Here is a 115,343-nt window from a genome sequence, read left to right as displayed (position 1 = left end):
CATCCATTACCCCAGCCTATCTTGTAGCTGACACCAGTACCAAAAACTATTTTATCACTGAATTTATAGCCAAGCGTTAATGCAATATCGCTTGTAGCGGGAAGCCAGTTAGTACTGCGCTGACTTTGTATATTAAACCCATATTCAAGTCTTTGCAGAAAACTTTTTGTATGCTGTTGATCGGGTTTGAAATCAGGCATGGTCATATCGCTGCTGCCTCCGCTGTTTCCCAGTTGATTGAGCTTTTCTTTTAATTCATTCATTTTTGCCTGGCCCTGCTGCATTTGTTGCGACATGTATTGCTGGGGATTCATACCACCGGCTCCGCCTGAACCCAAACCTTGACTTATCATACCCTGCACGCTGGTTCTTGTTTGCAATCCGGCAAGCGCAGCGGGTGTGCCATAATTTTCGGGTTGTGGAAATAGCAGTGCTAGATAGCTGTATTTCTGCATGAATCTTTGAAAAACAGGTAACTCCCTGACAGTGGCTAGTAATTGAGCTTCCAGTTTCTTCTTATCGTTCAATAATTCTTTGTATTCCCTTAACCTCTCCTCATAGTAATAGACTTCTTTATTGATTGATAAGAGTTTCTTGCCCAAACCAGTATTCTCAAGAGCAGTTTTAAGAAGCGCTTCTCTTTCCCTGATAAATGACTGTATTTCATTGGCCTGTTGTAACCTGCCCTGCAACTCCTGCACCGAGCCTGTGAGGGAGGCAAGCTGATTTAGTTTATCTGTTGTTAATCCTGCAACGGCATCGGGTTGCGATAAAAACTTTAGCGCCATATTGGTGCTGTCAAGACCGGGAATATATTCTTTGAGTTTTGAAGTTGTATTGTCTGTTGAACCTTGCACTTTACCCAGCAGTTGCCGGTATTTCGCTTCGCTGTTGGCGAATAATTCTTTTGCTTTTGCGCTGTCAATGCTTTGTAATTTGTGTTGCAGTTTGGCTTCTTTATCCTGCATCCGTTTTAATAACTGCTCACTTTGCTTTTGTACATCACTACTCAGCCTGGAATATTTTTTATCGACGTAGCTCAGCGATTTCGATGAAACGTATTGGATGCTGGTTACTGTGTTGACTACGGTTGTGTCAACAGAAGACTGTGCTGCTGTTTGTTGGTGGAAACAGCCCAGGGTTATAACAAAACATAGTATAGCGATCTGACACCGCATGGGGTTTAGTTCGTTTTTTTTTACAGTAAATGATGGGTGGTGTAAGACGGTTAGTCCGTTGGAAGAGTTATATGTTTTGACGCAATGAAATAATAAAAATAATTTCAGATGCCAAAATAATTTTTGATAACACAAAAAAAACTGGCATTAGTTTTATTTGACTCTTTGCCATTTCAATTTCTCCGGAATGCTTGCTGCCATTGCGTTATATCAACAAATGCGGGCGGTGTTGATTTAACTGGTCAAAAAATACACTTATTCCTTTATTCGCTACACTTATACCATATTTCCCGTCACTTGTTAAGTTGGTTAGCTTGTAAGTCTGTTTTTTTTGAGATTATTACTCATTTAAATATTCTATCCGGCCTTATACGGCGGTGTTGTTAAGGTTAATTCACCAGGTATGAAGATCTTTTTGTATTATAAAACTCCGAATACCGGGGTGAAATCAATTGGCAGATTATTCCACATTCGAGGTTATATGAACAATTTTTAGCGGGATTTTTTCGGGAGAAGAGAAGACCTGATAGTTTGTATCAAAAGGAAGGTCTTTGATTCCCGCTTTCAAAGTATAGAAACAAGGCATTACATTTCATGCAGCATTAATAACATTCAATACCCCTGCCGTTTCCGGTCATTTTTTGGGCAGGCTATTTTCGTGAACAATAAAAAAATGAAAAGGGTCTTTTATAATCCCAAAGTGAAAGATAAAGTTACGGTGCTGCAGACAGCAGATGAAACAAATGGAGACCAAATATAAGTAGAAGTTGAACTGGCGGTAAAAGGAGGTACACCCAAGCATTATCATACCAGTTTCAGCGAAACATTTATTCCGGTGGAAGGAACGTTGGGTGTAGATGTGGGGAAGGAGCAATTGAGGCTGATACCCGGTGAGATAGCTGTCGCCCCAAAAAACGTCGTGCATCGTTTTTATAATCCAGGTACAACACCTATCCGTTTTCAGGTCAAGATTGCACCCGCTGAAAGCCGCTTTCTGGAAAGCTTGTGCATTGGGTATGGGTTAGCAGATGATGGACTTACTAATAACAAGGGCATTCCGGCTAAACTGGATCATCTTGCCGTACTGATGGAGCATGCCGATTCGAGGTTTACCGGTTTTCTGGCACTCATCGAACCGATCCTGTTGCGCAGGGCAGTGCGGGCAAGAAAGAAGGGGGTGATGAACGCATTACGGGAAAAATATTGCCGGTAGGGCACTTATCTATATTCAAGGCACCTGACTTTGCCATTGCTGATCATTTCTTGCGAAATCGCAATTCGGGTAAGCATACTTGTACCCTAAATTTGATGTACCGTTAACCTCAAAGGAATGGATGTGGTTATGTTGATGACCGCGAAACTATTCCACCCTACCGTACACCATTAACCATTAAAATTGCAGGGTATGGAAAGTGAAAAGATGCCGATGCTCCCTTTTTTGACACAGTGCACCATCAGCTGACGGAATCGCTCGCATCGGTTGAGCGCGACGGTGGTAATATCATAGAAACATCCAGGAAGGCTAATGAACTTACTGCGCAGGCACTGGCGCAACTGCGTTCACATGAGGTAGCGCATGTCTTCGCGTCAACAGCGGAGGAGATCACCTTTTTTAAGGAATGGAAACCGGCCATTGAACATTGGCAGCTGTATTACCAGGAACTCCTGGAGATGGCACTGGACTGCGTTATGCCCGGGATCTGGGAAGCAACCGTTTTGCAGGAAAAGCTGGTACAAGTCAGGAATTATTTTACCGCGAACACTTTCCTTGTAAAGTATTACAGAAGCGGCGATACCTATCTCGACGACAAACTCTTTGTCCGGTCAACGGACCAATCGTTTCCGCCGCAAGGCGACACGCTATTACATGCAGTATGCGACCGGTTTGTTGCGCTACTGCTGGCCTATGAAAAACTGCATGGCTTTATTCATCATGCGCTACAGCGTTTATCAACAGGCCCGGCACCGGTAGACAAGTTCGAGAAGAAATTTAAATGGACGGATTCAAAAGCTGCGCTTATTGAGCTTCTGTATGCATTGCAACGCAAAGGAAGTATCAACAACGGGCAGGCAGAACTGTGAAGGACATCGCGCAACTTTTAGAGGCGGTGTTCGGGATAGACCTCGGTAACTATTACCGGACCTTCCAGGAGATTCGCATCCGCAAGAGCGGGCGGACCAATTACCTGGACCAACTAAAAGCAACGCTGATAAGATACATGGACGAAACCGACCTGGAGTACGGAAAGTGACCCAGCCAAACAGCGTTTTTTATAGGACCAACGCAGAAGTTAAAACCGGGAATGCAACATAAGGACAAGGTTTGAATGATGGCCCCGGCAGTCTTGCCGGGGCTTTGTTGTTTTTCAGTTATAATTTACAGACCACACAAAAAGGCATGCTGAAGCGCTATTAATAATTTTTTTAAAAAATATACCATTCGGTATATTTTTTTTATTATGTTTGTAACTGCTATGGATAAGTCAATGTCAAAATCAGAACGGACCAAACAATTTATCATTGAAAAAACAGCGCCTGTTTTCAATGCAAAAGGTTTTGCCGGGACATCATTGAACGATCTCACCAACGCAACAGGATTGACGAAAGGAAGCATTTACGGAAATTTTGAGAACAAAGATGAAGTAGCGCTGGCGGTATTTGATTACAATTATCAAACAGTCACCGCATTTATAAAAGCAAGGATACTGGCTAAGGACAATGCAGTGGACCGTCTCCTGGTTTATCCGGATGTATACAGGAACTATCTGAAGTATCCGTTTCTGCAAACAGGGTGCCCGATATTAAATACGGCGACGGAAGCTGATGACACCCACCCCGGTTTAAGGGAACGGGCTGCTGCCGCACTTGCCTTCTGGAAACGTGCAGTCGAAAATCAAATCAAAAGGGGGATTGCCAGGCAGGAAATAAAAGCTGATACCAATCCAGCTGAAGTGGCGGTCATCCTGATATCACTGATAGAAGGCGCATTTATGCAGGCCAAGGTTACCGGCAAAACAACAGAGTTGAAAATCGCCATGAATTACCTGGAAAAAATGATACTGAGTCTGAAACAATAATTTTTTTGCAACAAAATATACCGAATGGTATATTTTATAAACCATAATTATGACCGCATTCAAAAAAGTGCTGGAAAGCAACATGAAAATCCGTTTTCATGACTGCGATCCATTCAATCACCTGAACAATTCAAGATATATTGATTACCTGATTACTGCAAGGGAAGACCAGTTACTGGAACAGTACGATTTTGATGTGTACCAATTAGCAAGCGAAAAAGGGATCGGCTGGGTATCTGCCCAAACCCAGATCTCCTACATTGCTCCTGCACAACTGATGGAGGAGGTATCCATACAAACGCAACTGATTTCCTTTTCCGAAAAAAGTTTGCTTTTTGAGGCTGTGATGTGGAACAGGGATAAGGATATTTTAAAAGCGGTTATGTGGACGAAGCTGGTTCACTTTCATTTACAGACACAAAAAAGCTTTGCGCATTCCGAAGCACTCATGCAGTTTTTTGGAGCGGTCGTCAACCCGCTCTCTGATGCTGCTGATTTTGAAACCAGGGTAAAGCAATTAAAACAAGCAATATGAAAAAGGCAATGGTAATCGTGGCGCTGCTTGCCTGCATGGCAGGTAAAGCGCAGACATTCACACTACAATCAAAAGACCTGGGAGGCCAGGCAATGATGAAGCAGGTCCTGAATGGTTTCGGGTGCAGCGGCGGCAATGTATCACCGGAGTTATTTTGGGAAAACGCCCCTGCCGGCACAAAAAGTTTTGCCGTTACCATGTATGACCAGGATGCGCCAACGGGCAGCGGCTGGTGGCACTGGTTGATTTTTGACCTGGAAAAAACCTGCTCGGAGCTGCCCGCTGACGCCGGTAACGTACAAAAAAATATAGCACCTGAAAATGCCATCCAGAGCAGAACCGATTTCGGAGTACCGGGTTATGGCGGACCTTGTCCCCCACCGGGAAGCAAGCCACATGCCTATGTCATTACCTTGTATGCCCTGGATACAGAAAAACTCGGATTGGGTGCAAACGCCAGTCCCGCGCTTGTTGGATTTTACTTAGGCCAGCACACGATTCAGAAAGCTTCCCTGGTTTTTTATTACCAGCAATGACGATTGTACGCACCCGGTTTAAGAAAATTTAAGAATGAGATATGATGAACATTGAAACGGCTTCCGCATTTGTGGGTCAACGGATCGATGCATTCAATGCACATAACCTTGAACAGATCCTTGATCATTACGCTGATGATATTGAATTCTATTCCCCCTTTATTCCGTTATTAAAATTCAATGAGGAAGGGGTCATCAGAGGCAAACCCGGTTTACGCGCTTATTTTGAAGCAGGCCTTGCTGCTTATCCTGAGCTGCGCTTTACACTGCAGCAATATTATACCGGAATTAATACGGTCGTTATCAGTTACACTTCGGTCAATGGCAGGTCTGCTGCAGAGACGTTCCAGTTAAACGGTCAGGGAAAAGCTGTAAGAGTGTACTGCAATTATTTCCCGGCGATACCGGTCACTTAGTGCTCCTGTTTTTTCATCTTACCAATACATACAATATGAAATTTGACTTAGATAAAACACTTGAGATCATTGAACGGACACCCTCTGTTTTGAATGCGTTGTTGCAGGGTGTTTCCGATGACTGGGTGCATCACAATGAAGGAGAAAACACCTGGAGTGTTTTTGATGTGGTTGGGCACCTGATTGTTTGCGAGCAAACTGATTTTATTACCAGGACGAAAATTATCCTGTCAAGTTCGGGTGATAAAATCCTGGTACCGATCGATAGGCAGGCACAATTTGCATGGAGCAAAGGCAAAACCCTTGCTGACCTGTTGAAGGCGTTTGAAGTGCACAGAAAGGAAAACATTCAGAAGCTCCTTGCATTTCAACTGGGTGACAGCGATTTCGAAAAAGCAGCTGTACATCCAAAACTCGGTAACCTGACACTACGTGATCTGCTAGCCACCTGGGCTGTACACGACCTGAATCATCTTTCGCAGATCACAAGGGTAATGGCAAAGCAATACAAAGAAGCAGTAGGGCCATTTACCGTATTTCTTGGTATACTCAACTTAAAACATACAGCATGAAAAAAATCGGGCTTGTCGGTGGCATCAGCTGGACCTCCACTATTGACTATTACCGTTTCATCAATGAAGCAACCAATAAAAGACTTGGGGGCTGAACTTTGCCGAGTGTATCATTTATTCTGTCAATTTCGAGCATTTCAGGCGTTGTAATGCCGCCTATGATTGGGACGGAACGTTTGCACTGCTCCTGAACGCGGTGCAACAGCTGGCTAAAGCAGGTGCCGAAGTCCTGCTGCTTGGTGCAAATACGGCCCATATCGTTGCAGACAGGATCGCGGAACAAACAGACCTTCCGCTTATCGACATTCGGATCGCTACGGCAAATGCCATTCATCAAAAGAACATCAAAAAAGTTGGTTTACTCGGAACTGTCTATACAATGGAACTGGATTTCTACAGGCAAAAACTTGCGGCGCAGGATATTGAAGTCATTACCCCGGCAAATAAAACCGACCGGGAATTTATAGAGAAAACACTGCTGCATGAGCTGGGCAAAGGCATATGCTCCGACCATACGCGGGAGGCATATATCCGCATTGCCAATGGCCTGATGGAAAGGGGCGCGGAAGGAATCGTGTTAGGCTGTACGGAGATTCCCTTATTGATCGGGCAGGAATATTTCACCGTTCCCGTTTTTAATACAACGCAGCTTCATGCAGAGGCTGCCGTTGACTTTGCACTATCCTTTTAACCAATCCCTGGTCATGCATATCAGCAAACTATTCAGAAAAAAGCCGTTGGAGGCTTATCGCGAGGACATCAAAACAAGCCAGTTAAACAGAACGCTGGGCAAATGGGAACTCACCGCAATTAGCGTTGGGGCCGTTATAGGCGGCGGTATTTTTGTGTTGACGGGTGTAGCGGCCAACCAGTATGCCGGACCCGCCCTGGCACTTTCCTTTGTACTGGCAGGAACCGGTTGTTTATTTGCGGCTTTCTGCTATGCGGAGTTTGCCTCCATTTTACCAGTTTCCGGCTCTGCCTATGCTTATTCCTATGGTACCATCGGCGAGTTCTTTGCGTGGTTTATTGGCTGGAACCTGATCCTTGAATACATGATGGGTGCCACCACTGTTGCGGTCAGCTGGTCAACGTATTTTAGTAAACTACTGAAGCTTGCGGGTATTCCCAACCTGCCTGCCTGGTTGCTGAATGACCCCTTTACCGCCCGCGAAGCAGCCCTGAAAGCCGGCACCGTCCCCCCGCTCTTTTCCCTGAATCTTCCCGCCGCGCTCATCGTCTGGGTTGTTACCTATATCCTTGTCCGTGGCATAAAAGAGTCCGCACGGACCAATAATCTTATTGTTTCCCTGAAGGTAGCGGCGGTTTTATTTGTCGTGATAGCAGGGGTCGCTTATATCAATACTGACAACTGGCAACCTTTTATCCCGGCCAAAGTAGTTGACAGTTCCGGTGCCAGTCATTATGGCCTGTCAGGGGTACTGACTGCTGCCGGTATTGTTTTCTTTGCCTTCATCGGATTTGATGCCGTTTCCACCCAGTCACAGGAAGCGGTCAATCCGACAAAAGATATTCCGTTCGCCATTATCTTTTCGCTGATCGTTTGCACGACGCTGTATATTCTTGTCTCGCTGGTATTGACCGGGATGACAAAATATACCGACCTCGACCTGGGTGCGCCGGTTGCTTCGGCGTTCAGTTCGGTTGGCCTTGCCTGGGCATCCCTGCTGATCACCATTGCCGCGGTGATAGGCCTGGTCTCTGTGATGCTGGTGATGTTGCTCTCGCAAACCCGGATATTCCTGAATATGGCCAGGGACGGACTGCTGCCACCCAAACTATTTGCGGCTATCCATCCCAACTTTAAGACGCCCTGGAAAAGCACTGTACTCGTTGGTGCCATCGCATCACTTGTGGCTGCCGTCACGCCAATCGAGAAAGCGACCAAAATGACCAGTATCGGTACGTTGCTCGCCTTTGCCATGATTTGTGCGGCGGTGCTGGTCCTGCGGAAAAAGCAGCCTGACCTCCACCGGCCTTATAAAGTAAAGTACCTGCCCCTGGTTGCTGGTCTTGGGCTGGGTTTTAATATCCTGCTGATGTTCAGCCTCGATGCATCCACCTGGGTGCGCTTGCTTGTCTGGAGTGTGGCAGGGATCATTATCTATTTTGTCTACAGCGTAAAGCACAGCAACCTGAATAATAAATGACAACAAATAAACCTGCTATGCAATATTTTATCACGCCTGCAACGCCGGATGACCTGGAGGACGTTTGCCAGCTTTTTGAAGCAGCCATTGCTTTTCAAAAAAAGAATCATTATACCGGCTGGAACAGTTACGATAAAGCCTTTATAAAAAGTGATATTGAGCAAGAGCTTTTATACAAAATAACCAGCTCAGGGGTCATCGTCTGCATATTCAGCATTTGCTATACCGACGCACTGATCTGGAGAGCAATGGAAAAATCCGATGCCATTTATTTGCACCGCATCGTATTGAACCGGCAATTCAGCGGGCAACAGGTATTTCAAAAAGTCCTGGACTGGGCAGTACAATTTGCCCGGGAAAAGAAAAGAAAATATATCCGTATGGATACCTGGGCGGACAATGCCAAGATTATCTCCTACTATAAAAGCTATGGTTTCCGGTTCATTGAAAACTATACTACGCCCGATTCCCCGGAGTTGCCGCTGCAGCACCGGAACCTCTCTATCGCTTTGCTAGAGCTTATCCTTCCAGACGATTCACCTATTAAACATGATACCATGCACAACAATGTAACAACAGCACGCACTCCATCCGGAAAAGTAAATATCCCGGAAGAATTATCAACCATCAGTAAATACTGGAGCCAGAAGATCATTGGTGAAGCCAACGGGCAACTGATCAAGCTGGCTAAAGGTACCGGCGAAATAAACTGGCATCATCATGATGACCAGGATGAACTCTTTATTGTTTATAAGGGACACCTTACGATACAGCTGCGGGATCGCAATGTTGAACTCTATCCCCATGAAATGTTTATTGTTCCAAAGGGCGTAGAACATTGTCCCAACGCACACGGAGACGTGGAATTTCTCATTATGGGCCTGAATATAACATCCAATGCTGCGGGAGGCCGGCCTGAAAAATGGAATGAGGAAATTTGATTAGCCTGGCAGCATACTTTAATAAGCAAAAAATTTTCTTTTTGTGGAGATACAAAATCAACTGCTGGTACATGCTGTCAAAGCGATCGCGTACCGCTTTAGCAAAGCTACCATGGGTTCAAAAGCGGATTTTGGCAACTTTGCCATCAGCACTCCTGCAAGGACCCCGAATGAGATCATCCGTCACATGTTCGATCTCGCAGTCAAATCGCGGTCGCTGCTTACCGAAGGACATTTCAATGTAGCTTACCCCAACGCATTGGATTTTGAAGGAGAACGGGAACGATTGCTGCGTGGCCTGGAGGACTTAGCAACTGTTTTGCAACTGAGAGCAATTGACGTAGATACCAGTAAAAAGCTGCTTCAGGGACCTATCCTGGACATGACAACCCATGTCGGCCAGATCGCTATGCTGAACGGTTTGCATGGCAATAAAATACCCGGGGAAAGTTATTATGATTCGGTCGTAGAGTGACCCGGGTAACTGTCAAACTGCCCTTCCGATGCTTCGGGAGCCCTTCAAAAAAGTATTACCGTATACGGTTCGTGTTGTGTATTTATTTTAATAATGCCACACCTGTATGGCGATTCCAGCCATTTGCCCTTCATTTCGTTAGCATACCGCAAGCATACAGCCCAAAAACACCTTCAAAAAAAATATTTCCGAATACGGTTCGCGGTGTGAAAACGCCCTTTCGCAGCATGGCATCTTTGTGTAAGAAAATCAAACGCCATGTTACAACAAATCTCCTGGAGTGAATACTGGAAAATCATCGTCATCCTTACCGTATTGTATGAGTGCTCCATCTTACTATTATTCTACCGCAAAGAGATAGTGTTGCTGGCCAAAAGAAAAAGATGGGTGTTGCCGGTTGTACGTAATGCGGCATCACACCATACGGATTTATCAACATCGACAGAACAGGAAGATAACAGTGAGGATGAAGATGAGAACCTCATTCCTTTTGCTCATGACCTGGCTGAAGCTGTGAAAGCGTTTATTATGCAGGCAGCCGACAAAGGCTATGTAAAAGAAGAGCTGTGCTTTGGGTTACAGCAACGCATAAAGGATTACCCGCAATTGAATAACACACGTTATCAGCGTGAGATTAATACAGTGATCATGGTGGAATGTAAGAACAAGTGCGCCATTCACCTGCGTGCCGGTGAGCTAGACAAGTTGTGGTTGAGTTAAGGGTGGTGGCGCAGCTTCCGCACCTCCCCTCACGGGGAGGTTGCCGGAAGCACTACACGAGGGCGATAGAAAGAGCTTAATCAAATAAAGCATAGTGAAGTATGAAAAAGTGGAGAGCGAACTGCTTTATAAGCAGAAAGGGCATCGTGTGTGCCTGCGTGATGATCGCGACGGTTTTAGCAACGACAAAAGTACTGGCGCAGGACGGCAACCAGGGTATACAGGACGCCAATGACATGGTGCGTGGATATTTCGACGATGGAACCAACCTTATGTATGCGATCGGGGCCGTGGTCGGGTTGATCGGCGCTGTGAAAGTGTATAACAAGTGGAATGCGGGTGAGCCCGATACGGGACGCGTGGCGGCGGCGTGGTTTGGGAGTTGTATTTTCCTCGTGATCGTGGCCACAGTGCTCCGCAGCTTCTTTGGATTATAAAACCGGGTGTTTATGGCAAGTGTATACCAGGTCAACAAAGGGATCAACAAACCCATTGAGTTTCGCGGGCTGAAGGCACAATACATCTGGTACCTCGCCGGTGGGCTGCTGTTGTTACTGATACTGTTTGCGGCGCTATATATTATCGGTATCAATCCATTTATCTGTATCGCAGTCGTTGGCTTACTCACCGGGCTGCTTTTTTTCAAAGTGTACCGCACCAGCCGTACGTATGGTGAGCATGGGATCATGAAGAAAATAGCGCGCCGGTCCGTTCCAACAGTCATCAAGTCCTATTCGAGACAAACATTTATTCAGTTAGTGAAGAAAGCATAAGTGATGGAAAGAACACTGGAAGACATACTGCCCATTATGGGCGTGGAACACGATTGCATTTTATCAAAGCAGGGAGATATCACCGTCGCGTTTGAGGTGACGCTGCCGGAGATCTTCACACTTTCTGAGGAAGACTATGAAGCGGTCCACCAGGCATTAATCAAGGCGATCCGGGTGTTGCCCAAGCAATGCATCTTTCATAAGCAGGATTGGTATACGCAAGACAGGTATAAGAGCCAGGCAAACGGTGGCGGTTTCCTCGCGGACAGCAGCCAACGATACTTCAACGGCAGGTCTTACCTGCATCATTCCTGCTTTATTTACCTGACAAAGAAGCCGGCGAACCGCAGAGCGGTTACATCCATGTATTCCGGGTTGCTGAAGAAAACCATCGTGCCGGTGGAAACGGTCCAGCCGCAGTTGCTGCATGATTTCCTCGAAACGGTCGGGCAATTTGAAAGGATCTTAAAAGACAGTGGGTTTATGCAGTTGCGGCGGCTAAAAGATAATGAACTCGCAGGTACGAAAAAGCAAGCAGGCATTATCGAAAAGTATTGCAACCTGAATACACCCGGCGAAGTACAGGTGTTAAGAGAGCTGAGTTTCGCGGAAGAGATCAGGGTGGGCGACCTGTCCTGCCAGATCTATTCGCTGGCCGATGTACAGGATTTACCGGCGCATTGCGGTGCACGCATGACCTATGACAAATACTCTACAGACCGGACAAGGTTCCCGCTGGGGTTTGCCGCACCGATGGGGCTGCTGCTGTTTTGCAATCATATCTACAACCAGTTCATATTTATCGAGGATGCGCAGGTGACCTTAAAGAAACTGGAAAGTAAAAGGCTGCGGTTGCAATCGCTATCCGCATACTCGCGGGAAAATGCGATTTCACGTGATGCCACCAATGATTTCCTGAACGAAGCCATTGGTGCGCAGCGGATGCCGGTCAGGGCGCATTTCAACATCATCGCCTGGAGCAATGATCCCGTGGAGTTGAAAGACCTGAAGAACAAAGTGTCTTCTGCCATGGCGCAGATCGATGCGGTAGCCAAACAGGAGGTCAGCGGTGCACCGCAGCAGTTCTGGGCCTGTATGCCGGGTAACGCCGGTGATTTTCCATCGAATGATTGCTTTGACACCTTCGCGGAACAGGCCTGTTGCTTCCTCGCCCTGGAAACCAATTACCGCAGTGATCCGCCAAAGGATGGGATTCGTTTTTGTGACCGGCTCAACGGGCGACCCGTTTTCCTTGATATGTTTGATGCGCCGCGCAAAGCGGGCATCACTTCCAACATGGGAATGCTCGTTTGCGGGACGTCTGGTGGGGGCAAAAGCATGACGGTAAATCATATCCTGCATTCGCTGTATGAGCAGGGCGCGCATTGCGTGACGGTGGATATCGGTGGCAGTTACAAAGGGCTGTGTGAACTGGTGGGTGGTTATTATTTCACCTACGAAGAAAAAGACCCGATCAAGTTCAATCCCTTTTACCTGCCGCCGGGGGACTTTATGGACAGCGAGAAAAAGGAAAGTCTCAAAGCATTGCTGGTTACGCTCTGGAAGCAGGAAAATGAAAGCTTTAACCGTAGCGAATACGTCGCACTCTCCAACGCGTTGAGCGGGTATTACGATTACCTGCAGTCAGCAACAAATGTATTTCCATGCTTCAATACTTTCTATGAATACCTGCAGACCAACTACCTGGAAGTGCTGAAAGGCCACAATGTAAAAGACCGGGATTTTGATGTCAATAATTTCCTGTATGTGCTGCGTCCCTATTACAAAAACGGTGAATTTGATTTCCTGCTCAACGCCACCGAGAAACTGGACATTTTAAACCAGCCCTTTTGCGTCTTTGAACTGGACAACTGTAAAGACCACCCGATCATTTTCCCGGTGGTGACCCTGGCGATAACAGAAATGTTCATTTCCAAAATGCGCAAGCTGGCGGGCAAGAGAAAGGTGCTGATGATCGATGAGGCGTGGAAAGCCATCGCCAAAAGCGGTATGGCGGAGTTCTTACGATATGCCTTCAAAACGATCCGCAAATTCAATGGCATTCCCGGTGTCATTACACAGGAACTCGATGACCTCATCAGCTCACCCATCATCAAGGACGCCATCATCAACAACGCCGATATCAAGATACTGATGGACATGCGCAAGTTCATGAACAAGTTTGACAAGCTGCAGGATGTACTGGGGTTGTCCGAAAAAGCAAAGACCATTTTGTTATCGGTGAATAAGGATAACCGGGAAATCTTTATCGACCTCGGCGGGCAGGTCACCAAAGTGTATAAGAACGAGCTCTGTCCCGAAGAATATTATGCGTTCACTACCGACGGAAAGGAAAGAGTAAAAGTAATGGAGTATGCGCAGCAACAGGGCAGTGTGGAAAACGGTATCAGGGCATTGATCAGGGATATTAACAATAAATGACACAATTATCAACCATAAAATAGAAATCATGAAATGGGATGTTTTTACAAAGCTAAAATGCATGTGGCTGCTGGGTTGCAACAGGACATTGCGCGAGGTCAGCAGGGTACTGTATATGGAAGGTGTTTACCAGCGGGAACGGCAATTTGAATTCAGTAAGGAGACGGACATCATCCGCATCGAACAGGTCGATTTGCTAACGGAACTGTACCAGGTAAAAAGAACGGTGGTTAAAGAATACCTTTTTAACCCGGCACCCGCCACGCAGACGCATGAAAACGAAGAATGGTACGCGGTGTACAATGCCGCCACCCGTCAACTGGTGGAACTGAATCACGGGCGCGAATGTTCATTCCACCCGGTCAAACAAATGATGCTGCTGGGCAATAATGCCTATCAGAAAATAGCAAAAGCATGAGGTTATGAAAAAGAAGTTGTTGTTGCTGTGTTTGGTGTTAATGCTTGCGGCCATGCCGGTGGCAAAAACACAGGCCGCCGCTATTCCCATCATACAGATCATCAGGGAGGCAGTGATCAAGGTCATCAAAGCGGTGGACCTGATGATCCAGCGTTTGCAGACAAAGACGATCTGGTTGCAGAATGCGCAGAAGACGATCGAGAATGAAATGTCGAAGCTGAAGCTGGATGAGATCACGGATTGGGTAGACAAGCAAAAGGATTTGTATGCGGATTACTTTGACGAGTTGCGAAAAGTAAAAGCTGTTATCAGCTATTACTACAAGGTAAAGGAGATCATTGACAAACAAAAGCTCATCGTATCAGAATATGAGAAAGCATTTGCACTGTTCAAACAGGATAAAAATTTTACAGCGGACGAGATCGCATACATGGAAAAAGTGTACAGTGGCATACTCGATCAAAGCATCAAAAACCTAGACGCGATCTTTATCGTTATCAATTCTTTTGAAACGCAAATGAGCGACGCGGCGCGGCTCGCCATCATCAGCAATGTCGCTGCAGATATTGATACCAACTTCGACGACCTGCGACAGTTCAACCAGCAAAATATCATCATGAGTTTGCAAAGGGCGAAACAGCAAAGCGATGTGGATGTCGTGAAGAAATTATACGGTCTGGAATAAATGTATAAGTGCTTATATAATATTTTATGAAGCGGATAATGATATTGTTGTTCTTGTGTTTCGCGGTACAGGTCTTACATGCGCAAACAATTGCGGAATGGTTCCAGCAGAAAAAGACCCAGATCAAATACCTCGTGGAACAGATCGGTGCGTTAAAGGTCTATGCCGGTTACCTCGAAAAGGGATACAGTATCGCGAAGGAAGGGATCAATACGATCAATGACATTAAACACGGCGATTTCTTTTTGCATGAAGGTCATTTTGATTCGCTGAAGATTGTAAACCCTGTTATTGCAGCTTCTTTTTATGTGGCAGATGCCGTCGTGCTGGCCACCAAAATTGAGGCGGCTGCAAAAGCAGGTACGACACAGGTTTTAGCGAATGATTTTTTTATGGATGCGGAAAAGGAATACCTGCAACGTGTTTACAACAATATCATCAACGGCGCTGCGGCTGATCTCGATCAACTCACCACATTTATAATGGATGGTGAACTGCAAATGACCGATGATGAGCGTCTGCAAAACATCAAAGTGATGTATGCTTCGCTGCAGGACAAATATGCGTTTGTACAATCGTTCAGCAAACAGGCGCAAATGTTATCTGTCCAGCGTATCAAACAGCAGAGTGAAACGGACAGGGTGAAAAAGTTATACAATATCAAATAGTGAGTGATGAAAAAGTGGACCGTGATGATAATTGCGCTTTGTTTCTTCGCCGGCTCATTCAAAGCGAGGGCGCAGGAATACGAGATACAGCAATTGCTGCTGGATATTGAGAAGCTGGCGCAATTGAAAGGCATCCTGAGTGACATGTATAAAGGCTATGAGATCCTGTCCAATGGCTATGGCGCCATCAAAGACATATCGGAAGGGAATTTCAACCTGCACAATGATTTCCTCAACAGCCTGCTCGAAGTAAATCCCGTGGTGAAAAATTATAAACGCGTTGCGGATATTTTTTACTACGAATCGCTGATCGTAAAAACGGCAGGCAATGCTGTTAAGAACTTCCAGGCATCAGACATGTTTTCGCCGGAAGAACTGGATTATATGAGCACGGTATATAACAACCTGCTCGATGCGAGTGCAAAAAATGTAGAAGACCTGTTGACAATCATTACCGCGCAACAGCTACGGATGAGTGACGAAGAAAGACTGGAAGGTATTGACCGCATCTACAATGAAGTGCAGGATAAACTGCTGTTCCTGCAACATTTTAATGGCGGTACCTCCGTGCTGGCAGCGCAACGGAAAAATGAATGGTGGAATATAGAGAAGAATAAAATATTGTTCGGGCTTCCAAAATAAGTGATGTATGAAAATGTGTGTAAAGGCTATCAGTACGATAGCAGTGATTTGTATGCCGGTATTGTTGTTTGCGCAGGATGACGGCGCTGTTGCGGATGGTATCCACAGCATGCAATCGGTACTGGATAATATCTATGATGAAATGATCCCGCTCTGTGAGAATCTCATTGATGTGGGTCGTGGTATCGCCGGCTTTGCGGCCTTGTGGTATATCGCTTCCAGGGTCTGGCGTTCGCTCGCCAATGCCGAGCCGATTGATTTTTATCCGTTGCTGCGGCCCTTTGCGATCTGCATCGCAATTGGTTTTTTCAGCGGTGTGATCGGGTTGATCCGCGGTGTGATGGAACCTACGGTATCCGGTACCAATGCGATGCTGGAGGACTCTCAGAAAGCCGTTGCCACACTCCTGCAGCAAAAAGAAGAAGCGGTGAAACAGACCGAGTACTGGCAGATGTATGTTGGTGAAACGGGTTCGGGTGACTATGACAAATGGTACAAATACACGTACCCCGGGGAAACCGTCGATGATGAGAGCTGGACCGATGTGATCGGCAATGATATCAAGTTTGCGCTGGCAAAGGCGTCGTATAATTTCCGCAACGCGATTAAACAATGGATGGCGGACGTGCTTGACATCCTCTACGAGGCGGCGGCGCTCTGCGTCAACACGATCCGCACCTTTATCCTCGTAATCCTTTCGATCCTCGGGCCGCTGGTTTTCGGATTGTCGGTTTTTGACGGTTTCCAGCACACCTTGACGAGCTGGCTGGCGCGCTATATCAATATCTTTTTATGGTTGCCCGTGGCGAACATCCTGGGTACGGTACTCAGTAAGATACAGGAGAACATGCTGCAGATCGATATTGACCAGGTGCAGGCTACCGGTGATACCTTCTTTAGTTCCACCGATGCAGGCTACCTGATCTTTATGGTCATCGGCATCGTGAGTTATTTCACCGTGCCAACGGTAGCGAACTGGATCGTGCAGGCAGGCGGGCACAATGCATTGCTGGTGAAGACTACGAACATGAGTTCCTCTGCTGCAGGTGATGCCGTTTCGATGACGGGTGCGGCAGGAACACAGTTCTTGCGGGACCTGGGCAATGATATGGGTAAGGTGGGTGGTAAATAGGATTGTGAAAATGAAAATGTGTGAAGGATGTTCAGACAAATGAAAAATATAGACACGGCGTTCAGGCATATTAAAACCTTCTCGCTGTTCCTGATCGTTGCGTGTCTCACGATCACGGTGTACGCGTTGTATGCATCGCAGCAAACAGTGCGGATGATGCAACAGAAGATCTACATACTTGCGAACGGCAAAATACTCGAAGCCTTTGCGTCCGAAAGAAAAGAAAATGTGCCGGTAGAGGCAAGGGACCATGTCCGGATGTTTCACTACTATTTCTTCACCCTTGATCCGGATGAAAAAGTGGTGCAGGCAAATATCACGAAGGCCCTTTATCTCGCGGATAACTCCGCCAAGCAGCAATACGATGCACTAAAAGAGAATGCCTATTACGTCAATTTGATCTCGGGCAATATCAGCCAGGAGATCAGTTTTGACAGTGTACAGGTGGACATCAATAATTACCCGTTTTATTTCAAATGTTTTGCAAAGGAAAAGATCATCCGCCCGACGACGATCATTACCCGTAACCTCGTCAGCGAGGGATATCTGCGGAATGTGGAACGGAGTGACAACAATCCGCATGGCTTTTTGGTGGAGAAATGGAAGATACTCGATAACCATGATTTGAAAACAGAAAACCGTGACCGATGAAAAAGTCGAAAGCCTACAACCGGGCGGTACAGGCAAGGCAAAAGCTGGCGGGTAAATGGCTGTTGGTCATCAACAAGATAAAAAAGCGTTGCGCGCAATGGCTGGACAGGAAGATCAACCCGTTACCGGTTGCGAAGAAGCGCCGGTTGCTGTACGTCTTTTGTGCCGTATGCGTGCTGTATAGCACCTGGTTGTTGTTGTCACCTTTCCGCGCATCCCAGGATGTAGCTATCAAAATTGAACCGGTGCATTTGCCGGTTCAGAAAACCGATGAGAAACACCCGCAGGCAAATGCGTTGATCCCGGTTGAACTCTATAGCCGTATTCACAGGTTCAAGCTCTATCTCGACAGTCTTGCAAAAGACAGCACCGGTCAAAAGCAATACGACAGCATTGTCAAAACCCATCCCGGTATAAAAGACAGCCTGCAAAAAGTCGAAGACTATTACCAATTACAAAAATAAAAGTGATGAAGGAGGTGTGTGATGAAAGAACAATCCCAACAAGTTTTACGCAAAAGAAAGTTCCTGCTCGTGATGCCCGTTTTGATCGTGCCGTTTTTGACGATGGCGTTCTGGGCACTCGGTGGCGGTAAAGGAAAACCGTCAGCAACGCTTGCCGCCAAAGCGGGGCTCAACACAAAGTTACCCGACGCCAAACTCAAAGCCGATAAGGGTTTGAATAAAATGAGTTTCTATGACATGGCGCAAAAGGATTCGCAAAAATTAAAAGAAGCCTATGAAAAGGATATGCGGGATTTAAAATTTCCGGGAGATACCGGTAGATACAGTTTGCGCCAGATCAAAACACTGACGGATCGATATGCCGGTCAGTATCACCAGGAAGGTTTGACAGGCGACGATGCATTACAAGGCAGTAATGGCAGTGATTCCCGTTCAAAAGCAGCGGAGCAAAACTTATTGAAAAAGCTGGCGCAACTGGAAGCGACGATGAATAAGTCTTCTACTGCTGATCGCAGTTACGCGGGTAACGAACGACGGTTCAAGAGCTACCCACAGCGCCCGGAATCAAACCCTGATATGGACCGCCTCGAAAACATGCTGCATGTCATGAAGAGTGGCGAAGGGGATAACGCGGATATCAGGCAGCTGGACACGGTCCTGGAGAAAATACTCGATCTCCAATACCCGGAACGCGTAAAGGAAAAGCAACAGGCAAAAAGCAAAGAACAGAAAACTTCAAACGCTGTGGTGCAAAAGCAGGGCAAGGGCAATGATATTGCCGTGTTGGGCGAAGCGCAAACCGCCACCGGCAGCGGCTTTTATGGCATTGCTGACAATACTGTTTCCGTTCCATCACAACATGCCATCGAAGCTGTTGTCGCGGAGACACAAACCATCGTCGCCGGCGCGGTTGTCAAACTGCGTTTGCTGAATGATATCGCTGTCAATGGCAACCTCATACCCAAAAACAGTCTCGTGTATGGCATCGGCAAACTGAACGGTGAGAGATTGGAGGTGGACATTACCTCAATCACTTACAACAGTGTGCTCTATGCCGTTGGCATGGACGTGTATGACCTGGATGGCTTACCGGGTGTCTATATCCCAGGTGCCATTGGCCGCACGGTGGCGAAACAATCAGCCAACAGTTCCGTGCAATCCATGAGCCTGTCAACCCTCGATCCTTCTATCGAGGCACAGGCTGCCACCGCCGGCATCAACGCGGCCAAAGAACTCTTTAGTAAAAAAGTAAAACTCGTGCGCGTGACCCTCAAAGCGGGGTACAAAGTGCTTTTAAAAATCAAACAGTAAATCAACAATTATGAAACGATATATAGGCATGCTTTGCCTGTGCGGATTGGTGATGGTGGGCAGGGCGCAAACAGTGACCTATGCGACACTGCAATTAACGACCAACAAAACGACGACGCTGGTATTCCCGGCGGCAGTAAAACCCGCAGACCTCGGCAGCAAAGACATCCTTGCGCAAAAGGCACCTGACAATGAAAATATTTTATTCTTAAAGGCTGCAACCGCTGGTTTCCGGGAAACCAATCTTACGGTCATCACGGCGGATGGCAAGCTGTACACCTTTACGGTATTGTATGATAGCATGCCTGCAAAGACGGTGTATAATATTGCGGAACCACAGGCCGTGAACCGCAATGAAGTCTCGTTTGGTTCCGGACGGATGAACCCTGCCTCTGCAGAGCGGATCAGCAAAAGGTTATTGCAAGCCAGGCGGCTGGTGCATGGTATCGCCCATGACAAGGGCGATATACGTGCCGTTGTAAGCGGGATCTATATCAAAGAAAACCTGTTGTTCTTGCAGCTTAGTTTGGAGAATGTGTCTTCCATCAATTATGATATTGATTTTATCCGCTTTAGCATACAGGACAAAAAGATCGCTAAACGCACTGCTGCGCAGCAGGTGGAAATGAAACCCGTGTGTACTGCAGGGAACAATAAGCGTGTTAGAGCAAATTCCAGCGCGGTTGCTGTGTTTGCCTTTGAAAAATTTACCATACCGGACGCCAAGTCTTTTATCATACAGATCGGTGAAGCGGGCGGCGGCCGGCATTTGCAACTGCGGGTGAAGAACAGGAATATCATCCACGCGGTACCGGTGGATGAATTAAGGATAAGAAATTAATACGCGTATTGGTTTTATAAACACAAATAATCTCTTATGAATATCGTGGCAGAAGATATAAAGGCTATTCATGAAAAATTGAAGCTGCAACTGGAACAAGGTTTTGAACTGGTTGCGTATAACGTTCAGCCTGGCGCTGCCAACAAAAATGACCTTCACTTTTTCCGGGATCAGCAAAGCTTTGAAGAGTTCTCCAAAGTAAATAATAGTGATCATGCCCTGTATTTCGAGTACAGCACCAGGCATGTGCTCAATTGTGTGGATGCCATCCTTAACAATAAAATTAATTTCTCCGAAAGCACCCGGTTCGCTTATGCAGACGGCGTGTATTCCATGTATGATCCTGCGCAACGTGAAAGTCTTGAAGCTTTGCAATTGCAGTTAAAACAACTGGGATTTGATGAAAGACTTTTTCCGGCACTCGATTACTATGTTGACTACCCACAGGAGCGTTTTGATCTGATCCAAAAGGAACGAAACGACAACGAAAAAACAACATGTGTGCTACACTTTGAGCGACATCCCGCAGACCTTGGATATGAACTGAAGAGTTATGATTACAGCTTGCGCATCGCGCCTGAAGTACCCGATATCACCATCAATGGCATCAGCGCCAAAGAACTCGACCACGCGATGAACAGTATCGACTGGTCAATCGATCACCACCGGGACAGCCTTGTGGAAGCACACATCAAAACAGCCGATGGAAATGATTTTCTGGACCGGCTGGATATGATCACCAGGGATGTGAACAGACTCTATAAATATAATGAGGAAGGCAGGGATGCCGCCGAACGCCTGATGTACAAACACTGGCACGGTGAACCGTGGGAGCCGACGGAAATATCACTGGAACATGTATGCAGGATATTTGAATGGAAGAAAGAAGTCGATCTTATTGCAACGCCAGAAACGACTGTAGTGGAAACTTACCAGTATTTAAAACAAAATGCATTGTTATGTGCCGATGCATTGCCGGTAACAAAGGAAGCATTGGAGGCTTGTCTTGGAGACGATCTGAGTGGGATAAAGCCGGGCGAGGAACTGATGATGCTTGCCAGACATTTTTATAAAGTGAACATGCATTGTTTGGAAATAGAGCTATACAAGAATGGTTGGGATGAACCGTTCGGCTACGAGCTGCAATGGCAGTTCAATAACAAAAGCGCATGTTTTGATATCACAGTAAATAAAGAAGTGCAACAGGAAAAGATGCAATGCCGGCTTCAGTTTGAAGACGCGGGCAATGGCTGGTATCTATTCAAACAGTTTGATGCCACGCTTTATCACCAGGTTGTTATTGCCCACGCACATATCAACGGCGTCAACACCAATTACCTCGAAGCCGCTATGAAGAAAGCTGATTGGTATTATGAGTATAGCGAGAGTAACGGCGCATGGGATAAAGGATTTGCAGAAGTGCGTAAAATCAATGATGCACTAAACACGCTTTGCCAGGATAATACGGGGCGCATCATCGCAACACAACTGTGGAACAACCATGTACCGCTGTTCACAATCGATAAACCGGTGATCATCCGGAAATGCGAGGAAGAACAGCATCTATATCAACGTATGCAGTTTTCAGCTGAAACCCCGGTTGGCGATGCGCATAGGGAATTGAAAAATGTGGTGCTGAAAAATGAAATGCATCACCACGTACAGCTTAGTCCCGTGAAAGAGCAGACCCCGGTTTCGCAAAAGGAAAATGAAAAACCCCGCCACAGCCACCGTCCTAAAATAAATTGAGAAGACTTTGAAAATATAACCAGGTTATGAAAAATGTTGATGACGATGCAGATGCGTTGAAGAGGGACTGGAATTATGAAGTAAGGAGTATGATGTTATTCAGTGAAAATGCGCCACAGGAACTGAAGTCGTATTTAACAGAACAGCGTACGGCAGGGTTTGAATATGTTGCTTATTGTAGCAATACAGCTGTGTTGGGTAAGGATGATCTTGCATTTTTTAAAACCGGTTTTGATGTAGCGGAGTATTGCCATGAGAACACGACAGATCGCGATTTTTATGCTTCCATGTCCGTTGATTCCTTTGAATTGGAATTGAACAGGTGGCTACAAATAAAAGATGATGCAGGTTCATTGGTACTCCTGACCGAAGCGAAAATGGCACAGGCGGACTGGTTTTATCAAAAGGCTACGGACTACGAAAGATTCGACGCCGGCGATAAGGAAGTTGCTGAGATAAAATATCTCCTGGGTATTGTTAAAGACACTGCAGGAATTATCGAGGCAAAGCGCTTATGGAACGAACATGTTCCTACGAATACTGTCCGGATGCCTGAATTTTTAAACATAAAAAATGTTGTTATGACAGAGAAAGAATTGAGTTTGTTTGAAAAACAACTGATGAAGATCGGTTTGAAAGAAGCTTTCACACCGGAATTGATTGGCAAATTGAAAAGCGGTGCACCCTCCATCGAGCATCCTTTCAAAAAATCGTATGATGGTGATGAAGCAAGCGCAACACTGCACATCAAAAAGTCGGAGACCTCCGATCAATACTTTTTTAACAAGTATGACCTGAGTGTGCGCAAGGACGGGCAGGCGGCAGAGATGAAGCAGACCTTCCACCTGAATAATTTCAAACGCAAACCCGACGACGAGCATGCTGCCAAGTTCTACACCACTTTCACTTTTAAGGAGGCATTCAATTATTTATCCGGCAGACCGGTCTGGAAAACCTTCAATAATGCGAACGACCAGCATTACACGGCATGGACGGTCGCCAATCTCAAGAACATCCAGCAGAACGGCAGCCCCGAACAGAAACAGTACAACCAGAATTACCCGTTTGACCTGGAAAAGGTGCTGGGCGGCTATAGTATCCGGGAGCTTGCCCATGATGGATATAAAAGTCGCTTGATGGAATCCCTGCAGCGCGGCAACCTGCAACTGGCGACATTCATCGGTGATAATGGTAAAGAGCAAAAGCTGTTCATTTCACCGAATATACCGCTCAATGCTTTGCGGGTATATGATGCCAACAAGCAGCCGGTACCGACGGAAACGCTGGTCGAAAAGGGTTACATCGGTAAGGAATTTGCCGAAAAGCTAAAAGAGAATGTGGAACAGATCAGGCAACGCAATGGAAGCGAAACGCGGCAACAGCAGGGACCCGCGCAGGAAAACAGGCGCGAGGAAAAGAGCGTGGCCAAAGAAGAAAAGGAGGGCGAGACGGCGGGCAAAGCGCATAAACAAAGACAGACCAACAAGCAGGTGCAAAAGCAGGAGGGAGACACCAAAAAGCCCCGGCAAAAGCACAAAATTCAATAGATTCAGGACGCTTGAAGTAAAGCAGGATGGTTGCAGCAGACAACATAGTAGTGGATTTCAAAGAGGCTTTCTATGGCTTTATGCATGCCGCCGTGGACGATGCAAGGCTTGGACCCCTGCACATCAGTTTGTATGCAGCCATCCTTCATTTTTATAGTGCGCAGGAAGAACAAGGGCCGTTATCTGTGTTTGGTAAACATTTAATGCAGTACGCGAAGATCTCTTCCAACAACACATATCACCGGGTGATCCAGGAGTTGCACCGGTATGGTTATATCCATTACCTACCTTCTTATAACCCGGTGCTGGGCAGCCTGGTTTATTTGCTGAAGATTCAACATACCTAACAATGTTTGTGCATGGCGGGCAAGTCAGATACACCGATTTTAGTGCCGATGGAAATGGAGGTTTTCTGGCAGGAGATGCGGCAACTGATCAGGGCGGAGCTGGAGCAGATCATTGCTGCAGGTAAGTCTGCGGAGCTGTCGCGACGTGCGTCAAAAGAGACAACGGCATTTCAACAGAAGCCGTTGTACGATATGCAGGAGACGCGGCAGCTTTTTGGTAACATAAGCCGCACCACGATCTATGATTGGGTAAAATGTGGGAAGCTGAAGCCGAAGAAGCTAAAGGGGAAGATATTTTTTTTGTGGTGTGATATTGAGAAATTAATTAATGGGCTTTGAGCTGATTGCTAGCTAAGTAAATCAATGTAAAACTTATTAGATTAAGTTTGGATCAATGAGATTATTGCGAAGCAAAAAAGCTGCAAGTTGCTTTCTGCTTTTGAGGTTACAAATCTCTAGAATGTTAGAAACCCTGTCTTTCACCGTTTCAGGGGAGACATGAAATTTTTCCGCGATTTCCCTGTTGCTTGCTCCCTTGTAAAGATCGGGTATTATTTGCCGTTCATATTTACTAAAAGGAAATTTTGCTTGCTTACCATTGATTTTCAAAAAATACTCCTGAATAGATTCTGAATTAAATTCACCATTTCTGCAAACTGTTCGACAGGCGTCCTCCAACGTCTCTTTAGACATATCAGCTTTGTGGATCAAACCATTCCAGCCAATTGCTTCCCCATCCGAAAGAAGCGAAAAGTACGGCTCATGGGTAATTGCTATGATCTTTAGTTCGGGAATTTTCGATTTTGCAGCAGTCATAAACTTGTAGCCATCCTCTTTTGAAGGAACCCTTATATCAGAGATCAAAATATCCGGGGCGGCATAACTTAATTCCAATAAAGCTGCAGTCGTGTCCCAGGCATTCCCTACGACATCGATGAAATCTACTGATTTAAGAAGTTCGCAAAGGCTTTCAACATAAAAAACTTCGTTATCTACTATATATACTTTCATAGCTGTTTTCATATGACGGTATATTATTTTGCAAGTGCGACACCGGTAATGTTATTTTGAAAAAATTACCTTTTTTACCGACCTCGCTCGCAACAATTATTTCGCCTTTGTAACTTTCCTGGATTGTGGAAAGAACAAATCCCCAGCCAATAGTCTTAGAGGATATGAGCTTTTCACTGTTAAAACCAAAACCGTCATCTTCCAAAATAATGATCAGGCAATTCTCTTCCACTTTGACCATCAATGCTATCTCTTCCAGCCCCATACCATGTTTCAAAGAGTTTGTAATGAGTTCTTTTATGATATTGAAAATATCTCTTTCCGCTCTCTGGTCAAATGAGATGTCCCCGCAATACCATCTAAAGAGCGCTTTGATTTTTATGAGTGTGTTAAGTTGGTTGAAGTATTCGGACAATCCCGAGCTTAGTCCTTTTGTCCAAAAGGAAGCCGGCATAATATTGTAGGCAATTGCTCTTGTTTTTTTTCTTATTGATTCAATCTGATCCACGACAGCATCCAAAATATTTTTTCGATTTACTTCATTTGTCGTTTGCAAGGCAATAACCACCTGCTCCCTTGCTGTAAATAAAGTGTTGCTTACTTCGTTGTGTATTTCATTGGAAATTTTTTCCTGTTCACTGATCTTAGTTTGAAGAATCAACTCTCGTTCTCGGTTAAGTTCATTTATTTTTCGGTTCTTCTCTTTGTTAAGCTCACTTATTTTCCGGTTCTTTTCTCTTTTATAGAAAATGAAGATTGCAATCAAACAGAGTAAAATGAAAAAAATTGCGATTGCAAATATTTGCGTTTGTTGTTGGAAAATTTGTGCATCCTTTAGTTCATTTTCATTTTCTGCTTTATCCTTCTCGTTTTTTATTTTCTCTGTCTCAAATTTTGTCAGATATTCTTTTTCGACTTTTGAGTTATACTCGTTTGTCAAAAAGGAATCGCGAAGCATCGTGTATTTCAAGAGATAGTTATGAGCCTCATGGAACATATTTTTTTTTGAATATAATTCCTGAAGCGTAAAATATGCCTGTGACAACTGCTCCATATCATTTTGTCGTGATAAAATGTCAATGGAAGTTATCAGGTAGCGCTGAGCACTATCGGACGTCGATTTGTTTTTTGAAGATTCAAACAGTCGCATGTATGAAACGCCAAGGTTTATATATCCAGCAGCAAGTTGAATGGAATCCTGGAACTCACTGCATAGCGCGAGACTTTTTCGTATGTACCGGATAGCGTCATAATATCTCCCCAGATCGTTATAGGTCATTCCTATATTGCCGTAAGTGTACATCAGCCCATATTGGTTATCGATTTTTTCTTTAAAACCCGCTGCTTCGAGGTAATAGTCTGAAGCAGCCTTGTAATCATGATTTCTCCATGCTATGGTCGCGAGATTATCCAGACCAATTGCATAGTGAGCTGTGTCTTTTATTGTTTCCGCAATGGCCATTTGTCTGCGGCTATATTTTTCGCCATCAATATTGTCATTTGTTCTGATAAGTAATTCAGCAATACTGCTGTAGGATGCAAGAATGCCACCGGTGTCTTTGATTGATTCAAACACATTCAGGCATTGATCAAAATAATTTAATGCACTGTCAACTCGATTTTCTTTTGAAAAGATGATTCCAAGATTGCCAAGGTTTTCGGCAGCACGTTTTTTATTTCCAATCTTAACGTTGACTTGGTAAGCCATTTTAAAATATTTTCTTGCTGAATCCAAGTCATTATGTGCACGGCTTATTGAGCCTAATGTATTAAGCGAACGCGCTATTCCAACTTGGTAATTTGCTTTGGTGCAAAGGTTATAAGCTAGTCGGGCAAGACTGTCAGCATTTTGAATATTTGTCGATTGTCTTACCCATGAAATATTCAGCAGGGTATTCAAATAATTCGTGTCATATACCGAGTGATAGCGTTTTAGTGTCAGCTCAAGGGAATCTGCATAAGATGATGTTTGAGCAGTAGCAACTACTAGTTGCAATGTAAGTAAAAGGACAATTGCAATTCGGCGGATGAGCATAGGGAATTTATTTATGTTAATTGTTGATCATCGATAATGCTAGAATGGCGTCTTTTACTGATACAGGATCAGTTTACCTAAATATGAATGTTGTTCACAGACTATTATCGTTTGAGGCGAGTATGCGTGACGGAAATTGATGCAGGTGTAAATTATAAAATATTACAACATAAAAATAATTATTCTTCTAAAATCCCCCCATTCGGGGGGGCGAGGAAAGTGGCATATCAAATACTTTTACCTGTGAGATAGAATAAAACTTTTTCATTGTTCAACTCGTATTGAAGATTGTTTATAAAAATGTAAAACCTCGGAACAAACAATTCTGGATGGGTCGGAGATGCAGAGCTGAATGAATTCAATAACACCAAAATGAACCTCATGAAAACGAATGTACTCCTCTACCAAATTAAAAACGTGCTGATTTCAGCTGTTTTAAGCGCTATTTTTTTTCTGAGTTGTCAAAAGGAAAACAGTGATGCCTCAACAACTGAACATGGCGTAGATACCGTCGGATTTGGACTTATACCAACGGCATCTTCCGTCTACAGTGCTATACCGGTTGCTGAAATACCACCTGGTGGGGCAGGTGAATTGCCTGGTTCTTTCTTTTTAGAAATCCCTTCTGTCCCTTTTAGCCAGGGTATACAAGGATCTTGCGCAAGTTGCGCTTCGGCTATGGCAAAAAGTATCGTTGACCATACAAAGTCGAATGCATCTTATATTGACAACGGTATCATCTATTCTCCCTCTTACCTGTACACCCAGGCTATCCAATTTCCGGGATCATGTTCTCTCGGATCAGAGATTTACAAAAACCTCGATATCTTGAAGGACAAAGGAATATGCAAGCTTTCAGAAATGGCTTACTCCGATGCTGATTGTTCAACCCTTCCGGATTCAAAGCAGGATAGCCTCGCAGCTGGCCATAAAATCGATCACTATTTCCGTGTAGATCCCCTTGACAGAAGCACTATAAAGAAATTTATTTATGCTGGTTTACCAGTGATTGTTGCCATTCGTGTAGACGACCATTTTGCGAACGATTACTGGAATCAAGATAATAAGAATTTGGTGTGGAGCAAGTTTGGTGCGTATCAAAATACCAACCATGCGGTGCTTTTATACGGATGGGATGATGAAAAAAATTCGTTTAAAATCCTGAACCAATGGGGTAACCGATGGGGTGATAATGGCTCCATCTGGGTTGACTATGATCTGGTAGAAGAAACAAGTGTTTTTTTTCAGGCTTATATCATCCAAAACCCGACAAACACGAATTCGCTAAAAATTACCGGTGACTTGAATTTCGGCGACGTCCAGGTAAATACAAAAGTTACCAAATATCTGACACTTCAAAATACAGGTTCATCCAAAATTGACATATCCGAGGTGTCTGTGAGTGCGCCTTATTCCGTGGAGTGGCAAACCGCTTCGGTTGATGCTGGTAAAAGTAAAACACTCGGCGTTATTTTTGAACCTGTTAACGCCAGCCAGTCTGATCAAATATTGACCATAGTATCCAATGCGGTAAACAAAAACGAAGAAATTAACGTCACAGGAAATGGAATTGTAGAAACCAGCCAAACAAAAATCATTTCCATATCAGGAGACATGGATTTTGGCAGCATTGATGTGGGCACTACGGCTTCACAAACACTGAAGATTAATAATAACGGGAATAGTGACCTGACAGTAACTTCTATTAGTTATTCTGCAGCTGGCTATGCTGGTAACTGGAGCGGTGTAATTAGTGCCGGTGATGTCCAGGAGGTGACGGTCAGCTTCTCTCCGTCATCTGCACAAAGTTATCCCTGCACATTGACTGTGAATTGTGATCTGACCGGTGGAAATAACACGGCCTTATTGAGTGGCGCAGGTAAGCAGGTACAACAAAAAACGAGAATTATTTCTCTCTCTGGCGATCTTTCATTCGGTGACGTTGCCATTGGAGACACCCATCATAGTACTCTAACTATATATAATACAGGAAATTCTGATCTGACGATAAATGGTTTTGATATTCCCGGCAGCTTCAAAAAAGGCAGCTACACATCTCTTATAACGCCAGGTGCGTCAGAAGATGTTGATGTGTCGTTTTCGCCTCTTTCACAACAGAACTATACCGGTGTTATCAAAGTCTATTCGGATGCAACCTCCGGCTCAAACGAAATCAGTGTTAGCGGGCGTGGCGTTGCCGGAAGCGGGGGCACCGTTATTGTTTCCCCTCCAATTGGCAGCTACGGAAATTGCCAAGATTTTGGTAATTACAGTTGTGACGCAAGCGTCTCTTATGGAACCGGAATCATTAATGCAAAAATCGTAAGCGTCAATACTTCAACTCACACAATAGTTGTTGAAATAAAAAAATGTGATGGATCTGCATTTAACTATGGGGGGCACCTAAACGTAGTTTCAGATTTGTGTTCCGGTGTCAGTTTTGTCTTTGGCGCCTTTTCGGCAGGATCAAAGTCTTTTCAAATGACGTTCTCAGACACTTACATGTCCGGAACAAAAACTTATTACCCCTTTATCGTTCAAGAGGTTAATTCCTTTACTTATCAGTATGCCGCACCTAAAATATCAATAACTTATTAGGCAATGATATTGGTGAGTGGTGCCCAAATCTCTTTAAAGAGAAATGCTTGTTGTAATTGCAGATATGATATACGGCTACTGGATTGTTAGGGCCAGCACTAATCTTCTATTACAAAATACTACCGCAATTACATTCGGAATGCACAAGTGAGTGACAGCAGGCGATACTATGAAACACAAAAGCTCATGCCATAAAACCGAAAAGTAAAATGACCCTTCTGCCAATTATATATAAGTGCCTATGTATAACCTATAAGGTGCTTATATATAGTTTGGGTAATAATCTCAGTTATGCGAGCTTCACTAATAGTAATATGCCCTTTTAGGCTAAGCGGTGCAATCGGATAGATTTGATTTATTTTCAGCTATCTCAAGTGAAATTTTGATATCAAAGTTGATTCGATAATAGGATGCTGAATTCAATTATGCGATAGGAAAGAGTTATCTTTGTTCAGATATGTACGATACCGTTCTAAATAGTAACGAAAAGGGTTTTCTCGGGTCGAGCGCGACCAAAAACGCGACTAAAATTATAAAAGATTGAATTTTAAATAATTGTGAGCTTTTGAACCGGCCGTCCGGTCCGCGAAAAAAATAGCTGAAACCCGCCCCAGAGCGGGTTTCAGCGTTCTTGGTCTATTTTTTGGTCTATCAGATCACGTGTCTGCCTCAACTTTTCTAAACTTATTACTTTAATTACCACCATTTTGCAAGGTCTATTTTTGGTCTATCTTTCATTTTAAGGCGCTTCATCACATCACAATTTTGGAAACGATTTCACGCAATCTTTAATGTCAGGTCTATTTACTGGTCTATTAAGTTAAACTCTAAATGAAGTAATAAATCTTTTGTTGAATGTCATTCATAATGCTGGTTGGCTATCCCATATTTCTTTGATCATACAGGCCTTTTTCATTCTATCAGCTTTAATATATCGCCGAAATGTTTTTTCGGTTTTATGACCGCTTATCGTCATTATTAAATCGATGGGAGTCCCGGCAAGATATTCATTAGTGCAAAACGAACGGCGTGCAGTATGGGATGATACCCAGGCATATTTCGGCCTGACCTCTTCAATGATCTTGTTGCCTTTTTTGTGCGTTATTTTTACCGGTTCTGTTATTCCCGTCAATCGTACCACCTCCTTAATATAGTAATTGAACTTTACATTGCTGACTTGTGGAATCTGTATCTGATATTTATCAATTAATATTCTCCTTGCATCTTCTCTTAGCGGAACAATTACAGAAGATAAAGTTTTCTTTTGGGTTACGTGAAGCATGCCATCTCTTAATTCATTAAATTTTATATTTGAATAATCACTAAACCTAAAGCCGGTAAGACATCCCAATACAAACATGTCTCTGTATTTTTCAAGAAAGGGTGTGCCTGAAAGATCAAGATGATAAACTCTTGAAAGCTCACTCCAACTCAGATAAACACCATCCACTTCCTCCTCCATCAATTTATATCCATTTAAATCGATATATGGAATTATCTTCTTGCTGATGCGATCTTTTAAAAAGCCTTTTAATTGTTTAATTGTCTTGCCGATAGTATTTACTCTAAGTCCTTTTGCAGGATTCTTTCTTCGCAGATGGGGTATTTCATAGGTGAGGTACTTAACGAAGTCTTCATAAAATTTTAGATCAAAAGATTCAAAGGTGATTGCTAGTTTTCTATATTCCTGGAAGGAGTACAAATGCTTCTTCATGTTTCTTATTACATCCACTGTGTCCTCCTGAACAAAATCCCTTTTATCTTTTATATACTTTTCTATCTGATAAAAGACATCCATTTTTTGCTTGTCATAATCCACGGACTCTAAATAAAAATTATCATTACCAAGAAAATTTGTTTTCAAAAATGTTGCAGGGCAGATTTTACTTCTTTTTATCGCATAATCCACTAACTTTTCGGCTCTTCTAACTTTCTCTCGTAAAGAAGTTTCCAGAGATAAAACACCTCCATATTCTGCTGGCAAATTCTCAGAGATTCTATCTGCTTTTTTGTTCCAATAAAATGGTGGAATTGCTACTTGTGTGCTAATTAATACTCTTTTAGAACTGGAGTAACAATACTGGAGAAAAATCAAAGAGGTGCCATCTTTACGCACCTTTCCCTTTTTAATAATTAATTTAATTGGTTGATGCATGGTTGATCAATTTTTGGTTTATTAAGAGAGAATAATTCAATTGCATCGAACGATTCGAGAAGTTCATTGACTTTTGCTTATTTAAGCATTTGCTTAAATGATTATTTCCGTTATCTTCGCCTCATGAATGATAATACTTGTATCCGTCTATTTGCGGACCATGAGCAGATAAAGAATTGCAAAGACAAATTAAAGACAGCACAGAAGTCTTTTGTAAGCTTGTCAAATATCTTGGCTTTGGCTGGAAATGAAGTAAGGCTGAAGATTGTTTATTTACTTGAAGAAGAAAAAGAGTTATGCCCCTGCGACCTTGCCGACATTCTGGGAATGTCCATTCCCGCAATATCTCAACATCTAAGGAAAATGAAAGATGGTAATATTGTAGAAACACGAAAAGAGGGGCAAACCATTTACTACTCCCTTACACAGGAAAATCTAAAGATTTTAAAACCATTTTTTAAACACATCAACGTACAAACTCAAAAACTGGAAACAGTATGATAAGTTTAAAATCACTAGGCACCTTCAGCAGCGCAGGTTTGTTGTCGGCTATTGCAGCTTCACTTTGTTGCATTACACCTGTCATTGCATTGCTTGCCGGTAGCAGCAGCATAGCGGCCAACTTTTCATGGATAGAACCTGCAAGACCATATTTGATAGGTTTATCAATTGCTGTACTTGCCTTTGCATGGTATATGATATTAAAACCAACTAAAACTAATGATATGGATTGCAATTGTGAAACAACAAAGAAGCCTTCATTCCGTCAATCAAAAAAATTTCTTAGCATAATAACTGTATTTGCTATTCTAATGATGGCATTTCCTTTGTATGCAAAAGTATTTTTTCCAAAGCCTAAAACACAGGCAACAATGCTTGCAGTAGTTGATAATAAGCAACAGGTAAAATTTACGATACAGGGTATGAGTTGTGCAGGTTGTGAGTTAGAAGTAAACAATGAACTGTCAAAAGTAAATGGAGTAATTGCTTATAAAACTTCTTATGCAGGTAAAAGTAGTTTGGTCACTTTTGATAAATCAAAAGTTGATGTAAAAACAATTGAAGCAGCGATCAACAAAACAGGTTATACAGTAAAAAGTTATGTTTTTATGAATGCATCCAGTGCCGAAGTTTCATTTTACGAAGCTCCATTAGTTTGTCATGCAGCGCCATCTATTGGCTGTGGCAGCAAAGCAAAATTTATGTTAGTTGATTTGGAAAAGTACAATGATGCGGTAGAAGGAGCATGGTTAAATAAAACGGGAACGGTAGTTGCTGTAAAGTGGAATGCCAGTACAAATGAAAGCAAGCAAACTGAAATCATAAATGTAGTTAGCACCAGCCACAATATTGCACTAAATCCAGTTCCTCCATCAGAAGCAAGCAACTATGCTAAATCATTTCCCAATAGTAGCCAATGGTTCAAAGGCAAAGCAGTAGATCAACTAAGTAAAGAAGAAGCACAGATCATTGCAAAAAACACCATTGCAGGTTATAAGAAGGATGGTCTTGTAAAGCCTTCTTTTGAAAAACAGTTTCAAGCAGACATTGCAAAGATTTACGAAAACCTGTTTCTTTCTATTTCGTCTTATAAAGAGTTAACCACAGAAGCCTACAACAAAGTAGAAGAAGATATTCAACAAGCCGGAGAGAAATATGTTGGCAAAGGAAAGATGCCACGGGTAGAGCTTTGTGAAGCTTCTGAAGAAAAATGCGAAAAAGACAAATCATGTTCACAAGGCAGTGGTAAATCATGCTGCGATAAAGAACAATAAACTATGGCAAAAACAATAATGCTTCAATCAACAATAGCTTGTCCTAAATGCGGTTTTCAGAAAGAAGAAACAATGCCCACAGATGCTTGCACTTACTTTTATAAATGTACAAATTGCGAAACATTACTAAAGCCAAAGCAAGGCGATTGTTGCGTATTTTGTTCTTATGGTACTGTTAAGTGCCCGCCAATTCAGGCAGGGGTTTCATGCTGTTCCTAACAATAAATAATGTTGATAGACAAATATCTCCCTGCTTACCATTTTAACGAGTTTCACTCTATCGAATTAAATGGTTTTATTGATGGTATTTACCATAAGATGTTGCAATGTGATTTTAGCAACAGTTCTTTGATTAAGTTTCTTTTTAGGTTAAAAAGAATGTCCAAGAATGTTTATACAATAGAACATCTTACTAAAATAGGCTTCGTCAAACTGGAAGAAGAACCAGGCAAGGAAATACTTTTTGGAATGGTTACCGATAATCCCATGTTCAATACTTGCCAATCAAATGTTTCTTCAAAAGAGTTTATACAAAATTCAGACGATAAGATAATCAAAGCAGTTATCAATTTTAAGCTACAGGATAAGAGCAATTCACAGCATATCATTTCTACAGAAACAAGAGTTTGGTGTGGTAGTAAGGCAATGAAGTCGAAGTTTAAATACTATTGGTTTTTTGTAAAACCTTTCAGCCAGCTTATACGCAGATCCATGCTCAAACAAATGAGGAAACAAATACAACAAGCAGCAAAACTAAACTGATAGTAACATGAAGATGCAAAAGACAATACCGGCTTTACCTGTTCAGAGTATTAAACAATCATGTGAATATTATACAAACAAACTTGGTTTTAGAATAAGGCATCAAGAAGAAACATTTGCTATTGCAGTTCGTGATGATATTGAAATACATCTTTGGCAGGCATGTGATAAGTCTTGGAAATGGAGAAGCATCTTTTTAGCCCTAAGACCAATTTGGACAGGAGCAGAAAGTTTTATCGCAGGTACAGCAAGTTGCAGAATACAAGTTCATGGTATCAATGAATTATACGAAGAATACAAAAGGCAAGGTGTACTACACAGCCCGGACACAGTAGTTCAAGATCAATATTGGGGACATAGAGAATTTCCTGCCGTTGATAATCATAGAAACCTGCTTACTTTTTACGAGGAAATCGCATAGCTCCAGGCATTCAAAGGAAAATATTTTGCTGTTTTAAAAATCTATCGTAATATTACGATAAGAAATAATTATGGGAGCAACAAAATCATACGAGTTTAGTGTAAAAGAAAACAAGCTGGCAAAATATGCAAAAGCACTTGCCCACCCTGCAAGAGTTGCCATACTTCAATTTTTAGCAACCCAATCATCTTGCATGTGTGGAGATATAGTTGAAGAATTACCACTTTCTCAAAGTACCGTTTCGCAGCATTTAAAAGAATTGAAAGAAGCAGGCTTGATAAAAGGATCTATTGATGGTGCAAAAGTTTGTTATTGCATAGATGTGAAAGAATGGAAAGCTGCACAGGTTTGGTTAAACAAATTATTTGATAGCTATAAAGGTTGCGGTGAATGCTGCTAACTTTTTTTTGCTTATAATCATCGGTATATTACGATAAAACAAAAACACATATACAATGGAAACACAAGAACAATTAAAAGAACTGGTAAGGCAGAAATACAGTGAAATTGCTTTGCAGGAAAAAGAACCAAATCAAAGTTCATGCTGCGGTTCAGGCTGTTGCGGTACAGATGTATATAACATCATGACAGATGACTATGCGCAGGTAGAAGGTTATAATGCTGATGCAGACCTTGGTTTAGGTTGCGGCTTGCCAACACAATTTGCCCAAATAAAAAAAGGCGATACAGTAATTGACCTCGGCAGCGGCGCAGGAAACGATGCATTTATAGCAAGACATGAAACAGGCGAAACAGGAAGAGTAATTGGAATAGATTTTACACCTGCAATGATAGAAAGAGCAAGAAAGAATAATGAAGTAAGAGGCTTTAATAATGTAGAGTTCAGGCAGGGAGATATTGAGCACATGCCTGTAACAGCAAACGCTGCAGATGTAATAGTAAGTAATTGCGTGCTGAATCTTGTTCCCAACAAAGATGCTGTTATAAAAGAAATATACAGGGTTTTAAAACCAGGTGGGCACTTTTCTATTTCTGATATTGTATTGGAAGGTGATCTTCCGAAAGAAATAAGAGAAGCAGCAGAAATGTATGCAGGTTGTGTTTCAGGTGCAATTCAGAAACGTGTTTACATGGAATTGATTGAAGCAAATGGTTTTAAAATGATAACCATTCAAAAAGATAAACCCATCATAATTCCAGATGATATACTCAGTCAATATTTATCAGCAGAACAAATTGGCGAGTTTAAAAACTCGGGTGTAGGAATAAGAAGTGTTACGGTGTATGCAGAAAAACCACTAACAGAAAATAAATCCTGTTGCGGTCCTGACTGCTGCAACTAATAAGTAAAAGGATTACTTAATCATTAAAATAAAAAAAATGAACGCTCAAAGCACACAACACGAACAAACAGAAACAAAAAATTTCTGCAGCACAACTCACTATGCAACCGACCAAGTAATAGTTAATTCTTATAAATGTGATCAAACGAGTTTGTCTGCTTTAGACATGTGGAAAATTCAAAAGCAAAGGAAACAAGTTACAATTGGTTCAACTATCAGTGTTAATTAAACCAAAACTGCTATATCAAAAACAATGAACAAATACATAGCAGAGCTACTGGGAACTTTTGCACTTGTGTTTTGCGGCACAGGTGCAATCGTCATTGACCAGCAATCAGCCGGCGCAGTTACACACGTGGGCGTTGCAATCACATTCGGTCTTATTGTAATGGCAATGATCTATGCTTTGGGTGATATATCAGGAGCACACATGAACCCTGCAGTTACAATTGCTTTTGCCATTGCAAAAAGATTTCAGCTAAAACAAGTTTTGCCATATATCATTAGCCAGTTAGCAGGAGCATTCTTAGCAAGTGCAACACTTCATTATTTGTTTCCCACAAATGCAACATTAGGATCAACATTACCTGCAGGAACAGAAATGCAGTCTTTTATTTTAGAGTTCATTCTAACCTTCTTTTTAATGCTTGTTATTATTAATGTAGCAACAGGCAGTAAAGAACAGGGAATGGTTGCAGGGCTTGCAATTGGTTCAACTGTTTTATTAGAAGCCATGTTTGCCGGTCCGATATGTGGAGCGAGTATGAACCCTGCAAGATCCATTACGCCGGCTATTGTTTCAGGACATACAGAACATCTTTGGATTTATATAGCTGCCCCAATACTTGGTGCAGCTTTAGCAATAGCAATATTTAAAATACTTCATTACAAAAACAATAAAAATGCGGATAGCACTCTTTAGCGACATTCACGCAAACCTTCCGGCATTGGAAGCATGCTTAAAGAACATTGACGAACAAAAACCCGACGCTATTTATTGCCTGGGTGATTTAGTTGGTTACAACATCTGGGCAAATGAAGTCATTAATGAAATAAGACGAAGAGGCATTCCAACCATTTCAGGCAACTACGACCAGGGCATTGGTTTAATGAGTGATGAATGTGGTTGTGCTTATAAAACAGATGGCGAAAAAGATATGGGTAAAATTTCCATCAGCTTCACTAATTCAATTGTAAAGCCGGAAGAAAGAAAATATTTAAGAACATTACCGGCACATATCAAAGTAGAGTTTCAATTGAATAATGATAAACTTAATTTGTTGTTAGTACATGGCAGCCCAAGAAAGATCAATGAATACTTATTTGAAGACAGGGATGAAAAAAGCATGATAAGAATAATGGAGCAGGCAGATGCAGATATATTGTGCTTCGGCCATACGCACAAACCTTACCATAGAATACTTCCGACGGAAGCAGGTGAAAATCCTCATTATCGCCATGCGATCAATATTGGTTCAGTAGGCAAGCCAAAAGACCATAACCCTAAAGGTTGTTATGCAATGCTTACCATAAATGCAGACAGCAGTATCACAAATAAAGATGCTGTCCAGATTGAGTTCATAAGATTTGATTATGATGTAGAGAAAGCCGCTAAGGCAGTTGAGGACAGTCCTTTACCAAACGAATATGCAGACATGCTGAGAAAAGGTTATTAAGAATATGAATTCATGCACAACTTCGATAAAAATTTGGGAAGACCATAGCGATAAGCTTAAGGCATTTATTTGCAGTAAAGTAAATGGTGATGACAATTGCCATGATATTTTGCATGATTTATTTTTAAAAATCAGAGAGAACGAAGAACGGATTAAATGGATTGAGCAGCCAGCTTCTTATGTAATAAAAATGGCTCAGAATGCCATTATAGATTATTATAGATCTCAAAAGAAAACGCTCCAGCCATTACAAAGCGACTATATCAGTGATGAAGAACAATTATCGGAGATACAATTAGCCGACTGTTGTCTCTTATCATTCATAAAAGCACTGCCACCCCTCTACAGCGAGGCACTAATACTTACAGAACTGGAAGGATTTTCGCAAAAGCATTTAGCAGAAAAATTAAACATTTCCTACACCGGCGTAAAGTCAAGAGTGCAAAGAGCACGGAAGATGCTCAAACAAGCAATCCTTGACTGTTGCCCTTACCAGTTTGATAAATATGGAAATATTATAGGCTGCTGCAAATAATTTCTTGCGTCTATTTTTACTTCTTCCCGTTGTTGATGTGATAAAACATTACATCATTTAATTTATAAGACAGTGAGAAGTACAAACATCATCCGAACAATTTTATTAAACCTGTTATTTGCAGGCATTGTTTCTTGCAGCTTTAGCCAAAACATTCACCCACTCGAACCTGTTAACAGTTATTATAAAACCTATGGCTCTTTAAGTGCCTTGCAAAATTCTTCAAGAGTATGGATGGATACTATTAAATTTCCCTGGTCAGAGTATAGTCAAGGTGCCATTACCAATTCTTTGGTCCGTACAGTTTATTTAAGCAATGAAAATGAAGCAAAATTGCCAGGCTTAATCCATCCCCCTGCTAATAGCTCCGATCAGACAAGAGCAGAATTAGATTACCTGCTATCCCTTCAAAATAGTAGAACAAAGGAACAAATAGACAGGGCTCAATACATTGCAAACATTGGTTCATGGTTCAATATTTTAAATCCAGCAGACCCTGATTATAATGAAAACAAAAAGCAGCTTTTTTACATTGCTGATACTATTGGGAGTTGGTATAACTACCAAAACTTTCCCGCGACCACACAATTACTGCTAAATTGTATCCAGGATATTAGGGTTACTGAATTTCGGCTGAAATGGAATTTCAAACGGCCACGACCTTACCAATTGGAACCGAAGCTTCAACCATTAACACAAATTAAGTCGCCGTCATTCGTTAGTGGTCATACGCTTTGGGCATATACAGAAGCCTACATTTTTAGTGAAATTATTCCCGAAAAAAGAGAATCATTTATTCAACGTGCGGATGAAGTTCGTTGGTCAAGAGAATTGCTTGGCATCCACTATCCAAGCGATAATGAAGCATCAAGAATAGTAGGTTGGTATTTATTAAAATACTGGTACAATAATCCACTGTTTGTAAAAGATTTGAATAAAGCAAAACAAGAATGGGCAGAAAAGAAATCTTTATACCAAAAATAAGGTGAGCTGATTTTTGTAAAGCAGGGTAGTTTTTATTGAGCCAGCTTTAGGAATCCTTCCCCGCTTTGCTTTACAGCCTTTATAGGCTTTGTTTTTTTACCTTACCTTTGTTAATAATGTTGCAATTTTAACGCAGCAATATTTAGTCATTTATCTGACAATTATATAAATGTTTACAATAATTGTGTAACTGGTAAATTGCAAATACCTGTACATTTGTTGTATCTACAATGAAAAAACTTGCGCTCATACTATTAACTGCCGTTTATATGCTGTCCACAGTTGGGATAGCAGTAAACCAGTTTTATTGCTGCAGCAAGTTAAAATCTGTAAGTTTTTCATTAAATAGTAAAGAGCAAAATATTTGCAAAAACGAAACAAATAGTGATGGCTGTTGCAAAACAACGCATCAGTATCTGAAAGTAAAAGATTCCCATTTTGCTTCCGATGATGTGTCTTTAGGCGAAAAATACTTCTCTATTCTTCATACCGATTTTCCGGTATTTGAATTAACTGTTCCGCGAATACAACAGGCTGTTGCATCCAACAATATCAATGCCCCGCCACTGTTGTCAAAGAACCCTATTTATATATTCAACTGCACTTACAGGATTTAATACTCACCCGCTTCTCTTTTTCATTCATAAACACAGTTCGTGTTTATAGCCTCTCATTTACTTAATCACTTTTTCTTTAACAATTATCAGGCATAAGCGCTCGGCTAATAGCTTATGTATTTATTTACTTAAAAACAAATTACAATGAAAACGATAAAATTATTGTTTGCAATGCTGTTTGCATTTGCAACATTCCAAATTGCCAACGCACAAAGCGACAAAACACAAAGAACGATTGGCGTTAAAACTCAAACTGTCAAAGTATCCGGCACATGTGATATGGATAAACGCCGAATTGAAAACACAGCCTTAACTGTGGAAGGGATAAAATATGCTGTGTGGAGCTTAGATGCCCAAACACTTACTGTTAAGTACAGCGTGTTTAAAAAAGAGGCTGCAGATATTGCTGAAAAGAAAATAGCTGCTGCAGGTAATGATACAGAACATTATAAAGCAGATGATACAGCGTATAAAAATCTACCGGAGTGCTGCCATTATCAAAGAAAACAATCATAAGAATTCCAAATAGCAAAACGAATGAAAAAACTAATCATCCTGTTATTTGCAGTAACAGCCTCCCTGGCAACATTTGCACAAAAAGCAAAGGCGCCTACGCCGGAAATCATAAGCAGTACGGTCACTGTTATTGAAACTTATTCCTGTCCCATGCACCCGGATGTGACCAGTGATAAGACTGGTAAATGCACAAAATGCGGATCGGATTTACTGCTTTCAAAAAAGGAATTATTAAAAAGAGAAGTAGTAAAGATTTATAGCTGTTCTATGCATCCTGAAGTGGTTAGCTATACAGCAGGCAAATGTTCCAGGTGTGGCATGGACCTGTTGGTCTCTAAGAAAGAACAGTTAAAAAGGGAAGTGGTAAGACTATACACTTGCGGTATGCACCCTGAAGTAGTGAGCGACACAATGGGCAGATGTCCTGTATGCGGGATGGGTCTCGTAGAAAAAAAATCAACAGCAGATAACAAAACCCCGATGTAACCAATATTTCATTCATCAAAAAATCAAATCACATGAAACAAACAATCATTGCATCTATGCTTTTTGCAGCATCCGTTTTTGCAGCCTGTAACAGCAGCAGTTCTTCAGACAGCAAGAAGGACACTATGGCAACAACACCAGCTTCTGACACCTCAAAAATGATAAGCGCAGTAAAATATACCTGCACCATGCATCCTGAAGTGATCAGCGACACAGCAGGCAAATGTCCTAAGTGCGGTATGGAAATGGTTCCGATAAAAGATTCATCTATGCAGAAAATGGATATGGATACAATGAAACATTAATCAACTATGGTTAACAAATTAATTGAACTCTCCCTTCGCAACAGGCTTATCGTAGTAATTCTTGCGATAGGCTTGTTGGTGTGGGGCATCTTCAACATTCAGCGAAACCCTGTTGATGCGATTCCTGACTTAAGCGAGAACCAGGTAATTGTTTTTACAGAATGGATGGGGCAAAGCCCTCAGATCATCGAAGACCAGGTAACATATCCCTTAGTGAGTAATCTGCAGGGTGTACCTAAAGTGAAAAATATTCGCGGTACATCTATGTTCGGGATGAGTTTCGTGTATGTTGTTTTTGACGATGACGTGGACGTGTACTGGGCACGCACAAGAGTGCTGGAAAGATTGAGCTATGCGCAACGTTTGTTGCCACAGGGTGTGACCCCAACACTTGGGCCAGATGGAACCGGTGTCGGGCATATTTTCTGGTATCATCTCGATGCCCCAAAAATGGATCTTGGAGAGCAACGGGCACTACAGGACTGGTATGTAAAATTTGCCTTGCAGACAGTACCAGGTGTTGCAGAAGTTGCTTCATTTGGCGGGTTTGAAAAACAATATCAATTGGTGATTGATCCTGTGAAGCTGCAGTTTTACAATCTTTCCATGATGGATGTAATGAACAAGGTAAAAGCGAATAACAATGATGTGGGTGGAAGAAAATTTGAAATGAGCAACATGGCTTATATCATCCGCGGGTTGGGTTACATCAAAAACAAAGAGGACATTGAAAGTATAGCACTTGGAAACAATAATGGCATTCCGGTTCGTGTAAAAGATATCGGAACGGTACAAATGGGCCCTGATCTGCGTTTGGGCATTTTTGATGCAAATGGTGAGGGTGAAGTCGTAGGCGGAATAGTGGTAATGCGTTACGGAGAGAATGCAGATAAAGTAATTAATGATGTTAAGAAAAAAATGGGCGATGTACAGAAAGGATTGCCCGAAGGCGTTGGATTTAAAATAGATTATGACCGGAGTGAACTGATCGAAGCAGCCATTGCCAATATTAAAGGCAAACTCATTGAAGAAATAAGTATCGTGTGCATTATCGTAATTGTTTTTCTGCTGCACTGGCGAAGTGCTTTAAGCATCATCATTCAAATACCTATTACCATTGCGATCAGTTTTATTCTGCTCAATGCATTTGGTTTATCATCCAACATCATGTCGTTGACAGGTATTGCGCTTGCCATCGGTGTTATCGTTGACAATGGCATTATCATGAGCGAGAATGCATACCGCAATTTATCAGAATGGCAAAATAGTCAACCACCTAATCAACCGTCATGAGCAAAGAAAAAAATATAAAGAGAAAGTGGTGGAAGCGTAATTATAATAAAATCCCTGAGTTGGAGCGCATGCGCATTATTGAGCGCTCGTGCAAACAGGTTTCACGCGGTGTTTTCTTTTCAACCATAATCATCATCACATCTTTTTTACCCGTGTTTTTGTTAACAGGTCAGGAAGGAAAATTATTCGGGCCCCTTGCATATACCAAAACATTCATCATGATAGTAGATGCAATATTGGTTGTAACGCTTGCCCCCGTTTTAATTTCATTTTTTATGCGGGGAAGATTTCGTCCAGAAGGAGCTAACCCTGTTAACCGGTTTTTAGAAAGAATGTATGAGCCTGTAATAAAAACCTGCATTGAATGGCGTAAAACAACAATCGGGATCATGATAATTGCGCTGGCTGTAAGCGTTCCAATGGTAATGAGTCTAGGGACTGAATTTATGCCGCCACTTGACGAAGGAACTATTCTTTTTATGCCTGTTACATTGCCCGATGTTTCCAACAGCGAAGTCAAACGCATATTGCAGGTGCAGGATAAAATTCTTACGTCCGTACCTGAAATAAAATCGGTTTTGGGCAAAGCGGGAAGAGTAAATTCTGCAACGGATAATTCTCCCATAAGCATGATTGAAACAATCCTGATGCTAAAACCAAAAGATGAATGGAGAAAGGGCATTACAAAAGACAGTATCATCAGTGAGTTGAACAGTAAACTGCAAATACCTGGTGTAACCAATGGATGGACACAACCGATCATCAACCGCATCAACATGCTTTCAACGGGCATAAGAACGGATGTTGGTGTAAAAGTATATGGGCAAAATCTTGACAGTATTTATGCATTTTCTCAACTGATAAAAAGAGAATTGAGTGATATTAACGGAGTGAAAGATCTGTATGTTGAGCCCATTACAGGAGGTAAGTATATCGACATAAATATAAAGCGCGAAGAAATTGCACGTTACAATTTAAGTGTAGATGATGTGAATGCTGTCATTGAAACTGCGCTTGGTGGTGCAAAAATTACAACTACCGTTGAAGGCAGGCAAAGGTTCTCTGTGAATGCAAGATTTGGACAGGATTATCGAAACAACATCGAAGCGTTAAAACGTTTGCAGGTACAAACGATGGGTTTTGGTCCTATCCCTTTGGAAGCTGTTGCCGATATAAAAATTACAGAAGGTCCGCCAATGATAAATTCCGAAAATGCATTGTTGCGGGGCGCCGTTTTATTCAATGTGCGTGAAAGGGATTTGGGAAGTACAGTAGAAGATGCGCAGAAGAAATTGAATGACGCCATTGGCAAAATGCCCAAAGGTTATTTTATTGAATGGAGTGGTCAATATGAAAATCTTATTCGCAGTGAACAAACTTTGAAGTTAATAATGCCTGTTGTGCTGGTGGTTATTTTTATCAGTATGTATTTCGCGTTTCACTCTGCACGTGAAGCGTTGCTAAGTTTGATCTCACTTCCTTTTGCGCTCATCGGTGGTGCTTTTATGATATACTTCTGGGGTGTGAATCTCTCTGTTGCCGTCGCAGTTGGTTTTATTGCATTGTTTGGCCTTGCAGTGGAAACAAATATTGTCATGGTCATTTATCTCAATGATGCCATGCTGCAACTCATTACAAGAAAAGGGAATTCAAGAGAAACAATAAACAAAGAAGACCTGCGGGAATCTACCATCCAGGGTGCAGCCAAAAGATTGCGCCCAAAGATCATGACGGTAAGTGTGTCGCTGTTTGCACTCATCCCTATCTTATGGAGCAGTGGTGTGGGCAGCGATGTAATGAAACCTATTGTACTACCAATGGTTGGCGGTGTTATTACTTCGGCAATTTATATTCTGCTTGTAACACCGCTCATTTTTTTAATGAGCAAAGAATACGAACTAAAGAAATATGGAAAAATATCAGTGGCGGAAGTAAAACATTAAAATAGAAACCAATGAAAATATTTTTTGCTGCTATTACATCAATGAGCCTGTTGTGCCAGGCAGCAGCTGCACAAACATTAAAGCTGAATGATATTTTAGATAGTATCCAGCAATCTTATCCTTCTTTGAAAATGTACGATGCACAAATTCAATCTTTAGATGCAGCTGCAAAAGGTGCAAAGAGCTGGATGGCGCCGCAGGTTTCAACCGGTTTATGGATGACACCTTACAACACAAACCTCTGGAAGGCAGATGGAGCAGGCAATACAGGTATGGGGCAGTACATGATCTCTGCTGAACAAATGTTTCCTAATAAAAAATACAATGATGCCAACGAAGCATATATGAAGGCAATGTCATCCGTTGAAAAAGAAAATAAACAAGCCACCTTAAATGAATTATTGGCTACTGCCAAAAAGAACTATTACGGATGGCTCATCATTGAGAAGAAATTATCGGTGCTTGCACAAAGCGAAAAGTTATTAGAATTCATGATCACAAATGCTGAAACAAGATATAAGAATGGTTTGGGAAAAATAAGTGCTTACTATAAAGCAAAAGCATCACTGGGTACTATTGAGAATATGCGGGTTGAATTAGAAAATGAAATTGCACAAAAACGCATTGCGATAAACACACTAATGAATCGTGCTAAACAAACAGATTTTTCTATTGATACAAATTATGCAGTGAAAGATTATTCAAGTAGTTTATTTGACAGCACTTTATTTTATTCAAACCGCAGCGATATAAAAGCAATTGATAAAAATATTCAACTTACCTATCTGCAGCAAAATGTCGAGAAAGCAAGCTTAAAACCGCAATTCGGCGTAAGGTATGACCACATGTTCGGCTTTGGCGGGTTTCCGATGCAATATACTTTAATGGGTATGATGAAAATCCCAATGAACTGGTCAACAAAAATGAATAAAGCAAACATTGAAAGTTTGAAATGGAAAGCTTTGTCATTTGAGGATCAGAAAGTGTCTATGGCAAATGAGTATTCAGGAATGGCTTATCAAATGCAGCAGAATATTGTCGCAAAGAAAAAGCAGATTGAGCTTTTCGATAAAAACATCATTCCTGCTTTAAAGAAAAATTATGAAAGCACTTTGCTGGCTTATGAACAAAATACGGAAGAACTTTTTGAATTGTATGATGGCTGGGAAACGCTGAACAATACACAGCTTGAATTTCTTGATCAATTGGATCAGTTATTATCCATGCAGGTCGATCTTGAAAAAGTACTTGAAATAAAATAGAGATGAAGAAAACATTTTGGTTATATCTAGTGAGCATGATTGCCGCTTTCACACTTATCCAGGCATGTGGTAGTAAGCAGTTGAAAGAAGCAAACGCAGACACTTCATCGGGAGACCTCTATACCTGTTCGATGCATCCCCAGGTGCTGGAACATCATCCGGGTGACTGCCCTATCTGTGGAATGAGGTTGATAAAGAAGAATGCGGAGGCTGCATCAATAAATAATATTGAGCTTGAAAGTTTGCTTAAGCCCGCAAATGAATTTGTTGTTACATCATTGCCTGTTACAACAGCCCAGGAAAAAAATATAACAGTCCCTGTTAAAGTCTATGGGACTGTAGAATACGATACGCGGGCGGCAGGTTCAATCTCTGCGCGTGTTTCAGGACGCATTGAAAAATTGTATCTGCGATACCGTTACCAGGAAGTTACAGATGGGCAAAAGATAATGGATATATACAGTCCTGAATTAGTGACTGCGCAACAGAATCTATTATTTCTTTTAAAGAGTGACGCTGACAATATTTCTTTCATCAACGCAGCCAAACAAAGGTTGTTGTTGCTTGGCATGAGCGAGAATGAATTGAACAAGGTTATGCAAACAGGCAAGCCATTATATAGCGTAAGTGTCTACAGTAACTATAGCGGACATGTGCATGACGCGGGGATGAGCAATGGAGACGCTTCAAATGATATGAATAGTTCTTCAGCCGTTACGCAAGCACTGTCACTAAAGGAAGGTATGTATATACAAAAGGGACAAACATTATTTATGATCATGAACCATCACCAGGCATGGGCTGCGCTGCAAATTTTTACAAGCGATCAGTCACTTGTAAAAAAAGGCGATGCTGTTCATATTATTCCAGAAACAGATACTGCTGCTGCTATAGATGGAAGGATTGATTTCATTGAACCTTTCTTTCGGGGTAATAGCAAAACACTTACTGCAAGAGTTTATTTTCATAATATGGCTATGTTGCCAATCGGCAGTCATGTAACGGCGAACATTTATGCCGGCAATACGCAAGGCTTATGGCTACCTGCGTCGGCAGTTCTATCTCTTGGCTCAAATGAAGTTGCATTCTTAAAGAAAGATGGAGGATTCGTTGCACATAAAATAACAACCGGCATCCGCTCAAATGACAATGTGCAGATAGTTTCAGGTCTTAATGCAACAGATACCGTTGCAGTGAATGCACAGTATTTAATAGACAGTGAAAGTTTTATCAAAACTGCTTCAAAATAAATTATTATGAGCATGAATTATTTGGATAAACATTTTGAATCAGGCAAAAGTGTTGCAGGGTATCGCCTGTTGTGTCACTCCCTTCAGCGTTTGTTATTTTATTCATTATTTATTATTGTTGTTCCAATTATTGCAACTTCATGTAAAGAGAAAAAGCAAACAGACGCAACAGTTAATAAAGATGTCTACTATACCTGCAGTATGCATCCGCAGATACATGAAGAACATCCAGGAAGTTGTCCCATCTGCGGCATGAAATTAATTGCAGTGCCTAAGAGCAGCATGAATGCAACAGCACAGGTTCATTTAAGTTCAGTGCAGATTAAGTTGGGCAATATACAGGCTGATACAATCAGGAATGGAAGCATTGGTGATAAAATGATCCTGACAGGCACCTTGAATTTTAACCAGGATAATCTTTCTTCAGTTAGTGCAAGAGTGGAAGGAAGAATTGAAAGACTATATTTTAAGAATATCGGTGACTATGTTCGTAAAGGAGATAGGCTTTATGATCTATACAGCGAACAACTCAATAACGCCAAGCAGGAATATGTAACAGCTTTGCAACAGGAAAGTGCAATTGGTAATTCACTTATAAATTATCATGCACTCGTAGAAAGCGCCAAAAATAAATTATTGTTATGGGGAATGACGAATGGACAAATCAATCAGCTTGCTGATGGCCAACAAGCATCAACACTTACTTCATTTTACAGCACAGAAGACGGTTACATTACAACTTTGAATGTAAAAGAAGGAGATTATGTAATGGATGGCGGCACTGTGGTCGATCTCGCAAATTTATCAACGCTTTGGGCAGAGGCACAGGTATATACTACGCAAATGTTATCATTCAAAAAAAGTGAAAATGTTACTGTACAAATTCCAGACTTAAATAATCAAACGATTGACGGAAAAATTGATTTTGTGAACCCTGAGATTAATCCTGATACGCGTATCAGTTTGGTACGTGTTAGCATTCCCAATCCCAATAATCAATTGCATCCTGGGATGCCGGTTTATATTATTGCAAACAGCAGTGCGCATAATTCGATTGCGTTGCCTGTTGATGCAGTATTAACAGATAGTAAAGGCTCAATTGTTTGGGTGGAAACGCAACCGGATGTTTACGAAGCAAGAATGGTGAAAACAGGGATCAATGATGGCAATGCAGTTGAAATCATTTCAGGGTTACATACAGGTGATGTTGTAGTTACAAGTGGCGCTTATTTAATAAACAGTGAATATATTTTTCAGCATGGTGCCAATCCAATGGAAGGAATGGATATGACCGGCATGAAGATGTAATCAAAGCAATAATTATATAAAACCTATCCATAATCATGTAACAATATAATTTTTCCAGCTAACTAATTTGCATTTTAAAACCTAACTCATGGAACATCCTCCTCAACAAAAATATACCTGCCCGATGCATCCGGAAGTGGTTTCAGATAAGCCTGGTAATTGCCCAAAATGTGGAATGGCGCTCGTGCCTGTTAAAGAGAAACGGGAGCATGAAAAAATGGGCCACTCTAAAATTGATCATAGTAAAATGAAAATTGATGATCAGGGAATGGATCATAGCAAAATGGGTCACAGCAAAATGTCCGGTGCTCATGCAGGTCACGATCATCATGCCATGATGATTGATGATTTCAAAAAACGGTTCTATGTTGTATTGATATTAACTGTGCCCATTTTGCTGTTATCTGAAATGATACAACATTGGCTGAATATTCATTTCAGCTTCACAGGATCACAATATGTTTTATTAGCCTTATCGTCAGTTGTTTTCTTTTATGGTGGTTTTCCCTTTTTAAAGGGTTTGATTGACGAAATAAAAGGAAAGAATTTAGGAATGATGACGCTTATCGGGTTTGCGATCACCGTAGCTTACGTGTATAGTGTAGCCACAGTATTTGGATTAAAAGGAATGGACTTCTTTTGGGAACTGGCAACGCTTATTCTTATTATGTTGTTAGGACACTGGATTGAAATGAAATCTATTGCAGGGGCATCAAGAGAGTTGGAACTATTGGTGCAGCTTATGCCCTCCGATGCGCACCTTGTGCATGACGATCAAATTACGGATATAAGGACAGAAACACTTAAAGAAAATGATATTGTTCTTGTAAAACCTGGAGAGAAAGTACCAGCAGACGGAATTGTAACCGATGGTGAAAGTTATCTCAATGAAAGCATGCTTACCGGTGAATCAAAACCTGTGGAGAAAAAGAAAGGCGATAAAGTAATTGCTGGTGGTATCAATGGCAATGGCGCTATTAAAGTATCCGTTTTGCATGCTATCAAAGACTCCTATTTGTCACAAGTGATAAAACTGGTGCAAGATGCACAAAACTCAAAATCAAAAACACAATTGATTGCGGATAAAGCCGCACGTTGGCTTACCGTTATCGCAATTATATTTGGTGTAGCAACATTTTTAGTATGGTATATTTCGGGCAGCAATCTTGCTTTTGCCATTGAACGTATGGTAACTGTCGTTGTAATCTGTTGCCCGCATGCATTAGGTCTCGCAGTTCCTTTGGTGGTTGCAAAATCTACAGCGTTATCCGCAAAGAATGGTCTATTGATCAAGAAAAGAACCGACTTCGAAAATGCAAGAAAAATTACCACACTTGTATTTGATAAAACAGGTACACTTACTGTCGGAAAATTTGAAGTCTCCAAAATAGTAGTGCTGCAAAAGAATATAGAAGAAAAAGAATTGCTTCGTTTGGCTGCCGCCTTAGAGGAAAATTCAGAACATCCTATAGCTACCGGCATTCTGCAAAAAGCTAAAGATTTGTCTGTTATAATTCCTGCAGCTCAAAACTTTAATGCGATTACCGGCAAGGGTGTGGAAGCAAATGTGGAAGGCAATGATATTAAAGTGGTAAGCCCGGGTTATTTAAAAGAAAATAAAATGCCCTTTCCTGATAATTACAATAGTGATGCTGCGGAAACAGTAGTATTTGTTATCATAAAAAATAACCTTGCCGGTTATATTACTTTGGCGGATACTATACGACCCGAATCTGCAGAAGCAATAAAAACCCTTCATGATAACAAAATAAAAGCAGTGTTACTTACCGGAGATAACAAACAGGTTGCAGAAAGTGTAAGCAAGAAATTGGGTATAGATGAATATTATGCAGAGGTGTTGCCACACCAAAAACTGGAAAAGATTAAAGAGTTACAAAATAAAGGTGAATATGTTGCAATGACGGGTGATGGTGTAAATGATGCTCCTGCCCTGGCACAGGCAAATGTTGGTATAGCAGTAGGTTCGGGAAGTGATATAGCTGCAGAAACGGCAGGTATTGTGCTCGTAAACAGTAACCCGAAAGATATAGTTAACCTTATCTTGTTTGGTAAAGCGACTTATAAAAAGATGATACAAAATCTTGTTTGGGCAACAGGATATAACATCGTGGCACTTCCGCTTGCTGCGGGCATTTTGTACAAATCCGGTATTTTATTAAGTCCCGCAGCGGGCGCTGTTCTTATGAGCGTAAGCACAATTATAGTTGCTATTAATGCAAGCCTGTTAAAAGTAAAAAAGTAAAGAAGAAGATGTCAAACTGTTGACGAGGTGTAATTCAACCAGACATGGGATGTGCTCTATTTGTTATGCAGTTGCCTTAATCGTACGCTACTAAACGAAGTCTGCAGCCTGCTCTTTTAAAAATATCTTGCAACACAACCATTTTAGGTATTGCATCAATTGGTCCCGCCGTTATTGCGCATGAAGGTTCTACGTTGGTGGTTGTGTTTAATGCATTAAGATTGTTGGCTTACAAAAATGAATAGCGTTGCAGGAAATAGAATTCATTAAAACTATAAAAGAAATGGAGCTAATAGTAACCAGTATTCTTGCTTTTGGCGGCACTAATATCGACGATATATTCCTCCTGGTAATATTCTTTGCCAACAAAGACTATAAAACCAAACATATTGTCATTGGACAATACATAGGCATTATTGCCTTAATTGGAATTAGCATTATCGGGTCTTTTATTGGCCTGTTGTTCGATCATATCTATATTGGTTTGCTGGGATTATTACCCGTTTATTTTGGAATACGTGATTTATTTGGGCTTAATAAGGGCAGGAAGGGAGAGCGGGAAGGAAAATTATTATCACATCGAAAGAGAGCTAATAAGACATTTTCAGTAGCTGCTGTTACATTTTCAAACGGTGGTGATAATCTCGGAGTGTACATTCCTCTTTTCGTGACGTTAGGGATGCCTCAAAAGATTGTAATGGTTATTATCTTCTTAATCATGGTAGCAATTTGGTGCATCGCGGCAAAGTACTTAAGCAAGCATTCTGCTATCGCAAACGTCATTGATAGATTTGGCCATATTATTACCCCAATCGTGCTCATTTTATTAGGAATTTATATTCTTTACAGTAATGGCGTTTTCAGAGCATTAGGGATTTCAATGCCTCGTTAGCAAAATGTTACCCTGGCTATAATGTTGCTGCGATCAGCAATCATAGTGATAAGATTAAGATGTTTCAAGCATATTGCCTGGCCAAGACACAAAGCAAATCTGATTATTAGTTCAGTTTAGGGATGGTAACAATACTAATTCCCTTAACTATTTTAGAAATTGCTTCTATTAGTCCGGCAGTTGTTGTGCATGAGGTTTCTACGCTGATTATTGTATTTAATGCATTGCGATTGTTAGCTTGCAATGGATAATCCTGTATTTATCGACTCCTTTTAAAGATGTTTGGGAATTTAATTTTATTGCATCAAACTAGTCTTTGAAAAAATCATTATTTTTTCACCGCAATCAATGAAACACTTTTCACCCCATAATCTTTGGATGCACCTTTTGCAGATTTTGATATGAAAGAGTAAGCATCGTTATTTCTTATCAAAAGAATTTCCATTCCTGCTTTTTCAATGGCACTTCTGTAATCATCCTGCTGGCTGGCGCCGCCGATACATGCCGCCCACAACGTAGAATTGCAAACCACATTCTCCGGCAATTGCTTTTCAGTAACAATATCTGCAATAACCATTCTTCCGCTTGCCTTTAGTACCCGGGAAACCTCTGCAAATACTTTTTCTTTATCGGAGCAAAGATTGATAACGCCGTTACTGATAATCACATCAAAACTTTCATTATCAAACGGAAGTTGTTCAATGTACGATTTATAAAAAGTGATATTTTCAAATTTGTGTTGCTTAGCAAGTCTGGTTGCTTTTTCTAATTGTTCGTCGGTCATATCAACGCCACAAACACTTCCTTTCTTTCCTACTTTCAACGCCCCTATACAACTATCCATTCCTGAACCGCTTCCAAGGTCAAGTACCTTGTCCCCTTCTTTCAAATCAGCCATGTCAAAATAATATCCTACACCTGCAAAGGATTCCATCGCTTCAGCAGGAATATGGTCGAGGTCATCTTTTTCGTAACCCAATTTTTCAGCAAGACCGCGGCCCATTTCAAAATGATATTCGCCTTTTGGATTTATTGCTACATCCCGGTACATTTTTTTTACTTTCTGTTCGAGATCAGCTGTATCAAGCTTATTGGTTGCAATCGTTTCCATAAAAATGATTTTTGAGTTTATAATGTATGTAAAAGTTCCGGAAATAAATACGCATAAGAGTCGTTATTGAATTTTTTATCTATTCTACTATTCAATAAAGTTATTGAATAGTTTGATAAAACCCTTATTTTTGTTTTTGATTTAATGAACGAACTATGGAAAAAAGAATTTTTAAGGATAAGGTATATTCAATACTGGCAAAAATGATCAGGGCAATGGCTAATCCACGCCGGCTGGAAATCATTGACCTGCTGGGGCAGGGCGAAAAATCGGTGGAGGAGATTGCTTCTGAGACGAATATGACGGTCGCCAATGCCTCACAGCATTTGCAGGTATTAAAAGCGGAGAATCTTGTTGAGATCAGGCGGGAAAAGAACTTTATTCATTACAGGCTTGCCCATGAAGAGATCTACAAGTCATGGCAAAACTTAAGAGCACTTGGTTTTGAAAGGGTGGCGGAGATTCAAAAACTTGTAGATGATTTCAGGGAGAAGAAAAACGGTCTTGAGGCGATTAACCTGGATGAATTATTAAAGCGGCTGAAATCAAAAAATATCATGTTGCTCGATGTACGCCCCGAGCAAGAATATAATAACGGGCATATCCCCAAAGCAATTAATATCCCACCAGATGAACTTTTATCCAGACTCAAAAAACTTCCAAAAAACAAAGAGTACATAGCTTATTGCAGAGGTCCATTTTGTGTTTTTGCAGATGAAGCGGTAAGTGCGCTTTCAAAAAGAGGCTTTAAAGCAAGAAGGCTTGTTGAAGGATTTCCTGATTGGAAATCGAGGGGATTAAATGTTGAAGTTGTTCATGACTAAATATAAATTATGGAAAAAGAAATGAGTGTGAATGCAGAAACGCTAAGAGCATGGATTGAAGAAGATAAGCCGATTTTTATTTTGGATGTAAGACCAAAAGAACAAAGAGACGAATGGCAGATACCGGGAAGTATTTATTTGGACGCATACAAAAGACTCAATGAGGGTGACACTTCTGTATTAGACGAAATATCCATTCCTGAAAATACTGAAGTTGTTACAGTATGTGCTGCCGGCAGAACCAGTCAGATAGCTGCAACTGAATTGAGGAAAAGAGGAATTAAAGCATCTTCTTTAGAAGGGGGTATGAAAGGCTGGAGCCTGGCATGGAACACCGCAAAACTCTCCTTTGACAATTTTGAGATTATTCAATTACGAAGAACGGGTAAGGGGTGTCTTTCTTATATTATTGCATCACATGGTGAGGCTGCAATTGTTGATGCTTCTCTTTCGCCCGAAGTATATGAGCAAATTTTAGGGGAGAATAATCTTACTTTAAAATATGTGATCGAAACGCATATTCATGCAGATCATCTTTCACGCTCTAAGCAAATAGCAGAAAGAAATAATGTACCACTCTATTTGCCGACACCTAATAAAGCAACTTTTACATTTCAGTCTGTTAAAGATGAAACTGTTTTTAAAGTTGGCGACATTACTGTAAAAGCAATCCACACGCCAGGGCATACTTTGGAAAGCACAAGCTATTTAGTTGATGAGAAAGCTTTGCTCACTGGTGACACCTTGTTTATTGACGGTGTGGGAAGACCCGATCTAAAAGCAGACACAGATGAAACAACAGCAAAGGCAAAATTGTTATATCAGTCTTTGCAAGCGCTATTGTCTTTGCCAGATGATACTATTGTTCTGCCTGCGCATACCGGTAAACCTGTAGATTTTGATCACAAGCCTTTGCAGGCAACATTGGCAACTATTCAAAAAAATGTCGCCATGTTACAAATGAGTGAGGAAGAATTTGTCAGTACACTCTTGCAGCGCATACCGGCAACTCCTGCTAATTATTTATCAATTGTTGAAAAGAATATCAAAGGAGACTTTAGCGATATAAACCCTGTTGACCTGGAAGCAGGTGCCAATCGTTGTGCTATTTCATAAATTTTAATGCAACAAATCATGGATACTAAAACTGGTTCATTTGATGCGCTTACTTTTTCCGGTTCAATTCCCGGTCATTATGAACAATACCTCGGACCTATGTTCTTCGAGACTTATGCCATTGAGATCGCTAAAAGAATTGATCCATCTTCTGTAAAAGCAGCGTTAGAGCTTGCATGTGGAACAGGTCGTGTAACCCGCCATTTATGTAAGGTTATCCCCGAAACATCAAGGCTGATAGCTTCAGATATAAGTGAAGATATGTTGGCTATTGCAAGAGAAAAAACGAAAGCATCCAATATAGAATGGCGCATTATTGATGCACAGGATTTACCTTTTGATGACAACAGTATTGATCTTGTAGTTTGTTGCTTTGGCTACATGCTTGTTCCAGATAAACAAAAAGCTTTTGCAGAAGCATACAGGGTTTTAAAACCTGGTGGCAGTTTGTTGATGAGTACATGGGACAGGCTTGAACTCAATGCCGCTTCTTATGTTTACAGGAAAACTGTAAAAAAATACTTGCAGGAACCAGTGTCTGAAATATACAAACTTCCTTTTTCAATGCATGATGATAATGAGATAAGACACAATTTACAAGAGGCTGGGTTTTCAAAAATCATCATTGAAAAAGTGAATAAAGTATCTGAAAGTTCAACCGCAAAGGAAGCTGCTTATGGACTTACACAGGGTGGATCTATCTACAATGAAATAATGAAACGTAATCCTGCATGGATAGAAGAAATAAAAGAAACAGTAGAGAAAGAGCTTACTGAAAAATTTGGCGCAGCACCAATGATTGCGCCAATGAGAGCATTAATTACGACTGCCTGGAAATAATGCATGTTGCACACTTCACTAACTCTATGGCGTAAACAGGAGGCGACTTTGAAATGGGGGAAGACTTTAGAATTGTTGCTACTCTAATCTCATTTCGCATACACCTAAACCACTTTAGTAGAAAAATAGAAATTGGTATGAAAGAAGTAAAATTAGGCTTAAGAGAAAACTGGCAGCAATTCACGCTGCTTGTTATCATCAATGCTTTTGTCGGTGGAATGGTGGGGCTTGAAAGAAGTATTCTGCCGCGAATTGCAGAAGCTGAATTTCATATTGCTGCTAAAACAGCAATACTTTCTTTCATTATAGTTTTTGGAATTGTAAAAGCCTCAACAAATTATTTCACTGGTGCTTTGGCAAATAAAATTGGAAGAAAAAATTTACTTACCATCGGATGGCTTATTGGTATTCCTGTTCCTTTTGTTTTGATGTATGCTGATAGTTGGAACTGGATAGTTGCAGCAAATGTTTTGTTGGGCATCAACCAGGGCTTAACATGGAGTAGTACAGTCGTAATGAAAATAGATTTAGTGGGGGAAAAGCAAAGAGGTTTTGCAATGGGTTTAAATGAGTTTGCAGGTTATGCAGCTTTAGCCCTTGTTGCTTTTCTTACCGGATGGATTGCATCGAACTATGGTTTGCGACCGTACCCTTTTTATGTTGGAGTTGTCTTATCAATATTAGGTCTTTTAGGAAGCTGGTTATTGGTGAAAGACACAAAGCATCATGTCTCTGTTGAAACAACAACGAGCAAAGTACCAAAGCTGAAAAATATCTTTTGGGAAACAACTTTGCGAAACAAAACTTTGAGTGCTGTTACGCAAGCTGGTTTAATAAACAATTTGAATGATGCGATGGCTTGGGGAATTTTTCCTATTCTACTTGCATCGAAGGGTTTTAGTATAGCAGAAATCGGAATTGTAACCGCTGTGTATCCTGCTGTATGGAGTATAGGTATGCTTTTTACGGGAAAAATGGCAGACCATTTCTGCAAAAAAGATTTACTTTTTCTTGGAATGCTTTTGCAGGGTATTCCCTTAATTATTTTGCCCTTTGCTCAAACCATGACTCATTTCATTATTCTGTCTTCGTTTCTTGGGATCGGAACTGCATTGGTATATCCTACATTTCTTGCAACCATTGCTGAAAATACGCATCCCACTGATCGGGCAAATAGCCTTGGTGTTTTTCGTTTATGGAGAGATTTGGGTTATGCGATAGGAGCCATTCTTACAGGCATTATAGCAGATACTTTGGGAATAAATGCGTCTATGCTGATCATTGGATTACTCACCATTTTTTCAGCAGGAATTATTTTTTACCGCATGAGGTGCGACGGTAATGATTCAATAAAAATCTTTGATCGGGTAACCAATAAAAGAAAGGAATATGGAACCGCAGGTATTGGAAAACTGCATTGAACTGTCTCGTGGACGAAAAGAAGGTTAAGCAAAATTGTATTGGAGGTGGCTTGTACAACTTTTATCTTATTTCTATTAAAATAAAAAATCAAATGAATCCTAACAAAGCATTATGGGAAAAAGGTGATTTTACCCGCATCGCACAAACCATGCGTAAAAGTGGTGCAGCACTGGTTGCAAAACTGGGGATCACCGAAGGTCTTAACGTTCTTGACCTTGGTTGTGGCGATGGCACGACTGCTATACCTGCCGCAAAACTGACAGCGAATGTTTTGGGAATTGATATTGCAGGTAACCTTGTTGAAGCGGGCAACATTCGTGCAAAAGAGGAAGGGCTTACCAACTGCAGTTTCCGCGAAGGTGATGCAAGCGATTTGCATGAACTGAAAGATGAGACATTCGACCTTGTCATCAGCATCTTTGGTGCTATGTTTGCGCCAAAGCCCTTTGAGGTAGCCAAAGAAATGGTACGTGTTACCCGACGCGGCGGACGAATAGGGATGGGTAACTGGATACCCGGCGACCCGACCCTGGTAGCACAGATATTAAAAATAAGTTCTGCCTATACGCCACCACCTCCCGAAGGCTTCATAAGCCCAATGACCTGGGGTGTGGAAAGCAACGTAATTGAACGTTTTGGTAACGCCGGTATTCCAAAAGAAGATATATCGTTTGCCCGGGAGATTTACACATTTAATGCTGACTGCTCACCTTCAGATTTTGTGGCTTTATTTAAAAATTATTATGGACCAACAATGAATGCTTTTGAAGCAGCAGAAAAGAACGGGAAAGCTGCGGATCTGCAGGAGGAATTAGAAGTATTGTTTAACAGTCAAAACAAAAGTTCAGCAGAGAACACCGCGTCCATTGATGCTGTGTTTTTGTGGGTTACAGTTAATAAATTACCAGGTAGATAAATAGTTGCTTATTTAATAACTTTAAAGCTGCAATATTGCAGTTTTTTTTATTCTTGATGTTATGGAATATACCGAGCTTGACCATTTAAAGGATAAAGAACCAATAGTAGCAGGCATTTATGAGGAACTGATTAAAGAACTTCAGAAGTTTGGACAATTAAAAATTGAGCCAAAGAAAACAAGTATTCATTTAGGAAATCGTTTTGGATTTGCAGGCATTTATACGAGACGGGATTATATTAACTTAGAAGTTCATCTTAATCACAAATTAGTCAGCAAACGTGTAAGTAAAGTCGAGCATGCATCTGCAAATCGTTACCATCACACAATTAAACTTACTTCGCTAAAGGACATTGATAAACAATTATTAGAGTGGCTTAAAGAGGCGTATGAACTAAAAAAATAATTTTCTATTTGTCCCACTCATATGTAGTTACCTTATTTTCAATTGGACTTTTCAGCTAAGCGATCTTACCATAATATGAATTCTCCAATTTATATACCTGAATTTTAGCAGGCTCTTTTCCAGCAGTTAGCTACACAACAATAACGTCGCCTGCTTTCATTTGAGCCGGGACACAATAATTTGTAAGCTGTGTGGAAACAAAAAACATAAAGATTTTATGCTTCATCAGCGGGTGATTTAGATTCAGTAATTTTTTTTCTTGATTTTACTTCCTTAAATTCTTTCTCATAATTTTTATTTAATGTGCCCATTATTCTATCCCACATAGTAAAGTATAAACCATAGTTGCCTTTAAAATACTGATGATGCATATTGTGAGAAACAGAAGTATTGATCCACTTTCCAAACCAGTGTTCAGTAAAACCTTTTGGATAAAGTTCATATCCCAAATGCCCATACACATTATATAAAAGACTGACCACAAAAAATAAAGTGAGATGAATACTATGCATTGGAATGGTAAATAAAAAAATCACAAAAATCAACGATTCGGCAATAGCTTCCAATGGGTGAAAAGCATAAGCTGCCCAGGGTGATGGGTTATTTGATTTATGATGTACCAGGTGAAAGAGTTTAAATAGCTGTGGTTGATGCATTATACGATGCAGCCAATAGAAATAAGTATCATGCATCAGCAGCATCAGCGGAAAAGCAAGTACTGCATACAGCCAACCATGTTCAGCAATGTCTTCATAAAAAGTTGTGTAAGGTCGGATACTATTACTGTAAAGCATAAATAACGGAGGAAAGGAAAAAATAATGATGGACAAAACCGAGAAAAAAATTTCTCTCCAGTAATCTCTGGTTTTTGGAAAGCGCTGTTGAATTTTTTTATACTTTATCCTTTTCTTTAGCAGGATATAAAAAATAAAAAACACCGGACCTGCAATCAAAAAATATTTATCAGCATTGTCCAACAATAGCCAGGCGAATTCTCCCCAATTCATAATGAATAAATTTTGCAGCCAAACTACGGTTGTAAAAAATGGGAAAAATTAACCGATGTTAATTTTATTATTTTCCTGCAAGTTTTTTTCGCAGACGGCTCAGACTGGGAGGTTCGATGCCAAGATAACCGGCAATATATTTTAAGGGAATACGGTTAAAAGCTTCAGGAAATGTATTAATAAATTGCAGGTATTTGTTTTCTGCTGATTGTGTACGATTATACTGTTCCGACAATAAAACGTTTCTTAGTTCTTCGGCGAGGATTTTTGTAAATAAGGTTTCAAACTTGGAATTAATAGAAAAAATCATTGGCAGCTTTTCCTTTTCTAATATTAGCATTTCACAATCTTCCAGCGCAATCGAATTTTTATGCGACGGTGTATTATTGTTGAGACCTTCCGTATACGTGAAAAAACAGTTTTCAAAAATAAAGTTGCAGGCAATTTCTTTACCATCATCCGTAATCATGGTGTTGACAATAAGACCTGAATTCACAAATCCAATAAACCTGCAATAGTCTCCTATGCAAAGTATATACTCTCCTTTTTTATAGCATCTTACATTACTGTATTGAAATGACTTTTCAAGGTCCTCATCAGGTATCATAATCCTGGAATGAATATACTCTCTGACCTTCGAATACATATTTTACAGATTAAGCGAAAGCTGATGAACCTTATGTTGCAATTTAGCATTTAAAGATTGCTTACATGGAATTAGAATATGCAGGATGTAATTACCATTGCATCATTTGATTACATTGGGATGCTGGATTAATGTAAGTCACACTATGCTATAATTTTCGTTGGAGAACTGTTTTTGTATAAACCTCAAATTGTCCGTTTGGGGGAGCTAATTCAAAAGTTTCAACAAATTCGTTTTCATTTTTCAATTCGTACGTTTCTTTTGCTCTCCAACCCTCATTGATATTTTCAATGGCCTCAGAAATGAAAATAATTGTTTTGCCATCCGCCGAAATACTACCCAATCTATATTGGTTAACGAAACCCTCTGCATGAAACTGGCGGAGGATAAACAGCTTTCTTAATTGATCATAACTAATGTAACCGATATCCTGATGGACTTCGCCTTTTGGATTTTTATCAGTTGGAGGATAACTGGATTTATTTCTTACCTCGATGAAATTATTATTTAAAATAAACATATAACTTCTTTCATAATTGCCTTTGCCAGGTTCTCCTTCACCAGTTCCTTTCCATTGCCCTATGAAAGTATTTAATGGTTTCCAGATACTGTCCTGTTTCGCAGTTTGAGAAAATGATATAAAAGGAACGGAAAATAAAATAAACAAAAAACTTCTCATAGATATTCTTTTTAAAATTAGTAAGTACAGCATTATTGTGTACATTCAAAAGTATATGCTCAATATACATCAAAACTATCGATCATAAATCAGAAGGTGATTGCGCCTTTTATTGCTTGTCCTGCTTGTCAAGGCTTTGGCAAATGATAAATATTATTTGCCATTTCAGCGATAATTTATTTCTGTTAAAAAAGAAAAGGATATATGACGGTTTATTTTTTAGCCTGCATTTTTATTATAGCTTTTTTGTTTTCAGCCTGTGGACAGGGGGGTGCAAGTGGTTTTATTGCAGTCATGGGCTTATTTAGTGTAGATCCCATATGGGCGAAGTCATCCGCTTTAATTCTAAATGTGTTTGTAACACTAATTTCATTTTATAATTTCTACAAAAGCGGACATTTTATATGGAGATTATTTATTCCGCTTATTATCTTATCTATACCAATGGCTTTTTTAGGCGCTTCAATTACCGTTAAAGCAGAAATATACCGAAAAGTTTTAGGTTGTTGTTTACTCATTACAGCAGTAAGTTTTTTTGTTGCCTTTAATAAAACAGAAGATCAGAATGTAAAATTGTTGCCTTGGTGGGCTGGTATGCTCACCGGTGCTATAATAGGCTTTATCTCGGGGTTTGTTGGCATTGGCGGAGGCATTTTACTAAGCCCTGTTATGCTTTTCTTTAAGTGGGGCACATTTAAACAAATATCTTCAATTACTTCATTATTTATTCTCGTGAACTCGGTTTCAGGTATAGGTGGAATTTTGTATTCAGGCACACAACTACCTACTGCTATATTTATTTGGATATTGATTGCCATGTGTGCTGCATTAATTGGTTCATATTGGGGAAGCCATAAAGCACCTGTTACAGTGCTCAAAAAAATACTTGGAATGGTTTTATTAATCGCTTCTATCAAATTATTATTCATTTAAATAAGGCAATCATATATACATTGGAAGTAAAGATAATTTGATTAATTTCACAATAGCTTTTTCATGAAATTAACAGCTCTCATATTACTTATTACTTTTTGTTCATTTATTGCTGAAACAATAGGGGCATCCCGGAATTGCCTTAATGCTGTCAAGAAAGAGAATTGTTCTCAATGTCCTATGAAAGCAATGATGAATAAAATGTGTAAGAACAAATCGAATACCAACGATAACCCTACCTCAAAATGTGTTGATTGTCCTTTTTTTACCGTTATTACATTACAACCATTGCTAATTTTTCGAAAACCTATTATTTTATTCAAACCTGAATACTCTATATTACAGGTAAGTAATCTTTCTGAATATCATTCACAGCAATTAAAGCCGCCAAATACAATTTTTGTTTCTTAGACGAGTATCTTATTTGGTAACATTAATAAAAATTGTATGAAAAATATAATGCGTATTGCATTTATAGGCTTGTTTGCTATAAGTACAACAGCCTATGCAGGTGGCAATAGTAAAAAGTGCAAACGTTGCACACAAACTACATGCACACAGGCATGTGCTAAAAAGGTAAATTGTACTCAGGCTTCATGTAATCAATCATGCACAAAAAGTACAGCTACCACAAGTGCAAATTCATGTACTGCGAAAACATGCAGCATGAAAAAAAGTTAATTGTAAATAACAAATTACAATAAGCGGAAGAGGCTGTGTCAAAAGTATGATGCAGCCTCTTTTTATTCGGATACCTGATGGAGACAGGTAGTCGTTTAAGCGATTCTCAAGCCCTTCGTTTATTTTTGAAACATCCTTTTTTTTGGAATTAACTTTTGCATATTTCTTTTTCTTTACACCTATACCTGTAGTTTCGGGGGTGCGCCAGGCCATTTTTTGATAGTATTATAAGCAGCCGTCCAGTAGGTTTTGTTGGCAATAAACTTCGCAGGAAAAAATAAAATAAGTGACGGGGGTCGCGGGTTCGAGTCCTTTTCGGTGCGTATCTTTGTACAGATATGTACGATACTGTTCTAAATAGTAAAGAAAGAAGTTTTTTAGGGTCAAGCGCGACCAAAAACGCGACTAAAATTATAACTGATTGAAAATTAAATAATTGTGAGCCTTTGAACCGGCCCGTCCGGTCCGCTGAAAGGCTCACTTCAAAAAAGGGAGCCTTTCTTATTTGTACAAAACTGAACAATTAACACGCTCCTTTTCAATATTTTATAACAGTCGATCTTCGGCGGCTGTTTGCCAAAAGAGTTCGGCGATCATGAAAAATTAAATTGATGAAATTGATCGTCAACTTCAACTTGCATCCGACCTTATAAAATTTGCAAAGCGACAGGAAGTTGCTGAATTAGGTGCATACATAAAGGAGAAATTTGATCCTGCTTTAAAGTTGTATAAACTTGCACAGGAAGATTTTAATTTAAAAAATGCATATGTGCCCGCAGAAAAAAGCAAAAAAGAAATTTTTTTCAAGCAACTTGATGACTATGTAAAATCAAAAGAAAAAAAAGTAAGGCAAGGAACAATTGAAGTGTACAATGATATGATCGGTCATCTTGCAGCATGTGAAAAATATAGAAAAGAAAAAATCACTTTTGCATCTTTGGATTTTCAGTTCTATGAAGACCTTGTTGATTTTCTTACTTACGATTACAAACATCCAAGAAGAAAAAAAGATATCTATGGGTTGAAAGTTAATACAATTGGTAAGACGATTAAGCAACTGCGCATTCTTATAAAGGATCGCGTTAAAAGAAAAATCAAAAGGAAATTCGGACGATTAATCTTGCATTAAAAAAGAACCGCAGGATTTTAAAAGCAGTATTAAAGGAAAATGAGTCTGTTCAAATTCCCGAAAAGCAGTTGCAGGAAAAAGGATTTGTATTTCACTATCATACCCATCATATCGTCACAAAAATCAAAGAGCACGAATATCTTTTTTGTTATGACTATGGTTACAGGGACCTGCAGAATGGTCTGTATAAAATTATCAAAGCATTCAAATAATGTTTAGTAAATCATCATGGAAATGTTTTTTTGCAGTCTGTAAAGTGCTTGATTAAGGTGGCACATGACCGACGGAATGAGCAAGCGTTCCGGTAGTGCAGTGAAGCGGAACGGACGGGTTGCGCAGTGAAATGAGGATGGTGATGTGCCGCGTCGTAGTCGCAAGGTCTGCGCCAGCCAGCGCAGCGTTTTTTGCGGCGCAAGTCTCCGCCAGGCGTCCTGCGCGGCGGTGTCTTGCACCGGGCTGGCGCAGGCTTGCGGGGAATGAGCAGGCAGGAAATGAATGTTCTTTAATATGCAGCAATCTTTGTCGTCTGTTTCTAGCGCCACTTTACTGACGCAATGAAGCGGAGCGTCCCGGGAGTGTAGCGGAGCGAACGTGTAAGCGGAGTGGAATGAGGACGGTTAGGTGGCGCGTCGCTGTCGCAAGTACTGTGACAGCCTGCGAAGCACCCGAAGGGCGTTGCATGTCTCCGCCTGGCGTTCTGCGCGGCGGAGTCCTGCCCGGGGGCTGGCGCAGTGCTTGCCGTGCAATGAGCAGTTTTGAAATGAGCAATCTGTTTTGCTGATCGCTTTGCCGACGCGGAAAAAAATAACCCGTCTGAAGAGGAAGATCTGGTCTGAAGTGTTTCAAAAATCAAAAAAGGCCGCTTCCCGGCGACCTTTCCTGCTAAATAAAAGTCAGTTATCTGTTGTCTGTTAAAGGTTCGGGTCGCCATTGGGCTTCCGGGACACCACTCCGGTTTTTGACCGGCCTATACGGTGTTTGCATATGGTTGAGTGCCCCGGAAATTATTTATCCGTTAGCTTATCTGTTTTTTATTGTGCTGCAAAGTAATTGCTGTACAGCCACCAGCGCAATAGCAGAAAACAGGAAAATGTTGTAAGCAAAGTTTGTTTGTTTTTGTAGAACCTGCACTACGAAACAGGGTTACGTCAACCGTTCAAAGTCAGGCATGAAAAGTGTGGTAGTTTTCATTGTGCGTGATCACAACGGCGTATCTTACTGAAAAGTTTTAAAATCATCCGAAATGCCTGCTGCCAATGATAAGCGTGCGCTGTCTGATATAATAACCATAGAGGGCAGGACCATCCACGATATTGCTGATGTAAATGAACGACAGCAGATAATGGATCTGGTACAGGCCTTAGACCCGTTGAAAGCGCAGATACTTAGCGAACGCGAGGCTGCAATTACGATTTTGAAAAGTGGTTATATCATTGTAAATGGTTTCAAAGACCTGCGGGCGGTGCAACGCGTGAGAAAGGTACTTAAAGAGAGAATGCCGGAGGGATGAATGTGCCATTTGAAATGGTGTACTGGCGGGTTACCACTAAATCCATCTTCTCACCCTGGCTTTGTATTCAAGGTACTGCGCTCCAAACCGGCGGTTAAGGTATTTTTCTTCCCGCTTTATCACGTATTCCTGAAGTATTAAAACCAACAGGGGTAACAATATTACATTCCACCAATTACCGGTGATAAACCACAATCCCGTGTAAATCAGCAGTAAACTAACATACATTGGGTTGCGGCTCACAGCATAGATACCCGTCGTTTGTAAAGAAGTTGCCGGTTTAATGGTGACCACTGTGTTTTTTGTCTTAAAGAACTGCCGCAAGGCCGGGAAATTAAAAAGGAGGCCGATAAGAATGATAAGCGTGCCGGTGATCTTTGATGTCGTCGTGTAAAAAAACGCTTTGCTAAGCGGCAGCAGTTTTTGCATTTGAACCGCAGCAAAAAACATAGCTGCATAAAGCAGTGGCGGTGGTATATATACTCCCGGATGGTCATTTTTGTTTACCATCATACTGGGTTTTGCTAATGATAAAAATAATGTCTTTCCATGTTGACGCACAACAATAAATATACGAAATTTTTATTTTCCTTAAGCGACTGCGATGCCGATTATTTTTCCTATACCAAATGTTATAGCTGCGGCAATCAGACCAAACAGCACCTGTCTGAAGCCGGAGAACCACAGGCTTCTTCCTGTGAAAAGCGTGATCGCACTGCCGATCAAAAACAGTCCTGTTGCGCTGAAGAGGACGCTGAAGATAATTGCATTAAAACCTTTTGCAAACCAAAACGGCGCTAACGGAATAATAGCGCCGACAGAGAATAAGATAAATGAATAAACGGCCGCCTGTAACGCGGAGCCTTTCAGTTCTTCTGCGTTAATACCCAACTCTTCCTTTACCAAAAGGCTGTGTGCTTTCGGGGTATCTTTTATGGCATCTGCGGCCATTTCATTAGCCTGCTGTTCGGGCAGCCCCTTTGCGAAATAGATCAATGCGATCTCTTTCCGCTCACCCTCCGGACCGGTTTTGAGTTCTTCCATTTCGACCTGCATCTGGATCTCGTACAATTCCTGCGAACTTTTGACAGAAATCCATTCCCCCAACGCCATTGATAAAACACCCGCCAGCAATCCCGCGGTGCCGGCGACTGCCTTTTTCTCTCATTTAAAGATTGCTTGATTTTATCAGGTTGAATTGCCTCATTTATGTATGCAATTACATTTTGTTCTTCGCAAGCAAATACACTATTATATCATTTATAGTTCTGTCTGCAACTACCATTCTTAATGATCTGTCCTGGTGAAAGCTTTTTAAATCGCAGACCTGTAAGCCATTTTCATAAAGGCGGTTATATGCCATTTTTTTTTCAGCTTCATTATCAAAATACAGGTATATGAAATTTGCCTGCGTTGGAAGCACTGAATATCCACTCTTCTTTAACTGCGAAAACAGGAATGCTCTTTCTGTTTCATTCTTTTCTTTGCACGACATAATAAATGCTTCATCATCAAGCGATGCAATTGCAGCAACAGATGCAACCGAGTTTATCGAGAAAGGCAAACGTTTTTGCTCAAGCACTGCTGCAACTTTTTCATGGGCAATCCCATAACCGATGCGCAGACCTGCAAGCCCGTATATCTTGGAAAAGCTTCTTAGTATAATAAAGTTTGGAAATTCAGCAAGCAGTTTAAGTGAATCCGGATAGCTTGGGTCAGTAACGTATTCGTTGTATGCTTCATCAACAACAACAAATATTTTCGGAGAAATATTTTCAAGAAGATTTTTTAAATCATCGTGCGGTATAATAGTGCCTGTGGGATTGTTTGGGTTGGCAATAAAGATCACGCTTGTTTTGTTATTGATGCAAGAAAGAATATTATTAATGTCGCATGTAAAATTGGTGAGCGCAGCAAAATTGCATTTTCGCTCATGCGTTTGAGACAGTTGCCAGTAAGCCACAAAACTTCTTTCAAGGGTGATAATTTCTTCTCCGGGTTTGACTAAAAAACGAATAATACTTTCAATGATTCCTATGGTGCCCATGCCGAGTAAAATATTTTGCGCACAAACCTGGAACTTATCTGCAAGTTGCTCTTTCAACGATGCCTGCAAAAAATCAGGATAAAGATGAATGTCATTCCACCGGTATTTTTTTATTGCATCCTGTACCAGTGGCGAACAACCATAAAAATTTTCATTTGCTGAAAGCTTGATTATTTTTTTGTTTGTTTTCATTGGTACTTCTAAAATTTATTTTCATGTTATACGGGTACTGATATTGTTATTTTTTTTGAGCCCGGCTACAGTAACATTACTCATCGTTCCTTGCGTCGCACACTTGTACTGTAGAACAGCTTTGAGCTTTTAGCTGCAAGTCTTAGTTCTCACCACTCACTCCCGCTGCATCCTGAAATACTTCAAGCGTCTTTGCAGCAAACTTATCCTTTGCCAGTGCTGTAATGGCTTGTTCAATAAACGCTGGTCTTACCGGGAAATTTTTGTGTGCTGCGGCTCTTCCAAGAACAACAATATTTTTCAATATCACGTCAATGCTTTTTGGAATTTCCTTAATGAAGATCACTTCTCCTATCTTTTGTTCAAGAAAATCGAGAAAAGATTTTGTGTCAGGATAGAATGCTTTATGGGCATTTACAGAGTGGGGAAAAATTTTGGTGTGATCAATAACCGCTATGCTTTTCCTGTGTAAATAATTTAAACAACGTTGTGCTTCGAGCATTTCAAGTGCAAGCAAAAAATCTGCCCCACCTTGTTCAACCATACCAAAAACATTTTCACCAAATGTTATTCCTGCTATAACTGAACTGCTTCTTTGAGATAAGCCATGTATTTCACTCGTAGCAACAGGAATATCTGCAATTACTGCTGCTTCACACAGTAACTGCGTAAGATAAACTACGCCTTGTCCGCCAATACCTGCAATAATTATTTTGGTTTGTGTCATGATGAATTAATTTTTTTACTGAACAATTAAATGCTCTCACTGTTGCCAATGAGTTATATTGTACAATTGTGCGACGCAAGGAACGATGCCATGAAATACCAAAAGCGGTGCTTCAAAAAATATTTCACACTTCTTAGCAATTTATTTTCCCGCACTCTTCTACCCATTCAATGGCATTATTTGGACAAACATCTACGCACAATCCGCAAAGTGTGCATCTCTTTTCATCAATCACAACTTTACCATTCACTTTCATCAACGCCGGGCAACCAAAGTTTTCAATGCAGTGATCGCATTTTGAACAAGGCTTAAACAAATCATAAGCAGAAATATTTTCAATTACATTTCCATTCATTGATTCCGTTTCATCGATAGCAAGAAAATCCAGTTTGCTTTTGCCATTTTCTTTTGCAGTTAATTTTGAGAGCGCATATTCACCCTCGTATTCATAACTATAATGCTCCAGCAATTTTCTTACCTGCACTGCTGCTTTTTTGCCGCTTCCGATTGCACCGATCAGCGAAATGTGATTGCCCGAAGCAATATCACCTGCAACAAAAACATTTTTGTAGTGCACGGATTTTATCCTGCAATCTTCATCTGCATCAACGTCATTATGCATTTTTCCAAGGTCACCTTTCTGCCCGGTTGCTGAAATAATGTAATCTGCTTTAATTGTCTCACGAAAATTTTTGTTGTCATACGATCTTAGCATAACAACAATCATTTCATTTTTTTCCTCAATCGAGTCTGCGAAACTGTTGTCCAAAATTTTGATTCCTCTTTGCAACGAATCGTTTATTTCATCTGCAAAGGCAGGCATTTCATGCAGCTTTTCTATGGATGAAACAATTACTTCATTGTTTGTATTAGATAGTTTAGCTGCTCTTGCTGCATCCATTGCACTATTGCCGCCACCAATAATTAGAATTGTGGACGATGGGTTTAGATGTAATGTATTCTCATTGAATTGTTTTAGAAATGAAACCGCATCAAATTTTCTTTCGGCTGAAACATTTTTATTTATAAGCTCAGGCACCACTGCCTCCCACATTCCTATAGCAAGAATTACGGCATCGAAATCTTTTGCTATTTTTTCAAGTGTAATATCTTTTTCTATTGCAACACCGAATTGAAATATCGCTCCCATTTTATGCAGCACATCAATCTCTTTTTCCAATGCCTGCTTATCCATTCTAAATTCAGGAATGCCAAAACGAATCATTCCACCTGCTTTGTTTTCTTTTTCAAAAACAGTTACATCATAGCCTGCCTGCAACAAATCATAAGCTGCACTTAGCCCGGCAGGTCCGCCACCTATCACAGCAACCTTTTTATTTTTCTTTACAGCATTTGCAACTCTTGCTACCTGGCGTGAGAAGTCAGCAAAGTTTTCATCTATATTGCTAACAAAGCTTTTGAGTTTTTTTATTGGAACCTTGTTGGGGTTTGTGGAATATGTATTGATCTTATTTATTCCCGAACCATTTAGTTTGTAGCCTTCTTTTGTAAATTCAAAAGGGCTGTTGTTTTGTAAATCCTCACATGGCTTATGACAAATGCTTCCGCATAATCTTGCAAAGAGCATTTTGTCTCTAACAATTTCTAAAGCCTCTTTGTAATTGCCTGCAAGTATGGAATTAAAAAATCCGTGATTGCAAATATTGGCAGGGCACAATTGCTCTTGTGCAGGAATATGATTTGTGGCAGTGATTTTTGCTCTTGCTTTTGCAAGATTATTTTTTACAGAAGGTTCTTTTGAACAAAAGATTTGTAAGTCGCAGTGATTAAAACAGGTATTGCATTTATCAGGATTTACTCTCAAAACTTTTTTTGTAAATGAACTTCCGGCAATGCGCTCCTTAAATTCAGGAAGAAAAATGCAAGGCGCTTTTGCAATTAAAACAGACACTCCTTCATGCACTATTGCAGATTGAATTTTTTCACATGTAATTTTTAAATTGAAAGGATTTACTGTGGCAACATACTCAACGCCCATTCCTTTTACCAATGCGGTAATATCAATTTGTTTGTATTTGCTGTGATAGATTGCACCCGGATTATCCTGTTGCCCAGTCATTGCAACAGTGCGGTTATCAAAAATAATAATTGTAATATTCGATCTTGTATAAACCGCATTAAGCAACGATGTAACTCCCGAATGAAAAAAAGTTCCATCGCCAATCAGTGCAACAATCTTATCAGTTGAACTTTGAGTATGTAATGCTTCCGATAACCCTTGTGCAAGCGAAACACTCATTCCCATGTGATGAATTGTGTCCATCATTTGCAGAGGCGGTAAAGTGCCAAGCCCCAAACAACCAATGTCACCGCATAAAATAATTTTTCCGTCATCTCTTGGGACAGACAGTTTCAATGCATAGAATGTGGCTCTGTGAGGGCATCCAGCGCATAATGCAGGCGGACGTGCGGGAATCGCTGACAAAAATTTTTCTGTACCGGAAATTTTTATTTTGCTTTTGTCTGTCAATAAATTTCCTTTAAAATCTTCTATCGCATTTCTAACAAGATCAGGTGTATATTCTCCGGCAGGCGAGAGACCTGCAAATCCTTTTCCAAATATTTGTGTATTGATATTATTTTGCTGGGCAATAACACGAACATCATTTTCAATAATGGGGTCCAATTCTTCCAGCAAAAGTATTTTCTGAAAATTGTTTTTCAGAAAATTAAGTACATCATTTTTGGGAAACGGATAGATCAATCCAACCTTAAGCAAACTGATTTTCAGTTCAGGAAATTTATACAACAATTCCTTTGCATAATTTACTGCAACACCACTGGCGATAATTGCTAACTGGTTATGTTGCTGATGATCTGCTGAATTGTTTTGACTGTAAAAATTTTCAAACGCATCACTCTCCAGTTTTTGTAAAAGACATTTATGTGAAGCAGCAGTCTTTATAGGAATATTGATATGCTGCGGAGATCGCTCAAAATTTGGAATTGTTTTCTTCCTGTTAATGGCATTACAGAAAAAAATTCCACGTGAGTGATCAACTCTTGTGGTCATTCTTACCATCACAGGTAATTTTAAAATTTCAGAAAGTGTAAATGCTTGCTTCGTCATCGAGTAAGCATCTTCCGGGGTAGCAGGATTGAAAACAGGTACCGAAGCCATCTTGCCCCAATAGCGGCTATCCTGTTCATTGGAACTGGAGAAACCACCAGGATCATCACATACAACAATTACAAGCGGTGCAGCTATTGTTTGATACGTAATACTCATCAGCGCATCGCTCGCCACATTCATGCCCACATTTTTCATTACACACATTGCGCTTTTGTTTCCGATAGAAAAGGCAATCGCTTTTTCCAGCGCAATTTTTTCGTTGATACTGTATTCGAAATATATTTTTTGCGCTGTTTGCTGCGGATATTTTTCCTGGTTTTCCTGTTTGCTTTGAAATGCATTTACATCATTAAACACTTCTGAAATTTCTGTTGATGGCGTTCCGGGATAAGCAAACACGCCGCAAACACCGGCTTCAATCGCTCCTCTTGCAACGGCAATATTTCCCATTGCACAAATCTTTTTTGGCGGGTTGAAAGAGGTAAGTATATCAAGGGTTTGCTTAAGCATGTTGCGTTATATTTGATCTTTTATCTATTGTTTTCATGTTTTTTTTGCGATACAAGCAACAGCATTTCATGGCATCTTCGTTGCGTCGCAATCCTTTCATCTGCATATTATATGGCATCTCAAGCATTTATAATTGAAATGTTTTAATTAGTTCAAGCAATAAAGTATAATGAACATTTCTTTTATTTTTGAAACACTCCTATTTTAATATCCTTTACTTCATAAATTATTTTATCATCAACTTCCATAGTGCCATCGGCAGTGCCCAACACGATGTTGTAATTAATAATTCGTTTGATATGGAGACGATAAACAACCTTGCGGTTCTGCGGCAATACCTGTCCCGAAAATTTTACCATTCCCACACCTATTGCCCTGCCAATACCAGGCGCACCCGTCCATCCAACATAAAATCCAAGTAACTGCCAGAATGCATCCAGTCCCAAACATCCCGGCATAACAGGATCATCAACAAAATGACAATCAAAAAACCACTGCCCTGGTTTAATGTCCAGTTCTGCAATAAGCGCTCCTTTGCCATACAATCCACCTTCATCTGATATATGTATAATGCGGTCAAACATAAGCAGTGGTGGCAAAGGCAACTTTGCATTGCCCTGTCCAAAAAGTCTTCCCATGGCACAGTCAATCAGTTCATCATAATCATAACTCGATTTAGATTGAAAACTCATGAAACATATATTAAATTAAGTACACAGTTTTATTACCACTGCTTCACAGCATTTGCATTTCTTTGCCAGGTAATTATTTCTCCAAAAATTTTTCCGCTGTTTGTCATCTTTATTGCTTCTAATCTCACGATATATATTTCTCCCGGAATGGCTAATGCAAAAGGAAATTTTTTATGATATTCTTTCGCAGCATTCACTGCGTAAACACCTGGCACCTGCAACATCATTCCTGTAAACTGAATGCCCTTAACGGGAAAAACATTCAGCTTCTCCGGCAATATTGTTCCCGATACGCATGGCTTCTGAAGCAGCAGTTTAACATGATTCGATGAAGCAGATGATTTAATTACAAGCAAATCATTTTCTCTGATGAGTGCATAAAAACAACTAAAGCAATAAGGATTATTTTGCTCATCTACACAGCATATCGTTGCTGCTTTTTGTTTCTCTATAAAAAGTTTAATTGCCTCATCCATTGTGTGAATATTTTATTTTTTCTTTTTCCGTGTCAATGCCTCCTTGTATTGTTCAGATTCATCATTTGTTACGGGCTTTAATAAAGGCACTGTTGTTGGCTTTGCCTTATTATCCAATGCAACAAACGTGAAGTAGGCTTCATTGATCAGATTCTTTTTTTCACTTAGTACATTTCTTGCATGCGTTTGCACAAATATTTCCATTGATGAGGTGAATGCCCTGGTAATTTTTGCTTTAATGATAATGATGTCTCCCAGTTTTGCCGGCGCTTTGAAATTTACACTGTCAATAGACGCGGTAACACAAATTTTCCCTGCATGTGTTTGCGCACATACTGCCGCTGTTGTATCCATCCATTGGACGAGGTGACCGCCTTGTAAAATGCCCATTGGGTTGGTATCGTTTGGAAACACCACTTCAGTTTTGACGGTCTCTGATTCAGACGGTGTTTTGATTTTCATTTTACGCATTGCAGCAAGTTGTGTTGTTCAAGAGGTGCACGCTTCTCTTTAAATGTCCCGGTTATTTCCTGCTGCAGTTTATCCAAAATTTCATTTGCCTGCTGCATATCAAAATCTTCATGTTGCTTTTTTTGTACACCCAGTTTTGTTAATTCAACATGCATCTCCGGTGTTATTGCATGATTGCCGAGGCATGCTTTTACACAAGCCAGCGGGCATCCATCTATGGCAATAATTTTTCTTCCCGACAGTGCTGTCTTCACCAGCTTCTTTACGTTACCGCCCACGCCTGCAATGCAGGACATCTCTGCAACTTCAAGCTTGTCCAACTGCATAGCAAGATAGTTTGCCATTTGCGATGCACCTGAACAACCCGAGCAGGAATAAGCAAGCGGAATATTTTTATGATTCATTTTTAGGTATTTTTTTTGGGTAATCATTTATTGCAACTGGGGCTCCTCAATATTTTCATGAGCCACCCCGTGGTTTATATTTTTGACGGTTGATTTAATGAAATTTTTTCTGCTGCGCATCACATACCAAACAAGCGGCACTACACCTCCAAGTGCAAAAGTTGCGCCGCCTATAATGCGAAGCCATGTGAATGTTTGAAAGCCGGGGCTTTCAATGAATACACTGCTCCGTGCAAACCATAAACCTTTTTCTGTTACGGCTTTAAATTGCCAGATGCCAACAGGAAAGAGGTCGAGCAACACCATTAACAACAAGCCAATGTTGATTGACCAGAATACGGTTCTTATGATGCGTGGTTTCCACCATGCTGCTTTAAACAATAACTGGCAACAAAATAAAACAGCGGCGAGTGAAAGATTGCCATACACACCCATTAATGCAGCATGACCATGATTAACCGTTAAGTAAGTGCCGTGCTCATAATAATTTGCAATGGGAAGATTGATGATAAAACCAAGCACACCTGCACCAAAGAAATTCCAGAAATTAACTGCGAGTAAGAATAAGAACACTTCAGAAAATCCAAAGCGTTTGTTTGCATCACCATTTACACGATTATTTTTCTCAAGCAGCTTTGGCATCTTACTAAAGCGCCATGCTTCGAGTGAGAGCAACACAAGCGGTATTACCTGCAATGTTGAAAATACAGAACCCAATGCCATTGTGCCTACTGGTTTTGCATTCCAGTAAAAGTTATGTGAGATGCCAAGCAACCCTGAACCAAGAAATAATAATGTTGCGATATAAATTACGCGGATCGTTGCCTGGACGCTTACAAGTCCCATCAACACCATAAAATATCCGATCAATACGGTTGTGAATACTTCAAAGAAAGCTTCGGCCCACATGTGTATCACGCACCAGCGCCAGAAATCTGCTATTACAAAATTTGTAGAAGGCGTTGCAATAAATCCGGAGAGCAATAGCAAAATAATACTTGATGTTGTATAGACGAGCCAGTTGGGCAATGCCCAGGGTTGATTCAATTTCATTACAGGTTTTACACCCCGGTACAAAGTTATTGCCCATAATACCAATACGATGAAAAGCAGTACTTGCCATACTTTTCCCAACTCTACATATTCCCAACCCTGGTGACCAAACCAATACCAGTTTTTTCCGAGCAAGCCTTGTGGCCCAAGAAATATTCCTGCAAAAGAACCGGCAACCATTACCACGGTAAGCCAGAAAATAGTATTAACAAGTGTTACCTGCCCCTTTGCTTGTTTTGGAGAGATCATTGCCATTACAAAAAATGAAGCGCCTATCCAGCAGGCCGAGATCCATAACAATGAAAGCTGCACATGCCAGCTACGGGTAATTGTTTCGGGTAATACGGTTGTAATGTTGAAACCAAAATAATTTACAAAGCCAACAAAATCATGGACGGTTAAAATACCGGCAAGCACCTGCGTTGCAAAAAGCAAAATAGCAGTGTAGAAAAATTTGTAAGTAGCTTTTTGAATTTTGTTTGGCTGAAATTTCTTTATTTCTTCCGGTGTCATGAATGGACGGCTTTTATTAACAACAACATTGTCTTCAAGCTTTTCCATTTTTCCATGATAATACAATACAATACCTATGCCCAACACGAGCCCCAATGAACCGATGATGCTCCAGAATATTACCGCACTGCCTGGCGTATTTCCTGCGGCCGCATCGTAAGGCCAGTTATGTGTGTAGCTGTACGTTTCTCCCGGTCTTTCTACACCGCAAACCCATGCACTCCAAAAGAAAAATGCAGTTAAAGATTTTATTTCATCTTCATTTTTTATATAACCTGAGGGATGAAATGATGAGCCATTTGTTCCTGAAAAAAAGCGCAGATAATATGCCTGCAGTTTAGTGGCTGCATATACCTGCGCCGGGCTTAGGATAGTGCCATTGCTTTCCTTGTTGTACCGGTTATTTTTGATTTCATTCTTTATTTGCTCAGTAATTCCCAGTTTAAGTAAAGTGGTGTCTTTGGCGTTATTGTTAATGGTTGATGAATAATATTCATTCATCAGCAACATAGTCTGGTGTAAAGCTTCTGCTGTAAAATCGGGTCCGCGGTCTGCACCATCGCCAAACATGCTGCCGTATTCCATCAATGCATATCGCTGAAAAGCCGCCTGACCCTTCAGCACATCTTCTTTTGAATAAACAACTGCTCCTTTATCTGAAACAAAATCGGGTATAGGCGGAGCTTCGGTATAGGTATGGATGCCGATCATCAGCACACCTGTAACACTGATGATGAAAATAATGAGTAATGGTATCCACCATTTTTTCGGATTCATCAGAAATGAAATGAAATTAAATTTCCTCATAGCAAAAAGTTTACTCCGAAAGTAAAATAAAAAAAGATAAATTTGTCTTTTATTATTTTTTTATACAAAAATTCAGCGGTTTTTTATTTTCATAAAACGGGACAAAAAAAATATGATCCCAGTCACAAAAATTTTCAGATAAATTCATCTCATGTTTTCAAAATCTTGTGAATATGCTCTAAGGGCTGCCATTTATGTAGCGCAGAAAAGTTCTGAAGCAAAAAAAATGGCCATCAGTGAAATTGCAAAGGCAATTGATTCGCCACAACATTTTACGGCAAAGATCTTACAGGTGCTTGTAAAGGGTGATGTCATCAGTTCAGTGAAAGGACCAAACGGAGGATTTTATATTACAGCAAAACAAAAACAACTGCCGGCAAGAAAAGTATTGCAGGCACTCGGTGAGGACAAGGAATTGGAAAAATGTGTTTTAGGACTAAAAGAATGTTCAGAAAAAAATCCATGTCCCATGCACGTGCAATACAAATTTATCAGACCGCAAATCATCCGGTTATTCGAAAGCAAAACGATTGAGGACCTTGCTGAAAGCAAGGAATCGAATTTGAAAATAAAAAAGTCGTGAGACAATAAAAATTGTATGGAGGAAGAAGCTATTGGTGATTTTTTCAGCAGCAAACCTGTGCTGCGGTCTCTCTGTTATTTTGTAAGCTGCATAATCACAGGCTTCTAAACCCTCAACTATAATTTCCTGTGTTATTTTTTTTGATAAAATTATTATTTACAATTTTCAATTAAAAGTTATTTCATCATGTATCCTTCTTCAATTCATAAATTTAATACCCCGGTTATGGGTTTGGCTTACACGATAGATAGCCCAATAAAAGTTGCACATTTCGGTATAGCATCTGTTATTTCAAATATTGAAGACAGGTTAATAGAAATGATGAGAAGGCACTATTATCAAACAATCAATAAGGAATATTATCCTATCCCGATTTCTGAAGAAGATTACAGGGCTAAAAGGATTACTGATTACCTGAACCTTGTAAATTCCATCGTTCAGGTACAGTTTGAAAGGCTGAAGAAGGCCGCTTTGAAACAGGCTCAGAAATAATCAAATATTTTGAAATGCTGCCGGAAGACAGTGCATTAAAAAAATGTACAGGCAAATGACGGCCACAACGGATCAGCCAGAAAGAAAACACATAGAAGCTTAACATCTTTCGCGATACCTGTAACTTTCAGCGGTATTTCTTTATTCAGTGTTATGATATTCGCCATGGCATTATCAACGCTTCCAAAATATTTTTTAGCAGTTGATTCGGTCAGCACAACACTGTTCAAATTTTTTAATACGGTTGCGGGTGTACCTTTTATTAATGGAAAGGAAAAGAGGCTGAAGAAACCAGTATCAACATCCAGTTCTTTTTTTTCGTATAAGCATTTTAAAATTCCCATATCTTTTTAGAGTTTTTAAAAGTTTCTATTTACTCCTGAGTTGCTCGGTCAGTCAATCATTTATCTATACTTACGGCTGACTGACTGCTTAATGATATTGCTTGGTGGAACGTTCCAGCATTATATACTGGAGAAAGGATATAGGAAATGATACAATTTTTCTGCAAAGTGACCGGTCAGTCATTCAGTGTCTATAGAAACCACTGACCGTCTATTAAGTTGAATACCGGAGACAGTGCAAGGCTAATCAGCAGGTACGGGGAAACTTCACTTCCGGTATCGATTGATAGTGCTCTTAAAAAGGGAGAAGTGTTCAGTACATTTAGTAATAACAAAATTTTCATGAAAAAAATAACCAGCCCATTCAGGGATAGTTACACGGAAACACCGGAATTTAAAGTAACGGCAGTACGCATAGAAAAATAACAACTATTGAAAAGGCACTAATACAAGAACAATAATTTTTTAATTACCCGGAAATTCTTTTATCCTCACTATGTCACAGATCAACAGCGTGAAAAATGCTGAAGTGTGCGACGCAACAAGGTTGCTATGAAAAACTGCACCCGGCAAGAGTAACCCAATGATACTCTTAATTAAGAATTTTTTATTGAGCCGGTATTCAATAAATCCGGGCTTCCGTTGCGTAGTGCGCAAAGGATAAAATTGAGAGTTCCTGCCTGTTGGCAGACAGGGATTTTTTTGAGCTGGGCGGCACAATTACTATGAAGCTTTGTTGCGTCGCACTCTTCTGCGCTTTGTTCATTGCTGAACAAAATCATCAATGTCATTAATGTATCTCTTACAAAGTTCATAACTGCTTTTTCGCATAAGCAATGATGATCGTAAGAGGTAATAATGATTAGGGTCATTGTTTTAAAAATATAATCTGCTTATTCTTGTGACATACATTCGAATAAGGAAAATCATCTTTTAATCTATACACCTGTAATAAAAAGTATTGCAGGTTGTTATCCTGAAGATATCAGCCGCGAAGTTTTTTACAAATAGAAAAATTTATAATAATGAAAAAGAATTTATTACTCATTACCATATTACTGTTAGTAACTGCAATAAAAATATCCGGGCAAAATGTTCAGGGTTCTTCGCAAGTCAATACTCAATCAAAACTCACCTATAAAATTATTAATTCACCGTATAATACGTATGGCTATGATGTGTATGCTGATGGCAAATTACTGATTCACCAGACAAGTATTCCTGCAATGCAAGGAAATAAAGGTTTTGCAGCAAAAACCAATGCAGCAAGAGTTGCTGAATTGGTAATTGAGAAATTGCATAAGGGTATTATGCCGCCAACAATAACAAAAGAGGAATTACAAAAATTAAAAGTAATTCCGTAACAACATTCTTTAAGTTTTTAAAAACGAGTTTATGAAAAAGAAAATATTACTAATGGCAATGATGCTATTGACCATCTTTTCTGTCACCAGTATGGCACAGGGCATATGGAAGCAAAAAGCAGATTTCGGGAACACTACACGTCAATGGGCAGTTGGTTTCAGCATCGGCAACAAAGGATACTTAGGAACGGGACTTGATAATAACCTTAATGATACCAAAGATTTATGGGAATACGATCCTGCTATCAACGCATGGACTCAAAAGGCTGATTTTGGAGGAGCCGCCCGAAGTTTTGCTGTAGGTTTCAGCGTTGGCAACGAAGGGTATTTGGGCACCGGATTAGACTATGAAAGCGTAAAACCGTATAAAGATTTCTGGGAATACGATCCTATGTCTAACACCTGGACACAGAAAGCAGATTTCGGAGGAACTGCCCGAAGTCAGGCTGTAGGTTTAAGCATTGGCAACAAAGGATATATTGGAACAGGAAATGATGGCAGTTACCCTTACATCAAACAAGATTTCTGGGAATATGACCCTGGCTCCAACACCTGGAATCAGAGAGCGGATTTTGTGGGAGGTGCCCGCAATTCTGCAATTGGTTTCAGCATCGGCAGTAAGGGGTATTTGGGCACTGGCTATGATTACGCAAGCAATAATTATTATAAAGATTTATGGGAATACGATCCCGTGTCTAACATTTGGACACAGAAAGCCGATTTCGGTGGACCTGCCCGAAGTTATGCTGTAGGTTTACGCATTGGTAACAAAGGATATATTGGAACAGGAGTCAATTTCCCCAATTATTATAAAGATTTCTGGGAATACGATCCTGCAGCCAATACATGGATGCAGAAAGCAGATTTTCAAGGTGGTGCCCGGGACAATGCTGTTGGTTTCAGTATCAGCAAGGCGGGATATTTAGGGACAGGAAATTTAAATGGAACTTACTACAAAGATTTCTGGGAATACACACCAGACAATAATATAATGGCTATACCAACCATTACTTCTTTTTCTCCAACCTCCGGTCCTGTTGGCACTACTGTAACAATAACTGGTACAAACTTCACTTTAAATCCTGATGATAATACAGTGTACTTCGGGGCTACCAAAGCAACAGTTACTGCAGCAACAAGTACATCTTTAAACGTTTCTGTACCTGTGGGCGCTATATACGAACCCATAACTGTTACAACTAATGGCTTAACTGCATATTCTGCTAAACCATTTATTGTGACATTTGAAGGTGGAGGCGGGCCATTCACTACAAACTCCTTTGCACCAAAAGTGGAATTCGCATCGTTGGGTTATTCCCGAGGTATTGCAACAGGTGATTTAGATGGTGACGGCAAAGCAGACATGGTTACCTCTAGCGAGTTAGGAGGCATTTCGATATTCAGAAATACCGGGGACATCGGAAATTTTTCTTTTGCAGAAAGAATAGACATTTACATACCCGATGAAAACAACTATTATGATCTTGCAATCCGCGATTTGGATGGAGATGGAAAATTGGATATTGCGGTGCTAAATGCTTATTCAGTTGATCTATTCAGGAATACCAGCACGCAAGGATCAATTTCATTTGAACCAAAAATAAGATTAGCTGGAGGAGGTTTTGGAAAAATTTCAATTGGTGATCTGGACAGTGATGGAAAGCCGGACATTGTTGCCGTAAATAACTCGAACTATCCAGATTGGAACCACATAATTGTATTTAAAAATAAAAGTACTATCGGCGAATTTTTATTTGATCAGGGTATGGACATCCCAACCATAGATTATCCCTTTGGAATTGCTACCGGTGATTTGGATGGGGATGGAAAACCGGAATTAACGGTTTCTAATAATGGCTTCTATCAAACTTCAGGAACTTCTATATCTGTGTTCAGAAACATTTCATCTGATGGACAAATATCTTTTGAAACACCTGTACAGTACACTACCGAAACACATCCTGAAGATGTTGCTGTAGGTGATTTGGATGGAGATGACAAACTGGATGTTGCTGTATGTAACTACAGTTCACACAGCGTTTCCATATTTAAAAATATTTCACAACCCGGAACAATTTTGCTTTCTGATAAAGTGGATTATTATTCCACAGAGAGCACAAACGTTTCTGTTGGAGATTTAAATGGAGATGGGAAGCCTGACTTGGCAACAGTAGGCGGTTTCGATGTAACAGTGTACCGAAACACATGCACGCCCGGCTTAATATCTTTTGATGAAGGAATAGCATATCCCACAGGTTATGGCGCTTTTGGTGGTGTAGCCATCAGCGACCTTGATAGCGATGGTAAGGCTGATCTTGCAATAGCGCATTATTATGGTACGCCGCTTGCAATTTTAAGAAATCTGCTTCCCATCACCGTTTGTCTCCCACCAACAGATCTGAAAGTAACAAATGTTGCAGATACCTGCGTAAGACTATCATGGACACCACCATCATCTTCTGTTCTTTGTTTCCAGGTTGCTTATAGCTCTGTAAGATCCGGAACATGGATAAAGAAATGGAGACCTTCATCAACCGATCATATTGTTTTAAAAGATCTCCAACCTAACACTACTTACAAATGGGCAGTAAGAAGTATATGCGACAAAGACTCGTCAACATCTGAATGGATAAAGGGTCCCAATTTTACAACTTCATCCTCTTTTGCATCAGCCACTTTAAGTATTTCTCCAAACCCTGTAACAGGCAATATGCTTACAGTGCGTTTCACAAACATAAATGCAACAAACATTCAGCTAACCATCAGCGATCTGCAAGGTCGTGGCTTTATTAATCAAAAGCTGTTGCTTAATGTTGGCATTTTACAAAAGACAATTGATGTATCTACCCTGCCTAAAGGCATTTATGTTTTAAAAATCGCCGACAACAAAAACGAACAGCAGCAAATAAAGTTTGTGAAAGCAAATTGAGAACAATCATTTCAAACAGCACCTGCAGCAGAAAATATTGCAGGGTGTTGTTGCAAATCCTTCAACAAATTTTTTGAGAATAAAAAATAGCAACAATGAAAAAATACTTCCTGATGATTGCAGCATTGTTGTTGATAACTGCCGTAAAAACAAATGGACAACAATCTACATCTTCATCACAAATCAGCAAAACAAATTTCACTTATAAAATCACATACATATTGCTATGATGTGTAGGGAGACGGCAAGTTACTAATTCACCGGCAAGCATTCCTGCAATGCCCGGCAATTGCGGATTTACAACAAAAAAGGATACATCTAAGGTGGCAGAACTGGTTATTGGAAAAATGAAAAAGGGTATTATGCCACCCACAATAACAAGAAAGGAATTACAAAAATTGAAAGTGATTTCATAATGCCATATCTCATTAAAAACATTTATTTATGAAAATGAAAATACTACTTACAGTTTTCCTGTTTATAACAGGTGTCGCAAACAGCAATGCACAAGGCACATGGACACAAAAAGCGGATTTTGGTGGTACTGGCCGCAGACTTGCTGTTGGTTTCAGCATTGGGAGCAAAGGGTATATTGGAACCGGTGCAGATATTAGTGGTGGTCAGCCTAGAAATGATTTCTGGGAATACGATCCCGCTACTAACACCTGGGCGCAGAAAGCTGATTTTGGCGGTACCGCTCGAGATGGTGCTGTTGGTTTTAGTATCGGTAGCAAAGGATATATTGGAACCGGTTATGATGGTTCCCATCCTTACAGAAATGATTTCTGGGAATACGACCCTGCTGCTAATACCTGGACGCCTAAAGCAGATTTCGGAGGAAGTGGCCGGATCTCAGCTGTTGGTTTCAGCATCGGCAACAAAGGATATATTGGAACGGGGTATAATGGTTCCTATGATAAAAATGATTTCTGGGAATATGATCCTGTTAAGAATGTATGGACACGGAAAGCCGACTTTGGAGGAGATGAGCGATTGTTTGCAGCCGGTTTTAGTATTGGAAGCAAAGGATATATTGGAACCGGCTTGATTGGCAGCTCCCTTAGAAAAGATTTCTGGGAATATGATCCTGCTGTTGATAAGTGGACGCAAAAAGCAGATGTCGGGGGAGGTACCCGCGCCTACGCTGTTGGTTTCAGTATTGGAAATAAGGGATATCTTGGAACAGGTAGTGCCAATAACCCAAATTTCTGGACAGTATACGATCCAATCACCGATTCCTGGACTCGGAAAGCGGATTTCGAGGGATCAGAGAGGACTGGTGCAGTCGGATTTTCCATCGGCAGTAAAGGATATATTGGCACAGGCAGTTATACTAAAGATTTCTGGGAATATACACCCGATGAAAATTTTTGCCTCCCACCTTCTAATTTAAAAGTTACAAACATAACAGATACTTCAGTAATGTTGCATGGAACAATACCAGACTCATCTGTTAGGCGATTCATGATTGCTTATCGTGCAACAAATACAATTGACTGGATAAGGATATTAAAGCCTGCCACCAGCAACCATTTTACTTTAAAAGGATTGTCTCCAAATACTACTTATGAATGGGGTGTAAGAAGCCTCTGCGGAAAAGACACATCAACATCTGAATGGGTTAAGGGTCCAAACTTTACGACTGCGAGTTCATTCGTATCCAATGAAATGAATATCACTTTAAGTATTTCACCTAACCCTGTTACAAGTAATCTGCTGACTGTTCATTTTATCAGTAAAAACACAACAAACATTCAGATTATCATCAGTGATGTACAAGGACAAACCTTTATTAAACAAAGACTGCCGGTCAGCAATGACATTTTAAACAGAACTATTGATGTATCTGCACTGCCAAAGGGAATTTACATTTTGAAAGTAATCAACAGTAAGAACGAACTGGAACAAATAAAATTTGTAAAAGCAAATTGAGCGCTATTATTAACCAGATCACAAAAACGAAACCAGATGGAAATCTGGTCTCGTTTCAAAATCCAATATCTTGTAAAAAACCATTATAAAGATGTCTCAAACGCCGTCCGGTCCGTTGAATAAAAATACTTGAAACCAGCTATGGGAGCGTGTTTCCGCGTTTTAGACCCTTTTTCCGGGTCCGCAACTTTTTGACATTTTAAGACCGGGCTCGCTTAAAAGTCTTTCACTCATATACTTCTACATATATATATATATCGTATTCTTCAGTTGGTCTAGGTGTCCTTTGAGGGTGCAAATATTTTTTCATTTTTTTGTATCCCGAATTTCCTGAAACGTTTGCCACAACTGTGTTCTAACAAAATAGAAATTTCAATGTCAATACACTTCGGGGAAAAATGTTTTTGGGAAGATCGCAGTAAACGCACATTACTGGGTGTATTCAAACTCAGCATTCTTGACCTTGACAAACTTGCTGTAAAGAGAATATACAAGAAATTTACATTGGTTAAATACAGAAGTACCGAAAAACATCTTATCGAATATATGAACTTGCGAAATAATGGCTGCGATGTTTTATTAACTGATTTAAGAATAGATTTCGTTAGCAAGTTCGAATTCTATTTGCAGGCGATAAAAGGACTCTCGATTAATTCTTCCGGCAAAATGATCAAGAATTTGAAGAAGGTAGTCAGGGATTGCGTCGATAAAGATTGGTTGGACTAAGATCCATTTCGAAATTTCAGAGTCAAACATATTGATCCAAAAATTCCTCATTTATCTAGTGAAGAATTAAAAGCGCTGGAAGAAAAAAAATTACAATAAGACGACTTGCCTAGGTTCGCGATATGTTTCTTTTCTGTTGCTATGCAGGATTTGCGTATGTAGATGCTGCAAATCTTACTATCCATCATCTTAAGACGGGCGTACCGAGTAATCAAAAAGTAAACAGTTATCTGAAGGAACTTGCAGATATCTGTGACATTCAGACTCAAATTACTTTTCATATTGCACGACACACTTTTGCATCAACAGTAATGTTGGATAATGGAGTTCCCATTGATTCAGTAAGTAAAATGCTGGGACATAGAAGTATTAAGACAACGCAGATTTATGCTAAAGTAATTGACAGAAAGATTAGTGATGATACTGAAAGCTGTTCACAAAATTTAGGGACAACTGAGCAAGAGAAGTTCCCTTAGGTTCTAAAAGTTTAGCAACCCTAAAAAAGTGTATTACTGCATGAATCCAACGAAGGTCCTAATGCGCTTTTGAAATTGCGCGGTAGAAAAATTATAAGCTTTGAATATTTTGTAGATATCCAACGGCAGATGAATCCTTAACGTGAAACAACAATTGTCAACCCTTTTGAAAAAATCAACGCGCCTGAACGAAAAATTAGGGCTGTGCACCATCCCGACAAACAAAATGATCTTGCTCACTTTGTTTAGTGTAATTTCGGTTTCAGGAGAATCAGAATAAGTGCTTTGCGGTTCTTAATGCGAAACCCTCTTTAAGTTAATCATGTAGTGATGCGTCTGCTTATTTTTACTGTTTTGCTGTTAATGTCCTTTACTGTTTTTGCTCAAAGTGAAGGTTATGGTTTTTCCAGGCTTGATATTTATAATGGTCTTTCGAATAACCAGGTTAATGCTATACTAAAAGACCAGGATGGCTTTTTATGGTTTGGTACTACATCGGGTCTTGATCGTTTTGATGGCTACTCTTTCAAGATATTCCGTAAACAATCTAACGACAGCACTTCATTAACCGATAGCCATATCAATGCGCTTTACGAACTGCCTGATGGAAAGATGTGGGTGGTAACGAGGGCTCCTGCCTGCATTTACAATTCACATACGGAAAAATTTATGGCAAATGAAAGTTATTTACATGCTCTCGGTTTGCCTTCAGGTTATGTTGTAAATATCGTAAAAGGAAATAGCGGAAGATATTGGTTTCTCTACGACAATGCATTATATCTTTATTCATCTACCGATAAAAAAGTAAAAGCGATCACTGGTAATTTCCTTAATACTTCTGAGAGAATTACTTCCATAAAAGAAACAAATGATGGAAAATTATGGCTGGTATATCAAAATGGATTTTTGCAGAAGTATGATATAAACACAAACAAAGTTATTTTCTCCAGTTTCGCTTTGCAAAATGCTGATACGGAAGGCACGGCTTTTTATGACTTTTTTATTGACAGTGATGGCGACTTGCTGTTTTGGCGATTTGCCTCCGGACTTTTTCTTTTTCATCAACAGAATAATTCTGTCGTTCAGTTTAACGAAACTTCATTTCCGTCACGATTGAGTTCCAACGTCGTGACTCATATTGTGCAGGATAACAACGGGGTCTTATGGGTTGCAACTGATCATGGAGGCGTAACGCTGATCGATAAAAAAAACAATTTCAAAACCAGGTATCTCTTGAATGACCCCAAGGATCCAAAGAGCCTCAGTCAGAATAGTATCACTGCTTTATACAAAGACGACAAAGGAATTATATGGCTTGGAACCTATAAGCAGGGTGTAAGTTATTTAAACAGCAACATTGTAAAGTTTCCTTATTATCACCATGAACTATCAAACTTGAAGAGCCTTCAATATGATGATGTAAACCGCTTTGTTGAAGATAAAAATGGTAATATCTGGATTGGAACCAACGGTGGAGGCTTAATATATTTCGACAGGAAAAACAATACATTCAAACAATACCTGCACAATCCTAATGATGTAAATAGCCTAAGCAATAACGTTATCGTAAGCTTATTCATTGATCATGATAACACGTTATGGATTGGCACTTATCTCGGCGGCTTAAACAGTTTCGATGGTAATAAGTTTACACACTACAGGCACAGCGAAAATGATTCTTTTAGTTTGTCAAACGATAATGTATGGGAAATATTTGAGGACAGCGAGCAAAATCTGTGGATAGGTACTTTAGGCAGCGGGCTTGATTTATTTGATAGAAAAACAAACAGCTTTAAGCATTTTCAAAATAAAGATGGCAGGCGAAATGTTGTGTCATCGAATTATATATCTGGAATTATGCAGGATAGAAACGGAGACCTGTGGATAGGTTCAGATATTGGCATTACTGTTTTTGAAAAAAATAAAACAACACCTGTTTTTTACAGGCATACAAGCGAAGACAATAGCTTGAGTACTGACAATGTCATCTCCCTCTTACAAGACAGTAAAGGAAGAATTTGGGTAGGTACTGCGGAAGGTTTGAATCTCTTTAATGAACAAACAAAAAGCTTCCAGGTATTTTCTACATCAAATGGTCTTCCTGATAATATTATATTGAATATCCTGGAAGATAATTATCAAACACTTTGGATTTCCACGCCTAATGGTTTATGCAATGCAATTCCGCAGGAAAAAGAAAATGGCATCAGTTTGTTCATCATTAATTATGATGAAACAAACAATCTTCAGAACCGCGAATTCAATGATAACGCCGCAATAAAAACAAGAACAGGAGAATTGCTTTTTGGCGGACCTTCCGGTTTCAACATCATTAATCCTGATAAAATTGAAAAGCCTTCTTATAATCCTAAAATTATTTTTACAGGCCTACAAATTTTTAATAACAATATTGAGCCAGGTGCAATAATTAATGATCGTGTACTTTTAAAAGAATCTCTATCACAGCTACAAAGCATTGACCTCAAATACAAAGAGAATGTTTTCTCTATAGAATTTGTGTCGCTTGATTTTGCACACAGTACCCGGGATAAATATGCGTACATGCTCCAGGGATTTAACCCTGATTGGTTATATGCAAATGGCAACCAACGCCAGGTCACGTACACAAACCTGGACCCGGGGCACTATACTTTTAAAGTAAAAGTTTTAAATGGCAACGGTTTGTGGAGCGATGTAAAAACGTTGCAGATAAATATTGAGCCGCCCTTCTGGAGAACGCCATTTGCATACATTATTTATGTATTGATTGCAGCAGGGTTGTTTATACTTGCACGCCGCATCACGTTAGATAGAATTCAAATGCGCTTTGAAGTGCAACAGCAACGCAGGGAAGTTGAGAGGGCTCATGCCATAGAGCAATTGAAAACAAAATTCTTCACCAATGTAAGCCATGAATTTCGCACACCCTTAAGCCTTATTATTTCTCCTTTAGATAAGATCATCAAACACACTTCAGATGAAGAGCAAAAAAATCAATTAAACCTTGTGCAACGAAATGCAAAGCGTTTATTGAACCTCGTAAATCAACTGCTCGACTTTAGAAAAATGGAAGTACAGGAAATAAAATTGCATCCTTCTATAGGTGATATTATCGCATTTGCTGAAGATATCAGTCACTCCTTCACGGATATTGCTGAAAAGAAAAACATTCAGTTTTCATTTGCATCAAACATTGATAGCCTTGAGATTTATTTTGACAAGGATAAGATTGAAAAAATATTATTCAACCTGCTGTCAAATGCTTTTAAATATACACACGATGGCGGCACAGTCAGCATCAATCTTCTTTACAATCCACCCTCTAATAATGAAGCTAATGGAACGCTTGTTATAGAAGTAAAGGATACAGGCATTGGCATTCCTGAAGACATGCACGACAAAATCTTTGAACGGTTTTTTCAAACGGATGTTCCTCAAAGCATGGTTAACCAGGGTACAGGTATTGGTCTTGCAATCACAAAAGAGTTTGTAAAACTTCACAATGGAATTATTACAGTAAAGAGCGAGCCTGAAAAAGGCACCTGCTTTACAGTGCTGCTTCCTGCAAAAAAAATATATGAACCTTCAACTCGAAACACAACCGTTCCCATACCTGCAGAAGACACTGAACAATTACTATCTGAAACAAGCAGCAGAAGTGGCAAAAAGCAGACGATAATGGTAATCGAAGACAATGAAGACATTCGCTTCTATTTAAAAGACAACCTCAAGGCGCAATATCATGTAGAAGAGGCTTCCAACGGCAAGGAAGGTTGGGAGAAAATAAAACAGGTAAACCCAGACCTTGTTGTAAGCGACATTATGATGCCTGTAATGGACGGAATTCAATTAGCCAGGAAAATAAAAAACGAAACGCTTACTTCCCATATTCCCGTTATTCTGCTCACGGCGAAAGGAAGCGAAGAAAAGCAACTCGAAGGTTTTAATATTGGCGTAAATGACTACATCACCAAACCTTTTACTTTTGAAATTCTTGCGTCACGTATCAGGAATTTGCTTGCACAGCAAAAATTATTGCAGAAACGCTTTCAAAAGCAAATTGAAGTTCACCCGGAAGAAGTTACCATAACGCCAGTTGACGAAAAGTTCCTGAAACAAGCGTTAGAAGCTATAGAGAAAAATATGGACAACCCGGATTTTTCAGTGGAAGATTTTAGTCGTGACATGTTCATGAACCGCGTTACTTTATATAGAAAAATTCTTTCCCTCACCGGCAAAACGCCCATAGAGTTCATCCGCTCCATGCGTTTAAAAAGAGCCGCGCAGTTATTGGAAAAAAGCGGTATGTCGGTTTCCGAGATTGCTTACGAAGTCGGTTTCAATAATCCCAAACATTTTTCAAAGTTCTTCAAAGAAGAATTCAAAGTATCGCCTTCGCAGTACGTAGCAAACAAGAGTGATAACAGCCAGGAGCCTGCCTGATTATTTTTTGTTCCCGGCTTTGGATTATCATGGCATCGCCTGTTGTGTCACTCACTTGTACTGTTGAGCTGTGAGCGGCTTGCTATGAGCTTCGAGCTTTTTCTCTTTCTGCTCATGGCTCGCAGCTAATAGCTCATAGCTGTTCTTTTGTACAAGAGTGCGACGCAAGGAACGATTCCATGAAAAACTACTGCTGGGTTCACAAAAGAATTTCTTTTCCCTCCTTTTTTAAGACCTTTTACAACAGATCCTTGTCTAAAACCCAATACAGTCCGGTATTTGCAACATTTGATACCCTCAATTGCAACATTTGACTTCCCTGTTTGCGCTAAGATGAAAATAGTTTTACAGCGATCAATAAACGCACAGAATTGCTGTATATGAAATTACGACTGCTATTGCTAAACGCTCTTTTTCTCTGTTTATATAATGCTGTATTGGCAGGAGGAGCTTCTTATATTGAAGCAAAAGATGGCGTTATTGTTTTTACAGACCCGCAGTTCACGGGCATATCCTGCGCCGTAAAACTGGAAGTGGTTTCTGATAATATTATAAGAGTAATTGCTGCACCGGGAAAAGAAATCCCTCCACATGAAAGCCTTATAACGATTTATAGAAAAAGTCAGGATGTAGCATGGCAACTTATCCCATCAAACGATAATCTTAGTTTAAAAACAAAAACACTCACCGCTATCGTCAATCTTAAAACAGGTGCTGTTTCTTTTTGTGATATAACGGGTAAAAAAATATTAGATGAAAAACCAATTGATGGAAGAAGTTTTAAAAATGCTGTTTTTGATGGTCAGCGTTATTATAATCTTACCCAGACTTTTCAGGCAAGTGCAGATGATGCGTGGTATGGATTGGGACAACACCAGGATGGTATTATGAATTACCGTGGACAGCAAGTCACGTTCTTTCAAAACAATACCGAAGTAGCAATCCCTTTTTTGATTTCCAGTAAACATTACGGTATTCTTTGGGATAATTATTCCTTAACGAAAGCCGGAGACGTAAGACCACTCGAGCCGCTTTCTGCATTGCAGCTTTATTCAAAAAAAGGAGAAGAAGGATGGCTTACGGCTTCTTATGCAAACAATAAGCAAAAGCCACAGGATATAGTTACTGAAAGAGCAGAGGGAAATATAAGTATGGAGTTTTTGGGAGACTCAAAAATGCAGCTTCCAAAAGAATTTACACCTGCAACGGGTGTGGTAACATGGGAAGGTAGTATAGAAAGTTATTTTTCCGGGCTTCACCAGTTTCAGTTCACATTTGGCGGTTCGCTAAAAGTATGGCTTAATGGCAAACTTGTGTTAGACCACTGGCGAAAAGCATGGAATCCTGCACCAGCATTGGTTCCTGTGGATTTGAGAAAAGGCGACAAGACAGCCATCAAAATTGAATGGGCGCCTCAAGGAGCAGAATCTTATCTCTCTTTGAAATGGCAGGAACCATTGAGTGAAGAAGAACAAAACAATTTCAGTTTTTCTTCTGAAGCAGGCAAACAGGTTGATTACTATTTTATCTATGGCAATAACATGGATGAAGTCATTTCCGGCTATCGCGATATTACCGGCAAAGCACCGATTGTTCCAAAATGGGCGCTTGGCTTTTGGCAAAGCCGTGAGCGGTACAAAACAGAGAATGAAATTCTCTCAACAGTTGATGAATTCCGTAAAAGACAAATACCCATAGATAATATTGTTTTAGACTGGAGCTATTGGAAAGAAGCAGAATGGGGCAGCCAGGAGTTTGACAAATCACGTTTTCCTTCTCCCGACAGTATGATAGATGTATTGCATAAAAAATACAATACACAGATCATGATCTCTGTGTGGCCAAAATTTTATGAAGGCATTTCAACCTACAATGATTTTGAAACGAATGGCTGGTTATATAAAAGAAATATTGCAGACCGTCAAAGAGACTGGATCGGCAAAGGCTATGTTTCTACTTTCTATGATGCATTCAACGCTAATGCACGAAAAGGTTTCTGGGATTTGATCAACAAGAAAATTTACAGCAAGGGAATTGATGCCTGGTGGATGGACGCAAGCGAACCGGATATTCTTTCCAATGTGTCGCCTGAAAAAAGAAAACAACAAATGACGCCAACTGCACTCGGCAGTGCAGCAGCATATTTGAACGTATATCCACTACAAAATGCAAAAGGCATTTATGAAGGGCAACGTTCAACCGATCCTAATAAAAGAGTTTTCTTACTAACGCGTTCTGGTTTTGCAGGTTCTCAGCGTTATGCCGCGGCAATATGGAGTGGCGATGTTGGTTCTACGTGGACGGACATGAAAAATCAAATTGCTGCAGGAGTAAATTTTTCTATGTCCGGACTTCCTTATTGGACGATGGATATTGGCGGCTTTGTTGTTCCCGAAAAGTTTGAAAAACCTAATGCAGAAAAGCTGGAAGAATGGAGAGAATTAATGACACGCTGGTCGCAGTTTGGTACGTTTGTTCCGCTGTTTCGTGTACATGGTCAATATCCTTTCAGAGAAATTTTCAATACCGCTTCTGAAGATCATCCTGCATATAAAAGCTTTTTGTATTACGATAAACTGCGTTATCGTTTACTCCCTTATATCTATTCATTAGCAGGTGAAACTTATCATGATAATTATACCATCATGCGTGGGCTTGCAATGGATTTTGCAACAGACACCGCAGTGTTGAATATCGGTGATCAGTACATGTGTGGTCCCTCCTTGTTGATCAATCCTGTTTATGAATACAAACAACGCAACCGCAATTTGTATTTGCCAACATGCGCAGGATGGTATGATCTCTATTCAGGAAAATATTTTGAAGGCGGTCGCAAACTCAATGCAGATGCGCCTTACGAAAGAATGCCTGTGTTTGTAAAAGCTGGTTCAATTATTCCTTTTGGCCCCGAACTGCAATACACTTCTGAAAAACCTGCTGATACCATTACGTTGAATGTTTATACAGGCGCTGATGCTTCTTTCAAATTATACGAAGATGAAGGCACAAACTACAATTACGAGAAAGGTGCATTCAGCATCATTCCAATAAACTACAACGATACAACAAAAACATTGACAATTGATAAACGCGAGGGCTCTTTCGATGGGATGCTTACAAAGAGAACCTTCCGCATAGTATGGATAAGTAAAGACAAACCAAAAGATTTTAATACAGCGCAAAATGCAGATGCAACAGTAACATACCAGGGAGAACAAATTACAGTGAATATGAAATAAAATTTTTTGTGAGCCCTGCATTAGAATAAGCATTTAGCATTGTTGCGTCGCACTCTTGTACTATAGTTCTTTATTCAGCAATAAACGCACAGCGTACACAGTATTACAGGTGGGCATATAACCCCCGGGGCGACTGTAATAACCTGATAGCATCGGGGCTGTGTACGCAGTGATGAGTGATGCAAGGCGATGGTGAGTAGCCGTTTATAAAATAACAACAGGTTAGGCTTTCCGGGCTATTCACCTCACTTGTTTAAAAAAGTTCTGAACGTAAAAGGGAGTGACACAACAGGCGATGCCAAATGATATACTGCTTATATCAAAGAAATATATAACTGCTTATATAAATCACTAATATTTTTTATTAACCACTAATTGTTTGCTATGAGACTTAAACGACAACATCCAAAAAGAGCCAAAAGCAGGCTGCTCTTTTTTTTATTTTTCCTGCTTCTTGCAATGAATAGTCGTGCACAGGAAAAATCTGTTGAAAAGAAAATTACCGGGAGAGTTTACGCTGCATTCAGTGAACAGCCCCTTGTTGATGTTACAGTATTGATTAAAGGCACCAGTGTACATACCTCTACAGACAGCACCGGTAGATTTGTTATTAATGCAAAGGTTGGAGATGTAATCGTCATCGGCAGGGTTGGTTACCTGCAAAAAGAAGTAACTGTTGGCAAAAGCAACACGATTGAGTTAAAACTGGAAGAGAATGGATCCGACCTTAAGGATGTAGTTGTTATTGGTTATGGCAAAACGAAGCGAAAAGATGTTACAGGTGCTATATCTTCTATTAGCGGAGAAGAACTTCGCCAAACACTTCCTACAACTATTGATCAGGCATTGCAGGGTAAAGTTGCGGGTGTAATGGTACAGCAGGTTTCTGGTCAGCCAGGCGGAGGTGTAGCTATTCAGGTTCGTGGAGTGTCTTCTATAACGGGAAACAACGCTCCATTGTATGTAATAGATGGAGTTATTATTCCTTCGCCAAATGATCCGGGCAGTGGTTCGAACCCGCTAAATACCATCAATCCTTCCGAAATTGAGAGTATTGACGTATTAAAAGATGCCTCGGCATCAGCAATTTACGGTTCGCAAGCTACAAATGGTGTAATCATAATTACTACTAAACGAGGGAAGGCAGGAGCTTCAAGCGTTTCATACGAAGGGTATTATGGTCTCCAGGAAATACCTAAGAAACTTCCTACCGTTAATCTGCAGGAATTTGCAAGTCTTTTAAATGATCGTGCTGTGGTATGGCAGTTTGATGCGAGACCAGAATTAGCAAACCCCAAATATTTGGGAACAGGTACAGATTGGCAGGCAGAATTATTCCGTAAAGCGCCGATGCAAAATCATTCTGTTACTGTTAATGGTGGCGATGCCCGCACACAGTATTTATTTTCAGCTTCTTATTTTGACCAGGAAGGTATTGCACTGGGTTCTGATTTTAAAAGATTTTCAGTTCGCTTAAACTTAGATAACAAAACAACCAATTGGCTGAAAATTGGAACCAGCCTTCAATTGGCACACGTTGACGAGAATGTCAATTCAACTACCTCAAGTGTTATTTCTAATGCGCTGAGCTTAACTCCTGATGTTCCTGTAAAAAATCTGGATGGAAGTTGGGGTGGTGTTACCAATGATGCCGGTTGGGTTGTACCTATTCCAAACCCCGTGGGGCTTGCGCTTTTGAATTCGCATACTAAAAAAAGAAACCAGGTATTTGGAAACGTATATGCAGAAATCCAGTTTTACAGGGATTTATCATTGCGTAATGAGGTATCCGGAAATTTCGATTTTACCAACGAAAAATCTTTCAATCCTACATATGATTTTGGCAGGGCCAAAAATACTACCAATTCCGCATCTTCTGCTTCCTCTCAGAATATATACACTGTAGTTCGCAATTATCTTACGTATGCCCATCTATTTGGAAAACTTAGTTTAAATGCATTAGCCGGGCACGAATCGCAATTAAACACTTTTGAAAGTGTATCAGCATCCAGAAGAGATTTTCCTTCCGATAATGTAACATCTGTCAGCAGCGGTGATGCCAATACAGCTGCTAACGGTGGTATATCAGGTTCAGGGCCTGCGCTTGAATCTTATTTTGGACGTGTTAATCTTGGATGGAACGACAAATATTTGTTAACTGGTAATGTTCGCAGAGATGGCTCTTCCAATTTTCCGGCAGATAATCGTTGGGTAACTACTTCGTCCGGCGCTTTTGCATGGAGAATAAATAATGAAAAACTTCTAAAAGGTATAAAATTTATTAATGACCTGAAGCTGCGTTTAGGTTATGGCGTAACCAATAACCAGGGGATACCGGGTAATACATTCGTTACAATGCTTTCTACTGTAAATAATGGCTTATCAGGTACGGCCCAATTCCAGTCTAACCTGGCAAATCCTTATGTAAGCTGGGAAAAAACGAAATATGCTAATGCAGGAATTGATGGAACGTTTTTAAACTGGAGATTAAGTTTTTCATTTGACATTTATGATCGTCAGACAGATGGACTGTTATTAAAGCTGCCGTTGCCATTATTTTCCGGAACCACTACAAGCTGGTCGCCGGGAGCTATGCAGGCGCCTTATGTTAATATCGGCGCTATTAGCAATAAAGGATTTGATTTTAGAATTAGTTCTACCAACATCAGGTCAAAAAATATTACATGGAGAACCGATATCACCGTTTCACACAACGTAAATAAGATAATAAGCTTAGGTAATGGTGATGTAGGAGCAAACTTATCGCAAACCTATAATGGATATGTTTTTGAAAAAACAGTCGTGGGTCAGGCAATCGGTTCGTTTTATGGCTATGTGTTCGATGGCATTTTCGCTACCCCTGGAGATTTTAAATCTCATGCACTTCCGGTAGACCAAAGTGGAAATCCATATCCTGTTTCACCTAATGGTGGTGGTATTTGGTATGGCGACAGAAAATATAAAGATCTCAACGGCGATGGTGTTATTAACACAAACGATCAAACGTTTTTAGGCTCTCCTTTACCTAAGTATCAATTTGGATTAAATAATTCCTTTACTTATAAAGATTTTGATCTAAACATTTTTCTTAGCGGAAGCTATGGAAATAAAGTATTTAACCAGTTGACAATTTCACAAACCTATCCTGGGAATAATACCAATTATTTTAAGGCTGTTTTGGGCTATGCCAGGGTTGAGTATTTGGATCCGAATGCATCACATGCTGATGTTAACAATGCTTACGTATCGAATCCCGATACAAAAATAGTGGGCTTGAGAAATGATAATACGAACGAAAATCTTCGCCCCTCTGATTTGTACATTGAAGATGGTTCATTTATCAGGTGCAAAAACATTACACTGGGATATAGAATTCCTGAAAGATTATTATCCAAAGCACATATGCATGCGCTCAGAGTTTATGCAACCGTTTCAAATGCTTTCATTATAACCAAATATTCGGGTATGGATCCTGAAATCGGATCCTGGAATCCGTTACAGGCTGGTTGGGATGGTGGATATTATCCTCAGCCGAGAACATTTACATTCGGAGTAAACCTGAATTTAACTAAATAACAAAATTTGAGATCATGAAATGAGCTATAAAATTTTCGAGCTATTATACCAAACGGCGGAGAAAATTTTATGGCGAATAACATGTGGCAAAATTCAAAAAATAAAAATTAGCACATGAAACGTCTTAATAAAATTTTACTGATTGCAGTGATTGCGGTCTCCTGCTTTGCTTGTAATAAAAGCTTTCTCGACCGTCCTTCGCAATCGCAAATAAGTTCGGATAACTTTTATAAAACCACTGCAGATTTAAGATTAGCCACTGCCAGTCTTTATGGTGGTTCTCCTTGGGGTGTATGGCATCACGAAGCCTATCTGCCTTTGGGAGATATCTTAAGCGGAAATGGCAACCGTCAATGGATCAGCGATTGGGTTCAGCTTTATACACGCACCATTACTGCTGGCAATAGCGTAATGCAGGGTGGATGGAAAGGATTGTATAATTTGATTGGTCAATGCAATGGTGTTATTAATTCCATAGAACAAAAGGCAGATAAATCCATCAGTGATGCAGATAAAAATGCAGCTATTGGCGAAGCAAAATTTATTCGTGGCACTGCCTATTATTATCTCGCTATGTTGTGGGGTGCAGTGCCTATCATCGAAGATAACAGTAAGCTTATTCAGGACCCATTACTAAAACGTAATGTTGTTTCAGATGTTTATCAGTTTGTAGTTAATGATTTAACTTTTGCCGCAAATAGCTTACCTCGTAACGATGAAAAAGGAAGAGTAACAACATGGTCAGCACAGGGAATGCTTGCAAAAGTTTACCTTACTATGTCTGGTTTGGAAGGCAATGGAAGTCGTGATCAGAAATTATTAGACAGCGCAAAAAAATATGCGGGAACCGTTTGTAATGAAAGCGGCTTGAGTTTATTGAATAATTATTACAACCTGTTCCAATCTCAGTACAATGATAACCAGGAAGTACTATTTGCACTTCAGTGGGCTACAGGTCCAAGTATTGGATGGGAAGAAGGTAATTTATTGCTGACTTATTCTCCATCGAATGATATCAACCCACAAAAAAATGGTGCGTGGCTTTCTTTGGACCCTACTTACGATTTGTATCTCAACTATTCTGCAAAGGACAGCATAAGAAGAAAAGCTTCGTTTATGCTTAATGGGGATTATTACCCCGAATTAAATGCAGCAGGAGGGGGATACACAGCTACTAGTCAAAGTATGAAGAAGCATATTATCGGGAACGAAAAGGATAACAATTCACCCTCTATGACCTTTACGGCATCAATTGAGCATGATGCACTGCTTCGTCTTGCAGATGTTTATTTAGTTTATGCTGAAGCGATCCTGGGGAATAATGGAACCACCTCCGATGCTGAGGGGTTGAAATATTTTAATAAAGTAAGAACAAGGGCTGGTGTTGATCCAGTTTCAACGATTAACATAGACAGTATTCTTAAAGAAAGAAGAATTGAATTCGCTTTCGAAGGGCAATATTGGCTGGACCTTGTTAGACTTTCTTACTGGAATTCTGCTAAAGCGGTTAATATTCTCAATAACCAACAGCGGGTAACATTTAAGTATGAAAATGGTATAGCTACCCCGGATTCACCTATTGGCACAGCTGTAGTGCCAGCTAATATTTCATCGTTTACACTGCAATTACCTGCATCCGAACTGGCAGCAGATCCAAATCTCGCTGAACCGCCTGTTAAGTATTTTTAATCCATAACGTTACAATATACTATTATGAATAAAATATTAAATCACCGATCATATTTGTCGCTTTTTATAGTGATAGTGGCATTATTGACGGCTTGTAAAAAAGATGTTGAAAGACCTCCTGTTATTTCAGAAATCAGAAGTTATGTGGCTACTCCGAATGACACCATTCTTAATAGCCTCGTTGCAGATGGTCAGTGGGTGGTTATTACGGGTCAGAATCTGAAAAATGCAATTGAAATAAAATTCAATGGTGTAACTACACCTTTTAACGGCACTTTGTTTGCCGAGAACAGTGCAGTAGTGCAAATACCTTCTATAATGTTTTCAACAATAGATACCAGTAAGCTATATACAATAGAGTACACAACAACTGGAGGTACAACCACTTTTCCATTTAAATTAGGACCCGGTGCGCCAACTATTAGTGCGATTTCCAATGTATTTGCTAACCCTGGCGACTCTGTTTTTCTATTCGGTACCAATTTAGTTCTGGTTCAAAGTCTTTCTTATGCAGGGACTGCTATAACATCTTTCCATTCAAACCTTAATGGTACTTCTCTTGGTTTTCTTATGCCTGCACAACAACCTGCTGATCAGATATTATTAACAACAAAAGGTGGTTCAGTAACATTTAAAATCGAGGCAATCCCCACGATTACCAGTGTTTCCAATGAAAATGCAATTGATGGGGATTCGGTGTATGTCCATGGTACCTATCTTAGAAATATTCAATCATTCACTTTTGCCGGAGCAGCTATCACCTCCTTTCAATCATCAGATGATGGTAGCTACGTTGGTTTTTTTATGCCTTCCATTTCAACAAGCGGTCCTGTCTCAATTACCACTCAATTCGGTTCAGTAACTACAATATATAATGTAAATGATATCAGCACAGGTTCTATATCAAACTGGGAGTGGGCTGGTAATTTTAATTGGCAATGGTGGGGTGGAAGTAATTTAACCAGTGGCGATCCAAATTCAGGATGGCCGCCTTACAATGCTGATTTTCCTGGGAATAAAAGTTTGTATCAGGTGTTACAAAGGGGCATTCTTAGTGGCGGCGAGGGTAACACCTGGTCTAGCTATGCCATACGCATGAACGCCGTACAATGGATACCTGCGGCCAATATGAATGATCCGATCGACAATTGGGCATTTAAGTTCGAAGTAAATATCCCACAACCGTGGAATGGTGGTACAATTGACATTCAAAGCTCCGATGTTACATACATAGCCCGGTGGGAACCATGGCAAACCTCTGCAACTACCACAGCGGCGTATAGCACAACCAGTTGGAAAACCATAACCATTCCTTTTTCTATGTTCCGTAAAACGGACGCTACACTTGGTGATGGTAAAGGAGCTTCAATGACAAAGTTTGTTGATTTATTGGGAACAACAGGAAACAGTGAATGTATTGTGTATTTACATAATTACAGCACATCTGATACACCCACAGGCTTTTATGGCGCGTTTGATAATTTAAGAGTGGTAAAAATAAAATAACAGTAGAATTGGAAGTTTCCAATCAAGCAAAGGATGACCTGGGGATGGGCAATGAAAAAAATTGCACCATCCCCTCAGAAGCTGTCTAAAGTGATTTATTTGAATGCCAGCCATGTTTCTTATGGCATCTTTCGTTGCGTCGCACTCTTGTGCCGTAGATTCTGTGAGCAGCGAGTGCGAAGTAATTGCTTGCATCCAGCAACTTTGGGGAACACTTCACCTGCTGTACAACTGTCATCTTCGGTTTCAAAATCGGGATACAAACAAAACTTAAACGGCTTCTTATAATACAGAAATTAAATTATTACACTTTGAGTACAGAAAAAATGAACAAGTTCAGGACTTATACAATGTTAGGGTTTGTCTTTGCAGTACTGTTGATGACAGGCTGTAAAAAAAACAATGGTACAATTACTCCGCAACTCTCCGCATCTCCATCTGAAATTGTTCTTCCGGCGAGCGGAGGAACAACCGATCTTACCATAAACGGAAATGCAAATTGGACTATTAGTAATGGAGCTTCATGGTTACAATTGAGCAAAACATCTGGCAATAGCGGTAATAGTACCGTCCAGTTATCTGCAACATCAAATGAGACCGGCGCTACCCGTTCTATAACATTATCAATAGACGCTGCAAACGGGCAGGCAAGGAGAGTTTCAGTTTCGCAACCTGCTACAATATATCCGTCTTACAATATATCTCCCCAGGCACCAGATTCAATTGGAATGAGCACTGCCGTGCAATTAGCGGATAAATTTACATTAGGATGGAATATCGGGAATACACTGGAAGCCACAGGTGGAGAAACAAGTTGGGGTAATCCTCTGATTACAGAATCGTATGTAAAATTTGTAAAGCAATCAGGTTTTACTGCTATTCGCTTACCCTGCGCATGGGATTTACACGTTGACAACAAAGCCACAGCACACATAGATCAAAACTGGATGAACAGGGTAAAAGAAGTTGTGGGTTATTGTGTTAATAACGGTTTGTATGTCATGCTGAACATTCATTGGGATGGTGGTTGGTTGGAAAACAACATCACTAAAGCAAAACAAGATTCTGTTAGTGCTAAACAGAAAGCATTATGGGAGCAAATTGCTACTGCCATGCGTGATTATGATGAGCATCTCCTGTTTGCAAGCGCTAATGAACCGAACGCTGATGATGCAGAGGAGACAGGGATCTTATTACAATATCATCAGGCGTTTATCAATGCAGTTCGCTCGACAGGAGGAAAAAACAGCTATCGCGTTCTTATCCTGCAAGGGCCAAGCACATCTATGTCATTGACATCGCAATACATGACCACACTTCCTGCCGACCCGGTAGCTAATCGCCTGATGGTTGAAGCGCACAACTATACACCTTCACAGTTTTGTTTCCTTAGTGAAGATGCGAGCTGGGGTAAAATGTTTTACTACTGGGGCAGCGGACATCATTCAACCATTGAACCTGATCGTAATGCTACATACGGGGAAGAGAGCGACATAATTTCTGACTACGATAAAGTTAAAGCAGCATTTATTGATAAAGGAATTCCGGTTATAATGGGTGAGTATGGTGCCTACAGGCGTGATAATTCCAACCATGTCCCTTTAGACCTGGCAACGCACGAGGCTTCGGTTGACTATTGGATAACCTTTACTACCAAAGAAGCATTAGCCCGTGGGATAAAACCTTTCTGGTGGGATACAGGTGGTGCATTGGATAGAAGCAATAACACAGTAAAAGATCAACGCACAATTGATGCTCTCATTGCCGGGTCTCATTAGTCAATGCCAAAAACAATATTAAAGAATTACAAAATATCAATTCCGGAATTGATATCGATCATGATTTCCGTTTCAGCAAGCAGTTATTAAAAATCCTAAGCCCTGCAGCAGTTAAACTGTTTTGCAGGCTCAGTCTTTTATTAAGTGTTTGGAATTTTTTGAACCCGGCTGCAGAACATACATAACGCTTTTCTTGCGTCGCACTCTTATACTGATGAATATGCAGCAGCAAATTATTTGCTATTACCATGAAAATATGCAGATGAAGTGATTGCGACGCAATGAAGATGCCATGAAAATCTTCTGCCGGTATTCAAAAAATGAGTAATTAAAACGAAGTGAAAGTGTATTTTGAAATTTTTAAACACAGAGAATAATAATAACATTGGTTATGCAGAAGTAGATGTGATTACAAAATAAGTTGCTTCGTTTATGCATATAAAACCATCTCGATTTTTTGTAACAAAAAATAAAGTGTATAATTGACAATTATTAATTGTCGTGAAAATAAATCTCTAAGGTGTTTGCTTTAGTAATACGATTTCTTGTAAATCTTTTTTGATTTTCGAATGTACCGGTATAAATAAATCATATCTATTTACCAATGAAAAGAAGAAACCTTATAAAAGGATTGGCAACGACAATCCCTGCATGGTGGTTATCGAAATCATCTGCAGCAGCAATATTAAACAGCACTAAACTTAATGGCGAACAAATTGCAGATGGTCCATTTGAACCAACATGGAATTCGTTGAAACAATATAAAGTGCCGGCATGGTTCCAGGATGCAAAGTTTGGTATATGGGCACACTGGGGTGCACAATGCCAACCTGAACACGGCGACTGGTATGCACGTGGCATGTATGAAGAAGGAAGTGATCATTATAAATATCATGTTGAGAAATATGGGCACCCTTCGAAGTTTGGATTTAAAGATGTAATAAATGAATGGAAGGCAGAGAACTGGAACCCTGATGCATTAGTAGAACTATATAAAAATGCAGGTGCCAAATATTTTGTTGCTATGGCAAATCATCACGATAACTTCGACAATTTCAAAAGCAGTTATCAATCATGGAATGCTACAAAGTACGGACCCAAAAAGGACCTGATTGAAGGGTGGGCAAAAGCAGCAAAAAAACATGGATTACCTTTTGGTGTAAGTGTTCATGCTTCGCATGCATGGATGTGGTATGAACCCTCACAGCGGAGTGATAAAACCGGCACATTTGCAGGCATTCCTTATGATGGCAAGCTTACAAAAACTGATGGAAAAAATAAATGGTGGGATGGCTTGGACCCGCAGGAACTGTATGCACAAAACCACCCGCTAAGTCCGGATGGTATTGACTTTGGTACAATGTGGAATTGGGGCGGCGGCACGAATGTTCCTTCAAAAGCATATTGTGAAAAATTCTTCAACAGGACAGTGGATCTCATAAATAAATACCAACCGGATATTGTTTATTTTGATGATACCGCTTTGCCTTTATGGCCCATCAGCGATGCAGGCTTACGCATTGCTGCATATCTTTACAACGAAAGCATAAAAAGAAATGGTAAGTTACAAGCAGTATTGAATGGAAAAGTTCTTGACGAAGAGCAGCGCAAATGCATGGTATGGGACATTGAACGCGGCGCAAGCAACAGCATTGAACCTTTCGAATGGCAAACAGATACCTGCATAGGAGGCTGGCACTATGATCGCAGGATTTACAACAACAAAAGTTACAAAACTGCTGCAACAGTAATACAAACATTGATGGATGTAATAAGTAAGAATGGTAATTTATTGCTCAATATTCCTGTTCGCGGAGATGGCAGTATAGATGAACTTGAAATGGCTATCGTTAAAGAAATAGGCGAATGGATGAAGATAAATAATGAAGCAGTTTATGCAACACGACCCTGGAAAATTTTTGGAGAAGGACCGGCTATTCAAACTGCTGCGCCATTAAATGCACAAGGTTTTAACGAAGGCAAGGGCAAGCCATTAGGCGCAGAAGATTTTCGGTTTACTACAAAGGGAAACAAATTATACGCGACGTTTTTTGAGTGGCCCGAAAGTGGGAAAGTGTTTATAAAATCTCTCGCCTCTGAAAAGATATCAAATGTTCAGTTGTTAGGCAACAATGATAACATACAATGGCAGCAAACAGCGGATGGACTTGCGGTTAATCTTCCGCAAAAGCAGCCCTGCGATAATGCATATGTGTTGAAGATAATATAACAGGATAAAAACAAGAACCATAGAGCTTAATATTGTTACATCACTATTGTCAGAAGAAGCAGTGTGGCCGCTAATGATTTAAATTTATTATCCGTTATTTCATGGCGCTTTCTGTCAGCTCAAAGTAATGCGTTCCAATGGGTACGTGGACTATTGCATAGATAAAATTGACATATTTTTGTATAGAAATGTACGATGCTGTTCATAATAGTAAAGAAGGAAGTTTTTTAAGATTTACCGCGACTGAAAATTATAATAGATTGAATTTAAATAAATAGTGAGCTTTCAAGCCGGCCCGTCCGGTCCGCAGAAAGGCTCACTTCAAAAAAGTGAGCCTTTCTTTTTTGTACAAAACCGAACAATTAAGACACTCCATTTCAATCTTTTATAACAGTCGACCTTCGGCGGCTGTTTGCCGAAAGAGTTCGGCGATCATGAAAAATTAAATTGATGAAATTGATCGTCAAGTTCAACTTGCATCCGACCTTATAAAATTTGCAAAGCGACAGGAAGTTGCTGAATTAGGTGCATACATAAAGGAGAAATCTGATCCTGCTTTAAAGTTGTATAAACTTGCACAGGAAGATTTTAATTTAAAAAATGCATATGTGCCTGATGTGCCTCAAATTTGTTAAGTCAACACTGCAATTGCATGGCACCGTTTTAATTAAGACAAAATAAATTGACGAAAAAAAGCGCCATAAGACCCTTCAGTCCAAGGAGTAAAAACCTTGATTGGGGATGATAAAAAGACCCAAGATCGCCCTTCGCTACCCCATTAAATAAGCTAATCCACTATTTACAAACTCGCATAAATCTGCGATCCTGCGTGTGTTGAATAATTGTTCTATCAGGTTTCTTGCTTCTTTATATTCGTTATGTATAGGACATGGATGCGAAGCTGAGCATTTGCTTAAGCCCAATCCGCATTCCTTAAATACGTTTTTTCCATCAATTGCTTCCACTATATTAATGATAGGCTGTTTTGTTTGTTCTTTGGAAATATAAAATCCACCCGACGGTCCTTTCACACTGTTAACGACGCCTTGCTTAACGAGTGTTTGCATAAGTTTGCCAACAGTGTGTTCACTTGCATTAATATATTCGGCTATTTCCTTAATACCTGCATTCTCGCCACTTTCAAATTTTGAAGCAAGATATACCGCAGCCTTTATCGCAGTTTTACATGTATAACTTAACATTCGTTACCTGTTTAAAAAATTTCTGCCTTCTTCCGATATCATTTCATAACGCCAGGGCGGATCAAATGTCAATTCCACCAGCACGTCAGAGTCCGGAAAATTTATTTTTAAATTGTTGGTTACGCCATCAACAATGCTTTCGCCCATCGGGCAAAATCTTGTACTCAATGTCATTAAACAATTAACTTGTCTTGCTTCTTCATCAAAATTCAACTGGTATATCAAACCCATATCAGCCACGTTCAATCCCACTTCGGGATCAATAACATCATGCAATCCGGCAAGCGCAAACATGCATTTAACACTATGATTTGTTGACACATTCATTTGCTGTTTTGTTTATGAAAAAGTATTTTGAAAACATTCAGATTATAAAGGAAAGCACAGCAAAACAAAAGTATTGCACCGGTTTTTATTGCGATATCATCCGCTGATAAAATTCCGATCAAGAAACACCCAAATCCAACCACGTAACTAATCGCCATGCCGTTAAATATTTTTTTGCTGAATAAATCCCCAGGGCTGGGTGTTTTCCCCAGACCCGCTTTTGCATGATAAACTTTATTCCATACAATAAAAGGTAATGTCTTAAATGTCATCCCTAAAATAATGGCGGTTAGCCATCCAAAAAATATGCTGAAGCCATAGGCCAATATCAAGCTACCATTTACAGATGACAAAAGCAGCAACAGCACAATAAGTAACAGGCATATCAATGGCGCTATCATCATCAGAACAGAGAGCAATGAAATTTTCATTTGCCCGTCAACGCGTTTACGGATCCTTTGTTGATGAGCTTTATAACAGTAAAATACAAATAAACTCAGCCCTGCTGCAATAAATAGTGCGGAAAACAAATAAAAGACTGGTTTTGCCGAATAAACAAACAACAGAACAAATGCTATGAGCCCAAGATTTATCAATGCATATATCCGCCACAAAAGCTTTTTGTTATCATATTTAGAGATCAAAAACATTGGAATCAATCTTGAGCCAACGCCCGTAACAAGCAACAAAAACCATCCGGCAATCCCTGCATGCGCATGAAGCGAAAGATAATGCAGGGAATCCCTTGGTAAAATGTTATAGGTAAAATTATAAACAAGCAATGCGCCTATTGCAGTTGTAATAAATAGCCATATTGCAGCTGTAAAAACAAACACCGACTGGACATTTTCGTGTTTGCATTTTGCAATACTTGCTGAAACATTGATGAGATAGCAAACAATTGCTGCATTGATAAGCATCGCTCCATATTGCGCCGGCCACCTCATGTTGAAAGTGTAAAATGCATATACCAGCAATGGAATACCGACAGCAGCAAATGCAAATGAAAGATAGGCGAGCGTATTGCTGTATAATTTTCCTTCAATCAGCACCGGCAACAGTTGATGGCTTGTGCCTAAAATGATCATGGTACCCCAGCCGAGCGTCATGGCATGCGTGATTGCCAAAGTGTGCGGCTGAAAATAATGTCCAGTTACTTGGGAGGATGTGAACAATAGTATAGCAGCTGCAAGAAATGATAATGCTGCGTAAATATAAAACGGCAATACTACTTTATGCGTGGTGGTTCTTGTATCGTTGTTACCTGCTATCATTGGGTTTTAAAGATTAACAGATGCACGTCGTTGCCGGCTACTTCTTTTATACGATAATCAAATTTTCTTTGCCTGAGTTCGGGCAGCAGAAACACAGGAATGCGTTTATGATAAACATATAATGCTTTTTCTTCCGGCAATTTTTCCAGTGAATCTAAAATGGTTAACATTGGCTGCGGCATTTCTAGTGCACGCACATCAATGGTTTGCATTTTATCATGGAATTCTTCCATCATTTCTTCCCAATTCTTTGATCCAACTGCAACCTGCAGCGGTTCACTTTGTTTCGTTTCTGCTGCCCTGTAAAAATAAGTCTCCACCAAATCTTCATCAATCAAGTTGACATATGATTGAAATCCTTGTTTCCCCAACAAAAGCATTAATGGTGTGGGTTCAAAGCTGTTGATGATCTTGAGCGCCTGGTTTTGCTGAACCTTGCTTATTTTTTCAAGAATAATCCTGAGTGGATCCTTTCCCGATGCAATGATGGGCCGCACATCCAAAACAACAATGTCACCGGTTTTTAAAGACGAAATAAATTCCGGAACTTCTTTTTGCTCTTCATTAACTCCGGTAACCGTATCATCAATTTCAAAACCTAATGGCTGAAGTTTTATGAAGAAATCAGCAGGATCGCATCCACCGATTTTGCTTGCCATCGAAACGGTTGTTCGCCCTGCCATTAACCTTCTTAAAACAGGATTACGCAGTTTCGTAAATTTTGGTGAAATGCTGATGATGGCTTCCAATGCATCAGGATTATGTTTTAGGATCGCTGCAATTTTTGTATTATCATTAATAATCATGGCTGCTAAGCATTATGTATGTGCGAATAATTTCATGGAGTTACTTACATGATCATCTTTATTGATGCTGATGAAAATAGCTTCTAACTCATCCGTATCCATTTTTTCCTGTAAGTGATTGAATAGAACTCTTTCTTCAAATCTTATGTGTACCTCGAGTAAATCTGCAAACTCCTTTAGCAATTCTTTGTCCTCATTGTTTTCACGAAGCGATTCGATAAGCAGGTAAATTTTATTATGCTCCGTTTTTGCTTGTTTGCGTAAAACATCATCAGCAGGCAATTTGCTGAATAGCAGAGATTCTTCGTCTTTGAAATGTTGATTTAAGTTATCATCAAAAAAAGTCAATACATATTCGCTGATAGGTTTCGCATCCATATTCCCCTTCAAATCATTGCGGATCTTCCACACCAGTAATAAACCAAAATGATGATCTCTTGAAAAAGAAACAAATGCTTTATCGCGCCTGATAGGTTTATGCTCTTTCATTGTTTAATTGCTTTTCAAATTCAAGTGCTTTTGGAAAAAGGATATTGTTTTCAAGATGAACATGTGTATGCAGGTCGTCTTCAAATTCGTCAAGCATCCTGTACAACAGGCTATAGCTTGCGCACGCATCCTGAGGTAATGCATAATTGTTGCTTAATGTTCTTATTTCTTCAAGGTTTTTGCCCACTAACTCATGTTCCATTTCCATCATGGCAATAGGGTTTTGAATAGTGCCAAAATGTGCCACGTGCATTGTCTGTGCATTATTTTTTGAAGTGACCAGTTCTTTGATGTAGGGGAATAAAATATTTTCTTCTTTTATCATGTGGGCAGATAACTCTGCTTTAATTTCTTCCACCAACTGATGAATCGCCAGCAATTCAGGATGCTTGTCTCCGTGCACCTGCGCCACTTTAGCAGCATATCCCTGTATCTCGGGCAATGATTTTTTTACATAGCTATGATGCGTGTTCACAATATAATCGGCAAGAAAATCGAGACTCCAGTCATTATAAGGCAAGGGACGGGTAGAAAAATATTTATCGGCATGTTGCAACTCCTGTTCTATTTTAGTAACATCCAACCCTTTATCTGCACATGCCTGCTTCACTGTTTTTTTACCGCCGCAACAAAAATCAAGTCCATACTTTTTAAATATCTGTGCCTTGCGCAAATCCTTTGCAGCAATTTGCCCAAGTGTTTCTTCGCGCTCACCTGTATTATTTCTGGTTATGCGGACTTTCCATACCTCGGGGCCCTGTTCAAGATATTCCCATTTGAAAATGTTTCCTCTTTCTCCCAGTAATTGATAATAGAGCGGTTTAGGATCGTGGTCGTTGTGAATGGTTAAGCTTTCACCTTCCTGCAAGGCATCAAAGTGTGTAAAAATTGCAGGATGCTTTTGCCTCGGTTCAAGTAATGTTACATTCAAAATGTTTTGTTGTGTTGTTTGCATGGCTTTATGTTTATTGATTATATAAAAAGTTTCTAAATTTTGTTTTCCGTTCGCCGGGTCTTATTGCAGAAAGCAACCGAGTCCCTTTGCGGTAGAAATCTTGATGGGTAAATGATGGAGATATGCTTCCAGTGCATCTTTTAAATAGAAATGTTTTACCGTGCCCATATTCATTGGTCCGTCATCAATAGCTCCTTTATACAACACGTTCCCCCTGTTATCAACAAGCACACAATCGGTGCTTACTGCTGGTTGTAACTGCTGCACAAGCTGATGATGATTGTCTTTTATATACGGCAAATTCCAGCCGAGATCATGAATTAAATGCTGCATAGCCGTGTTGCTCTCTTTGCTGTCTGTAAAAACAGCGGTGAAGTTTACTTTATCACCATAATTTTTTATCAACGAGCCAAAAGTTTCTTTGTGATTATAGATGCAAGGGCATTGTGATTGCAGAAACAGATAAATCTTCAGCTTTCCCGGTGGGGTTGCCTGCAGCGCCATGAATGAACTTAACAAGCCTGCTATGATAAATAATATCTTTTTCATCTTTCATGTTTTTTCAAATGAAGTGGGCTGATTTTATGAATATTGTTGCTGGAATATTTCAATCCACTTTGATCCGGTTTTTTATTTCGCCTCAATCAAACCGATAGCTCCTTGTTCAACACTGGCAAATGAGTGATCAACAAAGGCGTAAGTACCTTTTTCGGGAACAACAAATTCAACAATAGCGCCGTTGCTGCTGCCCAGTTCCACCGTTTGCATTCCGCGAAGCTCATTGTGAGGATTACCGTCGAGCCACACCTTATCGAAGATGGTTCCTACGACATGGAAACTTGAAGTAAGATTGGCACCTGCATTCAGAATGTATAACCTTACGCGGTCGCCGGCTTTTACTTCAAGCGGGCTTTGAACGTATTGTTTGTACTTGCCATTAAAAGTCACAAACATCGGCTGCCGATTTCTCGCGCTGTTCACGTCTGTTTCATACATACTGTCGTTCTGTTTTAGATAAAATTCATTTTGCACGATCGTGAATTCCTTGTCCACCTTGCCCGGAAAACCATTTTTAGGTTCAACGATAATCATACCTGTCATGCCAGAAATCATGTGCTGTAAAATCACAGGCGTACCACAGTGATACATAAACACGCCGGGATAATTTGCGGTGAATTGAAAATGCAATGCTTCACCGGGGTTGATGCTTCTGTACTTATCATGCGGGTCGACCATAGCAGCGTGAAAGTCTATGGAGTGGGGCATTGGTGGAGATACTTCTGCAGTAAGGCCGGAACGATTGAACATTGTGAACTTTACAATCTGACCAACGCGCACTCTTAACACAGGACCGGGTACTGAATCGCCGAATGTCCAGGCCCAAAAACTAACACCTTCGGCAACCGTTATTTTTTTGTGTTGCACATCTACTCTTATCGCCACTGTGTCATTATCAACAATGGCAGGAAGACCAGGAGCATAAGCTACAGGTCCGTCCGTTGTTGTTGCAGGAATAGCTTCTTTGGTTATATATGCTTTGGGTGCGCCATAAGCCATTTTATCATTGATTCCCGGATCATTGCTTTTGTCTGCAGTTGAGAAGCAACTGCTGAACATCGTGGTTATAAATACCAGCGTTAAACTTAGATTATGTTTCATATAAATATTTTTAGTTTGAAAGTTCCCCGGATAATGGTATCTACATTCCTGATTTCCCCTATCGGTCATTTCTCTTTTTCCATTTCCGATTTATAGCACAAAGATATATTTAAAAGTTTAGAAGTACTTTAATACTTTTATTATTTAAGCTATTTATACTGAGAATCATGTTTGTTTATGATGAAGATCAGCCGCAGTGCTGTCGACACTCAGCATTATTTTTATTGCCTTTGGTTCAAAATCCCGCCTGAGTTTTGGGACAAAAGAAAACTTTGCATTAAGGAAAGTTTGCCAAAAGAATTTGGTGAACAAGAAAAGTTGAATGACGAGATCGCCCGGCAATTTCGTCTTGCAAGTGATCTCATAAAATTTGCAAAGCGACAAGAGGTCGCTGAATTGGGATTATTCACTTGCGGCATTTTCATGTTATATTTTTCGAGAATTTTTTTTTACTTCAAGACGTAATGGAACAATTACAAACCGACTTATTAAAAACTTGTGTAAGTATATAGCATCTAATGTATGCTGGGGAACGATATAGGTTTTAAAGGCCTGTCCGTCGTGATTTACTTTTTTAGCTGCGTTAGCGGCCGTGATACGAACGCAGTACTAGCTTTTCATCTCTATTTTCCCAACACCACCTGCAAGATCATCAATTTGTTTTTTTCGCCAACCCTATTGGTCAAATAGAAAATAAATTTTAATAGTGCGCGATGAAGACCGGCAAGTTGATAGACTTTACAACCAAATCAGCATCGCTTTTGGTGAACAGGTTCGATACCCAGCTTCTTCCATAAGCACCCATTACAACAAACATATTCTCTTTTTCCAAAAGATAAGCGAACAATTCTTTTCCTAGCTCACCCTGCAACTTTCCTAGCTCACCCTGCAACACAACCATATCAATATTGCTGTAATGGGATTGTAACCACTCTTTTAATTTGCGATTTTCGCTAACTATATTTTCATCATCTTTATTAACATGTACAATCCTGATCATTCTATCTGTAAACTGCGGAAATAAATAGGTGAAGAGCTTGATTGCATATACCGAAGATCCGGAACCATCGTAAGCAAATATGATCTCATCAACCCCGTCAAAACTGTCAGGTGAAATTATTACAGGACACTCAGTATTTGCAAGAACATCCTTTACAAATTTTGTGGGTATGCTTTCTGTTCTTTTTGAAAAAGATGTTTCAGCGTCTATTATCAGGAAATCTGCAAACCTGCTTTCTTCGATCAGTTCTTCCGCAGGGATACCGCGATCAAGATGTACATAATGCGCAACGCCTTTGTTTTTACAAACCTTATTGAACTGAATTATTGCCATTTCGCAGGCTTTTCTCTTAAGAATATTGTCAGGTATATCCGTAGTCAAAATTGTTTCTATATAAGGTGAACCATACATGCTTTTTATAACCGCTCTGTCTTCATAAGAGAGATTTTCGAGAAATACCCCAGTAAGTTTTGAATGATTTGCGTTGGCAAGGTAACATGCGAAATTGAGCGTCTTCTCATCAGGCGAGAGCACATCTATAACCACTAATATTTTTTCCATTATGAAATTTTAGCAAGGTTAATGGTTCAATGTTCTTTGTGTAGATGCTTGTTCTTTACAGTGGATATTTTTTGATTCTTGTGTGCAATAAAGATACTTTGTGAGAATACCCATAATCTATGACTGGTATCAGTATAACAAATAATTGAAATCACGCTGATTAAATACAGGGCAAACATGAGATAAAAGAATCTCCATAACCTGATATGAAAAACATGGATAGAAATTTTCCCTGAGATGAATTTACTTGCTTCTGTATCCGGCCAACTAAACTCAGTTATCAGAGAAATGGGGTTTTAAAATGACACTGGTCTGTTCAACTTTAATTCGGTTGCGAAAAGTTGATGATCAAAATCATATATAAAGGACGCTAAGATCATTGGCTGGTGGTATTCATAAATTGAAACTTCGTGGATATTATTATTTGTTGATCAGTAATCCTAAATATTTTGTTATGAAAACAAACCTTATTCAGCAGGAGATATTATTGTTGACAGATTCAACATTTTCTCAACAATTAATGGGTGAAAAAGGCAGTTCAGATAGTGATAAATACCTTTCACAAACAGAGCAATTGGAAAATGCGTGCTGGAATGGCGCACTGTATGAAATGCTTCCGGGTGTAATAAAAAAAACACCAGGAGGGAAAAACCTCTATGTATGGGAGGTGCGGTCTTACGCGAATTTTCTTGAAATGGAATTGGGCGAGTATCTGGAAACAACAAAACAACAGGATTCAATTAACCCGTATATTTTTCTTTCGGCACTATATTATAATTGATCTTCAAAAAATAATAAACCCTCAATAGTTTTAGTTTTCCCTCATGCTCATTTTAATAACCATTATTACTTTTTTTTCAACACTCGCAGGTGGCCTGTTTGCCTTAAGGGTTAAAGACCGATGGGGACTTATTCCAGGTTTTAGCGCAGGCGCAATTATAGGAGTCGGCTTTTTTGATCTGTTGCCGGAATCACTTTCCCTCGCAGGTGGAAAGCATAGTTTTGAAATAATTAATTCGATGGCGGCTCTGGGATTTCTTATCTATATGACCCTTGACAGGCTTGCTATACTGCATTCGGATTCAAAAGAACAGCAGGTAAAAAATAAAATAAAAGGCAGAATTGGTGCGGGCAGTTTATCGATACATAGTTTTCTTGATGGCATCGCAATAGGATTTGTATTTAACATCTCAGTTTCTATGGGGACAATTGTTGCGGCTGCTGTGATAACACATGGTTTGTCTGACGGTATCAACACGGTCATGATTATTATTAAAAATAATTGTAAAAGAAAAGAAGCTATTAAATGGCTGCTGATTAATTCATTGGCGCCTGTGGCGGGAATTTTATCAACATTTTTTTTCTCGCTGCCTACATCTTTGCTTGGATTAATGCTTGCTTTATTTGCTGGTTTCTTTTTTTACCTGGGGGCAACCGATCTGTTACCGGAATGTCAGCATGAATATTCTATAGGGAGTACAATCATGACAATTTCAGGAGCTGTTGTAATATATGCTGCTGTTAGATTATCAGGCTATTGACTGAAATAAAATGAAAAAATTCTATCATTACGTTGTCTCGACGTTTTTGAGCAGAATACCTGCAAATTCAAATACCGGGAACCACTACGGAAAGCCGCAGCATAAAGCAATCTCACGAAATACACCTTAATAACAAGGAATATCTAACAATTTACTCTTTGTTCTTTTAAAATTTCATAAATTAACGTGAGTTCTGCATGAACATCTATTTTTGATGATACCAACTTTGGAATTTTATAGCATCGTTCGTTGCGTCGCAAGCACTTCATCAATATATCTTTTGGCATCTAAAAGCTCAACTCATAATCAGAACGATGAAAGGATTGCGACGCAACGAAGACCAATCAGGGTATAAAAGCTGGTATCATAATTATTTTATCTTATCCCGAAATCACGTTAAATTAAACGAATGTTATCTTTTTCAATCAGCGGAAGTTACACTGACCTGTATGAAATAACTATGTCAGAAACATATTTCATGGAAGGCCGAAAAGATGATACTGCATGTTTTGATTATTTTTTTCGTAAAGTGCCGAACAAGGGAGGGTATGTGGTTTTTGCGGGATTGCAGGACGTTTTGAATATATTGACGGACCTGCATTTTACAGATGATGATCTTTCCTTTCTCAGAGAATTAAAATTCAATTCTTCCTTTATTGAATATCTTAAGAGATTTCAGTTTCGCGGTAATGTATATTCTTGCATGGAAGGCGAAATTATTTTTCCCAATTGTCCTATACTTCGTGTTGAGGGAAATATTATTGAAGCACAACTGGTGGAAACACTGCTGCTGAACATACTCAATTTTGAATCACTTATTGCAACCAAAGCTTCACGGATGAGGTATGTCGCGGGTAATCGCCTCCTGAGCGATTTTGGTTTACGAAGAGCACAGGGTATGGGCGGTATACTTGCTGCAAGAGGTGCCATTATTGGTGGATTCGAATCAACCAGTAACGTATATGCAGCACAATTATACAGATTGCCTGCTGCAGGAACGATGGCACATTCTTTCATTGAAAGCTATGATAGTGAACTCGAAGCTTTTCGTGCTTTTGCAAAAGCACGTCCGGATGATTGCATATTCCTTGTTGATACATATGATACACTTAAAAGCGGTGTACCTAATGCTATTACAGTTGCAAAAGAAATGGAAAGCAATGGGCATCGTGCGGGAGGTATCCGTTTGGACAGTGGTGATCTTGCTTATCTCTCCAAAGTTGCAAGAAATGAGCTCGATGAAGCTGGTTTGCATTACATGAAAATAGTAGCTTCCAATCAACTCGATGAGTATGTAATTAAAAGTTTAACTGAGCAGGGTGCACAGATTGATATTTTTGGCGTAGGTACGCGTCTTGTTACTGGTCAACCGGATGCTGCACTGGATGGTGTTTATAAACTTTCGATGGCTTCCGGAAAGCCTCGCTTAAAGTTATCAGAAACACTTGAGAAAATAACATTGCCCGGGATAAAGCATACGTATAGAGTAATTACCAGCGATGGGCTATTCTTTGGTGCAGATGTAGTTACGCTCACAGAAGAACAACAAAAAACTGACATCATGTATCATCCCTTTGAAGCTGGTAAATCTCTTGTAATAGGAAATTTTCAGCAGGAACCTTTGCTGCAAAAAGTGATGGAGAAAGGAAAAATAATTTCTCAGTCTTATTCATTAAAAGATATTGCCGGGTATGCAAAGAGGAGATTATTACTCTTACCCACAGAGTATAAAAGATTTGAAAATCCACACCTGTATAAAGTAGGTGTAAGCAAAAAATTACTGGCATTAAGAGATCAGCTGAAAGATGATTATAAAAAATAATAGAATGAAAGCACTTCTACTTGTCGATATTCAAAACGATTTTTTACCCGGTGGCGCATTGGAAGTTCCTGCAGGCGATAAGATTATTCCTGTTATAAACGAACTGCAAAACTATTTTGAGTTGGTTGTCATTACACAAGACTGGCATCCTCCTGATCATAAAAGCTTTGCATCCAGCCATGTAGGGAAAAAACCTTTTGATGTAATAGAATTAAACGGATTGCAACAAACCCTTTGGCCGGATCATTGCGTGCAGGGAACATCAGGTGCAAGTTTTCCTGTTGCATTTAACACGAATAAAGCGGAGGCAATTTTCAGAAAAGGTACCGATCCGGAAATAGACAGCTACAGCGGTTTTTATGATAATGGCCATCGTAAATCAACCTGTCTCGCTGATTATTTGCGTGGCAAAAAAGTAAAAGAAGTTTATATAACCGGATTATGTGGTGATATATGTGTCTTCTATACAGCGATGGATAGTTTGAAGGAAGGGTTTGAAACATATATCATAG

Annotated in this window: 109 protein-coding genes and 1 pseudogene (2 of these 110 cut by a window edge); 82 read left to right on the top strand and 28 right to left on the bottom strand. The window is 40.1% G+C overall.

What is annotated here, in order from left to right; translation table 11 throughout:
- Positions 1-968 carry the 5' portion of a hypothetical protein gene (locus FRZ67_RS19005; protein ID WP_147192170.1) on the bottom strand. 298 nt of this gene lie to the left of the window's left edge, so the window shows 968 of its 1,266 coding nt (coding positions 1-968); the start codon lies at positions 966-968; its stop codon lies beyond the left edge, outside the window.
- Positions 969-1,950: 982 nt separating this feature from the next.
- On the opposite strand from FRZ67_RS19005, the gene FRZ67_RS19000 reads away from it, so the two are divergent.
- The 29 genes from FRZ67_RS19000 to FRZ67_RS18855 all read left to right on the top strand — a co-directional run bounded on the left by FRZ67_RS19000 (position 1,951) and on the right by FRZ67_RS18855 (position 24,630).
- Positions 1,951-2,391, top strand: a complete 441-nt coding sequence (locus FRZ67_RS19000) for a cupin domain-containing protein (RefSeq protein ID WP_147192169.1) — start codon at positions 1,951-1,953, stop codon at positions 2,389-2,391.
- Positions 2,392-2,624: 233 nt separating this feature from the next.
- Complete coding sequence (locus FRZ67_RS18995) at positions 2,625-3,260, top strand: RteC domain-containing protein (RefSeq protein ID WP_147192168.1); 636 nt, start codon at positions 2,625-2,627, stop codon at positions 3,258-3,260.
- Positions 3,257-3,430 carry an RteC domain-containing protein gene (locus tag FRZ67_RS23960; RefSeq protein WP_158638411.1) on the top strand — a complete coding sequence of 58 codons (174 nt, stop codon included), beginning with the start codon at positions 3,257-3,259 and terminating at the stop codon, positions 3,428-3,430. The genes FRZ67_RS18995 and FRZ67_RS23960 overlap by 4 nt, the downstream gene beginning before the upstream one ends.
- Before the next feature lie 234 nt (positions 3,431-3,664).
- Entirely contained in the window at positions 3,665-4,255 is a 591-nt protein-coding gene (locus FRZ67_RS18985) for a TetR/AcrR family transcriptional regulator (RefSeq protein WP_147192167.1), read from the top strand.
- A gap of 49 nt (positions 4,256-4,304) precedes the next feature.
- A complete protein-coding gene (locus FRZ67_RS18980) occupies positions 4,305-4,790 on the top strand; it encodes an acyl-CoA thioesterase (protein ID WP_147192166.1) in 486 nt (161 codons plus the stop codon).
- Entirely contained in the window at positions 4,787-5,326 is a 540-nt protein-coding gene (locus tag FRZ67_RS18975; protein ID WP_147192165.1) for a YbhB/YbcL family Raf kinase inhibitor-like protein, read from the top strand. The genes FRZ67_RS18980 and FRZ67_RS18975 overlap by 4 nt, the downstream gene beginning before the upstream one ends.
- A 41-nt stretch (positions 5,327-5,367) precedes the next feature.
- Positions 5,368-5,742: a nuclear transport factor 2 family protein gene (locus tag FRZ67_RS18970; protein WP_147192164.1), complete on the top strand. Its 375-nt coding sequence runs from the start codon at positions 5,368-5,370 to the stop codon at positions 5,740-5,742.
- A gap of 35 nt (positions 5,743-5,777) precedes the next feature.
- Positions 5,778-6,314: a DinB family protein gene (locus FRZ67_RS18965; RefSeq protein WP_147192163.1), complete on the top strand. Its 537-nt coding sequence runs from the start codon at positions 5,778-5,780 to the stop codon at positions 6,312-6,314.
- Between the two features lie 91 nt (positions 6,315-6,405).
- The gene (locus tag FRZ67_RS18960) at positions 6,406-7,005 is read left to right on the top strand and encodes an aspartate/glutamate racemase family protein (RefSeq protein ID WP_225975599.1); all 600 of its coding nucleotides are present in this window, start codon (positions 6,406-6,408) and stop codon (positions 7,003-7,005) included.
- Between the two features lie 13 nt (positions 7,006-7,018).
- Complete coding sequence (locus FRZ67_RS18955) at positions 7,019-8,485, top strand: APC family permease (RefSeq protein ID WP_192903923.1); 1,467 nt, start codon at positions 7,019-7,021, stop codon at positions 8,483-8,485.
- A gap of 17 nt (positions 8,486-8,502) precedes the next feature.
- Positions 8,503-9,426 (top strand): GNAT family N-acetyltransferase, encoded by a 924-nt coding sequence (locus FRZ67_RS23680; protein ID WP_225975398.1) that lies wholly within the window; start codon positions 8,503-8,505, stop codon positions 9,424-9,426.
- 43 nt (positions 9,427-9,469) lie between these two features.
- On the top strand, positions 9,470-9,901 hold the full coding sequence (locus tag FRZ67_RS18940; protein ID WP_147192162.1) for a hypothetical protein: 432 nt from the start codon (positions 9,470-9,472) through the stop codon (positions 9,899-9,901).
- A 258-nt stretch (positions 9,902-10,159) separates the two neighbouring features.
- Positions 10,160-10,621, top strand: a complete 462-nt coding sequence (locus FRZ67_RS18935) for a hypothetical protein (protein WP_147192161.1) — start codon at positions 10,160-10,162, stop codon at positions 10,619-10,621.
- A 101-nt stretch (positions 10,622-10,722) separates the two neighbouring features.
- Complete coding sequence (locus FRZ67_RS18930; RefSeq protein WP_147192160.1) at positions 10,723-11,058, top strand: DUF4134 domain-containing protein; 336 nt, start codon at positions 10,723-10,725, stop codon at positions 11,056-11,058.
- Between the two features lie 12 nt (positions 11,059-11,070).
- Positions 11,071-11,394 (top strand): DUF4133 domain-containing protein, encoded by a 324-nt coding sequence (locus tag FRZ67_RS18925; RefSeq protein WP_147192159.1) that lies wholly within the window; start codon positions 11,071-11,073, stop codon positions 11,392-11,394.
- A gap of 3 nt (positions 11,395-11,397) precedes the next feature.
- Positions 11,398-13,836 carry a TraG family conjugative transposon ATPase gene (locus tag FRZ67_RS18920; RefSeq protein WP_147192158.1) on the top strand — a complete coding sequence of 813 codons (2,439 nt, stop codon included), beginning with the start codon at positions 11,398-11,400 and terminating at the stop codon, positions 13,834-13,836.
- Between the two features lie 28 nt (positions 13,837-13,864).
- Entirely contained in the window at positions 13,865-14,254 is a 390-nt protein-coding gene (locus FRZ67_RS18915; RefSeq protein WP_147192157.1) for a hypothetical protein, read from the top strand.
- 4 nt (positions 14,255-14,258) lie between these two features.
- A complete protein-coding gene (locus FRZ67_RS18910) occupies positions 14,259-14,939 on the top strand; it encodes a conjugal transfer protein TraI (protein ID WP_147192156.1) in 681 nt (226 codons plus the stop codon).
- A gap of 26 nt (positions 14,940-14,965) precedes the next feature.
- Positions 14,966-15,607 (top strand): hypothetical protein, encoded by a 642-nt coding sequence (locus tag FRZ67_RS18905; protein ID WP_147192155.1) that lies wholly within the window; start codon positions 14,966-14,968, stop codon positions 15,605-15,607.
- Positions 15,608-15,613: 6 nt separating this feature from the next.
- A complete protein-coding gene (locus FRZ67_RS18900; RefSeq protein WP_147192154.1) occupies positions 15,614-16,249 on the top strand; it encodes a TerB family tellurite resistance protein in 636 nt (211 codons plus the stop codon).
- A gap of 7 nt (positions 16,250-16,256) precedes the next feature.
- The gene (gene traJ, locus FRZ67_RS18895) at positions 16,257-17,381 is read left to right on the top strand and encodes a conjugative transposon protein TraJ (protein ID WP_147192153.1); all 1,125 of its coding nucleotides are present in this window, start codon (positions 16,257-16,259) and stop codon (positions 17,379-17,381) included.
- 39 nt (positions 17,382-17,420) lie between these two features.
- Positions 17,421-18,032: a conjugative transposon protein TraK gene (gene traK / locus FRZ67_RS18890; RefSeq protein WP_225975397.1), complete on the top strand. Its 612-nt coding sequence runs from the start codon at positions 17,421-17,423 to the stop codon at positions 18,030-18,032.
- On the top strand, positions 18,029-18,496 hold the full coding sequence (locus FRZ67_RS18885; RefSeq protein ID WP_147192151.1) for a hypothetical protein: 468 nt from the start codon (positions 18,029-18,031) through the stop codon (positions 18,494-18,496). The genes traK and FRZ67_RS18885 overlap by 4 nt, the downstream gene beginning before the upstream one ends.
- A 21-nt stretch (positions 18,497-18,517) precedes the next feature.
- Entirely contained in the window at positions 18,518-19,807 is a 1,290-nt protein-coding gene (gene traM / locus FRZ67_RS18880; protein WP_147192150.1) for a conjugative transposon protein TraM, read from the top strand.
- A 10-nt stretch (positions 19,808-19,817) separates the two neighbouring features.
- Positions 19,818-20,648: a conjugative transposon protein TraN gene (gene traN / locus FRZ67_RS18875; RefSeq protein WP_147192148.1), complete on the top strand. Its 831-nt coding sequence runs from the start codon at positions 19,818-19,820 to the stop codon at positions 20,646-20,648.
- A 36-nt stretch (positions 20,649-20,684) separates the two neighbouring features.
- Positions 20,685-22,397, top strand: coding sequence for a hypothetical protein (locus FRZ67_RS18870; RefSeq protein WP_147192147.1), 1,713 nt, complete (start codon positions 20,685-20,687; stop codon positions 22,395-22,397).
- Between the two features lie 26 nt (positions 22,398-22,423).
- The gene (locus tag FRZ67_RS18865) at positions 22,424-23,944 is read left to right on the top strand and encodes a hypothetical protein (RefSeq protein ID WP_147192146.1); all 1,521 of its coding nucleotides are present in this window, start codon (positions 22,424-22,426) and stop codon (positions 23,942-23,944) included.
- Between the two features lie 26 nt (positions 23,945-23,970).
- Positions 23,971-24,291, top strand: coding sequence for a hypothetical protein (locus FRZ67_RS18860; RefSeq protein WP_147192144.1), 321 nt, complete (start codon positions 23,971-23,973; stop codon positions 24,289-24,291).
- A gap of 12 nt (positions 24,292-24,303) precedes the next feature.
- Positions 24,304-24,630, top strand: coding sequence for a DNA-binding protein (locus FRZ67_RS18855; protein WP_147192142.1), 327 nt, complete (start codon positions 24,304-24,306; stop codon positions 24,628-24,630).
- 36 nt (positions 24,631-24,666) lie between these two features.
- Here FRZ67_RS18855 and FRZ67_RS18850 read toward each other — a convergent pair whose 3' ends face one another.
- A complete protein-coding gene (locus FRZ67_RS18850) occupies positions 24,667-25,314 on the bottom strand; it encodes a response regulator transcription factor (protein ID WP_147192140.1) in 648 nt (215 codons plus the stop codon).
- Positions 25,280-27,337, bottom strand: a complete 2,058-nt coding sequence (locus FRZ67_RS18845) for a tetratricopeptide repeat-containing sensor histidine kinase (protein ID WP_147192138.1) — start codon at positions 27,335-27,337, stop codon at positions 25,280-25,282. The genes FRZ67_RS18850 and FRZ67_RS18845 overlap by 35 nt, the downstream gene beginning before the upstream one ends.
- 381 nt (positions 27,338-27,718) lie before the next feature.
- On the opposite strand from FRZ67_RS18845, the gene FRZ67_RS18840 reads away from it, so the two are divergent.
- Complete coding sequence (locus FRZ67_RS18840) at positions 27,719-29,935, top strand: choice-of-anchor D domain-containing protein (RefSeq protein ID WP_158638410.1); 2,217 nt, start codon at positions 27,719-27,721, stop codon at positions 29,933-29,935.
- A gap of 862 nt (positions 29,936-30,797) precedes the next feature.
- On the opposite strand, the gene FRZ67_RS18835 is transcribed toward FRZ67_RS18840, so the two are convergent.
- Positions 30,798-32,090: a site-specific integrase gene (locus tag FRZ67_RS18835; RefSeq protein ID WP_147192134.1), complete on the bottom strand. Its 1,293-nt coding sequence runs from the start codon at positions 32,088-32,090 to the stop codon at positions 30,798-30,800.
- Positions 32,091-32,213: 123 nt separating this feature from the next.
- Between FRZ67_RS18835 and FRZ67_RS18830 the strand changes: the two genes are divergently transcribed.
- The 22 genes from FRZ67_RS18830 to FRZ67_RS18725 all read left to right on the top strand — a co-directional run bounded on the left by FRZ67_RS18830 (position 32,214) and on the right by FRZ67_RS18725 (position 51,682).
- On the top strand, positions 32,214-32,591 hold the full coding sequence (locus FRZ67_RS18830) for an ArsR/SmtB family transcription factor (RefSeq protein ID WP_147192132.1): 378 nt from the start codon (positions 32,214-32,216) through the stop codon (positions 32,589-32,591).
- A complete protein-coding gene (gene merTP, locus FRZ67_RS18825) occupies positions 32,588-33,865 on the top strand; it encodes a mercuric transport protein MerTP (RefSeq protein WP_147192130.1) in 1,278 nt (425 codons plus the stop codon). Before FRZ67_RS18830 ends, merTP begins: the two co-directional genes overlap by 4 nt.
- 3 nt (positions 33,866-33,868) lie before the next feature.
- Positions 33,869-34,084 (top strand): GDCCVxC domain-containing (seleno)protein, encoded by a 216-nt coding sequence (locus tag FRZ67_RS23875; protein ID WP_317131451.1) that lies wholly within the window; start codon positions 33,869-33,871, stop codon positions 34,082-34,084.
- 9 nt (positions 34,085-34,093) lie between these two features.
- Complete coding sequence (locus FRZ67_RS18815) at positions 34,094-34,627, top strand: hypothetical protein (protein WP_147192128.1); 534 nt, start codon at positions 34,094-34,096, stop codon at positions 34,625-34,627.
- 7 nt (positions 34,628-34,634) lie between these two features.
- On the top strand, positions 34,635-35,048 hold the full coding sequence (locus FRZ67_RS18810; RefSeq protein ID WP_147192126.1) for a VOC family protein: 414 nt from the start codon (positions 34,635-34,637) through the stop codon (positions 35,046-35,048).
- A 70-nt stretch (positions 35,049-35,118) separates the two neighbouring features.
- The gene (locus FRZ67_RS18805) at positions 35,119-35,448 is read left to right on the top strand and encodes an ArsR/SmtB family transcription factor (protein ID WP_147192125.1); all 330 of its coding nucleotides are present in this window, start codon (positions 35,119-35,121) and stop codon (positions 35,446-35,448) included.
- 55 nt (positions 35,449-35,503) lie between these two features.
- Entirely contained in the window at positions 35,504-36,352 is an 849-nt protein-coding gene (locus FRZ67_RS18800) for an arsenite methyltransferase (protein ID WP_147192123.1), read from the top strand.
- 253 nt (positions 36,353-36,605) lie between these two features.
- Complete coding sequence (locus FRZ67_RS18795) at positions 36,606-37,274, top strand: MIP family channel protein (protein WP_147192121.1); 669 nt, start codon at positions 36,606-36,608, stop codon at positions 37,272-37,274.
- Entirely contained in the window at positions 37,255-38,028 is a 774-nt protein-coding gene (locus tag FRZ67_RS18790) for a metallophosphoesterase family protein (protein ID WP_147192119.1), read from the top strand. Before FRZ67_RS18795 ends, FRZ67_RS18790 begins: the two co-directional genes overlap by 20 nt.
- Before the next feature lie 4 nt (positions 38,029-38,032).
- Positions 38,033-38,563 carry a sigma-70 family RNA polymerase sigma factor gene (locus FRZ67_RS18785; RefSeq protein WP_147192117.1) on the top strand — a complete coding sequence of 177 codons (531 nt, stop codon included), beginning with the start codon at positions 38,033-38,035 and terminating at the stop codon, positions 38,561-38,563.
- 234 nt (positions 38,564-38,797) lie between these two features.
- Positions 38,798-39,547, top strand: coding sequence for a phosphatase PAP2 family protein (locus FRZ67_RS18780; RefSeq protein WP_158638409.1), 750 nt, complete (start codon positions 38,798-38,800; stop codon positions 39,545-39,547).
- Between the two features lie 230 nt (positions 39,548-39,777).
- On the top strand, positions 39,778-40,164 hold the full coding sequence (locus FRZ67_RS18775) for an HYC_CC_PP family protein (protein ID WP_445375997.1): 387 nt from the start codon (positions 39,778-39,780) through the stop codon (positions 40,162-40,164).
- Between the two features lie 144 nt (positions 40,165-40,308).
- Complete coding sequence (locus FRZ67_RS18770) at positions 40,309-40,680, top strand: heavy-metal-associated domain-containing protein (protein ID WP_147192110.1); 372 nt, start codon at positions 40,309-40,311, stop codon at positions 40,678-40,680.
- A 21-nt stretch (positions 40,681-40,701) separates the two neighbouring features.
- Positions 40,702-41,166 (top strand): heavy metal-binding domain-containing protein, encoded by a 465-nt coding sequence (locus FRZ67_RS18765; RefSeq protein ID WP_147192108.1) that lies wholly within the window; start codon positions 40,702-40,704, stop codon positions 41,164-41,166.
- A gap of 32 nt (positions 41,167-41,198) precedes the next feature.
- Positions 41,199-41,471 carry a heavy metal-binding domain-containing protein gene (locus FRZ67_RS18760; RefSeq protein WP_147192106.1) on the top strand — a complete coding sequence of 91 codons (273 nt, stop codon included), beginning with the start codon at positions 41,199-41,201 and terminating at the stop codon, positions 41,469-41,471.
- Positions 41,472-41,477: 6 nt separating this feature from the next.
- Complete coding sequence (locus tag FRZ67_RS23820) at positions 41,478-42,764, top strand: efflux RND transporter permease subunit (RefSeq protein WP_147192104.1); 1,287 nt, start codon at positions 41,478-41,480, stop codon at positions 42,762-42,764.
- A complete protein-coding gene (locus FRZ67_RS23815) occupies positions 42,761-44,707 on the top strand; it encodes an efflux RND transporter permease subunit (protein WP_147192102.1) in 1,947 nt (648 codons plus the stop codon). Before FRZ67_RS23820 ends, FRZ67_RS23815 begins: the two co-directional genes overlap by 4 nt.
- 11 nt (positions 44,708-44,718) lie before the next feature.
- Positions 44,719-45,969, top strand: a complete 1,251-nt coding sequence (locus FRZ67_RS18745; protein ID WP_147192100.1) for a TolC family protein — start codon at positions 44,719-44,721, stop codon at positions 45,967-45,969.
- A gap of 2 nt (positions 45,970-45,971) precedes the next feature.
- Entirely contained in the window at positions 45,972-47,219 is a 1,248-nt protein-coding gene (locus tag FRZ67_RS18740) for a heavy metal-binding domain-containing protein (protein ID WP_225975396.1), read from the top strand.
- A 6-nt stretch (positions 47,220-47,225) separates the two neighbouring features.
- Positions 47,226-48,527 carry an efflux RND transporter periplasmic adaptor subunit gene (locus tag FRZ67_RS18735; protein ID WP_147192098.1) on the top strand — a complete coding sequence of 434 codons (1,302 nt, stop codon included), beginning with the start codon at positions 47,226-47,228 and terminating at the stop codon, positions 48,525-48,527.
- An 88-nt stretch (positions 48,528-48,615) separates the two neighbouring features.
- Entirely contained in the window at positions 48,616-50,790 is a 2,175-nt protein-coding gene (locus FRZ67_RS18730) for a copper-translocating P-type ATPase (protein ID WP_225975395.1), read from the top strand.
- 247 nt (positions 50,791-51,037) lie between these two features.
- A complete protein-coding gene (locus FRZ67_RS18725; RefSeq protein WP_147192096.1) occupies positions 51,038-51,682 on the top strand; it encodes a cadmium resistance transporter in 645 nt (214 codons plus the stop codon).
- Between the two features lie 328 nt (positions 51,683-52,010).
- Here the strand turns inward: FRZ67_RS18725 and FRZ67_RS18720 are convergent, their stop codons facing one another.
- On the bottom strand, positions 52,011-52,793 hold the full coding sequence (locus FRZ67_RS18720) for a methyltransferase domain-containing protein (protein ID WP_147192094.1): 783 nt from the start codon (positions 52,791-52,793) through the stop codon (positions 52,011-52,013).
- 155 nt (positions 52,794-52,948) lie between these two features.
- Here FRZ67_RS18720 and FRZ67_RS18715 point away from each other — a divergent pair, with 155 nt between their 5' ends.
- From FRZ67_RS18715 to FRZ67_RS18690, 6 genes are all read left to right on the top strand, one after another.
- Positions 52,949-53,617 carry an ArsR/SmtB family transcription factor gene (locus FRZ67_RS18715; RefSeq protein ID WP_147192092.1) on the top strand — a complete coding sequence of 223 codons (669 nt, stop codon included), beginning with the start codon at positions 52,949-52,951 and terminating at the stop codon, positions 53,615-53,617.
- Between the two features lie 9 nt (positions 53,618-53,626).
- Positions 53,627-54,733, top strand: coding sequence for an MBL fold metallo-hydrolase (locus tag FRZ67_RS18710; RefSeq protein ID WP_225975394.1), 1,107 nt, complete (start codon positions 53,627-53,629; stop codon positions 54,731-54,733).
- An 18-nt stretch (positions 54,734-54,751) separates the two neighbouring features.
- Entirely contained in the window at positions 54,752-55,573 is an 822-nt protein-coding gene (locus FRZ67_RS18705; protein ID WP_158638408.1) for a class I SAM-dependent methyltransferase, read from the top strand.
- A gap of 137 nt (positions 55,574-55,710) precedes the next feature.
- Positions 55,711-56,994: an MFS transporter gene (locus FRZ67_RS18700; RefSeq protein ID WP_147192088.1), complete on the top strand. Its 1,284-nt coding sequence runs from the start codon at positions 55,711-55,713 to the stop codon at positions 56,992-56,994.
- A gap of 92 nt (positions 56,995-57,086) precedes the next feature.
- On the top strand, positions 57,087-57,911 hold the full coding sequence (locus FRZ67_RS18695; RefSeq protein ID WP_192903887.1) for a class I SAM-dependent methyltransferase: 825 nt from the start codon (positions 57,087-57,089) through the stop codon (positions 57,909-57,911).
- 61 nt (positions 57,912-57,972) lie between these two features.
- Positions 57,973-58,317, top strand: a complete 345-nt coding sequence (locus FRZ67_RS18690; RefSeq protein WP_147192086.1) for a DUF5655 domain-containing protein — start codon at positions 57,973-57,975, stop codon at positions 58,315-58,317.
- Positions 58,318-58,532: 215 nt separating this feature from the next.
- Here the strand turns inward: FRZ67_RS18690 and FRZ67_RS18685 are convergent, their stop codons facing one another.
- The 3 genes from FRZ67_RS18685 to FRZ67_RS18675 form a co-directional block, all read right to left on the bottom strand.
- The gene (locus tag FRZ67_RS18685; protein ID WP_147192084.1) at positions 58,533-59,324 is read right to left on the bottom strand and encodes a sterol desaturase family protein; all 792 of its coding nucleotides are present in this window, start codon (positions 59,322-59,324) and stop codon (positions 58,533-58,535) included.
- 67 nt (positions 59,325-59,391) lie between these two features.
- The gene (locus FRZ67_RS18680) at positions 59,392-59,970 is read right to left on the bottom strand and encodes a Crp/Fnr family transcriptional regulator (RefSeq protein WP_147192082.1); all 579 of its coding nucleotides are present in this window, start codon (positions 59,968-59,970) and stop codon (positions 59,392-59,394) included.
- A 148-nt stretch (positions 59,971-60,118) separates the two neighbouring features.
- The gene (locus FRZ67_RS18675; protein WP_147192080.1) at positions 60,119-60,649 is read right to left on the bottom strand and encodes a heme-binding beta-barrel domain-containing protein; all 531 of its coding nucleotides are present in this window, start codon (positions 60,647-60,649) and stop codon (positions 60,119-60,121) included.
- 204 nt (positions 60,650-60,853) lie between these two features.
- On the opposite strand from FRZ67_RS18675, the gene FRZ67_RS18670 reads away from it, so the two are divergent.
- The 3 genes from FRZ67_RS18670 (at position 60,854) to FRZ67_RS18660 (ending at position 64,902) form a co-directional block, all read left to right on the top strand.
- Entirely contained in the window at positions 60,854-61,582 is a 729-nt protein-coding gene (locus FRZ67_RS18670; protein WP_147192078.1) for a sulfite exporter TauE/SafE family protein, read from the top strand.
- Positions 61,583-63,032: 1,450 nt separating this feature from the next.
- Positions 63,033-63,392, top strand: coding sequence for a phage integrase SAM-like domain-containing protein (locus FRZ67_RS18665; RefSeq protein WP_225975393.1), 360 nt, complete (start codon positions 63,033-63,035; stop codon positions 63,390-63,392).
- A gap of 1,243 nt (positions 63,393-64,635) precedes the next feature.
- Positions 64,636-64,902: a hypothetical protein gene (locus tag FRZ67_RS18660; protein WP_147192074.1), complete on the top strand. Its 267-nt coding sequence runs from the start codon at positions 64,636-64,638 to the stop codon at positions 64,900-64,902.
- Positions 64,903-64,938: 36 nt separating this feature from the next.
- Here the strand turns inward: FRZ67_RS18660 and FRZ67_RS18655 are convergent, their stop codons facing one another.
- From FRZ67_RS18655 to FRZ67_RS18610, 10 genes and pseudogenes are all read right to left on the bottom strand, one after another.
- A complete protein-coding gene (locus FRZ67_RS18655; protein ID WP_147192072.1) occupies positions 64,939-65,415 on the bottom strand; it encodes a methyltransferase family protein in 477 nt (158 codons plus the stop codon).
- A gap of 78 nt (positions 65,416-65,493) precedes the next feature.
- Positions 65,494-66,042: pseudogene (locus tag FRZ67_RS18650) on the bottom strand (VIT1/CCC1 transporter family protein); the annotation flags it as partial.
- Positions 66,043-66,121: 79 nt separating this feature from the next.
- Positions 66,122-67,141 carry a histidinol-phosphate transaminase gene (gene hisC / locus FRZ67_RS18645; protein WP_147192069.1) on the bottom strand — a complete coding sequence of 340 codons (1,020 nt, stop codon included), beginning with the start codon at positions 67,139-67,141 and terminating at the stop codon, positions 66,122-66,124.
- Positions 67,142-67,283: 142 nt separating this feature from the next.
- On the bottom strand, positions 67,284-67,868 hold the full coding sequence (locus FRZ67_RS18640) for a 2-oxoacid:acceptor oxidoreductase family protein (protein WP_147192067.1): 585 nt from the start codon (positions 67,866-67,868) through the stop codon (positions 67,284-67,286).
- 133 nt (positions 67,869-68,001) lie between these two features.
- Complete coding sequence (locus FRZ67_RS18635) at positions 68,002-71,472, bottom strand: FAD-dependent oxidoreductase (RefSeq protein WP_147192065.1); 3,471 nt, start codon at positions 71,470-71,472, stop codon at positions 68,002-68,004.
- A 182-nt stretch (positions 71,473-71,654) separates the two neighbouring features.
- Entirely contained in the window at positions 71,655-72,164 is a 510-nt protein-coding gene (gene fabA, locus FRZ67_RS18630) for a bifunctional 3-hydroxydecanoyl-ACP dehydratase/trans-2-decenoyl-ACP isomerase (protein ID WP_147192063.1), read from the bottom strand.
- A gap of 32 nt (positions 72,165-72,196) precedes the next feature.
- Entirely contained in the window at positions 72,197-72,640 is a 444-nt protein-coding gene (locus tag FRZ67_RS18625) for a pyridoxamine 5'-phosphate oxidase family protein (RefSeq protein WP_147192061.1), read from the bottom strand.
- A 12-nt stretch (positions 72,641-72,652) separates the two neighbouring features.
- Complete coding sequence (locus FRZ67_RS18620) at positions 72,653-73,111, bottom strand: acyl-CoA thioesterase (protein ID WP_147192059.1); 459 nt, start codon at positions 73,109-73,111, stop codon at positions 72,653-72,655.
- Positions 73,099-73,515, bottom strand: a complete 417-nt coding sequence (locus tag FRZ67_RS18615) for a putative zinc-binding protein (protein WP_147192057.1) — start codon at positions 73,513-73,515, stop codon at positions 73,099-73,101. Before FRZ67_RS18615 ends, FRZ67_RS18620 begins: the two co-directional genes overlap by 13 nt.
- 27 nt (positions 73,516-73,542) lie before the next feature.
- Complete coding sequence (locus FRZ67_RS18610; protein ID WP_147192055.1) at positions 73,543-75,888, bottom strand: nitric-oxide reductase large subunit; 2,346 nt, start codon at positions 75,886-75,888, stop codon at positions 73,543-73,545.
- A gap of 151 nt (positions 75,889-76,039) precedes the next feature.
- Here FRZ67_RS18610 and FRZ67_RS18605 point away from each other — a divergent pair, with 151 nt between their 5' ends.
- Both FRZ67_RS18605 and FRZ67_RS18600 read left to right on the top strand, forming a co-directional pair.
- Complete coding sequence (locus tag FRZ67_RS18605; RefSeq protein ID WP_147192053.1) at positions 76,040-76,471, top strand: RrF2 family transcriptional regulator; 432 nt, start codon at positions 76,040-76,042, stop codon at positions 76,469-76,471.
- A 186-nt stretch (positions 76,472-76,657) separates the two neighbouring features.
- A complete protein-coding gene (locus FRZ67_RS18600; RefSeq protein ID WP_147192051.1) occupies positions 76,658-76,963 on the top strand; it encodes a hypothetical protein in 306 nt (101 codons plus the stop codon).
- Positions 76,964-76,998: 35 nt separating this feature from the next.
- Here the strand turns inward: FRZ67_RS18600 and FRZ67_RS18595 are convergent, their stop codons facing one another.
- Entirely contained in the window at positions 76,999-77,307 is a 309-nt protein-coding gene (locus tag FRZ67_RS18595) for an ABC transporter permease (RefSeq protein WP_192903885.1), read from the bottom strand.
- 219 nt (positions 77,308-77,526) lie between these two features.
- Here FRZ67_RS18595 and FRZ67_RS23955 point away from each other — a divergent pair, with 219 nt between their 5' ends.
- The 14 genes from FRZ67_RS23955 (at position 77,527) to FRZ67_RS18525 (ending at position 103,195) form a co-directional block, all read left to right on the top strand.
- Positions 77,527-77,733 (top strand): hypothetical protein, encoded by a 207-nt coding sequence (locus FRZ67_RS23955; protein ID WP_374728496.1) that lies wholly within the window; start codon positions 77,527-77,529, stop codon positions 77,731-77,733.
- A gap of 599 nt (positions 77,734-78,332) precedes the next feature.
- Positions 78,333-78,671, top strand: a complete 339-nt coding sequence (locus FRZ67_RS18585) for a DUF4907 domain-containing protein (RefSeq protein WP_147192049.1) — start codon at positions 78,333-78,335, stop codon at positions 78,669-78,671.
- Between the two features lie 31 nt (positions 78,672-78,702).
- Positions 78,703-81,600 (top strand): FG-GAP-like repeat-containing protein, encoded by a 2,898-nt coding sequence (locus FRZ67_RS18580; RefSeq protein ID WP_147192047.1) that lies wholly within the window; start codon positions 78,703-78,705, stop codon positions 81,598-81,600.
- Positions 81,601-81,878: 278 nt separating this feature from the next.
- Entirely contained in the window at positions 81,879-82,016 is a 138-nt protein-coding gene (locus FRZ67_RS23950; RefSeq protein WP_147192045.1) for a DUF4907 domain-containing protein, read from the top strand.
- A 28-nt stretch (positions 82,017-82,044) separates the two neighbouring features.
- On the top strand, positions 82,045-83,532 hold the full coding sequence (locus tag FRZ67_RS18570; RefSeq protein WP_147192043.1) for a fibronectin type III domain-containing protein: 1,488 nt from the start codon (positions 82,045-82,047) through the stop codon (positions 83,530-83,532).
- A gap of 375 nt (positions 83,533-83,907) precedes the next feature.
- Entirely contained in the window at positions 83,908-84,258 is a 351-nt protein-coding gene (locus FRZ67_RS18565) for a phage integrase SAM-like domain-containing protein (RefSeq protein WP_147192041.1), read from the top strand.
- 122 nt (positions 84,259-84,380) lie between these two features.
- The gene (locus FRZ67_RS18560) at positions 84,381-84,734 is read left to right on the top strand and encodes a site-specific integrase (RefSeq protein WP_147192039.1); all 354 of its coding nucleotides are present in this window, start codon (positions 84,381-84,383) and stop codon (positions 84,732-84,734) included.
- A gap of 330 nt (positions 84,735-85,064) precedes the next feature.
- Entirely contained in the window at positions 85,065-89,177 is a 4,113-nt protein-coding gene (locus tag FRZ67_RS18555) for a hybrid sensor histidine kinase/response regulator transcription factor (RefSeq protein WP_147192037.1), read from the top strand.
- Positions 89,178-89,557: 380 nt separating this feature from the next.
- Positions 89,558-92,416, top strand: a complete 2,859-nt coding sequence (locus FRZ67_RS18550) for a TIM-barrel domain-containing protein (RefSeq protein WP_147192035.1) — start codon at positions 89,558-89,560, stop codon at positions 92,414-92,416.
- 384 nt (positions 92,417-92,800) lie between these two features.
- Positions 92,801-95,992: a SusC/RagA family TonB-linked outer membrane protein gene (locus FRZ67_RS18545; protein ID WP_147192033.1), complete on the top strand. Its 3,192-nt coding sequence runs from the start codon at positions 92,801-92,803 to the stop codon at positions 95,990-95,992.
- Positions 95,993-96,106: 114 nt separating this feature from the next.
- Positions 96,107-97,681 carry a RagB/SusD family nutrient uptake outer membrane protein gene (locus tag FRZ67_RS18540; RefSeq protein WP_147192031.1) on the top strand — a complete coding sequence of 525 codons (1,575 nt, stop codon included), beginning with the start codon at positions 96,107-96,109 and terminating at the stop codon, positions 97,679-97,681.
- Between the two features lie 24 nt (positions 97,682-97,705).
- Positions 97,706-99,187: a glycan-binding surface protein gene (locus FRZ67_RS18535; RefSeq protein WP_147192029.1), complete on the top strand. Its 1,482-nt coding sequence runs from the start codon at positions 97,706-97,708 to the stop codon at positions 99,185-99,187.
- Between the two features lie 326 nt (positions 99,188-99,513).
- Complete coding sequence (locus tag FRZ67_RS18530) at positions 99,514-100,965, top strand: cellulase family glycosylhydrolase (protein ID WP_158638407.1); 1,452 nt, start codon at positions 99,514-99,516, stop codon at positions 100,963-100,965.
- Positions 100,966-101,569: 604 nt separating this feature from the next.
- Positions 101,570-103,195: an alpha-L-fucosidase gene (locus tag FRZ67_RS18525; protein ID WP_147192028.1), complete on the top strand. Its 1,626-nt coding sequence runs from the start codon at positions 101,570-101,572 to the stop codon at positions 103,193-103,195.
- Between the two features lie 770 nt (positions 103,196-103,965).
- Here the strand turns inward: FRZ67_RS18525 and FRZ67_RS18520 are convergent.
- The 8 genes from FRZ67_RS18520 to FRZ67_RS18485 form a co-directional block, all read right to left on the bottom strand.
- A complete protein-coding gene (locus tag FRZ67_RS18520) occupies positions 103,966-104,397 on the bottom strand; it encodes an RrF2 family transcriptional regulator (protein ID WP_147192025.1) in 432 nt (143 codons plus the stop codon).
- A gap of 3 nt (positions 104,398-104,400) precedes the next feature.
- Positions 104,401-104,724 (bottom strand): metal-sulfur cluster assembly factor, encoded by a 324-nt coding sequence (locus FRZ67_RS18515; RefSeq protein WP_147192023.1) that lies wholly within the window; start codon positions 104,722-104,724, stop codon positions 104,401-104,403.
- Positions 104,721-105,998, bottom strand: coding sequence for a cytochrome C oxidase subunit I (locus FRZ67_RS18510; RefSeq protein ID WP_147192021.1), 1,278 nt, complete (start codon positions 105,996-105,998; stop codon positions 104,721-104,723). Before FRZ67_RS18510 ends, FRZ67_RS18515 begins: the two co-directional genes overlap by 4 nt.
- Positions 105,995-106,804: a DUF2249 domain-containing protein gene (locus tag FRZ67_RS18505; protein WP_147192019.1), complete on the bottom strand. Its 810-nt coding sequence runs from the start codon at positions 106,802-106,804 to the stop codon at positions 105,995-105,997. Before FRZ67_RS18505 ends, FRZ67_RS18510 begins: the two co-directional genes overlap by 4 nt.
- Before the next feature lie 12 nt (positions 106,805-106,816).
- The gene (locus FRZ67_RS18500; RefSeq protein WP_147192017.1) at positions 106,817-107,293 is read right to left on the bottom strand and encodes a hemerythrin domain-containing protein; all 477 of its coding nucleotides are present in this window, start codon (positions 107,291-107,293) and stop codon (positions 106,817-106,819) included.
- The gene (gene ric / locus FRZ67_RS18495) at positions 107,280-108,248 is read right to left on the bottom strand and encodes an iron-sulfur cluster repair di-iron protein (protein WP_147192015.1); all 969 of its coding nucleotides are present in this window, start codon (positions 108,246-108,248) and stop codon (positions 107,280-107,282) included. The genes FRZ67_RS18500 and ric overlap by 14 nt, the downstream gene beginning before the upstream one ends.
- 60 nt (positions 108,249-108,308) lie before the next feature.
- Positions 108,309-108,797 (bottom strand): DUF6436 domain-containing protein, encoded by a 489-nt coding sequence (locus tag FRZ67_RS18490; protein WP_147192013.1) that lies wholly within the window; start codon positions 108,795-108,797, stop codon positions 108,309-108,311.
- An 81-nt stretch (positions 108,798-108,878) separates the two neighbouring features.
- Positions 108,879-109,907 (bottom strand): multicopper oxidase domain-containing protein, encoded by a 1,029-nt coding sequence (locus FRZ67_RS18485; RefSeq protein ID WP_158638406.1) that lies wholly within the window; start codon positions 109,905-109,907, stop codon positions 108,879-108,881.
- A gap of 177 nt (positions 109,908-110,084) precedes the next feature.
- Between FRZ67_RS18485 and FRZ67_RS18480 the strand changes: the two genes are divergently transcribed.
- Entirely contained in the window at positions 110,085-110,372 is a 288-nt protein-coding gene (locus tag FRZ67_RS18480; RefSeq protein ID WP_147192009.1) for a hypothetical protein, read from the top strand.
- 235 nt (positions 110,373-110,607) lie between these two features.
- Here the strand turns inward: FRZ67_RS18480 and FRZ67_RS18475 are convergent, their stop codons facing one another.
- Complete coding sequence (locus tag FRZ67_RS18475) at positions 110,608-111,468, bottom strand: universal stress protein (RefSeq protein WP_147192007.1); 861 nt, start codon at positions 111,466-111,468, stop codon at positions 110,608-110,610.
- Positions 111,469-111,922: 454 nt separating this feature from the next.
- Here FRZ67_RS18475 and FRZ67_RS18470 point away from each other — a divergent pair, with 454 nt between their 5' ends.
- The 4 genes from FRZ67_RS18470 to pncA all read left to right on the top strand — a co-directional run.
- Positions 111,923-112,249 (top strand): hypothetical protein, encoded by a 327-nt coding sequence (locus FRZ67_RS18470; protein WP_147192005.1) that lies wholly within the window; start codon positions 111,923-111,925, stop codon positions 112,247-112,249.
- A 43-nt stretch (positions 112,250-112,292) separates the two neighbouring features.
- Positions 112,293-113,009, top strand: a complete 717-nt coding sequence (locus tag FRZ67_RS18465) for a ZIP family metal transporter (protein ID WP_147192003.1) — start codon at positions 112,293-112,295, stop codon at positions 113,007-113,009.
- A 409-nt stretch (positions 113,010-113,418) separates the two neighbouring features.
- Positions 113,419-114,831, top strand: coding sequence for a nicotinate phosphoribosyltransferase (locus FRZ67_RS18460; RefSeq protein WP_147192001.1), 1,413 nt, complete (start codon positions 113,419-113,421; stop codon positions 114,829-114,831).
- Between the two features lie 4 nt (positions 114,832-114,835).
- Positions 114,836-115,343, top strand: partial view of a bifunctional nicotinamidase/pyrazinamidase gene (gene pncA / locus FRZ67_RS18455; protein WP_147191999.1) — the 5' portion only. Its footprint extends 134 nt past the window's final position; the window shows 508 of its 642 coding nt (coding positions 1-508); its start codon is at positions 114,836-114,838; its stop codon lies beyond the right edge, outside the window.

Source organism: Panacibacter ginsenosidivorans (genome assembly GCF_007971225.1).
Classification (GTDB): Bacteria; Bacteroidota; Bacteroidia; order Chitinophagales; family Chitinophagaceae; genus Panacibacter; species Panacibacter ginsenosidivorans.
The sequence above is the reverse complement of the archived record's forward strand: the minus strand, read 5'-3'. Positions and strand labels throughout refer to the sequence as shown.

Bases quoted from the DNA above. Each gene is read 5' to 3' on its own strand.
- FRZ67_RS18985 (WP_147192167.1), top strand. From the start codon at position 3,665: ATGTCAAAATCAGAACGGACCAAACAATTTATCATTGAAAAAACAGCG.
- FRZ67_RS18980 (WP_147192166.1), top strand. From the start codon at position 4,305: ATGACCGCATTCAAAAAAGTGCTGGAAAGCAACATGAAAATCCGTTTT.
- FRZ67_RS18975 (WP_147192165.1), top strand. From the start codon at position 4,787: ATGAAAAAGGCAATGGTAATCGTGGCGCTGCTTGCCTGCATGGCAGGT.
- FRZ67_RS18970 (WP_147192164.1), top strand. From the start codon at position 5,368: ATGATGAACATTGAAACGGCTTCCGCATTTGTGGGTCAACGGATCGAT.
- FRZ67_RS18965 (WP_147192163.1), top strand. From the start codon at position 5,778: ATGAAATTTGACTTAGATAAAACACTTGAGATCATTGAACGGACACCC.
- FRZ67_RS18955 (WP_192903923.1), top strand. From the start codon at position 7,019: ATGCATATCAGCAAACTATTCAGAAAAAAGCCGTTGGAGGCTTATCGC.
- FRZ67_RS23680 (WP_225975398.1), top strand. From the start codon at position 8,503: ATGCAATATTTTATCACGCCTGCAACGCCGGATGACCTGGAGGACGTT.
- FRZ67_RS18935 (WP_147192161.1), top strand. From the start codon at position 10,160: ATGTTACAACAAATCTCCTGGAGTGAATACTGGAAAATCATCGTCATC.
- FRZ67_RS18930 (WP_147192160.1), top strand. From the start codon at position 10,723: ATGAAAAAGTGGAGAGCGAACTGCTTTATAAGCAGAAAGGGCATCGTG.
- FRZ67_RS18925 (WP_147192159.1), top strand. From the start codon at position 11,071: ATGGCAAGTGTATACCAGGTCAACAAAGGGATCAACAAACCCATTGAG.
- FRZ67_RS18920 (WP_147192158.1), top strand. From the start codon at position 11,398: ATGGAAAGAACACTGGAAGACATACTGCCCATTATGGGCGTGGAACAC.
- FRZ67_RS18915 (WP_147192157.1), top strand. From the start codon at position 13,865: ATGAAATGGGATGTTTTTACAAAGCTAAAATGCATGTGGCTGCTGGGT.
- FRZ67_RS18910 (WP_147192156.1), top strand. From the start codon at position 14,259: ATGAAAAAGAAGTTGTTGTTGCTGTGTTTGGTGTTAATGCTTGCGGCC.
- FRZ67_RS18905 (WP_147192155.1), top strand. From the start codon at position 14,966: ATGAAGCGGATAATGATATTGTTGTTCTTGTGTTTCGCGGTACAGGTC.
- FRZ67_RS18900 (WP_147192154.1), top strand. From the start codon at position 15,614: ATGAAAAAGTGGACCGTGATGATAATTGCGCTTTGTTTCTTCGCCGGC.
- traJ (WP_147192153.1), top strand. From the start codon at position 16,257: ATGAAAATGTGTGTAAAGGCTATCAGTACGATAGCAGTGATTTGTATG.
- traK (WP_225975397.1), top strand. From the start codon at position 17,421: ATGAAAAATATAGACACGGCGTTCAGGCATATTAAAACCTTCTCGCTG.
- FRZ67_RS18885 (WP_147192151.1), top strand. From the start codon at position 18,029: ATGAAAAAGTCGAAAGCCTACAACCGGGCGGTACAGGCAAGGCAAAAG.
- traM (WP_147192150.1), top strand. From the start codon at position 18,518: ATGAAAGAACAATCCCAACAAGTTTTACGCAAAAGAAAGTTCCTGCTC.
- traN (WP_147192148.1), top strand. From the start codon at position 19,818: ATGAAACGATATATAGGCATGCTTTGCCTGTGCGGATTGGTGATGGTG.
- FRZ67_RS18870 (WP_147192147.1), top strand. From the start codon at position 20,685: ATGAATATCGTGGCAGAAGATATAAAGGCTATTCATGAAAAATTGAAG.
- FRZ67_RS18865 (WP_147192146.1), top strand. From the start codon at position 22,424: ATGAAAAATGTTGATGACGATGCAGATGCGTTGAAGAGGGACTGGAAT.
- FRZ67_RS18860 (WP_147192144.1), top strand. From the start codon at position 23,971: ATGGTTGCAGCAGACAACATAGTAGTGGATTTCAAAGAGGCTTTCTAT.
- FRZ67_RS18855 (WP_147192142.1), top strand. From the start codon at position 24,304: ATGGCGGGCAAGTCAGATACACCGATTTTAGTGCCGATGGAAATGGAG.
- FRZ67_RS18850 (WP_147192140.1), bottom strand. From the start codon at position 25,314: ATGAAAACAGCTATGAAAGTATATATAGTAGATAACGAAGTTTTTTAT.
- FRZ67_RS18845 (WP_147192138.1), bottom strand. From the start codon at position 27,337: ATGCTCATCCGCCGAATTGCAATTGTCCTTTTACTTACATTGCAACTA.
- FRZ67_RS18840 (WP_158638410.1), top strand. From the start codon at position 27,719: ATGAAAACGAATGTACTCCTCTACCAAATTAAAAACGTGCTGATTTCA.
- FRZ67_RS18835 (WP_147192134.1), bottom strand. From the start codon at position 32,090: ATGCATCAACCAATTAAATTAATTATTAAAAAGGGAAAGGTGCGTAAA.
- FRZ67_RS18830 (WP_147192132.1), top strand. From the start codon at position 32,214: ATGAATGATAATACTTGTATCCGTCTATTTGCGGACCATGAGCAGATA.
- merTP (WP_147192130.1), top strand. From the start codon at position 32,588: ATGATAAGTTTAAAATCACTAGGCACCTTCAGCAGCGCAGGTTTGTTG.
- FRZ67_RS23875 (WP_317131451.1), top strand. From the start codon at position 33,869: ATGGCAAAAACAATAATGCTTCAATCAACAATAGCTTGTCCTAAATGC.
- FRZ67_RS18815 (WP_147192128.1), top strand. From the start codon at position 34,094: ATGTTGATAGACAAATATCTCCCTGCTTACCATTTTAACGAGTTTCAC.
- FRZ67_RS18810 (WP_147192126.1), top strand. From the start codon at position 34,635: ATGAAGATGCAAAAGACAATACCGGCTTTACCTGTTCAGAGTATTAAA.
- FRZ67_RS18805 (WP_147192125.1), top strand. From the start codon at position 35,119: ATGGGAGCAACAAAATCATACGAGTTTAGTGTAAAAGAAAACAAGCTG.
- FRZ67_RS18800 (WP_147192123.1), top strand. From the start codon at position 35,504: ATGGAAACACAAGAACAATTAAAAGAACTGGTAAGGCAGAAATACAGT.
- FRZ67_RS18795 (WP_147192121.1), top strand. From the start codon at position 36,606: ATGAACAAATACATAGCAGAGCTACTGGGAACTTTTGCACTTGTGTTT.
- FRZ67_RS18790 (WP_147192119.1), top strand. From the start codon at position 37,255: ATGCGGATAGCACTCTTTAGCGACATTCACGCAAACCTTCCGGCATTG.
- FRZ67_RS18785 (WP_147192117.1), top strand. From the start codon at position 38,033: ATGAATTCATGCACAACTTCGATAAAAATTTGGGAAGACCATAGCGAT.
- FRZ67_RS18780 (WP_158638409.1), top strand. From the start codon at position 38,798: ATGGATACTATTAAATTTCCCTGGTCAGAGTATAGTCAAGGTGCCATT.
- FRZ67_RS18775 (WP_445375997.1), top strand. From the start codon at position 39,778: ATGAAAAAACTTGCGCTCATACTATTAACTGCCGTTTATATGCTGTCC.
- FRZ67_RS18770 (WP_147192110.1), top strand. From the start codon at position 40,309: ATGAAAACGATAAAATTATTGTTTGCAATGCTGTTTGCATTTGCAACA.
- FRZ67_RS18765 (WP_147192108.1), top strand. From the start codon at position 40,702: ATGAAAAAACTAATCATCCTGTTATTTGCAGTAACAGCCTCCCTGGCA.
- FRZ67_RS18760 (WP_147192106.1), top strand. From the start codon at position 41,199: ATGAAACAAACAATCATTGCATCTATGCTTTTTGCAGCATCCGTTTTT.
- FRZ67_RS23820 (WP_147192104.1), top strand. From the start codon at position 41,478: ATGGTTAACAAATTAATTGAACTCTCCCTTCGCAACAGGCTTATCGTA.
- FRZ67_RS23815 (WP_147192102.1), top strand. From the start codon at position 42,761: ATGAGCAAAGAAAAAAATATAAAGAGAAAGTGGTGGAAGCGTAATTAT.
- FRZ67_RS18745 (WP_147192100.1), top strand. From the start codon at position 44,719: ATGAAAATATTTTTTGCTGCTATTACATCAATGAGCCTGTTGTGCCAG.
- FRZ67_RS18740 (WP_225975396.1), top strand. From the start codon at position 45,972: ATGAAGAAAACATTTTGGTTATATCTAGTGAGCATGATTGCCGCTTTC.
- FRZ67_RS18735 (WP_147192098.1), top strand. From the start codon at position 47,226: ATGAGCATGAATTATTTGGATAAACATTTTGAATCAGGCAAAAGTGTT.
- FRZ67_RS18730 (WP_225975395.1), top strand. From the start codon at position 48,616: ATGGAACATCCTCCTCAACAAAAATATACCTGCCCGATGCATCCGGAA.
- FRZ67_RS18720 (WP_147192094.1), bottom strand. From the start codon at position 52,793: ATGGAAACGATTGCAACCAATAAGCTTGATACAGCTGATCTCGAACAG.
- FRZ67_RS18715 (WP_147192092.1), top strand. From the start codon at position 52,949: ATGGAAAAAAGAATTTTTAAGGATAAGGTATATTCAATACTGGCAAAA.
- FRZ67_RS18710 (WP_225975394.1), top strand. From the start codon at position 53,627: ATGGAAAAAGAAATGAGTGTGAATGCAGAAACGCTAAGAGCATGGATT.
- FRZ67_RS18705 (WP_158638408.1), top strand. From the start codon at position 54,752: ATGGATACTAAAACTGGTTCATTTGATGCGCTTACTTTTTCCGGTTCA.
- FRZ67_RS18700 (WP_147192088.1), top strand. From the start codon at position 55,711: ATGAAAGAAGTAAAATTAGGCTTAAGAGAAAACTGGCAGCAATTCACG.
- FRZ67_RS18695 (WP_192903887.1), top strand. From the start codon at position 57,087: ATGAATCCTAACAAAGCATTATGGGAAAAAGGTGATTTTACCCGCATC.
- FRZ67_RS18690 (WP_147192086.1), top strand. From the start codon at position 57,973: ATGGAATATACCGAGCTTGACCATTTAAAGGATAAAGAACCAATAGTA.
- FRZ67_RS18685 (WP_147192084.1), bottom strand. From the start codon at position 59,324: ATGAATTGGGGAGAATTCGCCTGGCTATTGTTGGACAATGCTGATAAA.
- FRZ67_RS18680 (WP_147192082.1), bottom strand. From the start codon at position 59,970: ATGTATTCGAAGGTCAGAGAGTATATTCATTCCAGGATTATGATACCT.
- FRZ67_RS18675 (WP_147192080.1), bottom strand. From the start codon at position 60,649: ATGAGAAGTTTTTTGTTTATTTTATTTTCCGTTCCTTTTATATCATTT.
- FRZ67_RS18670 (WP_147192078.1), top strand. From the start codon at position 60,854: ATGACGGTTTATTTTTTAGCCTGCATTTTTATTATAGCTTTTTTGTTT.
- FRZ67_RS18660 (WP_147192074.1), top strand. From the start codon at position 64,636: ATGCCTGCTGCCAATGATAAGCGTGCGCTGTCTGATATAATAACCATA.
- FRZ67_RS18655 (WP_147192072.1), bottom strand. From the start codon at position 65,415: ATGATGGTAAACAAAAATGACCATCCGGGAGTATATATACCACCGCCA.
- hisC (WP_147192069.1), bottom strand. From the start codon at position 67,141: ATGAAAACAAACAAAAAAATAATCAAGCTTTCAGCAAATGAAAATTTT.
- FRZ67_RS18640 (WP_147192067.1), bottom strand. From the start codon at position 67,868: ATGACACAAACCAAAATAATTATTGCAGGTATTGGCGGACAAGGCGTA.
- FRZ67_RS18635 (WP_147192065.1), bottom strand. From the start codon at position 71,472: ATGCTTAAGCAAACCCTTGATATACTTACCTCTTTCAACCCGCCAAAA.
- fabA (WP_147192063.1), bottom strand. From the start codon at position 72,164: ATGAGTTTTCAATCTAAATCGAGTTATGATTATGATGAACTGATTGAC.
- FRZ67_RS18625 (WP_147192061.1), bottom strand. From the start codon at position 72,640: ATGGATGAGGCAATTAAACTTTTTATAGAGAAACAAAAAGCAGCAACG.
- FRZ67_RS18620 (WP_147192059.1), bottom strand. From the start codon at position 73,111: ATGCGTAAAATGAAAATCAAAACACCGTCTGAATCAGAGACCGTCAAA.
- FRZ67_RS18615 (WP_147192057.1), bottom strand. From the start codon at position 73,515: ATGAATCATAAAAATATTCCGCTTGCTTATTCCTGCTCGGGTTGTTCA.
- FRZ67_RS18610 (WP_147192055.1), bottom strand. From the start codon at position 75,888: ATGAGGAAATTTAATTTCATTTCATTTCTGATGAATCCGAAAAAATGG.
- FRZ67_RS18605 (WP_147192053.1), top strand. From the start codon at position 76,040: ATGTTTTCAAAATCTTGTGAATATGCTCTAAGGGCTGCCATTTATGTA.
- FRZ67_RS18600 (WP_147192051.1), top strand. From the start codon at position 76,658: ATGTATCCTTCTTCAATTCATAAATTTAATACCCCGGTTATGGGTTTG.
- FRZ67_RS18595 (WP_192903885.1), bottom strand. From the start codon at position 77,307: ATGGGAATTTTAAAATGCTTATACGAAAAAAAAGAACTGGATGTTGAT.
- FRZ67_RS18585 (WP_147192049.1), top strand. From the start codon at position 78,333: ATGAAAAAGAATTTATTACTCATTACCATATTACTGTTAGTAACTGCA.
- FRZ67_RS18580 (WP_147192047.1), top strand. From the start codon at position 78,703: ATGAAAAAGAAAATATTACTAATGGCAATGATGCTATTGACCATCTTT.
- FRZ67_RS23950 (WP_147192045.1), top strand. From the start codon at position 81,879: ATGCCCGGCAATTGCGGATTTACAACAAAAAAGGATACATCTAAGGTG.
- FRZ67_RS18570 (WP_147192043.1), top strand. From the start codon at position 82,045: ATGAAAATGAAAATACTACTTACAGTTTTCCTGTTTATAACAGGTGTC.
- FRZ67_RS18565 (WP_147192041.1), top strand. From the start codon at position 83,908: ATGTCAATACACTTCGGGGAAAAATGTTTTTGGGAAGATCGCAGTAAA.
- FRZ67_RS18560 (WP_147192039.1), top strand. From the start codon at position 84,381: ATGTTTCTTTTCTGTTGCTATGCAGGATTTGCGTATGTAGATGCTGCA.
- FRZ67_RS18555 (WP_147192037.1), top strand. From the start codon at position 85,065: ATGCGTCTGCTTATTTTTACTGTTTTGCTGTTAATGTCCTTTACTGTT.
- FRZ67_RS18550 (WP_147192035.1), top strand. From the start codon at position 89,558: ATGAAATTACGACTGCTATTGCTAAACGCTCTTTTTCTCTGTTTATAT.
- FRZ67_RS18545 (WP_147192033.1), top strand. From the start codon at position 92,801: ATGAGACTTAAACGACAACATCCAAAAAGAGCCAAAAGCAGGCTGCTC.
- FRZ67_RS18540 (WP_147192031.1), top strand. From the start codon at position 96,107: ATGAAACGTCTTAATAAAATTTTACTGATTGCAGTGATTGCGGTCTCC.
- FRZ67_RS18535 (WP_147192029.1), top strand. From the start codon at position 97,706: ATGAATAAAATATTAAATCACCGATCATATTTGTCGCTTTTTATAGTG.
- FRZ67_RS18530 (WP_158638407.1), top strand. From the start codon at position 99,514: ATGAACAAGTTCAGGACTTATACAATGTTAGGGTTTGTCTTTGCAGTA.
- FRZ67_RS18525 (WP_147192028.1), top strand. From the start codon at position 101,570: ATGAAAAGAAGAAACCTTATAAAAGGATTGGCAACGACAATCCCTGCA.
- FRZ67_RS18520 (WP_147192025.1), bottom strand. From the start codon at position 104,397: ATGTTAAGTTATACATGTAAAACTGCGATAAAGGCTGCGGTATATCTT.
- FRZ67_RS18515 (WP_147192023.1), bottom strand. From the start codon at position 104,724: ATGAATGTGTCAACAAATCATAGTGTTAAATGCATGTTTGCGCTTGCC.
- FRZ67_RS18510 (WP_147192021.1), bottom strand. From the start codon at position 105,998: ATGATAGCAGGTAACAACGATACAAGAACCACCACGCATAAAGTAGTA.
- FRZ67_RS18505 (WP_147192019.1), bottom strand. From the start codon at position 106,804: ATGATTATTAATGATAATACAAAAATTGCAGCGATCCTAAAACATAAT.
- FRZ67_RS18500 (WP_147192017.1), bottom strand. From the start codon at position 107,293: ATGAAAGAGCATAAACCTATCAGGCGCGATAAAGCATTTGTTTCTTTT.
- ric (WP_147192015.1), bottom strand. From the start codon at position 108,248: ATGCAAACAACACAACAAAACATTTTGAATGTAACATTACTTGAACCG.
- FRZ67_RS18490 (WP_147192013.1), bottom strand. From the start codon at position 108,797: ATGAAAAAGATATTATTTATCATAGCAGGCTTGTTAAGTTCATTCATG.
- FRZ67_RS18485 (WP_158638406.1), bottom strand. From the start codon at position 109,907: ATGAAACATAATCTAAGTTTAACGCTGGTATTTATAACCACGATGTTC.
- FRZ67_RS18480 (WP_147192009.1), top strand. From the start codon at position 110,085: ATGATGAAGATCAGCCGCAGTGCTGTCGACACTCAGCATTATTTTTAT.
- FRZ67_RS18475 (WP_147192007.1), bottom strand. From the start codon at position 111,468: ATGGAAAAAATATTAGTGGTTATAGATGTGCTCTCGCCTGATGAGAAG.
- FRZ67_RS18470 (WP_147192005.1), top strand. From the start codon at position 111,923: ATGAAAACAAACCTTATTCAGCAGGAGATATTATTGTTGACAGATTCA.
- FRZ67_RS18465 (WP_147192003.1), top strand. From the start codon at position 112,293: ATGCTCATTTTAATAACCATTATTACTTTTTTTTCAACACTCGCAGGT.
- FRZ67_RS18460 (WP_147192001.1), top strand. From the start codon at position 113,419: ATGTTATCTTTTTCAATCAGCGGAAGTTACACTGACCTGTATGAAATA.